Genomic DNA, 108,045 nt, shown 5'->3' with positions numbered 1-108,045 from the left:
CTTCAGGACCTGCTCAGGTGCTGGGCCGGCACCTGCACCACCTGCGGCCGACCCCTACCGACCAGCAGAACCAGAACCTAACGAAGCACTACTAGCTAGAGATCGGCCGATGCCCCGGGGAGCAGGCGCGTGTAGGGCGCGCCGCTGTGGTTCGCCAGCCACCAGTCGACGTTCTCGAACCCGCGCTCGTTCACCGTGGCGTCGTGGATGGCGATCGCGCGGCCCGGCTTGACCGCCCGCGTGAACTCCACCGCGAGGCCGAGGTGCAGCCACGGCCCGGCGACCGGCACGAGCAGCGTCTCGACCGGCTCGTCCGGGACGAACAGCGAGTCGCCCGGGTGGTAGACCCCGTCGACGACGAAGCCGACGTTGGCGCATCCAGGCAGCCCGTCGACGATGTCGGCGTGCCGGCCGCCGACGACGCGCACCGTGAAGCCACCCGCCGAGATCGTGTCGCCCGCCGCGACCGGCGTCGCCCAGTCGCCGAGCGCGGCCGCGACGTCGGCGGGGGCGTGCACGGTGATACCGGGGTTGGCGGCCCGCGCCGCCACGAGCTTGTCGGCGTCGATGTGATCGTCGTGCTCGTGGGTGACGAGCACCGCCGCAACTCCGGACAGGGACTCCGGCTCGGTGTAGATGCCTGGATCGATGACGAGCGAGCGGCCCTCGGCCTCGAGGCGCACGCACGCGTGACCGTACTTCGTCAGACGCATCGCAGGATCGTATCGGACCGTCCGTCCGTGGCCCCCGCTACCGGCGACAGGATCTGGATGGCGCTCTCGGCGCGGAGCCGGTCGGGTGGTCACCGCGGACCACGACGACCGTGCGCACCGCGCACCTGCGGAGAGACATGCCTGGCTCTCTCGGTGGGGCGTCCGAGTCCTCGGACACCGCCGCATCCTCACTGTTACGATTCAGTGACGCTCGCCGTTGAGTCGGGCGCGCTGTATCGGCTTGTCCAAGATGTTCCCAGGAGGCTCCCATGGCGCGCAGGACCGGCCGCGTGACGGCGACCGACGTCGCCAAGGAGGCAGGGGTCTCACAGACCACGGTCAGCTATGTACTGAATGACGCGCCGCACCAGAAGATCTCCGAACAGACCCGGCGCAAGGTGCTGGATGCGGTGGCGAAACTGGGCTACAAGCCGTCGGCCGCCGCACGCGCGCTCCGCCTGGGCCGCAGCGATCTGGTGCTGATGTTCCTTCCCGACGTGCCCATCGGCGGCACCATCACGGCCGTGGTCGAGCTGCTCGGCGACGAGTTGGAGCGCCACGGCCTGAACCTCGTCACACGGCGCGAGCGGCACACCCCACTCGAATCGCTGTGGCGGGAACTCGCGCCGGCGGCCGTGATGACGGCCTTCGACGTCCCCGACGAGGACGTGGCGAACATGCGGGCGGCCGGCATCCACGTGGTCAGCGCCGGGACGAGCCCGTCGGCCACTCCGGGCGTCCTCACCGTCCCCCAGCGTCTCATCGGCACGATGCAGGTCGAGCGGCTGGCGGCGACGGGGCACACGCGTATCGGCTATGCCGCTCCCGGGGATCCCCGGCTCCAGGACTTCTTCACCCTGCGTCTCGACGGCGCCCGTGCCGCCTGCGCGGAACTCGGCCTCGAACCCCCCGTCCGGCTCGAAGTGCCCCTCGACATCTCGGCCGCCGCCGCGGCGGCCGAGCACTGGCACTCGGCCGTCCCTGCCGTCACGGGGGTGTGCGCCTACAACGACGAGACGGCTTTCGCCCTCCTCGCGGGCATGCGCAGGGTGGGCCTCTCGGCCCCCGGCGACCTGGCCGTGATCGGTGTCGACAACGACAAGCTGGCACCTTTCGCGATGCCGCCGCTGACGACCATCGACAACAACCTCGATGTCGTCGTGGGCCGCGCGGCCCGGATGATCGTCAGTGGCGTGACCGGCCGACCGCTGCCGACGTCGCCCCAGGTGACTCCGCTGAGCCTGGTCGTACGCGAGTCGGCCTGACGGACGTGAGCCGGGCCCCACGCGCGTAGGCCCGGCCAGGCCGCCCCGAGCGGATTCCGGCCAGGATCGTCCCTCGGCGCGCCATGCCGCCGCTCCCCCGATTTCCGGCTTTCCGGAAAACGCTTGATGCAAGGGTCTTGTGGCCCGCCAAGGGCGGGGCTACGTTACGCATACGTTTCACTTGTACGTATCAGTGGCTGGTTTCAACCCATCGCAAACGGTGGAGACAAAACCCCTCCCGCCAGGAACGGCTGACCGCCAAGAGCGGTCCTGGCCGCATCAGGACCTGGTCTCCCACTACCTCCGAGGCCCTTGCGGGCGGCTCGATGCCCGACGCCGCCCGGTCATCAACTCACCAGCGGAGTACCCATGCGAAGAATCGCGCTGACGGCCGTATCCGCGGCCCTGATGTTGTCCGCGGCCGCGTGCGGCTCGGGCTCAGGTTCCGGTTCGGGCAAAGCGGCCACCGGCGGCACCCTCACCCTGGCCCCCCTGGTCGCGGCGCAGCCGTGGGACCTGGCCGACGCCGGGCTCGGCAACAACGCGCAGTACTACCAGCCCGTATACGACTCGCTGTTCCGGCTGTCCCCGACGGCCGAGGTCAAGCCGAACCTGGCCACCAAGTGGTCGTACAACGCGGCCCGCACGGTACTTACGCTCACTCTGCGCACCGGCGTCAAGTTCACCGACGGCACCGCCCTGGACGCGGCGGCGGTCAAGGCCAATCTGCTGCACACCAAGGGGGGCAGCAGCGAGGCGGCGGGCCAGCTCACCAGCATCAGCGGCGTCGACGTCGTCAACGCCACCACGGTCGCGGTCAAACTCTCGGCCCCCGACCCCTCGCTGGTGCCGAACCTCGGCAATGTGGCCGGCATGATGGCCAGCCCCAAGGCCATCACCGCGGGGACGATCAAGACCGACCCGGTGGGCTCCGGCCCGTACACGCTGGACAAGTCCGCCACCACGGCGGGCAGTACGTACACCTTCGTACGCAATCCGGGGTACTGGAACAAGGCCGCCTTCCCCTTCGACAAGATCGTGTTCAAGCCGCTCACCGACCCGACCGCCGTGCTCAACGCGCTGCGCTCGGGGCAGGTCAACGGCGCGCTGCTGGCCAGCGCCAAGAACATCGCGCCGGCCAAGAGCAGCGGGCTGAACGTCACCAAGTACACCTCCGGTGACGTCGAGGGTGTGTACATCTGGGACCGCGAAGGAAAGATCGTCAAGGCGCTCGGCGACGTCCGGGTCCGCCAGGCCCTGAACTACGCCTTCGACCGTTCCACGATCGTCAGGACGGCGAAGCAGGGGCTGGGCAAGGCGACGACCCAGATCTTCAACCCGGCGGGCTCGGCCTTCGACGACGCGCTGAACTCCAAGTACTCCTACGACCCGGCGAAGGCCAAGCAGTTGCTGGCGGAGGCGGGTTATCCGAACGGCTTCTCGGTCACCGTCCCGGATGTCTCGGCGGTCTTCCCGGACCAGCAGGCCGCCATGGTCCAGCAGTTGGAGGACATCGGGATCAAGGTCAAGGTCGACAAGATCCCGGTCGCCCAGTTCATCAGCGCCCTCCTCGCGGGCAAGTACCCCCTGTCCTACATGACCCTGGCCTCCTTCCGCCCCTGGGACACCATCCAGATCGAGGTGGGCAAGAGCGCGCTGTGGAATCCGCTGCACACCGAGGACGCCAAGGTGACCGACCTGATCACCAAGGCCCGTTCGGCGACCGGCGCCGCCCAGGACGCCCTGTTCAAGCAGCTCAACACCTACCTCGTCGACCAGGCGTGGAACGCGCCCTGGGACTCCGTGGAGGCCACCTACGCGACGACCAAGGGCGTCACCTTCACCCCGCAGGCGTTCGCCGCCGTTCCGCCGATCTACAACTTCAAGCCCGCCGGCTGACCCGGGCGACGGGCCGGGCGGAGGTGGTGGCCCCGCTCCCACCCGGCCGCCGATCAACACCGGTCAGGGAAAGGCAAGGTGGAGAGACTGATGATTGTTTTCTTGGTCCGGCGCATCGCCGCCGGGCTGGTCCTGGTCCTGGTGATCGCGACCACGACCTTCGCGCTGATGGGTCTCACCGGTTCCGATCCGGTGCGCCAGATCGTGGGGCAGACCGCCACCCGGCAACAGGTGGCCGCCAAGTCCGCCGAACTCGGGCTCGACCAGCCCTTCGTGGTCCGCTACGGGCACTGGCTCGGGGATGCGGTGCACGGCCACCTCGGCAGCTCGTGGTTCAGCGGTGAGTCCGTGACGAGTTCGCTGGAGAACAAGCTGCCGGTCACGCTGTCGATCGTGCTGGCGGCGCTGCTGCTGTCGGCGGTACTGAGCACGGTGCTGGGAGTGGCCGCCGCGGTCCGCCGGGGTGCACTGGACCAGGTGGTGCAGCTGCTCGCGGTCCTCGGGTTCGCCGTGCCCAGCTTCCTGGTCGCCCTGGTGTTCGCCGTGGTGATAGGCGTCGACCTGGGCTGGCTGCCCGCGACCGGTTACGTTCCGCTGGCGGACTCGGCGGGTGGCTGGCTGAAGTCGATCACCCTCCCGGCGTTGTCGCTCTCCGTCGGAGCGATCGCCGCCACCGCCCAGCAGGTGCGAGGCTCCATGGTCGACGTGCTGCGCGCGGACTACATACGTACCCTCCGCAGCCGTGGCATCAGCGAACGGAGCCTGCTGTTCCGGCATGCCCTGCGCAACGCGGCCCCGGCCGCTCTGACCGTGCTGGCCCTCCAGTTCATCGGCCTGGTCGGCGGCGCGGTGGTCGTCGAGAAGGTCTTCGGCCTCAACGGGATCGGCAGCCAGGCCACAACCGCCGGATCCCAGGGCGACACCCCGGTCGTCATGGGCGTCGTCGTGGTGATGGTCGCCCTCGTCGTGGTGGTGAACATCCTGATGGACCTCGCGTACGGATGGCTCAACCCGAAGGTGCGTGTCGGATGACGCTGCCTCAACCCGAAGAAACGGCACGCACGGTGGCCGTCGCAGCATCAGGGCGGGCCGGACTCCCGCGCCGGCTCCTGCGCAGCCCGGTGGCCGTGACCTGTCTGGTCCTCCTCGCCCTCATCTCGCTGGCCGGTCTGTTCGCGCCGCTGCTGACCAGCCAGGACCCGGCTCACACCTCGCTGACCGGCAGTCTGGCCCCGATGAGCGGCAACCATCCCCTGGGCGGTGACGGCGTCGGCCGTGACGTCCTGGCCCGACTGCTCTACGGCACTCGTACGAGCCTCCTGGGAGCCCTGCTCGCGGTGGCCGTCGCCCTGGTGATCGGTGTTCCCGCCGGTCTGGTGGCCGGGTACTACCGCAAGTGGTTCGACGCCGTGAGCAGTTGGCTGGCGAACCTGCTGATGGCCGTACCGGCGATCATCGTGCTGCTGGTCGTGATGTCGGCGGTGGGGCAGAACACGTACATCGCCATGGCGGTCTTCGGCGTGCTGATGTCACCGGGTGTGTTCCGGCTGATCCGCGCCTCGGTGATCTCCGTACGCGAGGAGCTGTACGTGGACGCGGCGCGGGTCTCCGGCCTGGCCGACCCCCGGATCATCCGCCGGCACATCCTGCCCGTCGTGCAGGCGCCGACCATCATCCAGGCCGCCCAGATGCTCGGTCTCGGCATCGTCATCCAGTCCGGGCTCGAGTTCCTCGGCCTGGGTTCGGCGACCCAGGCGAGCTGGGGCTCCATGCTCAACGACGCCTTCGCGAACATCTACACCAAGCCGGTCCTGATGGTCTGGCCCGGAGTGGCGCTCGCGGTGACCGTCGCCGCGTTCGGACTGCTGGGCAACGCCCTGCGGGACGCGCTGGACGGCAGTGCGGTGAAGGCGCGGAGGCCACGCGGTACCGCCGCCCGCAAGCGGGGCGCGGAGAAGAAGGCGCCGCCTGTCACCGCCGAGACGTCCGAGGCCGGCGACGCGCTGCTCGTCCTCGAAGGCCTGAAGGTCTCCTATCCGACGGCCGAGGGAGAGAAGACCGTCGTCGACGGTGTCGCCCTGACGGTGCGCCGGGGTGAGGTCCTCGGACTCGTGGGGGAATCGGGCTCGGGCAAGAGCCAGACCGCCTTCGCCGTCCTCGGCCTGCTGCCCAGGGAGGCCCGGGTCTCCAGCGGCCGACTGGTGTTCGACGGGAAGGAGTTGGGAGGGCTCGGCCGCGCCGAGCTGAACCGGTACCGCGGCCGTCGGATCGCCTATGTGCCGCAGGAGCCGATGTCCAACCTCGATCCCTCCTTCCGTATCGGCTCCCAGCTGGTCGAACCGGTGCGCCGGCACCTCGGGTTGTCGGCGGCCGAGGCGAAGGCGAAGACCCTCGGCCTGCTGGAACGGGTCGGCATCGCGGACCCGGAACGGGTCTTCGACTCCTATCCGCACCAGATCTCCGGCGGTATGGCGCAGCGCGTCCTCATCGCCGGCGCGGTGTCCTGCGAACCGGACCTGCTGATCGCCGACGAGCCGACCACGGCGCTCGACGTGACCGTGCAGGCCGAGGTGCTCGACCTGATCCGGTCCCTGCAGCGCGAGCGGAACATGGGCGTGATCCTGGTGACCCACGACTTCGGTGTGGTGGCAGACATCTGCGACCGGGTGACGGTGATGCAGACCGGTGCCGTGGTGGAGTCCGCCCCCGTACGGCAGTTGTTCGCCGAGCCGCGGCACCCGTACACCCGCATGCTCCTGGCATCCACGTTGGAGGACGCCGAACCACGGTCCGCGCACGGCCCCGCCGTGCCGGCGAGCGTGGCGACGAGCATGAACACCGCACGTCAGGAGGGTCCGGCATGACCGGGACACTGGACAAGGAACTCCCGGCGGAACCCCTGCTGGCCGCCGACGACGTGGTCGTGGAGTACCCGTCGAAAGGCTGGCGCAAGCCGCCGTTCCGGGTGCTGAAGGGGGTGTCGATCACCATCGGCGCCGGCGAGACCCTCGGGCTGGTCGGTGAGTCGGGATCGGGCAAGACCACCCTGGGCCGGGCCGTCCTCGGACTGGCCCCGGTCACCTCAGGCACCGTCCGCTACCGCGGCAGGGTCATCTCGGGCCTGAGCGGAAAGGAGCGCCGGGCGCTCAGCGACGACATCCAGGTCGTGTTCCAGGACCCGTACACCTCGCTCAATCCGGCGATGACGGTGACCGACATCCTCAGCGAGCCGCTGCGAGTCGCGGGAACCTCGCGGACGGATGCCGAGAAGCGGGTGCAGGACCTGCTCGACCAGGTCCGGCTGCCCGCCGACGCCGGGGAGCGGCTGCCGCGGGAGTTCTCCGGCGGCCAGCGCCAACGCATCGCCATCGCACGGGCGTTGTCCCGGGACCCGCGGGTCATCGTCTGCGACGAGCCGGTCAGCGCACTGGACCTGTCGACCCAGGCCCGGGTCCTGGACCTGTTCGTCGAGATCCAGGAGCGCACCGGCGTCGCCTACCTCTTCGTCACGCACGACCTTTCCGTGGTCCGGCACATCAGCCACCGGGTGGCGGTCATGTGCGGCGGGGAGATCGTCGAGACCGGGGACGCGGCGACCGTCACCACCGCACCCGAACACCCCTACACGCAGCGGCTGTTGCTCGCCGCGCCCGTGCCGGACCCGGAGCGGCAGGCGGAGCGCCGGGCCGAGCGGCGACGTCTGGCGGCGGCCATGGCGGCCGACACCCCCTCGAACACCTCCGTTATCGCCTCCACGTCGGGAGACCGAGCATGATCCTGCCCAACCCCACCATCCCCGGCTTCCACCCGGATCCCAGCATCACCCGCGTCGGCGACGACTACTACCTCACCTGTTCCAGCTTCGAGTACCTCCCCGGCCTGCCGCTGTTCCACAGCCGCGACCTGGTGCACTGGGAGCAGATCGGCAACGTGGTGACCCGCCCGGGGCAGCTCGCGGTGGAGAAGGTCCCCACGCTCGGCGGTGCCTGGGCGCCCACCATCCGGTTCCACGACGGCCGCTTCTGGCTGGTCGTCACCGACGCGATGGGCCGCGGCAGCCTGATCTTCACCGCCGACCGGGCCGAGGGGCCCTGGTCCGACGGCATCGTCATGCAGGGAGTGTCCGGTATCGACCCGGACCTCGCCTGGGACTCCGACGGCACCTGTTTCGTCACCTACTCGGGTCTCCAGCTCGACGGTGACCGGGCCGGCGAGCATCTGGGCATCCAGCAGGTCCGCATGGACCTGGAGACGGGCCAGGCCCTCGAAGAACCCCGGTCGCTGTGGTCGGGTACCGGACTGATGTTCCCCGAGGCGCCGCACCTGTACGAGATCGACGGCACCTGGTACCTCCTGATCGCCGAGGGCGGCACCGAGCGCGGGCACGCCGTGAGCATCGCCCGTGGCTCCCGCCCGGACGGTCCCTTCGAGGGCTGCCCGGCCAACCCGGTGCTCAGCGCCCGCAGCACCGCCCGCCCGGTCCAGAACACCGGGCATGCCGACCTGGTACGCACCCCCGACGGAGGCTGGGCGCTGATCCTGCTGGGTATGCGGCCCGGGGGCCTGACCAGGGCTTTCTCCGCCATGGGCCGGGAGACGTTCAGCACCGCGCTGGAGTGGGTCGACGGCTGGCCGGTGGTGCGGCCGGTCGAGCTGACCCCGCCCACCGGACCGGTCATCCGCCACGACGACTTCACCGGCACTGAACTCGGCCCGGAATGGCTCTCGATACGGACACCGGCCGCCGACTGGTCCTCGCTCGCCGAGCGCCCGGGCCACCTCGTCGTGCACGCCGATGGCTCCGCCATGGACGACCCGCGGCCACGGTTCGTCGGCCGCCGCCAGCAGCACCGGTCGGCCGTCTTCGCGGTCCGGGTGGACAGCACCGATGGAGTCGGCGGGCTGAGCCTGCGGATCGACGAACGCCACCACTACGACATCGAGGTGGGGGCCGGTATCGCCCGTGCCCGCGCCCGGGTGGGCGGGCTCTGCCAGACCTGGGAACAGCCGGTTCCGCCGGGACCGGTGACCGTACAGATCAAGACCGAGCCGGTCAGCGGCATGGGCCTGGACGCCCTGGGCCCGGACCTGGTCCGGCTGTCCGCCGACTCCGGCACCGGACCGGTCGAACTCGCGGTGCTCGACGGCCGCTATGTCTCCGCCGAGACCTCGGCGTCCTTCACGGGCCGTGTCGTCGGCATGTACGCCGCCGAAGGAACCGTCGCCTTCGACAAGTTCGCATACCGGGGCGAGGACTGACGCCGTCATCCCGTCCGAGACACCCGACCGGCATCTGACAGGAAGTCACCAGTACCGCATGGGCACATTCTTCCCGCGCATGCTCTTCGGAGCCGCCTACTACACCGAGTACCAGCCCTACGAGCGGCTCGCGCAGGACCTCGACCTGATGGCCGAGGCCGGGTTCGGCGTCATCCGGGTCGGCGAGTCGGTCTGGTCGACCTGGGAACCCCGCGAGGGGCAGTTCGACCTCGACTGGCTGCAACCGGTGCTGGACGCAGCCCACGACCGCGGCATCAAGGCGATCGTGGGCACCCCGACCTACGCCGTCCCGCCGTGGCTGCGCCGCAAGTACCCGGAGACGGCGGCCCGTTCCCGTACCGGGGAGGCCATCCCGTACGGCATGCGACAGGACGCCGACTACTCGCACCCCGCCTTCCGGCATCTCGCCGAGCGGCTGGTCCGCAAGATCGTGGGGCGCTACGCCGACCACCCGGCGGTCATCGGCTGGCAGGTGGACAACGAGCCCGGCCTGCGCCTCTTCCACAACGACTCGGTGTTCCAGGGCTTCCTGGACCACCTCCGCGAACGCTACGGCGACGTCGAGACCCTCAACCGCCGCTGGGGGCTGACCTACTGGTCCCACCGTCTCCAGGACTGGGCGGACCTGTGGACCCCCGACGGCAACTCCACCCCGTCGTACGACCTCGCCTGGCGCCGCTACCAGTCCCGGCTGACCCAGGAGTACATCACCTGGCACGCCGAGCTGGTCCGCGGCCTCGCGCCGGAGCACCACTTCGTCACCACCTGCGTCGCCCTCGGCCAGCAGGGCCTGGACATCTCGGCCATCGGCCGGCCCCTCGACGTCGCCGGGGCGAACATCTACTACGCCACCCAGGAAGGGCTGGCCCTGCCGGGTCCCGACGAGCCCGCCGACGGACTGCATCCGTTCTTCGTCCCCTGGTCAGGACCCGCCTGGCTCTACCTCCAGAACGACATGGCGCGCGGCGTCCGCCAGGAACCCTTCCTCGTCATGGAGACCAACGCCACCTCGATCGGCGGATCCGCGGACAACTTCCCGCTCTACCGGGGCCAGGCCCGCCAAGCCGTGTGGAGCATGGTCGCGCGCGGCGCCAGGATGATCGAGTACTGGCACTGGCACTCCCTGCACTACGGCGCCGAGACCTACTGGGGCGGCATCCTCGGCCACAGCCTGGAACCCGGCCGGACGTACCAGGAGCTCTCGGTGATCGCCGAGGAGTTGCGGCGGGCAAGCAGCGCGATCGAAGGCCTGCGGCCGCGCAGTGACGTGGCGATGCTGCTGTCCGCCGACAGCCGCTGGGCCATGGAGTTCATGGCACCGCTCCGGGGCAACACCCCTGCCTGGTTCGGCGATCCGCAGTCCTACGACCGCATCGTCGCCGCGTTCTACCGGGGACTGTTCGACGCCGGGCTGTCCGTCGACATCGTTTCCCCGGAGCAACTCCCCTCTAGTCCCCGCGAGTTGGTCGACCGGTGGCCGGTGCTGGTCGTCCCCGCGCTGTACGTCGCGGACGACGCGACCCTCGATCTGCTGCGCCGGTACGCCGAGGCCGGCGGTCATCTCGTCCTCACTCCCCGCACCGGCTACGCCGACGAGGAGGCCGTCGCCCGGCACGAGGTCATGCCCGGAGTGCTGCGCCCCGCCGCGGGCGCGTACTACCAGGAGTTCACCAATGTGCTGACCCCGGTCACGATCGCCGAAGGGGACGGGACGTCGCACGGCCCCGCCCTGCACGGGCACGCCACCGCATGGGCCGACGGGCTGATCCCGGAAGGCGCCACTGTCCTCGCCGGGTACGAGCACCCGCACCTGGGCCAGTTCGCCGCCGTCACCACCCATGAGTACGACGCCGGCCGGGTGACGTACGTCGGCACCGTCCCGGACCGTGAACTCTCGCACAGCCTCGCGGAATGGGTCGCCGCGGTCTCGCTTCCCTCCGACGCCTGGCGCGCGGACCGGCCGGCGTCCGTCACCTGCACCTCGGCCGCCACCGCGGACGGCGCCGTCCTGCGCTTCGTCCACAACTGGGCCTGGGAACCGGTCGATTACCGCCTGCCAGTGGACGTGCGCGACCTGTTCACCGGTGAGCCACTCGCCGCCGGAAGCCCGCTCGTGCTCGGGCCCTGGGACGTCCGGGTGCTCATTGAGCGCGATGGCGAGCGCGACAGCGACGCCCTGTGATGCCCCTTTCCCCCGCCGACCCCACTTCTCCGAGGAGGACGCCGTGACCCGGCAGCCCACCCCCACCGACACCCCGTCCGCGACTGACGAAGCCGAGTTCGCCAGGCGCCTCGGCGCGCTCACCCTGGAGCAGAAGGTGAGGCTGCTGACCGGCGCGGACTTCTGGTCCCTCCACCCGGAGCCGGCCGTCGGTCTGCGCCGGCTGGTCGTCTCCGACGGACCCGCCGGAGTCCGCGGCGAGCTGTGGGACGAGCGCAGCCCCTCCGCCAACGTGCCCTCGCCCACGGCGCTGGCCGCCACCTGGGACGAGCAGTTGGTCGAGCGGCTCGGCGGACTGCTCGCCCACGAGGCGCGCGGCAAGGGCGTGGACGTCCTCCTCGCCCCCACCGTGAACCTGCACCGCACCCCCTACGGCGGACGGCACTTCGAGTGCTTCAGCGAAGACCCGCTGCTCACCGCGCGGATCGGGGTCGCCTATGTGCGAGGTGTGCAGGGCGGCGGGGTGGCGGCCACCGTGAAGCACTTCGTCGGCAACGACTCGGAGACCGAGCGGATGACGGTCGACGCGCGGATCGGCGAGCGCGCCCTGCGCGAGCTGTACCTGACGCCGTTCGAGCGGATCGTCGGCGAGGCCCGCGTCTGGGCCGTCATGGCCGCCTACAACGGGGTCAACGGACACCCGATGACCGAGAGCCCGTTGCTGCGCGAGGTACTCCACGACGACTGGGGTTTCGACGGGCTGGTCATGTCGGACTGGTTCGCCGTGCGCACCACCGAGCCGTCCGCACGGGCCGCGCTCGACCTGGTGATGCCCGGCCCGATCGGTCCGTGGGGCGATGCGCTGGTCGCCGCGGTGCGCAAGGGCAAGGTCGACGAGGCGCTCGTGGACGACAAGGTGCTGCGGCTGCTGCGGCTCGCCGCCCGGGTCGGCGCGCTGAGCGGTGTGCCCGCCACCGCCCGGCCGCCGGAGTACGACACGGCGTCGGTGGCGGCCCGGCTGCGCGAGACCGCCGCCGCCGGGTTCGTGCTGGCCCGCAACGAGGACGCCGTACTGCCGCTGGACCGCACGGTCCTGAGCCGGGTCGCCGTGCTGGGTCCCAACGCCGCCGTGGCCCGGACCCTCGGCGGCGGCAGCGCCACCGTCTTCCCGCCGTACACCGTCTCCCCCCTCGACGGCCTCCGCACCGCGCTGGGCGACGGCGTCGAGGTCACCCACGGAGTCGGCGTCACCCCGCAGACCCGCACGCCCGCAGCGGCACTGTCCTACCTCCGCCACCCCGACGGCTCCGGCGAGGGCACGGAGGTGCGCTTCCTCGCCTCGGACGGCACCCTGCTCGGCTCCGAGCGCCGTGCCGGGGCCGCCTACACCTGGATGGGGTCCTACGGCCCCGGAGTGCCCACCGACCAGGTCGCCCGGGTGGAGGTGCACACCGTGGTCCGCGCGACCGACGCCGGCCGGTACGCGATCGGCGGCTCGGGCATCGGACGCTTCCGGCTGTCCGTCGCGGGGGTGGAGGTGTTCGACGTACGCCTGCAACTCCCGCCGGGCGCGGACCTGGTGGAGGGGCTGATGACTCCGCCCCAGCGCCTCCACACCGTCGAGCTGGCGGAGGGCGAGGAGACCGAGGTCGTCCTCACCCACGACATCGACTCCGCCGCCACGGGCGACGGCATGGGCGACGCGGTCACCGTGTTCCAGTTCAACCTACAGCCGCCGCACGGCAGCGACGACGAGGAGATCGAGCGGGCCGTGGCACTCGCCCGCACGGCCGAGGTCGCCGTGGTCGTGGTGGGCACCACCGAGGAGGTCGAGAGCGAGGGCTTCGACCGCGACAGCCTGGTCCTGCCCGGCCGGCAGGACGAACTCGTCCGTCGGGTCGCCGAGGCCAACCCCCGTACCGTCGTGGTGGTCAACTCCGGGGCCCCGGTGCTGCTCCCCTGGGCCGAGGAGGTGGCGGCGGTGCTGCTCGCCTGGTTCCCCGGGCAGGAGTTCGGCAACGCGCTCGCCGATGTCCTGCTGGGCGTGGCGGAGCCGGGCGGACGGCTTCCGACGGTCTGGCCCGCGTCCGAGCGGGGGCTGCCCGCCACCGAGCCGGTCGACGGCGTCCTCGCCTACGACGAGGGGCTGTTCATCGGCTACCGGGGCGACGGCCGTGCCGGATGGCAGCCGCCCCGGTACGACTTCGGCCACGGACTCGGGTACGCCACCTGGGAGTACGTCTCGCTCGACGTCCCCGGCGAGGTGCGGCCCGAGGCGGGCTTCACGGCGGAGGTACGGATACGTAACAGTGGCACGCGGCACGGCAAGGAGGTCGTGCAGGTGTACGCCGGTCGTCCGGGCAGTGGTGTGGAGCGACCGGTCCGCTGGCTGGCCGGGTTCGCCACGGTCGAGGCGGCGGCCGGCGAGGAGGTCGCCGCGACGGTGACCCTGGACGCGCGGGCGCTGCGGCACTGGGACACCGAGGCGGGCGGTTGGGCCGTCGAGCCGGGGACCTTCACCCTGGAGGCGGGGCCGTCGTCGACGAGCCTTCCTCTCACGGCCGACATCGCCGTCAGCCGCTCATGACCACTCCACGAGTGGAAACGGTGATCGCCCCCTGGCAGCAGACCGAGTTCACTCTGACCGGCACACGCGACTACGCCAACCCCTACACGGACGTCGACGTATGGGCCGAGTTCACCCACGAATCCGGGACCGTACTGCGCCGCCCGGCCTTCTGGGACGGCGGCCGGGTCTGGAAGGTCCGGTTCGCCTCCGTCGAGACGGACGGCCGCTGGACCTGGCGCAGCGGCTGTTCCGTCGCGGACGAAGGACTGTCCGGGCAGGGCGGAGCGCTCGTCGTCCGTCCCGCCGCGGACGACGGCAACGCCTTCCACCGGCACGGCTTCCGGCGGATGTCGCCCGGCGGACGCAGCCTGGTGCACGCCGACGGGACGTCCGCGCTGCTGGTCGGCGACACCGCCTGGGCCCTGCCCTGGCGGGCCACCGAAGAGCAGGTCACGCGGTACGCCGCCGACCGGCGGGCCAAGGGCTTCAGTACTCCAGCCGCTCTTCCACGGGTTCGGCTGGAAGGGCCTCGGCGTGGCAGGTCCGGTGGTTCCACCGCAGGAGTACGAGCGCTACCGAACACTTGCCCAGTGCCCCACCCTTCAGGGTGGAGATGCAGGGCATCCTCGCCCTGGAGGCCCGGAGGGCGGCAGAACCATGGCACTATCGGCTGGTCCGACAAGGCAGTTGTCGGACCTACCGCCGGACGGGCGGGAAGTCAGGCCTGTGGAGGTCTGGTAAGACCGGTCCTCACAGACCGGCGCGGACCCGTGAAGCAGGAACCCGAGGTGGTACCGCGAAGCGGTACGGGCCGGAATCTCCAGTCCTCGGGCTGGAGAGGACGTCAATGCCGCTATCTGGTCGCCCGCTACGGCGCCGGCCCCGTCGTCTACCTGGTCGGTGCCGACGGCGAGGGCGGTGAACCGCAGATCGCGGCGGGCGGCGCCGAGGTCGGCCGCTGGGACGGCTACGGCCAGCCCTGCGGTATCCACTACCGTCCGCACTCCGACAACCGCGCCCACCAGAGCGAGGCCTGGCTGCACTTCCAGTGGTGCCAGACCGGCCACATGGGCGGGCATGTCCAGGAACGGGTCGCGGACATGTGGCGCAACACCCCGGCCAAGGCGGTCGCCAACGGCGAGCCGACGTACGAGAACACCGGGCGCCCCGGCCGGGCCGCGGGCTGGTGGCAGGGGCACGAGGCCTGGAGCAACCTGTGTGCCGACGGCACGATGGGCGTGGTGTACGGCGCGGCGAGCCTGTGGCAGTGGCGGCTGCACGCCGCCGAACCCGGGCACGAGGAGTTCTTCCTGGCCGAGGGCGCGGGCTGGCGGGAGGCGCTGGACTTCGAGGGCTCGCGCCACGTCGGGCTCGTCTCCCGCATCCTCGACGGCCTTCCGCTGACGGACATGCGGCCGGACTGGCGGTCCGCCCTGGCGCCCCGGGGGCTGTCCGTCCCTGGCGTGCTGTACCTCTGCTACGCGGAGGTGGGCGGCCCGCTGTTCATCACCGATCCGGTGAACGTCCCGCTCCCCTACCGGGTGGTCGACCCCCGGACCGGCGAGACCGTCCGCGAGGGCGTGCGCGCCACCGCCGGGGAGCCCGTACCCGACGAGGGCGGTGCCCCGCGGGTGTACATCTGCCACGACCCGAGCCGGAGTTGACGCCCGTGCATGTCACACCACCCGCCTTCGAACACCATCGCGAGCCGCTGGGCATCGGCGAGTCCGCGCCCCGCCTGAGCTGGCGCAGGGTCACCGACGCCGCGGACTGGCGGCAGGCCGCCCATCAGGTGGAGATCACCGCCGCCGACGGCACGGTGACGGCCGACACCGGACGTGTGGCGTCCGCCGAATCGGTCCTCGTCCCCTGGCCGGGGCCCCGGCTCGGCTCCCGGGACCGTGTCGGCGTACGTGTACGCGTCTGGGGTGAGGGCGAGGACGAGCCGTCGCCCTGGTCGCCGACCGCCCACGCGGAGACCGGACTCCTGGAGCCGACCGACTGGACGGCACGCCCTGTCACCCCGGACCGCGCCCCCGCCGAGGAACCGCTGCCCGTCGCGCTGCTCCGCCGCGACTTCGCCCTCACCGGTCACGTCGCCTCGGCCCGGCTGTACATCACCGCGTACGGCGTCTACGAGGCCGAGATCAACGGGGAGCCCGTCGGCGACCACGTCCTCGCCCCCGGCTGGACCTCCTACGCGCACCGGTTGCGCTACCAGACCTACGACATCACCCCACTCCTACGGACCGGCGAGAACACCATCGGGGGCGCCTTGGTGACGACCTCGCTCTGGTAGAAGCTCGCCACCAGGTTCACCTCGTGGAGGCCATCGCCAAGGGCGTCGGCGTGCGCGGTCTGATCAACAGTCTGGTCGTGCTGGATGTCTAACCCGCGCCCGTGATCCGGGTGGGGCCACCCGGAACGATCTTCATGTCGGCGTCGAGCGCCGTCTTACTGCTCGGCGAGGGCTGGTACACGGGACGTCTGGGCTTCCACGGCGGCAGACGCAACATCTACGGTGAACACCGCGCGCTCCTGGCCCAGTTGGAGATCGTGTACGTCGACGGTACGGCCGAGACGGTCGTGACCGACGAGCACTGGCGCACGGCGGTGGGTCCCGTGCTGCGTTCGGAGATCTACGACGGTGAGGCCTACGACGCCCGGCGGGAGCGGCCGGGCTGGTCCGCGCCGGGGCACGACGCGTCCGACTGGGCACCGGTCCGGGAACTCCCGCCGATTCGTGCCGAGTTGGTCGCACCGACGGGTCCTCCCGTGCGACGCACCCAGACAGTCGCGCCGGTCGCGGTCATCACGACACCGTCCGGGAAGACCGTCCTGGACTTCGGACAGAACCTGGTCGGCCGACTGCGCATCCGGGTCTCGGGCCCCGCCGGCCACGAGGTCACCCTGCGCCACGCGGAAGTGCTGGAGCACGGCGAACCGAGCACCCGCCCCCTGCGGATCGCCCGCGCCACGGACACCTATGTCCTGCGCGGCGGAGGCGTGGAAGGGAGCGAGAACGTCGAGGTGTACGAACCGCACTTCACCTTCCACGGTTTCCGATACGCGGAGATCAGTAACTGGCCCGGACCACTCGATCCGGCCGACATCGAAGCGATCGTGCTCCACACGGACATGGCCCGTACCGGCTGGTTCAAGTGCTCCGATCCGCTGGTCGACCGGCTGCACGAGAACGTCGTACAGGGCATGCGCGGCAACTTCCTCGACATCCCCACGGACTGCCCGCAGCGCGACGAACGCATGGGCTGGACCGGCGACATCCAGGTCTTCGCGCCGACCGCGTCCTTCCTGCACGACTGCTCCGGCATGCTGACCGGCTGGCTGCGCGACCTGTCCGCGGAACAGCTGGCACGGCCGGACGGTGTACCGCCCCTCGTGGTCCCCGACGTGCTGCCAGCCGCGTTTCAGGGCGTGGGTGCCCAGGCGGTGTGGGCCGATGTCGCCGTGCTCCTGCCATGGACGCTGTACCGGCGATTCGGAGACCTGGAGGTGCTGCGCACCCAGTACCCGAGCATGCGGGCCTGGGGCGAGGCCACGATCCGGCTCACCGCCGAGGGCGACGGGCTGTGGCGGCAGGACTTCCAGCTCGGGGACTGGCTCGACCCGCAGGCACCGCCGGACCGTCCGGGCGAGTCGCGGACCGACGGCGACCTCGTCGCCAACGCGTACGTCATCCGCTCCGCCGAGGTCCTCGCCGGTACCGCCGAACTCCTGTACCGCGCCGGGCACTTGGCCGCCGGCAAGGACGACGCCGTCCGCTTCCGCGCGCACGCACAGGCCGTACGCGAGCGGCTCGCCGACCATTTCGTCACGCCGGACGGCCGGCTGGCCTCCGACACCCAGACCGCGTACGCGCTGGCACTCGCCTTCTCGCTGCTACCTACGGAACGTCAACGGCGTGGCGCCGCCGAACGGTTGGCCCACATCGTGCGCCGCGCGTCCTTCCGTATCGCCACCGGTTTCACCGGCACACCGCTGATCTGCGACGCCCTGTGCGCGGCCGGCGAACCGCAGCTCGCCTACCGCATGCTCCTGGAGAAGGACTGCCCCTCGTGGCTGTACCCGGTGACCATGGGCGCCACCACCGTCTGGGAACGCTGGGACTCGATGCTGCCCGACGGCACCGTCAACCCCGGCGAGATGACCTCCTTCAACCACTACGCGCTCGGCGCCGTCGCCGACTGGCTGCACCGTACGGTCGCGGGCCTGGCCGCCGCCGAACCCGGCTGGCGACGGCTGCGCATCGCCCCGGTCCCGGGTGGCGATCTGACGTGGGCGAGGGCGGCCCATGACACCCCGTACGGCAGGGCCGAGGCGGGCTGGCGCGTCGAGGGCACCAAGGGGGACATCCTCGTCGTCGAGGCGTTGGTGCCCCCGAACACCCGGGCCGACGTCCAACTCCCCGACGGCAGGGACCCGTTCGAGATCGGTTCGGGTCGCCACACGTTCCGCTGTCCCTGGGTCGCCCATACGTAGGCAACACAATGGCCACTCCCAGTGAAGGCGTCTGCGGCGGAGTCTTGCCATCCCGCAGAGAACCCTTCACTCCCCCGGGGCCGCACCCATGAGCGCCCGTCCGGCCGGCCCGAGGACGACCGGATACAGTGCGCGAGACGGCAGCCTGGTCAGAGAGGGGAAGCGTGACCGACACCAGCGACACCCGACACGCCGACAGCGAAGCGCAAGCTCCGCAACAGAGCCGACTACATCGACTGATGCGCTACATCCCCCTGATCGCCCCCGTCCTGCTGTGGGCCGTGCCCTGCTGGGTGCTCCTGCACGCCGGCCAGCACTGGCCGCTGTCCGTCACGCTGGTCGGCACCGCCCTGTTCGCCCTCGGCCTCGTTGGTATGCCGCTCGCGATGGTGCGCGGCCACGGCCGGCGCCAGCAGGACCGGGCGGCGATAGTCGGTGACACCCTGCTGGGCACCAGCTGGGTTCTGTTCACCTGGTCCGTGCTGCTCGGCGTCCTCTTGCGGCTCGTCCTGACCGTGGCCGGCGTCGGCGAGAGCCAGGACCGGGCCCGAATCGTCACCTGGGCCGTCCTTGGCCTCTCCGCCCTGCTGCTCGCCTGGGGGTACGCCGAGGCCCGACGCGTGCCTCGCGTGCGCCGCCTCGACGTGCAACTCCCGCGACTGGGAGCCGGGTTGGACGGCATCCGCGTCGCCCTCATCACCGACACCCACTACGGCCCGCTCGATCGCGCCCGCTGGTCGGAGCGGGTGTGCGAGACGGTGAACACTCTCGAAGCCGACCTGGTCTGCCACACCGGCGACATCGCGGACGGCACGGCCGAACGCCGCCGCGCCCAGGCCGTACCGCTCGGTACCGTGCGGGCCGCCCACGCCCGTGTGTACGTCACCGGCAACCACGAGTACTACAGCGAGGCCCAGGGCTGGGTCGACCTGATGGGCGAGCTGGGCTGGGAGCCGCTGCGCAACCGCCATCTGCTGCTCGAACGCGGAGGCGACACCCTCGTGGTCGCCGGCGTCGACGACGTCACCGCCGAGTCCTCCGGCCTGGCAGGCCACGGCGCCCACCTCGCCGGAGCCCTGAACGGCGCCGACCCCGACCTCCCCGTCCTGCTCCTGGCCCACCAGCCCAAGTTCGTCGACCGGGCGGCAGCCGACGGCATCGACCTCCAACTCTCCGGCCACACCCACGGCGGCCAGATCTGGCCCTTCCACCACCTGGTCCGCATCGACCAGCCCGCCGTCGCCGGCCTCAGCCGCCACGGCACCCGCACCCTCCTCTACACCAGCCGCGGCACCGGCTTCTGGGGCCCGCCGTTCCGCGTCTTCGCCCCCAGCGAGATCACCCTGCTCGTACTCCGCTCCCCGAACCTGCCCACCTCGCCGTAGCACCGGGCGGGCCAACACATCCTTTGGTCTCGCACTCGCCGCGCAGGCCAGGCTTCTTGTCTCACCTGGGAGAATATCCCGGCTATTCCGGAAAGGTAGAAACGGTGCCCTCGTCCGGTTTGTCGAGGACGGCCAACTCCTCTTCGGTCAGTCGCAGGGTGCTGGCGGCGATGTTCTCCGCGAGGTGTGCCGGGTTCGTGGTGCCGGGAATGGCCAGCACGTGCGGACCGCGGTGGAGGGTCCAGGCGAGCCGTACCTGGGCCGACGTCGCGTGGTGGGCACGGGCGACGGAGTGGACGCGTGCGTCGTGTTCCTGGCCTGCGGCTGCCTCGCGCCGCACGCCGGAGACCGCGAAGAACGGGACGAAGGCGATGCCCTGCTCCCCGCACAGGTCCACCAGCCCGCTCTCGTCGGCGCGGCGCCAGTCCAGGCCGTAGGAGTTCTGCACACAGACCACGGGCGCGATCTTCTGGGCCTCGGCCACGTGCCCGGGCAGGACAGCGGAGAGCCCGAGGTGCCGGACCAGGCCGGCCTCGCGCAGCTCGGCGAGGGCGCCGAAGTGCTCGGCGACCGAGGCCGTGCGGGGGCCGCCGACGCGCAGGTTCACCACGTCCAGGTGGTCCCGGCCGAGCTGGCGCAGGTTCTCCTCGACCTGACCGCGCAACTGGTCGGGGCGGACCGCGTAGAGCCACTCGCCGGAGGAATCACGCGCCGGGCCGACTTTGGTCACCACGACCACATCGCCGGACCAGGACGAGAGGGCACGGTTGATGAGCTCGTTCGCGGACCGCAGCGGCGAGAAGTAGAAGGCGGCCGTGTCGACGTGGTTGACCCCCTGCTCGAACGCGCTGTGCAGCAGGCCGACGGCGACATCGCGGTCGATCGGCGTGCCGTCGGAGTTCCCCATCATGCCGTTGCCCGTCAGCCGCATCGCGCCGTAGCCGATGCGATTCACCTCCAGGTCTCCGAGCTTCCATGTCCCTGCCGCCGCCGCTGCGCTCACCGTGCTCCTTCACCCGTCGGTTCGTCAGGTCCTGGAGTATGGGGTCGTCACGGTGCGCTGCGACAGGCCGACGGGCTGGGCGAAACGTCACATCCCTGTCGGGAACCAACCACCACCGCAAAGCCGTTGGATCTGACGAGAGAGAGTGCGTGTCACCGCGTGTGCTCCGGAAGGCCGCGCGGTGGTTTGCCCTGCTGCTCGCGCTGCACGTTCGTCGAGCAAGTCGCAGCAGGGTTCAGGATCACGGAGACGGCCGCTGCCAGAAGGACAGGTTCAGGTGTGTCGTCCCCAGTGCCCGCGATGAATGACTTCGTCCGCCCCACGTCTGCGTTCTTTGACACGAGAAATCTGCGGGGGCAGGTCGTCGGCGCGGTAGCCGACCGTGATCCCGCCGATGGGGTCGTACTCATCGGGTACCCCGAACTCGGCACGGAAGGACGGCAGATGTTCGGGCATGATGCCGAAGAAGCAGGCGCCAAGGCCCTCGTCGACGGCGGTCAGCAGCATGAGCAGGGCGGCCATCCCTGTGTCGATGTGCCAATACGGTGCAGGCCAGCGGGCTTCGGCGCGGTCCTCCCATCCCTTGTCCGGCTCAGCGTAGCGTTCGAGGTAGGCCGCCTTGTGGGCCAGAGGCACCACGACCAGCGGAGCATCCTGCATGGTTGGCGTCTTTTCGACACGGCTGGGTACGAACGGCCAGAAGCGAGCGCGGTCGGCCTCATCCGTCAGGGCGAGGAAGGCCCAGCCCTGGGAGAAGCCGGCCGAAGGGGCTCGCAGTGCGGAGGCGAGGATCCGCTCGATCACCTCTGGGGCCAACGGCTCGTCGGTGTAGTGGCGGATCATGCGTCGACGGCGCACTACCTCGGAGAATTCCATGTCGGCAGATCCTGCCACGCAACGCCCGGCGGAAGCCCGTGCGAGCGATCCAGCACCGGACGGTACACCGCGTTCCAGTGCGCCCATCGGGCGTCGGACAGATCGCTGGGACAGCGACGGGCGTGCGCTCATATCTCCGGCATGGCCCGGGCCGAGACCGACGCAAGGGCGTCTGACCAGTCAAGATGTCCAGCCGGACGCCCATCTCGCTGCTACGCGTCGGAGGCGAGACTGCGAGCGCGGTAGCCGGTGAGTACGGCGGTGACCACTTCGGTGCGGGACCGCAGCCCGGTGCGTGCGAACAGCCGGGACAGTCTGGTGGCGACCGCGTCCTCCGTGAGCCGTAGCACCGTGGCCATCCGGCGGTTGGTCAGTCCTTCGGCGATCAGGGTCGCGAGCAGCTGCTCGCTCTCGAGGGTGGCCTGTTTGCGAGCGGGGACCGTGATCCCGGCCGCACGCATGGCGGTTTGGGTGTGGAAGCGGTCCAGTGCGGCGCCGCACTGACCGAACAGGTCGTACGCCTCGCGCAGCAGTGCGGGTGGGCCGGCGCCCGCGTCGGCGGCGGCGGCGGCGACGAGGGTCACCGCCGTCTCGAAGGGCTGGCTGCGCGGCCGTGCCAGATCCACGGCCTCCCTCAACCGTTCCCCGGCGGTGGCGGGACTGTCCTGCCGTAGGGCCCGGGCCGATGCGAGCAGGTATGTCAGCCGTGTCCTTCCGGTGCCCATCCGGTCGGAGATCCGTGCCAGCCGTTCCAGGCAGGTCACCGCCTCAGCCGTGCGTCCCGCTTTCCGCGAGCAACTCGGTGAGGGAGGCCCACAGTTCCTCGGTGCCGGGGACCTGCCCGTGCGCGTCCGCCGCTTCCAGGCCGCGCCGCAGCGACTTCTCGGCGCCGGCCGGATCGCCGAGAGTCCGCAGCACCGCTGCCTGGCCGGCGTCAGGCTGGACCGCGGCAGCAGGTCGGGGGTCAGACCCTGAGCGGCCAGAAGGGCTTCCCCGGCGTGCAGGTCACCGCCGTTGAGGAGCTCGTCGAACTTGGTGACGGTCAGTGTGTACGCGTGGTAGGGGCCCAGCGCCAGTTCCGCCACGTCGCGGAAGCAGGCGGGATTGGCGCGGGCACGGGCCTCGGTGGTCCAGACGGGCTCTGTCCGTGCCAGGAGGTCCAGCGCCTCGTGCCACCTCGCCAGGAGGCACAGGGCCGGCGCCCGGCCGGTCGCGGTGGCCAGGGTGGGCAGCCGCAGCTCGTCCCACCGCTGCGGCGTGGCCAGCCGGGACAGTGCGCGCCAGTCCAGGTCGTCGGCGGTCGCCGCCGTGAACAAGGTGGCGGTCTCCTGGAGTTCCAGTGGGCCGAGGATGTCCGGGCGGTTGCGCAGGATCGACTCGGCGATGGTCCGCGCGATCCGGAAGTCCCCGGCGAAGTAGGCGGCGACGGCGTACCGCTGCAGGGCCGGGACCCGGTCGGCGGGACGTTTGATGAGGTGGCGGGCCGCCTGGCACCACCGGAGCATTCCCCTGCCCTCGGAGTCGGGAGGCAGGCGTTCCGCGGCGGCCGTCAGGTCGGTGATCGCGCGGTCCCGGTCGACGAGAGTCCCCGCTTCCGCGATCCGGTGCGCCAGGTAGGCCACCGCGTCCGCCTCGTCGAGCCCGGCCGTCATCGGCGGCTTCGCCCCGGACGCGGTACCCGTCGCGTCGGCGTCCGCCCACAGGGTCCACCGCGGCGGCGGACAACCGACTGCGTTCCAGCGGCCCGAGCCGCTCCCGGAGAGCGTGTGCCACCAGCCGAACCCCGAACGTCCAGCGCATGTGGACACGCAACCGCGCCCATGCGGTCTCCTACGCCATACGGGCCGGACTGATCTGAGCCGCCGTCACACCACAACCGGTGGTCGTCCGACCGCCCGCCCATCACGTCGTCCGGACTATCCGTACCGTTTGGCCGACATCGGCGCCCCGCGCTCCCGGCCCGAGGCTCGCACGCCGCCACCGGTGGGCCGCCGCTGCTCGTACGTCCGGAACAGCGCCCACAGGGCCGTCAGCGCCAGGGCGAACACCGGCAGCCAGAGCAGGCGGGCGCCGACCCAGGCGAGCGTGTCGGGAACCGTCCGCGATCCGGTGCGCGGGGCTCCGACGGCCATGCCGACCACGGTGACGACGATCATCGCGGTCTGGTGCCACAGGTAGACGGTCATCGCGTAGAGGTTCACCATGGCGATCACGGCCCAGGCGGCCGGGCGTCGCAGCGCGCGTCGCAGCGGTCCGAGCAGCAGCACCGCCGCACCGCACTGGGCGAGGCCGAAGGTCACCACCGCGAGGGTGGGCGGATCGAGGTTGGAGACCGTCTGGCCGGGGACCCCGACCATCGACGCCGGGTAGCCGGCCCAGAGCACGAGTGCGGCGGTGGCGGCGGCGCCGCCGAGCAGCAGGATCCATCCGGTGGTCCGGGACCGCAGGCGTCCCCTGGCGCCGGCCGCGCCGAGGCAGTAGGGCACGAGCCAGCCGGCGATCACGTTCACCGAGGCGAGCCACCCGGGCGCGTCGAATCCGAAGCGGACGATGTCCACGTTCAGGACGAGCGCGAGCGGCCACAGCGGATGCAGCCTCGCCACCAGCGGGGTCAGTGCCGAGAGCACTATGAAGACCAGCAGGAACCACAGGGGTGACCACACCAGCTTGCACAGCGCCCATACGGTCTTCTGGCCCACCCCGGCGGCGAGCATGCCGCCGGCGGCGGTGCTCCAGACGACCAGGACGACGGTCACGGGTCTGACGAGCCGGCCCAGCCGGGCGGCGAGCCACCGCCCGTATGAGGTACCCCGGGCGACGGCGGACGCGTAGCTCCCGGCAGCGACCTGTCCGCCGACGAAGAAGAAGACCGCCAGGGTCTGGAACACCCAGGAGACCGGGGTGAGTTCGGGCATGTGGCGCAGCGGGCTGTCGCCGTGCAGTGTTCCGGTGTCCACCACCAGGGCGGTCACCAGCCAGTGGCCGAGGACGACGCCGAGGATGGCCAGGGCGCGCAGACCGTCCACGGCTCGGTCGCGGTCGGCCGGAGTCGCCTGGTCGATGCGCCGGACGAGGTCAGGCATGGTGTCCTCCCGAGGGCGTGCCGGACGGGGCCCGCCCGGCGACGATCCGTGCGATGTTGCGCAGGGGCAGAGAGCCCGGTGCGAAGTAGTCGCTGTGGCCGCCGTCGCCCGCGTCGAAGACCCTGGCGCCGAACTCCGGTGAGAGCGGGTCGGTGCCGAGGCCGACCTCGGTGAAGCCGAGTCGCAGTCGCAGGTGGGGGACGTCGGCGATCCAGTCGTCGCGTCCTCGCCCGGCCCAGACGGTGGCGTGGGTGTGCAGGGAGCCGACGTCCTGGTATCCGGTGCCGGGGCTGCCGCACAGGACGATGTCCGCCACGGGGGAACGCGACGCGGCGTGTGCGCAGACCACGGTGCCGTACGAGTGGCAGACCAGGGTCGTACGGGCCTGGGGCAGTGCGTCGGTCAGCTCCGCGACGAAGTTCCGCAGGGCGTGGCCCGCGTCGCTGCCCCGTTCGCTGTTCACCGTCGCCAGGCTGACGGTGGAGGGCGGGCGGTAGCCGAGCCAGGCGATGACCGCGGATCCGGCGGGCAGTTGACGGCGCAGCGACCTGGAAGCGTTGCGCAGGCGCGAGTAGTTGTCGACGGTGACGTCCGCGCCGGGCACCACCACGGCGATCCGTTCGGCTCGGGCGAGGTCTCCGAACACCTCCGCCGTACGGCCGCCGTCCCGCCCGTCGAAGGTCAGGAAGTGCCGGTCGGCTGCTGCCATGGCCTTCAGGGCGGAAGCCCGTTCACCGTCACCGTGCTCCTCGGCGGTGCGCTCGGCCGCCTCGATGTCGGCGCGTGTGGCGGCGAAACGGGTGCGGAGCGAGGCGGAGTCGACGGGACCCAGGGCGGCCGAGGAGGTGGGCCTGGGTGCGGGCACGTCCGCCGGCCCGGCGGCCCCGATCACGGGCACCGAAAGCAGGGCCGCGACGAGAGTGGCCGGCAGCAGACGCCGTAGGCGGTGGATACGTGAACGGGGGGTCACCATGACCGATGCATTCCTTCGGATTCCCTCGGAGCCGACCGTGATCGCCGGTGTTCCAACGGCATCGAAGCTACGGGCGGCCCCGCGTCCCCGGCGTCCCTCCACGGAGCCAACCGACCACGTAGCTCTCAGGTACTACGGGGCCAACGGGGCTCGCCCGTAAGGGCGTTCAGGCTTCTGTGGATCGCGGCCCTGGAATCGCCTGGGAAGCGCACAGGGAGGCCCTTGGAAGTCATTGGTTACTACTGTCATGCTGCAGCCATGGGAGCTGAGCGCCGTACGGCGACGCAGCCACGGGCGCGGGCGATCGCCGCCGGTACGCGGGTGTTCGCGGACCATGGGCGGACCACATCGGCGCCGCAGCATGTCGCGGACGCCCAGGAGGTCCGCCCGCTCCAGTCAACTCGCCGCACCAGTACGGCAGTCTCTACCGCGAGGACGGCCTCATGAACCCCCTCTGGTTGCCCGTCGTCGCCGCTCAGGGACTGTGGGTGCGCTCGAAGACCGAGAGAATGCCACCGGCCGCCGGCCCCACCGAGGGGTCGGTGGGAGACGGGTCCGGGCCTCCGGTGCGCATCGGCGTCCTGGGCGAGTCGACCGCGGCCGGCTGCGGCGTCGGCACCCACGAGGAAGGGTTCCCGGTGTTTCTCGCCCGCGAACTCGCCGCCCGGACCGGCCGGCCCGTCGAGTGGCAGGTGGTGGGTGAGAACGGTGCAACGCTCCGCCACATCCGCCACCGGCTGATGGCCGGGCTCGGAGAGCGGCTGGACGTCGCGCTGCTCCTCGCGGGTGTCAACGATGTGCTGGCGCGCCGCACCCCGCGGGAGTGGGGGACGATCTCGGTGCGATCGTCGATGAGCTGGCCGGGCGGGCCCAGCATGTCGTGGTGACCGGGACGCCGCCGTGCGGGTCTCTGCCGTCCCTGCCGAGAGTCCTGGCCGGTTACCTCGCCGAGCAGGCGGCGGGTCTCGACGAGGCCTCGCGGCGGGTGTGTGCCGAGTCGCGGCGGGCGACGAGGTGATGCAGGTGGTGCGCCGGCGCGGCCTCGGCCACATCCACTCGGAGAACGGGCTGGCCAGTCGGGCTGCGCGGGACCTGAGGGCCGGTATCGCCTCCGGCCGCTTCCACGCCCCGGACCCGGCGATCGCCCTCACCGGTCTGGGCGGCATCCTGCTGTCCCTGGTGGAGCTGCGCTTCTCCCGCCCCGACCTGGACGGCGACGAGGCCGCGGTGAACCTCGCGGAGATGGCTCTGCTCATGCTGGGCGTCCCACCGGACGACGCCCACGAGGTCGCCCGGCGTCCCCTCCCCGACCTCGTCTGACCACCCTCCGGCACCGCCCCTACGCGAATGACGAACCGGGGACGGGGCGGCCTGACGGCGGCTCAGTCGTCGGCAGCGCTCTGCGCCGCGACCACGGCGGCCACGTCGTCGACCACGACGCGCGCCCGCTTCTCCGGCACGCCGGCCGCGACGAGCGTGGCGGTGGCCACCCGGGTCCCGTCGTCCTCCAGCGTTCCGGCGTTGACCTCTTCCAGCAGCGCGACCGTCATGGCCTCCAGCCCCGCGCCCAGCACCGCGGCGGGCAGATACGAGTGGAAGACGCCGCTCCGCTGCCCCTCCTCCAGGATGGCCGTGACCCTGGCACGAGCGGGGCTGAGGATCTCGGTGACACGCCCCATCCCCAGGTCCCGCTGCGCCAACGCCAGCAACATCCGGTACCGGTCACCCACCGGCCACACCGACAACGAGAAGTACGCCAGCGCCCGTTCGGCCGGCTCCGTCGCCTTCGCTCCGCCCGCCACCGCGGCCTGGATCGCCTCGGCGACCTCCTCGGCCAGCGCCTCCAGGAGCGCCGCCCGTCCGGGGAAGTGCCCGAAGAGGGTGCGCCTGACCACGCCGGAGGCGCGGGCCGGCTCCTCCAGGGTGATGTCGGAATTCCGCCCGAGTTCCTGACGCGCGGTGGCCAGGATGCGCGCCCGGTTGGACCGCGCATTGCGCCGCTGCGGCACACGGCCAACGGGCTGGGACACGGAAGACCTCGATGAAAGTGCTCGGCCGAAGAACAAGAAGCTCCATTTCGGCACGCCGTGCTGTCGGGCGGGCCCGGCAGACCGCCGACGGGCCGTTCGCCACCACCTTCGATACGCCGTGCCGCCGCTGCCGGACCACATCGTGACGGACCTGGTCCCGGCCGGTGGCCGTGACTTCGGCGGCAGGGCCGACTGGGCGTCCCTGCCGCACACCACCCGGGCAACCGATCCTTCCCGACTGCCTTCCCGGCGAACGCCCTGACCGCCGCCGTCGTCCTCGCCCGCGGTGCCCGGATCAGCCCGCGGCCACCTCGTGTTCCTCCCGCTCCGGCTCCACCGGCGCCTGTCGCGGCAGCTTCGCGCCCTCGATGTCCACGTCGGGCGTGATGCGGTCGAGCCAGCCGGGCAGGCCCCAGGCGCGGCGGGCGAGCAGGGCCATCGCCGCCGGTACGAGCGTCATGCGGACCACGAACGCGTCGACCAGGACACCGAACGCCAGGGCGAAGCCGATGGACTTGATGATCGGGTCGTGGTTGAAGACGAACCCGCCGAAGACCGCGACCATGATGAGGGCGGCGGCACTCACCACCCGGCCGCTGCGGGCCACGCCCTGCGTCACCGCCGCGGCCGCGTCGCCCGTGTGCTCGTGGTGCTCCCGCATACGGCTGACCAGGAAGACCTCGTAGTCCATGGCCAGTCCGAAGAGCACGCCTATGAGCAGGACCGGCAGGAAGCTGGTGACCGGGCCGGCCGAGGGGATGTCGAGTACGCCGTTGAGGTGGCCCTCCTGGAAGACCCACACGGTGGCGCCCAGGGAGGCGGCGACCGACAGCAGAAACCCCAGGGCGGCCTTGACGGGGACGAGCAGGGACCGGAAGGCGATGGTCAGCAGGAGCAGCGCCAGGATCACGATGATGGCGACGAACAGCGGCAGCGCGTCCGACAGTTTGCCCGCGACGTCGATCGCGGCTGCCGTCGTACCCGCGATGTAGAGGGTGCCGCCCGACTTGTCGACGATGGACGCGTTCTCGCGCAGCCGGTGCACCAGGTCGGTGGTCGCCTGGGCGTCCGGACCGGTCTTGGGGACCACGGCGACGACGGCGAGGGTCGAGTCGGCGTTGGTGACCGCCGGGGCGACGACGGCCACCCCGCGGTCGCTCGCCAGGGTCCTGCTCAGCGTCTTGACGGTGGACTTGTGGTCGGCGGCCGGTATTCCGTTCATGTCGACGACGGCGGTCAGCGTGGCGTTGAAACCGGGCCCGAAGCCCTCCGTCAGCAGGTCGTAGCTCTTGTGCTGGGTGCTGTCGACGGGCTGCGAGGCGTTGCTGGGCAGGCCGAGGCGCAGATCGCGGGCGGGCCCGGCGAGCGCGAGCAGGCCGACCGTACCGGCCAGGAGGACCAGCAGGGGCTTGCGGGTGACCGCGCGGCCCCAGGCCAGGCCCCAGGAACCGGGAACGCTCCGGCGCTCTTCGCGTCCCCCGGTCGACTCGGTCCGCTCGGTCCGCTCGGTCCGGCGGGCGCGGGGGCGCAGCCGTTCGCCGAACAGGCCCAGGACGGCGGGCACCAGGCTGACGGCGACGAGCACGGCGAGCAGCACGGTGGCGGCCGCGGCCAGGCCCATGAGGGTGAGGAACGGGATGCCGGTGACCGCGAGCGCGGCCAGCGCGATGATCACGGTCGCCCCGGCGAAGACGACCGCGCCGCCGGCCGTGGCCACGGCACGCGCGATCGAGTCCGCCACGTCCTGGTCGGGGTCGGCGAGTTGCTCGCGGTGGCGGGAGATGATGAACAGGGCGTAGTCGATGCCCACGGCCAGCCCGATCATCAGGGCGAGCACGGTGGCGGTGCTGGTCATCTCGACCCAGCGGGAGACGAACTGGACGCCCAGGACGCCGATCGCCACGCCCACGAGGGCGGTCAGCAGCGGCAGTCCGGCGGCCATCAGCGAGCCGAGCGCCAGGGCCAGCACGGCGAAGGCGATCACGACACCGACCACCTCGGCAGGCCCGCCGACCTCGGTCTTGGCGTCCATCGCGGAGCCGCCGAACTCGACCGTGAGACCGGCGTGGCGGGCCTGGGCCATCGCGCGGTCCAGGGCGTCCTTGGAGGTCTGCGGCACATCGCTGGCCTGCTGGCGGAAGCGGACGTCCGCATAGCCGATCCGCAGGTCCGCGGCGACCGTCCTGGCCTTCAGCGGGTCGGAGACGTCCAGGACGCCCGGCACCCGCGCCGCCTTCTTCAGGCTCGCTTCCAGGGCCGCCTCGGTACCGGGCGCGGTCAGCCGGCCGCCCTCGGGGGCCTCGAAGACCACCCGGACCACGCCACCCGAGGCCTGCGGGAACTCCTTCTTCAGCAGCTCCTGGGCCTGCTGCGACTCGATCCCCGGCACCGAGAACTCGGTGGTCACCTTGCCGTGCAGGGTGATCCCGAGACCACCGACGACGGCGAGCAGCAACGCCCAGACCGCGATGACCGAGCCGCGGCGGCGTACTGCCCATCGCCCCCAGGTGTACAGGCGTGACGCCATGTTCCTCTTCCCTCTCACTTGCTCATTCGCTCACTCCGCTTGTAACAACGTACGGCATTTTTACAGTCGACTGTAAATACGCCGCCGATGGTAAAGTGTCGGTCATGATGAGCGAGGGTCTGCGAGAGCGTTCCAAGGCACGCCGCCGGGAGGCGATCCTCAGGTCGGCGTACCGGCTGTTCGCCGACCGCGGCTTCGAGGCGACGACGATCGCCGACATCGCCGAGGCGGCGGAGGTCTCGCCGCGCACGGTCACGCTGTACTTCCCGTCCAAGCTGGAGCTGGCGACCTCACGGTTCGACGCGTTCACCGACCGGCTGGGCGCGGCGCTGCGGGAGCGCGCGGAGGGACAGTCGATCGTGGACGCGCTGGAGCGCTGGCTGCGGGCCGAGGCCGCCGACCTCGGCGAGCTGGACGACCTCCACGACCGGATGCTCGAACTCAACCCGCAGGTCAGGGCGGTCGCCAACACCCACCTCGCGGAGGTCATCCAGGAGGGCACGCGCATCCTCGCCGAGGAGCGGGGGGAGGCCCCGGACGGCTTCGGCCCGCGCATGGCGGCCGCCGCCGCGGCCGCGGTCGTCTGCGAGGTGATGTGCCGCGCCCCCCAGGAGCGCGACATCGAGACGGCGATGGCGTTCCTGCGCGCCGGAATCGCCGCCCTCCCGGCACCCCGGCCGGTCACCGACCCGGCGCCCTGAGGCGCCTGCGCCGTATGCGCGGGCCGCCCGGCCATCCGGGCCACCCCCAGTCCAGCCGTGACGCCACCGACTCGCGGGCTTCCGGGATGCCGGGGCCGCCGCCGGGCCTGTCGGGTCACGCTGTCGGCCCGGCCAGTATGTGGATGGGAAAATCCAGTTCATCAGTCCGCAAATCGATCACTGGATCGGTGTAATCGGCGCAGATGCCGGACCGAAAAGCGATCTAGCTTCGGAGTGCACGGGGGCCGTACGGACCAGAAAGGCATCGAGGCACTCATGCCCATCCCGCATACCGACGTCATGACCGCACCCGAGTTCGACACCCTGACCGCTTCGCCCGGACCCGACCGTCCGACCGTCGACGACGACCTCCCGCCCGTCGACCACCTTTTCCCGCCCGTCGACCACCTGCTCATGCCCGTCGACGAACTGCCCGCGACCGCGTCCTCGCCCGACCTGGTCGGCCGCCGAGTGCGCGACGAGCTCATGCTCGACGGCAACGCACGGCTCAACCTCGCCACCTTCGTGACCACCTGGATGGAACCGCAGGCACGGCAGCTGATGGCGGAGACCGCGGAGAAGAACCTCGCGGACCGCGCGGAGTACCCGCAGATCACCGCCATGGAGGAGCGCTGCGTACGGATGCTCGCCCGGCTCTGGCACGCGCCGTACCCGGAGCAGGTCCGCGGCTGCTCCACCACCGGTTCGAGCGAGGCGGCCATGCTCGGCGGCCTCGCGCTCAAGCGCCGCTGGCAGGACCGCCGGCGGGCCCAGGGCAAGGACACCGCGCACCCGAACCTCGTGATGGGCGCCAACGTCCAGGTGTGCTGGAAGAAGTTCGCCAACTACTTCGAGGTGGAGCCGCGTTACGTCCCGATGGAACCGGGCCGCTACCACCTCACGCCAGACACGCTCACCGCCTACTGCGACGACAACACGATCGGTGTCGTCACCGTCCTCGGGTCCACCTTCGACGGCTCCTACGAGCCCGTCTCGGACATCTGCCTGGCCCTGGACGGATACCAGGACGCCACCGGCACCGACATCCCCGTCCATGTCGACGGCGCGTCCGGCGCCATGGTGGCCCCCTTCCTCGACCCGGGGCTGCTCTGGGACTTCCAGCTCGAACGGGTCGCCTCCATCAACACCTCGGGGCACAAGTACGGGCATGTCTTCCCCGGACTGGGCTGGGCCCTGTGGCGCAACGCCGAGGCCCTCCCCGACGACCTGGTCTTCGAGGTCGACTACCTCGGCGGCCGCTCCCCCAGCTTCACCCTCAACTTCTCCCGTCCGGGCGCGCACGTCGTCGCGCAGTACTACAGCTTCCTGCGCTACGGCTTCGACGGGCTGCGGAACCTGGCCGCCCAGAACCGTACGACGGCCCGCGCCCTGGCCACCCGCATCCAGGGCATCCCGCCCTACCAACTGGTCACCGACGGCTCCGAACTGCCCGCCTTCGCCTTCCGCCTGGCGCCCGGCACCGAGGGCCTGACGGTCTTCGACGTCTCCCAGGCCATGCGCGCCCGCGGCTGGCACCTGCCCGCGTACACCTTCCCCGCGCCCTGCCAGGACGTCTCCGTCCTGCGTCTCGTCGTACGCACCGGGTTCACCGCCGAACTCGCGGGCATGTTCATCGCCGACCTGACCGAGGTCACCCGCCGGCTGCACGGCGGCCGCCCGACGCCCCCACCGCCGCTGACCCCACCGACCGCCCCCTGACGGCGACTTGAGCCGGAAGGCGGACGCCGCCGAACCCCCGGACAGCCGAACCGCGCTGGCCGCGGGCGTCTTTACAGCACTCTCACAGAACCCACCCTGCACTTGATGTTTCAAGTGTTAGGCTCGCGGCCATTCCCCCCACCTGGCTCAGGAGAATCGCTGTGCGGGACGGCAACGTAGTGGTGATCGGCGGCGGTTACGCGGGCATACGACTGGCGAAGAAGCTGGACACGGCGGCGCATGTCACGCTCGTGGACCGCAAGGAGGTCTTCTTCCACCGCATCGCCTCGCTGCGGGCGGGTGTGCGCCCGGAGTGGACGGGCGCCCCGTTCATCCCGTACGACAAGCTGCTCACCAACGGCCGTCTGGTCGTGGGCAAGGCGGTCCGCGTCGACACCGTCGAGCGCCGGGTCACCCTCGCCACGGGCGACCGGCTGCCGTACGACGTGCTGGTCATCGCCACCGGCGCCGACTACCCCGAACCGGCCCGCTTCGTCGGCTCCACCCCCGACGAGGCCGCGAAGGCCTTCGCCGAGCACCAGCACAACATCGCCGCCGCCGACCACGTCCTGGTCGTCGGCGGCGGTCCCTCCGGCGTCGAACTCAGCGCCGAGATCCGGCTGGCCCGACCGGACGCCCGGGTCACCCTCGCGCACTCCGGGCAGGAGCTGCTGCACTCAACGGGCAGCGCCCGCGCCGGCCGCAAGGCCCGGGCCTGGCTGGCGGCGCACGACGTGACGGTCCGGCTGGACGCCTTCATGTCCCCCGGCACCGACTTCGGCACCTACCGCGACGCCCACGGCGAGGTGCTCGCCGCCGACCTCTCCTTCTGGGCGACCGGCACCACCCCCAACACCCTCTGGCTGCGCCTGGCCGGGCACGGCGACTGGCTGACCGGGACGGGACACGTCAAGGTCGACCGGACGCTCCGGGTCGAGGGCAGGCCGGACGTGTTCGCGGTCGGTGACGTGAACGACGTCAGCGAGCTCAAGGTCACCCCGGCCGCACTCGCCCAGGCCGAGGTCGCCGCCCACAACATCCTTTCCTACCTGCGCAGTTCGGGGCGGCACAGCAAGAAGCCGCGCGCCTACCGGGCCGTCCGCCGCACCCCGCTCATCGTGCCCTTCGGCCCGGCCGACGGGGTGACCGTGCTGCCCGTGCCGCTCGGCGAGAGCGCGGTCCTCGGCACCCGGGCCACCGCCATGGCCAAGGCGAAGACCCTCATGACCCCCTATATGAGACGCCAACTCGGCTACCCCTCGACCTGACCCCACCCCGGCACCACGCCTCACAGCACCGGCCGGCGGATCACCGACCATGCGGTCGTCACCGCGGATCCGCCGCCGACGCGGGGAAACGGCCGGGACCCCCTGGCCGGGTACCGAACACGCCGGGTCCGCGCGACGCGCTGGGTCCATGCGACGGACCGGGTCCCTACCGCACGCCGACGTTGGCCGTGTCGTCCACCCGGTCGGCCCGCCATGTGCGCGCCGCGGAGCATCCCGGATGCTCGGTCCGGCTGGTCGAGGAGCGGGGGACCGTGCCCGACCATCTGCCGTGGCGGGGGCGGTCCCCTCCCCCGCTTTCCGGGCGCGCCGGCGGCCGTCACGTGACACTTGAGGGAAGCGACCGGCGAGCGGGACGGGGAGGCGAGGACGGTGATCGCCGTCAATCCGACGGACAGTGCCTCGTTGCTCGCCGCCTTCGGCGCGCTGGCCGTGCTGGTGGTCATCTTCGCCGAGTCGGGGCTGCTGGTCGTCGGCTTCTTTCTGCCGGGTGACACCCTGCTCTTCCCGGCCGGTGTGCTGTGCGCGGCGAGCGCGGACCGGCCGCCCCGGCTGGAGCTGTGGCAGGTGCTGGTGTGTGCGGCCGTCGGCGCGGTGGCGGGCGGCCAGGTGGGCTATCTGATCGGGCGGCACGGCGGGCGCCCGCTGCTGGCCCGCACCTCCAGTCGGCGGCTGAAGTCCGGGGCGGCCCGGGCGGAGCGGCTGCTGGCCCACTACGGGTACGGCAAGGCGCTGGTGATCGGCCGCTTCGTGCCGATGCTGCGGTCGGTGCTGCATCCGGCGGCCGGGGCGCTCGGGGTGCCCGTGCGGCCGTTCACCCTCTGGCAGGCCGTCGGTGGTGTGCTCTGGTCGCAGACCTTCGTCCTGGCCGGCTTCGCCCTGGGCTCGTCGGTCTCGCACATCGACCGCTATCTGCTGCCGCTGATCGGCGTGATCGTCGTACTGTCCCTGCTGCCCGCGCTGGCCGAGGCGCGCCGGGCGCGGCGCGACCGCTGACCCGGCTCACGGCTCACAGCTCACAGCTCACGGCTCACAGCTCACGGTGGGACCGGCCGTGCGGAGCGGCGGCGGTGTCGATGAAGCGGTCGGCGCCGAGCAGGGCGGGTGACCGCTCCCGACCAGATAGGCAGGCAGCCTGCTATAGTTTGACAGGCAGCCTGCCTAATTCCGGTCGGCCGCACATGCGGGACGGGAGGAGCAGCACCTTGGGAACCACCGCCGACGTCGCCTCCGTACAGCAGGAAAAGGCTCCGCCGGGCAAGCCTTTCGGGGCCTCCTTCGTGACACCGCTGTACATGGGCGCCGTACTCAACCCGATCAACAGCTCGGTGATCGCACCGGCCCTGGTGGCGATCGCGGCCGCGATGCACACCTCCGTGGGCGGCACCGCGATCCTGATATCGAGCCTGTATCTGACCAGCGCGATAGCCCAGCCGGCGGCCGGGCGGCTGGCCGAGGAGTTCGGGCCCCGCCGGGTGTTCTTCGTCGGCATCGTCCTCGTCCTGGTCGGCGGTGTCCTCGGCGCGGCCGCCCAGAACATGCCGTCCCTGGTCGCGGCCCGGGTGCTCATCGGGGCCGGCACCTCCGCCGGCTACCCCTCCGCGATGCTGCTGATCCGCCGCCGGGCCAAGGCGACCGGCATGCGGCAGCCGCCCGGCAACGTCCTCGGCGGCCTGGCGATCGCGGGCGCCGCCACCGTCGCCGTCGGCCCCGCCATCGGCGGCCTGCTGGTCGGCCGACTCGGCTGGCAGACGGCCTTCTGGATCAACGTCCCCGTGGCGGTGGCCGCCTTCGTCATGGCCGCGGTCTGGATCCCCAAGGACACCGACCGGGTGCGCGGGCGGTCGGCGCGCACCCTCGTCTCCCGTCTCGACCTGGCCGGCATCGTCGGCTTCGGCGGGGCGCTCACCGCACTGCTCGTGTTCCTGTCCTCGCTCCCCGCCCCGGAGTGGCCGGCCCTCGGCGTGTCCGTCGTGATCGCCGCCGTCCTCGTGGCCTGGGAGCTGCGCGCGGCCAACCCCTTCCTGAACGTCCGGCTGCTCGCCTCGAACCTCGCGCTCACCCGCACCTACCTGCGCAACGGCCTCACCCTGCTGGGCACTTACGTGATCCTCTACGGGCTCACCCAGTGGCTGGAGGCCTCCCGGGGACTCACCGCCTACCAGTCGGGCCTGGTCCTCATCCCGATGGGTGTCCTGTCGGCGGTGTCCGCCCGGGTGGTGTCACGGCGCGGCCGGGTCCGCGCGCCGCTGGTCGTCTCCGCGCTGCTGCTGCTCGTGGGCGCCGTCGCCACCGTCTTCGTGGACGGCGGTACGCCCGTGGCCGTGGTGGTCGCGATCACCGCGGTGTTCGGCCTCACCTCGGGGGCCGGCACGGTGGCGAACCAGACCGTCCTGTACCAGGAGGCACCCCCCGACAGCGTCGGCACCGCGTCCGGGCTGCTGCGCACCTTCGGCTACATCGGCTCCATCGCCTCGGCGGCCATCACCGGCACCGCGTTCCACACGCACGTCGACGACACCGGCCTGCGGCACATCTCCTGGGCGCTGGTCGGCATCGCCGCCGTCGTCCTCGTCATGACGGTCCTCGACCGGCAGCTGGCGCACACCGACCGGCACCCCACCCGCTGACCACTCTCCTCAACCCTCCGCAACCGGCCGGAACCATCCGGCAAGACAAGAAAGTTCAGGTAATGACCAGCACCGTCCCGCACCTCGACCCCACCCGCACGGCCCTGTTCCTCATGGACTTCCAGCCGGCCGTCCTCGCCGCCGTCGCCGACCCGGACCAGGCGCTCTCCCGCGCCCACGCGGCCCTGTCCTGGGCCCGGTCGAACGACGTCCAGGTCGTCCACGTCCGGGTCGCCTTCGCCCCGGAGGACTTCGCCGCCGTACCCGAGCTCAACAAGTCCTTCGCGCCCGTCGCGCAGAGCGGGTTCCTCGCCGACGGCAGCCCCGAGGCCGCGCTGCACGAGTCGTTCGAGGTGCGGGAGCGGGACATCACCGTGCGCAAGACCCGTATCAGCGCCTTCGCCAGCACCACCGACGCCCGTGAACTGCTGCGCAAGCAGGGCATAGACACCCTGGTCCTCGCCGGACTGTCCACCGGCGGAGTGGTGCTGACAACCCTTCGGCAGGCGGCCGACGACGACTTCGGGCTCTACGTCCTCAAGGACGCCACCGGCGACCCGGACCCCGAGGTCCACCGGGTCCTGACGGAGAAGGTCTTCCCGAGCCAGGCGCACGTCATCGAGACCGGCGACCTCCAGGCGCTGACCAAGACCGCCTGAGGCCGGACGGCAGAGGTGCCCCTCCCACCCGGAGGGGCACCTCTGCCATGTGCCGAACCCCCGGCCCGGCCGTCACCGCCCGCTGTCCGCGATCCTGTTCATGATCGCCGCGGCCTTCAGCAGGGTCTCCCGCTCGTCCGACCGCAGATGCGCGTCGATCGCCGCGCCGAGCCAGGTCGCCCGGGCGACCGGGATCATCCCGAACAGGGCCTGCCCCTCGGGCGTGGCGTGGATGAGGGTCTTACGGCCGTCGCCGGGATCCCTGCTGCTGGCGATCAGGCCCCCGGCACGCAGCGACGCGAGCGTCTCGGCCATCGACTGGCGGCGCACATGCTCGGCCTGCGCCAGCTCACTGGCCGTGACCGGACCCTCCTCGACGATGCGGCCCAGCGTGGTCAACTGCGACCAGCTCCACCGCATGTCACTGGGGGCCGACTCGGTGCGCAGCCGGGCCCGCAGCCGGGTCATCGCCTTCATCAACTCGGCGGCGACCTCGGCCTCCGGCCTTGGGTCACTGGTCATCGCTCCACCCTACCCAGCGCCCACCCGGCATTTTAATCAACTATTTGCTCCGTCAAGCATTTTGCGGGGGCTATATTCAAACCGTGAGCACCTCCGAAAGGCGTCGTCAGACCGAGGAACCGTGCCGATCACCGTCGGGCGGGGCGCAGCTGGTCGGACGTGCCGCCGAGCTGGAACTGATCGACTCGCTGCTCGCCGGTCCCGGTCAGGGCAGCTCCGGTCTCCTGCTGCACGGCGAGCCGGGGGTGGGAAAGACGGCGCTGCTGGACGCCGCCGCGGCACGGGCCACGGCGTACGGTATGCGGGTGCTGCGCGCCGCCGGCGCACAGGCCGAGGCGAAGATCGCGTTCTCGGCGCTGCACCAGCTGCTCTACCCGGTGCGCCATGACGTCGACCGGCTGGCCGAGCACCATCGGGACGCCCTCCACCAGGTCTTCGATCTCACCCGGAGCCCGGCTCCGGAGTCCCTGGTGTCGACGGCGCTGCTCGCCCTCCTGGAACTGACCACCGCGGAACGCGCGCTGCTGCTGATCGCCGACGACGTGGCCTGGTTCGACGAAGCCAGCGCGGCCGTCCTGGGATTCGTCGTACGGCGGATCGCGGACGCCCCGATCGTCTTCCTGGCCGCCTCCCGGATCGGGACCGAGGACCTCTTCCGCCGGTCGGGGCTGCCCGAGCGCACGGTCGAGTCGCTCGACACCCGATCGGCGGGCGCCGTCCTGGACGCCTGCTCCCCCGGGCTGGCCCCCGTGGTACGCCGGCGGCTGCTGGCCGAGGCCGACGGCAACCCGCTGGCCCTCCAGGAGCTGCCCGTACCGCTCACCGAGCGGCAGCGCGCCGGCCAGGATCCGCTGCCCGACCGCCTCCAGCTGTCGCGGCGTCTGGAGGCGACCTGCGCCGGGCTGCTCGCCGAGCTGCCCGCACCGACCCGCAGGCTCATGCTGCTGGCCGCCCTGGACGCCGACGCCGGACTCACCGTGCTGCGCACCGCGGCGCAGGGTTCGGCCCACATCGACGACCTGGTCCCGGCCGAGCGGGCCGGCCTGGTCCGCGCGCCCACGGCCGGCTGCGGTCTCACGTTCTGTCACCCGCTGATCGGCACGGCCGTGGTGGACCTGGCCTCGCCGCGCGAACGCCGGGCCGCGCACGAGGCGCTGGCCGCCGCGCTGGCCGCCGATCCCGAGCGCCGGGCCTGGCATCTCGCGGAGGCCGCCGCCACGCCCGACGAGTCGGTGGCGCGGGCGCTGGACGAGGCGGCGCTGACCGCCTGGCGGCGCGGCACCGGATCGCCCGCCGAACTGCCGGCGCCGGTCGGCGCGCTGCTCTCCGACCGGCGGCGGATCGCCGCGTCCGCCGCGGTCACGGCGCTGATGCGGGCCGGCGAGCTCAGTCCGCACCCGGTCGACCGGTCCCGCCGCCTCGTCGAGGCCGCCTTCCTCGCCACCATGACCGGTCAACTCGACCAGGTGAACCGGCTGTTGGCGGATGCGGGGCAGACCCCGGACACCCCGACCGGGCTGGTCTTCGCCGCCACCGCCCATCTGCTCACCCATGACGGGGGCGATGTCGACACCGCCTACCGGCTGCTGGCACAGGCCCTCGACCACGCCTGCGGGGCCGAGAAGGGCGACTGGGACCGGCTCGGCATCCTGTACACCCTGCTGCTGGTCAGCCTCTACACCCTCAGACCCGAGCCGTGGAAGCTGCTCGACACCGCGATGGCCCGGTTCCCGCCGGAGGCGGTCACCCCGTTCCGGCTGTGCTACGACGCGTACGTCGACCCCACCCGCAAGTCCGACGCGATCCGGGAAGGGCTCGCGGACGCGTTCGCCGAGCTGACCGTCGACGCGGCCCCCTGGCAGATCGTCCCGCTGGGTTTCGCCGCCGTCGCCCTGGACGCCCTGTCCGACTACCGGTGCCTGCTGCTGCGCATGATCGAACGGGAGCGGGACGGCGGCGCGATCGGCATGGTGATCCCGGCGCTGCTGCTGCTCTGCCAGGACTCCTACGTGCACGGACAGTGGGACGAGGCGGAACGGCTCGCGCAGGAGGGGCTGGACCTGGCGACGGCCTACGGATACCAGTTCTGGGAGCGGCAGCTGCGGGCCGTGCTGGCCTCGGGCGCGGCGCTGCGCGGCAACGCGGACCTCGCCCGCGCCCGCAGCGCGGAGACCACGAGCTGGGCGGCGCCGCGCGGCATGGACGTGACGGAGGGCTACGCGCGTTCGGCACGCAATCTCGTGGCCATCGGACAGGGCGACTACGAGGAGGCCCTCGCCCAGGCGGCCCGGATCGGCCCGCCCGGTGCCCCCACCGCCGGTGTGCCGGGCCGGTGGATGGTCCTGGACTTCGTGGAGGCGGCGGTCCGCACCGGCCGTGTCGAGGACGCCCGGGCGCATGTGCGCGCCGCCCAGGAGGCCGGGATTCCGCGGATCGGGCCGCGCACCGAGCTGATCACGGCGGGGGCGGCCGCCGTGGCCGCCGCCGACGCGGAGGCCGCCGCACTGTTCGAGGCCGCCCTGGCCCTTCCGGACTCCGGGCGCTGGCCCTGGGACTTCGCGCGCATCCAGTTCGCGTACGGCCAGTGGCTGCGCCGCACCCACGACATGGCCGGGGCGCGGACCCAACTGGGCGCGGCCCTGGAGACGTTCGACCGGATCGGCGCCGAGATGATGGCCCAGCGGGCCGCGGCCGAACTGCGCGCCACCGGTGTCTCCGGCGCCCGGCCCGACGCGGCGCCGGAGCAGCTGACCGCCCAGGAACGGCAGATCGCCGAACTCGCGGCGACCGGTCTGAGCAACAAGCAGATCGGCGAGCGGCTGTTCCTGTCGCACCGCACGGTCGGCTCTCACCTGTACCGGGTGTATCCCAAGTTGGGCATCTCCTCACGCGCCGCTCTCCGCCGCGCGCTGGAGGCGATGCCCGCCACGGAACAGGACGACGAGGCTCCGTAGCCCACGCGTCACGGTCGCAGTAGCCGAACCAGCCGAATGACGGGTGGCAGCGGACCGCGATGCCGATAGCGTCCGCCCGTCACGCTCCCAGGCCGGGGCGAAGTCGGCGCCACGGCCCCCTCGTTCACGGAGGACTCCATGCTCAGTTCGCCCAACGCGCTGCTCTGGCGCGGCCTGCTGGCCGTCGTCATAGGCATCGTCTCCGTCTCCTGGCCCGGCATCACGATCGGCGCGTTCGTCGTCCTGTTCGCCGTCTACGCGTTCGTGTACGCGGTGATGGACGGGGTCCGCGCCTTCAGCAGCGACCGGGTGGGGCCCGTCCTCGGCTGGCTGCTGCTGGCCGTGCTGTCGGTGGTGGCCGGGGTCAGCGCCCTGGCCTGGCCGGGCATCACGGCACTGGTGCTCACCCTGTGGGTCGCCGCGTGGGCGCTGTCCACCGGTGCCACGGAGGTCGCCCTCGCGTTCCTGCGCGGTGAGACGGCGGGCGAGCGGGCCCTGTTCCTGCTGACCGGCCTGGTGTCGGTGGCGCTCGGGTTCGTCCTGTTCGTGCGGCCGGACATCGGGGCGGTCTCGCTGGCCACCGTCTTCGGTCTGTTCAGCATCGTCCACGGCATCTCGGCGGTCTTCGCCTCGTCGGAGGTGCGGCGCAGGCACCGCACGCAGCCGCTCGGCGCCTGAGCGACCCCCCAATTTCCTTGCTTGACAAAGCACATAGTGGTCCCGGCATACTCGATGGCGACAACCCCGGCAGCCCACAGCACGGAGGGCCCGCATGAACCTCGGCATCGCCATCGCGGATTTCACCCAGCCCGGCGGTCCGGCGGGCATCGCTCGTCACGTGGCACAACTCGCCGGTAGTGCCGAGGAGTTCGGCTTCACCCGGATCGCCGTCATGGACCACCTCTTCCAGATCGGGATCGTGGGCGCCTCCGAGCAGGAGATGCTGGAGGCGTACACGACGCTGGGCTATCTGGCCGCGGCCACCGAGCGGGCGGAACTGCTCGCTCTGGTGACCTCGGCCGGCTACCGCGAGCCCGGGCTGCTGGCCAAGATGATCACCACGCTGGACGTCCTGTCCGAGGGCCGCGCCGCCCTGGGCATCGGCATCGGCGCGGGCTTCAACCTCGCCGAGGCGCGCGGGCTCGGACTGCCGTTCCCGCCCGTGGCGGAGCGGTTCGAGCGACTGGAGGAGACCCTTCGGATCTGCCTGCAGATGTGGAGCGACGACGAGAAGCCCTTCGCCGGCCGTCACTACCGCCTCGAACGCACCCTCAACTCCCCCGGCACGCTGCGCCGCCCCCACCCGCCGATCCTCATCGGCGGCTCCGGCGAGCGGAAGACGCTGCGGCTGGTCGCGGAGTACGGGAACGCCTGCAACCTCTTCCACGGGCCGGACCTCGCACGCAAACTCGACGTGCTCCGCCGGCACTGCGAGGACGTCGGGCGCGACTACGCCGAGATCGAGAAGACCGTCCTGCTCCCCCTCGACCCCGGCGCGCGCGGCGAGCACGTCCCGGCCCTGCTCGCGGAGTTGCGGCGGCTGGACCACATCGGCATCGACCATGCCATCGGCCCGGTCCGCGGTGCCGACCAGCATGCCGCGCTCCGGCTGCTGGGCGAGCGGGTGGTACCGGAAGCGACGCGGATCTGACCGACGTGCACACCGCAAGAGACCGCCATCACTATTTATTTGCTTGCTGAAGCAAGAGATAAGGAGTTTCAGATGACCATCACGAGCGACCACGCCGGTCACCACGAGGCCGATGTCGTCATCGTCGGCGGTGGCTCCGCCGGTGCCGTGCTCGCCGCCCGGCTCAGCGAGAATCCGCGGCGCACCGTCCTGCTGATCGAGGCGGGTCCTGACTACCCCGCCGACCGGGTCCCCGAGGGGCTGCTGACCCCGCACCTGCTGGCCGACCCCGACCACGACTGGGGCTACAGCGCGCGTGCCACCGACCGCGCCCCGAGCATCGCCGCCCCGCGCGGCCGGGCCATGGGCGGCAGCTCCGCGGTGAACGCCGGTGTGGCGATCCGGGCGCGGGCCGCCGACTTCGCCGCCTGGGGCGAGCGGTACGGCATCAAGGGCTGGTCGTACGAGGAGGTCCTGCCCACCTTCCGGGACCTGGAGAACACACCGACCGGCGACGACGCCTTCCACGGGCGGACGGGCCCCTTCCCGATCCGCCAGTGGACCTACGAGGAACTCACGTCCCCGATGCGGGCGTTCGTGGACAGTGCGGCGGGCCTGGGCCATCGGCGCAACGACGACTTCAACGGTGAACGGCAGGACGGCACCGGCGCCTACCCGGTCAACATTGTCGACGGGGTGCGCCGCAACACCGCCCTGGCGTATCTGACGCCACAGGTGCGCGGCCGCCGCAATCTGACGGTGCTGAGTGACACCACGATCGACAGGGTGCTCGTCGAGGACGGCAGGGCGCGCGGTGTCGTCGACGCGTCGGGCACCGTCCACCGGGCCGGTGAGGTGGTGCTCAGCGCGGGCACGTACGGCAGCCCGGCCATCCTGCTGCGCTCCGGCGTCGGCCCGGCCGCGGATCTGCGGGACCTCGGCATCGACGTGGTCGCCGACCTTCCCGTCGGGCGCCGTCTGCAGGACCACCCGTTCTTCCACTCGCTGTTCGCGCTGGCGCCCGAGCACCAGGGCATGACGTCCGCGTTCGCCGCCCATCTGTGGCTCGCCTCCCGGGAGGCGCTCCCCGGCGAGCTGGACCTCGCCGTCGTGGGCACCCAGCTGCTGGACGGCTCGTTCAGTCCGACCGGCGGGGCGATGGTGCTGGCGGCGGCCCTCACCCGGCCCGAGTCACGCGGCTCGGTGCGGCTGGCCGACCGTGATCCGCACGTCGCCCCGGTCATCGACGACAACTACCTGGCGACGGACCGGGACCGCCGGCGCATGCTGGAGGCGGTGCGGCTGGTGCGCCGTCTCGCGGGCAGCGCGCCCCTCGCGGGCACGGTGGCGGCGGAACTGGTGCCGGGCGACGCCGTGGCCGGCGACGAGGAGCTGGCGGCGGCGATCGAGAGTGGTATCGCCACCTACGGTCATCCGACGTCCACCGCGCCGATGGGCGGCCCCGAGGACCGGTGGGCCGTCGTCGACGAGACCGGTGCCGTCAAGGGGCTGGCGGGGCTGCGGGTGGTGGACGCCTCGATCATGCCGGAGGTGCCGTCGACCGTGACCAACGCGACCACGATCATGATCGCGGAGCACATCGCCCGTCGGGTGTACGGCGGTTGAGGCCGTCGTCGGCCCCTGAGGTTCAGAGGGCCGGTGTCTCGTCGCGGCCCAGCCGGCGGGCCACGGCGAGGCCCCAGGGAATGCCCAGCAGGACGACGAGCGCCAGCCCGAGCAGGAGCGGCGCGGGACGCGCGGCGCCCAGGGCCAGGGCCGCGAGGGCCACGGCGAGGCAGGTGCCGGCGAGCGGACGGTAGAGGTCCCGCTCGTCCCGCCAGGCCTCCAGGCCCATCGCAACCAGCATCGTCGCGGCCAGCACGACGGCCACGCCCCCGCACAGCACCCAGGCCGTGGCGACCGGCGTGCGGTCGGCGTGGGCGTGCTCGACCAGGCCGACCATCGCGGCCCCCATGGCGGTCACCGCCGCCGTCAGCGGCAGGTGGGTGAGCATCCACCCGAGGGTCACCGTGCGGGTGCGCCGGGGCGGGCGGTGACCGGCGAAGTCGAAGTACGTCCACCAGGCCCCGAATCCGACCACCACCGCCACGAGCCCGACCGCGAGGCTCATGACGGTGGTCGGCTCGGCCGCCAGCCCGTCCACGACGCCGGTCACGGTCTCGCCGAGCACGATGATGATGAGCAGCCCGAACCGCTCGACGAGCGCGTCGGTGAGGGCGAGCGCCGATTCCTGGGCCGGAGCGGCCGCGAGGACCATCCAGGCGAACCCGGCGAGAAAGGCGAGGGCCAACAGCCCCCAGGTCAGCAGGCGGGTGTCGGCCGGCAGCCCGGCGCTGGCGAAGAGAACGGCCGCGCAGGCCGCCGTACCGACCACGTACAGCCGGGTGGGTTTGCGGAACTCGGCGGAGCTGCCGCGTCCGGCCAGGAACCAGAGCACGGCCAGGACGGCGAACAGGATCCCCGCGTTGACCGCGAAATGGGCGCCCTCCGCGCCGCCGGCCTTGGGGATGAACGCCCCCATCGGGACGAGCACGAGGATCTGCAGGAGGAAGAGACTGCGGCCCCGGGCGTCGTCGTAGCCGTGCAGATCGTGGTGGAGCGTGCCGTTGAGCCAGGCGATCCACACCAGCGCGAACACCACGGCGAACTCGGCGAGGCCGTGCCAGGTGAGATGTGCCGCCAGGTGGTGGGCGGCCTGGGCGACCAGGACGACCACGACCAGGTCGTAGAAGAGTTCCAGCGGGCCGACCACCCGGTGCCGCGGCTGGTCACCGTGGGCACGCGGCGGCCGCCACAGCTGGCGGCGCAGCCGGGCCCAGTGCTCCTGGCTCTCGGGTCGCGAGGTCATACCCGCGGTCTCGGCCGAGGTCGCTGCTGCATGACTGCTCTCCGGGTCAGGGGCGGGCCGGAGACGCGCTTCCGACACTATTTGACACTTGTAGATTAGCAGTCCGGCGGGCGTCGGCCAGGCCGGCGAAGCTCAGTCGAGCTTCTCCACCACCGCTTCGAACTGGCGCACCATGGCCGGCACCGACCTGCCGTCGAGAAGGTCCACGACCCGCTTGCGGGCGCTCGCCAGATGCACCGGGTAGGCGTCCTGGAGGCGCTTGAGCCCTTCCGGGGTGAGGGTCGCGACATTGCCGCGGGCGTCGCCCTCGTAGCGCCGCTTGACGACCTGGCCGCGACTCTGCAGCGCCTCCACGACCCGGGTGATGCGGCTCGCCGACAGGGCGGTGGCCGAGGCGAGGTCCGTCATCCGGAGCTCCTGGTTCTCGGCCTCGGAGAGGTTCATCAGGACCACGTACTCGGTGAGCGTGAGCCCCGTGGACCGCAGCAGATCGTCATCCAGCGAGCGCGGCAGCGCGACGATCACACGCATCAGGGCACGCCAGAAGCGTTCTTCGTGGGCGGTCAGCGGGTCGTCTTCACTCATCCGATCAGAATAGCGTGCTCAAGCAAGGAGTCTCAAGCTTCCGGAGCACGTCAGGGGCTGTTCGGCGGCCGGCCGGACCGCCCCCGACCAAGGCGCTCAGGCCTGCTCGACGATCTCGGCGACCGAGTCGAAGGGGTGGTACTGGGCGTACTGCCCCTGGATCTCGCTCGCACGCTTGCGGTACCGGGGGTCGCCCAGCACCTCGCCGACGGCGGCGCGCACGGCGGACACCTCCGGGCGCGCGGTGCGCAGGTTGACGCCGGTGCCGGACCACTCGACGCGGGCGGCGACCTCGGGCTTGTCCTCCGTCTCGCCGCCGACGACGAGCTGGACGCCGTGCCGCAGCGCGGTCTGGACACCGCCGTAACCGGCGTTGGTGACCAGGACGTCGGCGAGCGGCAGCAGCTGCTCGAAGGGCACGAACCGGGCGAGGTGGACGTTGGCGGGAACCTGACCCTCCATCGCCGCCCGCACCAGGTCGGGACCGGCGGGCCGCGCGGTGGCGGCGACGACGGTCACGTCCGCGTCCGCCGGCGCACGGAGTGTGGGCACGACGAGCTGGATCAGGTCGCCGTTCTCCACGGTGCCCTGCGTGACCACGACGACCGGCCGGTCGGAGGACAACTCCGCCCACCAGTCCGGGCGTTCGAAGTCGGCGTCGGAGGAGGCCGGGAGGGGACCGATGAAGCGGAAGCCCTCCGGCGTGTCGCTGCGCGGGTACTCGAAGGCCGGGACGGTCAGCTGGAGCAGGAGGTCGGGGGTCGTGGCCATGGCGTCGAAGATCGGTCCGGGGAACGTGACGCCCATCGAGGTGAAGACGCCGTTGCTTTGAGTCTCGGCGACTCTCAGCATTGCGGGCGTTTCCGCCCGGAAGGTTCGTGACGGTGTCACCAGAGCGCGAGTTGCTCGCGTCTGGTGTCCTGTCGACGATCTCTCGTTTCCGTCCCCTGGTGGGGCGTTGCGCCAGCCGCCCGCGTGCCCGTCCCCTTGCGGGTTCGGGCGGTGCGGGTCTTCTGCTTGGCTCCACGAGGCTTCGGCATCACCACCAGGGTGGGGTCTGGGTCTCCGGCCACTCCGGTACCCGTTTTACGGTTGGCCGCCGCGAGGGCGGCCAGGTTGTGGCCTGCGTTCGCGTCCCGGTCCAGGACGAGTCCGCAGACGTCGCACTCGAAGACACGCACGCCGAGGGGCAGCTTGGCTTTCACCACACCGCAGCGGGAGCAGGTCTTCGAGGAGGGCATCCAGCGGTCAGCGACGATCAGACGTCCACCGTGGCGCTGGGTCTTGTACGCGAGCCGGCGCCGAATTTCCCCGAACGCCGCGTCGGAGATACGGCGGGACAGACGCCGGTTGCGGACCATGCCTTTCACGTTGAGGTCCTCGACCACGACGGTGCCGTACTCGGCGGGGATACGCGCGGTGGTCTGATGGAGATGGTTCTCTCGCAGGTTCGCCACCCGGTGGTGCACCCGGTTGCGGACCGAGTTGGCTTTCTCCCAGCGACGGGACGGGGCCTGTCCGGTGCGCCGGTCCGGGCCGCGTCGGCGGGAAACGATCCGGGATGCCCTCCGGAGCTGAGTGAGTGCCTGGTCGTAGTGCCTGGGGTTCGCGACCGCGCGGACCTCGCCGGCCGAGTCCGCCATGACGAGGAGAGTCTTCACGCCGAGGTCGATTCCAACCGCCGTGCCGGGCCGGGTGGCAGGGGCGATGGTCTGACGTTCCTCGATCTGCAGGACCGCGAACCAGCGGCCCCGCTCGAACCTCACCGTCACCGACATAATCCGCGTCCCGCCTTCGGCGATCGCGTCCACGAGGGGCTGGACGTCCTCATGGAGGCGGATCCGGCCGAGGCGGGGCAGGACGATATGCCGCCGGTCATCAAGGCGGATGGAGCCGGTGGTGAACTTGCATGCCAGGCGAGCTTTCCGCTTCGACTTGAAACGGGGCCTGCCCATCCGGACGCCCTTGCGCTCGCCGCGCCGGGACCTGGCGTAGTTGTCGAACGCGGCGGCAGCGTTCGCGAGGCCGGTGTTGTAGGCCTCCTTCGAGTTCTCCGCCCACCACTGGCGCAGGAACGGGTCGCTGTGTTTGGCCTCGTTGAACGCCTTCCGCAACGACGGCAGCGACCACGACCGCCGCGGAACGCGCTCTGCCTCGGGGACGCCGTAGGTCTCCTCCGCCGCGCGCTGCGACCAACTCGCCAGCACATGCCGCACCGCCCAGTTGTAGGCGACCCGCGCCGCCCCGCAATGCGAGGCCAGGGCCTGCAGCGCGGACGCGCCTGGGTCGAGGGCGAGTCTGTGGCCCACGACGTGAAAGCCGGGCCGCGCCTCGAACCCCCGGCGGTTCTTCTTCCCGCTCCCGGCAGGCTCCGCCCCGCTCACCCGGTCGTCTTTGCCGTCGGGGCGGTGACCTCAGCGACAGCGCGGACGGCACGGCTCCTCGCCGCCCGCTGCCCGTACAGCCGGGCACACATCGAGGTGAGGACTTCGGTGATGTCCCGGACCAGGTCGCTGGTCGTCTCCTGCGGATCGAGCACCACCAGGCGCCGGCCGGAAGCCGACAACGCCGATTCCAGATGCTCGACACCGAAACGGGCCAGCCGGTCGCGATGCTCCACAACGATGACGGCAACGGCCGGGTCCGACAGGACACGGTGCAGCTTTCGCCGCTTCCCGTTCAGTCCCGACCCGACCTCGGTCACGACCTCGGCAACGGCGAGCCCCAGCCCGCCTGCTCCCTGGACGACACGGGAGACCTGTCGATCGAGATCCGCCCTCTGGTCACCGGACGAAACACGGCAATACGCCACCGTCCGCCCAGCGACCTCGACAGAGGGCTCTTCGACCAGCCACATACCGGACGGCGTCTGCACGACAGGGACCGGCATACGGCCCTGGGGCGAGCTCATCGCGCTCGGGGAAGGTGGCACTGAGGTCGGCTCCGTCGATGTCCACCTCCGCGGGGTACGGGACGAAGCGTGCGCCGGTCTTGCGGACCCGGTCCTCGAAGCGGATGCCGGTGTAGAAGAGCACCTCGTGCCCGCGCTCCGTCAGGTCGGCGGTCGAGTGCGTGAACACTGATGGTTCATCAGATGTCCGTCCATGAAGGGAAGACCGCCGCCTGGCCGTGGCAAGTGCCGTCGGCGTCAAGAAGGTTCCACATCGTGACGTCCTCTATCCAGAATCTGCGGCCGGACCTGGCGATCCTCAACCCCCGGTAGCCGGAGGCGAATCCGCGCTCCGTCACCGACCGCACGAAGGCGTCCCTGTCGCCCTGCGCGTCCGGTTCGGCGGACAGCCGGGACGGGAGCCGGACGAACTCCTCCCAGCCGTACTCGAAGCACTTCTGGGCGGTCGCGTTCGCGTAGACGAAGACGGGATCCGCACCGGCATCGTGTGCGAGCAGCCCGAAGGGCGCGGACTCGTAGAGCCAGCGGGCCGCCTCCTCGGCGTCCGGGAACACCGAGGGGCACAAGGGGGTGCCGGTCAACCGCTCATGGCTGGCGAGGAGAAGCTGTGCGAAGTCCGAGCCCCGCCTGTGCTCTTCATGGAACTTCATGGCCATCGGTGACCGCCTTTCGTAGCTTTCCGAAGGGATGGTTCCAGAGCACGCACGGCCGACGCGCAACGGGGAGGCTCCGGTCCGCACGCCCACCGCCGCCGTCGGCGCAGGGCCTCCGCCTTGACAAGATCGTGTCCTCGAACGAAGTTTCATTCGTGACGATGCCGCCCTCCGTGACAACCGCCGACGAGACCCCACTGCGCCGGAAGGTCATGGACGCGGCGTTGGAGTTGTTCGACGAGCGCACCTGGGACGGCACCAACGTGCCCGAGATCGCCGGCCGGGCCGGGGTCGCGGTGGGCACGATCTACCGCTACTTCCCCAACAAGCAGGCGCTGGGCGAGGCCGTCTTCACCGAGGCGAAGGCGGCGTTCGCCGACGCGGTGGTCACCGACGCCGTGCGCGCGGCCGACCCGGTGACCGCGATCGGGCTGGTCCGGCGGCATCAGGTGGCGTTCGCCACGGCCTGTCCCCAGGCGTTCTCGTTCCTGGAGCACCAGGTGCACGGCTCGTATCTGCGGCCGCAGGCGTACGAGGTCGTCGACCGGCTCAACGCCGAGCTGGTGGAGATCCTGCGGGCGGCGCGGACGGCCGGGGCCGCCCGCGCCGGTGATCCGCAGGTGCTGCTGGCGATGGCGTTCGGCGCGTTCGTCGGGGTCACCAAGGACTCACGCGCCTCGGGGATCCCGCTGGGCGAGTACGACCTGGAGGGCATCCGGCAGGCCGTGATGAGTCTGATCGGATTCCCGGACCCCGGCTCCCCCGGCGTCTCCTAGGAGGACAGGTGCCGCACCACGTTCGTGCGGGCCAGTTCCAGGAGTTCGTCACCGCGTCCTGACAGCACGGTACGGGCGGCGTACAGGGCGAAGCCCCTGGCCTGGTCGAAGGTGATCGTCGGCGGCACGGACAGCTCCTGCCGGGCGGTCATCACCTCCACCAGGGCCGGCCCGGGATGGGCGAACGCGGTACGCAGCGCGTCGGCGAGGTCGGCCGGGCGCTCCACCCTGCTGCCGTGGATGCCCAGGGACTCGGCGACGTCCGCGAAGTTCGGGTTGTCCAGGTCGGTGCCGAAGTTCACCATGCCCTCGGCCTTCATCTCCAGCTCCACGAAGCCGAGGGCTCCGTTGTTGAAAACCACGATCTTCACCGGGTGCCGCTGCTGCTTCAGGGTGATCAGATCGCCGAGCATCATGGCCAGCCCGCCGTCCCCGGACAGCGCGATCACCTGCCGGTCCGGATGGGCGGCCTGGGCGCCGATCGCCTGGGGCAGCGCGTTCGCCATGCTGCCGTGGGTGAACGAACCGATCAGCCGGCGGCGGCCGTTCATCGTCAGATAGCGCGCGGCCCAGATCACCGGGGAGCCGACGTCCGGGATGAACACCGCGTCGTCACTGGCGAGTTCGTCGACGATCCGGGTCAGGTACTGCGGGTGGATCGGGGTGCGGTTGCGGTCGTCGACGGCGAGCCGGTCCAGGTGGGTGCGGGCGTTGCCGTAGTGGTCACGCATCGCGTCCAGGTGCCTGGAGTCGGTCCGCGGCGCGAGCTTGGGGAGCAGGGCCTCGGCGGTGTCCCGTACGGTGCCGACCAGGGCCAGGTCCACCCGGGTGCGCCGGCCGATCTGCTCGCCGCGCACATCCACCTGCACGACGGTGGCGTGCTCGGGCAGGAACTGCCGGTACGGGAAGTCCGTGCCGAGCATCAGGAGCGTGTCGCACTGCTCCATCGCGCGGTAGCCGGAGGTGAAGCCGAGCAGTCCGGTCATGCCGACGTCATACGGGTTGTCGTATTCGACATGTTCCTTGCCGCGCAGGGTGTGCACGACGGGCGCCCGCAACGCCCCGGCGAGCCGGACGAGTTGGTCGTGGGCGTCGGCGCAGCCCGCGCCGGCCAGGACGGTGATCCGCTCGGCCCGGTTCAGAAGGGCCGCGGCCTGCTCGATCTCCGCGTCGGCGGGGCGCACCACCGGCGTGGTGGGCCGTACGGTGGCCGCCCTGCGCGGGTGGTCGAGCCGGTGCTGGAGCACATCGCCCGGGACCACCAGGACGGACACCCCGCTGCGCTCGACGGCGGTCCGCAGCGCGATGTCGAGGAGATAGGGGAACTGCTCGGGCGTGGAGGCCAGTTCGCAGAAGTCACTGCACTCCCGGAACAGCTCCTGGGGGTGGGTCTCCTGGAAGTAGCCGGTGCCGATCTCCGCGCCGGGGATGTGCGCGGCGATCGCGAGCACGGGGACCCGGCTGCGGTGTGCTTCGAACAGCCCGTTGACCAGGTGGAGGTTGCCCGGTCCGCAGCTGCCGGCGCAGACGGCGAGCGAACCGGTGACCGCCGCCTCGCCGGCGGCGGCGAACGCGGCCGCCTCCTCGTGCCGGTAGTGCTCCCAGGCCACCGACGGATCCCTGCGCAGGGCGTCGGTCAGTCCGTTGAGCGAGTCGCCGGGCAGTCCGTGGATCCGGGATACGCCCGCGTTCCGCAGGCCGTCGACTATGAGGTCGGCGATGGTGTGCATCAGCTTCCTTTCGTTACGGAGGTCGGGGGCGCTCCCGGTCCTGTCCGGCTACTCGCCCAGCCGGTGCACTTCGGTCACGGTGTACGACATCGAGGCGCGGAAGCCGGTGCCGGTGCGCACCGGGGCCAGGTCCGCGAGTTCCTCGCCGCGGGCCTCGAACAGGGTGATGTCGCCGGAGCCGACCCAGACGTCGGCGAGCGCCTGGTCCCCGAACTCGGCCATGACCAGCTCGTGCACGGCGGGCTTGTCGTAGTGGCCGGCGGTCAGCGACGGGAAGTGCCGGAGGTTGACCGTGGGCCGGAACAGGCTCGCGGGGTCGTCCGCCGGGCGCTCCAGGGTCACCCCGGCCTCCGCGAGGGTGTGCCCGGCCGCCGACAGGGACGCGCCGAACCTGCCGCCGGCCGCGAGGGACGGTGACGCCTTGCCGGGCGACGCGAAGACCCGGGTCTGGGCGACCGAGCCCAGCTTCTTCGGGAAGCCCTGCACCCAGCCGCGGGCCAGTGCGAGGTCGTTGTCCACGTAGATGTACGGGCACCACGACACCGGCTCGTCACCGAACCGGGCGTCCACCAGCAGCATGAACTCGCGGTACTGGCTGCGTACCGGGTCGAGGTACTCCTCGTTCCCGCCGGAGAACTGCCAGTCGACGAAGAGCGCCACCACACGCCCGTCGGACTCGGTGTCGGGCGTCAGCCCCTCGGGGAGGGTCGCCGCGGCGGCGGCCGGATCCGTCCAGAACTCGACGCCGACGATGTCACCGGCGTAGTGCCACGGCGGAGCGGGGGCGAGGTTCGCCACTCCGCGCGGCGACAGCGGGTAGGTGTAGCCCTTCAGCAAGGGTGCCTCCAGAGAGCGCAGGTCCAGCCGGAACGGGCCCATGCTCCGCGCAGCTACGCCATCCCGGCTTGGGTCAAATGACTGCTTCCCGGTAGCTGGAGGCTGCTGCCGGGTACCCGGGGGGTTCCTCGGCCACGGGCGGCGCCTCGGCCGCGGTCCCTGCCAGGTCCGCGGGGCTCCCCTTCTGTCCCGCACCCCGTTCGCAGGGGGCGAGCAGCGGCTGGGCGACCGATCCCACCTGCTCTGCCAGCCGCCGGACCAGAGCGGGGTCGAGTTGGTCCATGACACGCTTTCGCGCGCTGGCGAGATGCACCGGATAGGCGCCCCGCAGGCGCTGCCGGCCGGCCTCGGTGAGCTCGGTGACGTACCCGCGGGCGTCCGTGCAGTGGCGCCGCTTGGTCACCAGGCCCTGGTCCCGCAGGTTCTCCACGACCCGGCTGATACGGCTCGCGGACAGGGCGGCCGCCGAGGCCAGCTCGGTCATCCGCATGCTGTCGTCCTCGGCCTCGGAGAGATGCATCAGGACGATGTACTGCGTGAGCGACAGGCCCGTGGCGCAGAGCAGGTCCTCGTCGAGCGCCCGCGGAAGGGCGACCAGCATCCTCTGCAGCGCACGCCAGAGACGGTCCTCGTCGGTGTTCAGCGGGCAGATGGGCTCGGGTGACTGTGCGGACATGTACCGGCCTCCCTTCCGTAGTGTCCCGGTGCTCCCACTGAAGCACATCATTACTTGCTTGACAAAGCATTTCCAGTGAGGTCAAGATACTTGCCAAGGCAAGCAACAGCGCCGTAGCGGACCAGCCGCGCGACGCCAACCGAGAGGCCAGAAGGGCATGAGCGTCGAATTGCCCCCCGCGGGGACCTACACGGTCGATCCGGAGCGGTCGTCCATCGGCTTCACCACGCGGCACATGTTCGGCCTGGGCAAGGTGAACGGCACCTTCCGGGTGGAGTTGGCGAGCATCACGATCGCCGAGCCGGTCACCGAGTCGGCCGTGACGGCCGTCGTCGACGCGGGCAGTTTCCACACGGGGACCCCGCGCCGGGACGATCACGTGCGCTCCCCCGCCTTTCTGCACGCGGAGCGTCACCCCGGGATCCGGTTCGAGTCGACCGGGGTGAGCCGGGGCACGGCCGGCGTCTGGGTCGTCCAGGGCCACCTCACCGTCCGCGGTACCCGCGCGCCGGTCGAGCTGACGGTGGACGCGCTGTCCGTCGAGAACGGCTCACTGAAGATCTCGGCCTCCGCGACCGTCGACCGGTACCGCCACGGGCTGACCGCGGCGAAGGGGGTCGCGGCACGCCTGCTGCGGCTCTCCCTGTCCGCCACCGCCCTTCCCGACCCCGGCCCGACGGCTCCGGCCGCCGGCGCCACGACGGCTTCCGCCGCCGAGACCACAGCACAGCGAGAGGAACTCCCCATGGCTCCCAAGGTCGCCGTCATCTACTACTCGTCCACCGGTACCGTCCACGAGCTGGCGGAGGCCGTCGCCGACGGCGCCCGCAAGGAGGGCGCGGAGGTACGGCTGCTGCGCGTGTCCGAGCTGGCGCCCGAGGAGGCCATCGCGAGCAACGACGCCTGGTCGGCGCATGCCGCGGCCACCAAGGACGTCCCGGTCGCCACCCCGGCCGACATCGAGTGGGCGGACGCCGTGGTCTTCGGCACCCCCACCCGGTTCGGCAACATCGCCAGCCAGCTGAAGCAGTTCATCGACACGCTCGGCGGCCTGTGGGCGCAGGGCAAGCTGGCCGACAAGGTCTACAGCGGCTTCACCGCCACGGCCACCGCGCACGGCGGCCAGGAGTCCACACTGCTCGCGCTCTACAACTCCGTCCACCACTTCGGCGGCATCCTGGTGACCCCCGGCTACACCGACCCGGTGAAGTTCGTCGACGGCAACCCCTACGGCACCAGCCACGTCAACGGCCAGGGTGCCATCCCGGTCGACGACACCGCCCGCAACGCCGCCGAGTACCAGGGCAAGCGGGTCGCCTCCATAGCCGCGCGCTTCACCGCCGCGTAACCGGCGGCGCCACGGACGGCCGTGTGCCGGCGGCGGGGGTGTCGCCGGCACACGGTCAGGTCACCGGGTACGGCTGCCCGCCGTCACGCCTCGCCGCGGCCGGCCAGCCACTCCTGCTCGGCGCCCGGTTCGGGCAGCACCTGACCGCCTTCGACGGCGGACCTGGCGGGGCTGTCCTCCAGCACCACCATGACGTGGCTCTCCGCCACCCCGGTGACGCGGGCGGCCGCCGAGGACAGCTCCAGCGCCAGCCGGGTCGCCTCCTCCTGCGGGTGTCCGCGCCGGACCCAGCCGCTGACGATCAGCGGGGCCCCCGGCACCCCGCCGGCGAAGACGCTGTCCGGCGGCGGCTCGGAGAAGATCACGTTGACGTAGCCCGGTGGCACATGGTTGATCGCCGCGTGGATCCGGGTGATCTCGGCCGCCAGCGCGGCCTTCGACCCACTTGTCAGGGTTCCCTGTGCTGCGGTGCAGGTGTAGACGGGCATTTCGGCTCCTCATCGGACGGGGGCGGAATCGCTCACGGCAACGGCGGAAGGGCGGCGAGGGCCGTGATGGAAGCAGTGGTCCTGGGTGTGGACCGGAAGATCGTGCTGGAGTCGAGGCCCGAGCCCGGGCTCCGGCCCGATCAGGTCATCGTGGAGGTCGACCTGTGCGGCATCTGCGGCACCGACCTGCACGCGCCGCAGATGCCGCAGGTCTACCGCGGCGGTTTCGTCATGGGGCACGAGCCGTCCGGCCGGATCAGCCGCGTCGGGGACGCGGTCGAGGGCTGGGAGGTGGGCCAGCGAATCGCCGTCAACCCGAACGGCAACGTGTGCGGCCGGTGCCGGTACTGCCTCTCGGGGCGCCCCAACTTCTGCCGGCAGGCCACCCTGGAGACCGCGCTCGGACTCCAGACGGACGGCGCCCTCGCCCGGCAGATGGCCGTTTTCCCGGGTACCTTGCGGGCGCTGCCCGCGTCGATGGGCCGCCTGGAGGCGGCCTGGGTCGAGCCGACGGCCACGGCCCTGCGCGCGGCGGTGCTGGCCGGCGATCTGAAGGGGGCCACGGTCGTGGTGTTCGGCGGCGGCCCGATCGGACAGCTGGCCTGCCGTATCGCCGCCCACCGGGGCGCCGGCCGGATCGTCCTCGTGGAACCGGCCCCGGAGCGCCGCCGCTTCGGCCCGGCCTCGGGCGCCGATCTGACGCTGAGCCCGGCCGAATCCGGCGCCGAACTCGCCGAGTCCTCGGTGGACGTGGTGTTCGAGTGCTCGGGCAACCCGGCGGCACGGGCGGAGGCCATGCGGCTGCTGGCCCCCGCTGGGGTGCTGGTCAACGTGGGCGGGGGGCCCGGCGGCGGCTTCGACCCCGATGTCGTACTGCTCAAGGAGATCACCATCCGCGGATCCTTCGTGTACGGCTCCGAGTTCGACGACGCCATCGATCTGCTCGCCCGCGGCGCCGTCCGGGTCGACGACCTCACCACGGAGATCGCCCCGGTGGGGGAAGCACTGCGCGCCATCGACGCCCTCCGCTCCGCCGAGGTCATGAAGGTGTTCATCGCACCCAACGGCTGACCCCAGGGTCCGCCCGGCCGCCGGGTTCCGCCTTCGGTCATCCGACTGAGGCCGGAACTGCGAGAGGCGGCCGGCGGTCCGTGGGCGGCACGCAGTCGTCGTATCAGCAGGCGCGTCAGTCATCGGACGGAATGCGTGGCGGCCATGCCTGGGTCAGGATGAGGTGGATCATCCCCCCACCGGAACCGGCACGAAAGCTGGCAGGTTGCCATGACCCAACAAGCCACCGTCCGAACCGTGACCTACGATCTGCTGCGTTCTCTCGAACTGACCACCGTCTTCGGTAATCCGGGGTCGACCGAGCAGACGTTCCTCCAGGAGTTTCCCGAGGACTTCACCTACGTACTTGCCCTGCAAGAGGCCTCCGTCATCGCCATGGCCGACACCTTCGCCCAGGTGACCGGCCGGCCCGCACTGGTCAACGTGCACTCCTCGGCCGGGCTGGGCAACGCCGTCGGCAACCTGGTGGCCGCCTACCACGGCAACACCCCACTGATCGTCACCTCGGGGCAGCAGCACCGGGAACTGCTGATCGGCGAGCCCTACCTGGGCAACCGCGAGGCCACCACGCTGCCCAAGCCGTGGGTGAAGTGGGCGTACGAACCCGCCCGCGCCGAGGACGTACCGGAGGCGTTCCTGCGGGCCTATGCCACGGCGTTGCAGCCGCCCGCCGGGCCGGTCTACCTGTCCATCCCGATGGACGACTGGAAGCGGCCGCTGTCCGGCTTCACCCGTATGCGGACCTTCAGTGACCGGATGCTGCCCGACCCGGACCGGCTCCGTGCCTTCGCCGACCGCATCTCCGCCAGCAGGAATCCCGCGCTGGTCTTCGGACCGGAGGTGGACCGCGCCGGCGGCTGGGACGTGGCCGTCGCCCTCGCGGAGAAACTGCGCGCGGCCGTCTACGGCTCCCCGCTGCTCGACCGTGCCTCCTTCCCCGAGGACCACCCCCTCTTCCGCGGGCCGCTCGGCATGTCGGTCAAGACCATCAGCGACCGACTGGAGGGACACGACCTGGTGGTCGTGATCGGCGCGGAGGTCTTCCGCTACTACCCCTACGTCCCGGGCTCCTACCTGCCGGACGGCACCGAGCTCCTCCAGATCACCGCCAATCCCGACGTCGCCGCGGCCGCGCGCGTGGGCGACAGCCTGCTCGGCGACCCCAGGGCGGCGATCGAGCAGCTCCTGGGCGCGGTCGAGGAGGGCACCGCGCGGACCGCTCCGCAGCCGATGGAGCGTCCCCGGGTGCTCCCGGAGGCACCGAACAGCCCGCTGACCCCGCCGGAGGTCTATGCCGCGCTGAGCAGCGTCAAGCCCGCGGACGCGCTCATCGTCAACGAGTCGACGTCCACCATGGCCCAGCAGGTCGAGTGGCTGCCCACCACCCGGACCGGTTCCTTCTTCGCCACGGCGAGCGGCGGCATCGGCTGGGGTACACCGGCGGCCGTCGGCGTCGCCCTGGCCGACCGACAGCGGGGCGTGGCCCGGCCGGTCGTGGGACTGATCGGCGACGGTTCCTTCCAGTACTCGGTGCAGGCCATCTGGACGGCGGCGCAGCACCGGCTGCCCATCGTCTACGTCGTGATGCGCAACCAGGAGTACTCCATCCTCAAGTCGTTCGCCGTGCTGGAGGAGACCCCGGGCGTCCCCGGACTCGACCTGCCCGGGCTCGACATCGCCGCGCTGGCCGGCGGCTTCGGCTGCCGCGCGGTCGACGTCAGCACCACCGAGGACCTGCAACGCGAGTTCAAGGCGGCGCTGGCCGCGGACACCACCACCGTCATCGTGGTGGCCACCCAGCCCCAGAAGGCGATGCTGTAACGGGAGCAGTGATGGATCTCGGACTCAAGGACCGCGTCTACATCGTCACGGGCGGCACCCGCGGCCTCGGTCTGGCCGCCGCCCGCGAACTGACCGCCGGCGGAGCGAAGGTGGTGGTCAGCGGGCGCAGCACGCACTCGCTGGCCGCGGCGGAGGCGGAGCTCGGCGGCCCCGGGCAGGCCGTCGGTGTCGTCGCCGACAACGCCGACCCCGGGACCCCGGACCGGCTGATCGCCTCGGCGCACGGGGCGTTCAAGGGGCTGGACGGTGTGCTCATCAGCGTCGGCGGCCCGCCGACGGGCCCCACGGACGCCATCGACGACGACCAGTGGCGTGCGGCTTTCGAGTCGGGCTTTCTGGGCGCGGTGCGGCTGTCGCGGGCCGTCGCCGCGCAGCTCGGCGAGGGCGGGGTGATCGGTTTCGTCCTGTCCACCTCGGTGTACGAACCGATCCCCGGCCTCGCCACCTCCAACGCCCTGCGCCCCGCGCTGGCCGGTTACGCGAAGACCCTCGCGGGGGAACTCGGCCCCCGGGGCGTCCGGGTGCTCGGTCTGGTGCCGGCCCATATCGGGACCGACCGCGCCCTCGAACTCCAGTCGATCACCGGCGACGCCGACCGCACCGCCGCGGGCATCCCGCTGCGCCGTCTCGGCACTCCGGAGGAGTTCGGCCGCACCGCCGCGTTCCTGCTGTCGCCCGCCGCGTCCTATGTCACGGGGTCCATGATGACGGTCGACGGCGGTACGAGGGTCAGTTTCTGACCATCAGTCATTCCCAACTTTCCTTGACACTCTCCCCCTTGAACATAATGCTTGCCGACGAAAGCAATTTGTTCGGGCGGGAGAAGTCGATGACCACACACACCCCGGGCGGCCCGCTGCGAGCCGTCCTGGAGGGGCCCGCGTTCCAGGCGGACCCGCATGCGGTACTGCGGAAGCTCACGGACTCCGCTTCCGCACACCGCTGCGAACCGGACGGCGCTCCGCCGCAGTTGCTCGTCACCGGGTACGACGCGGCCCGCGAGGTGCTCACCGATCCGCGGGTGTCCAAGCGCAGCGAGCGCGCGGGCCTCGAACCCGGCTGGCTGATGAGCGGGGTACGGGACGAGGTCGGGGTCGACTACATGCTGACCGTGGACCCGCCCGACCACACCCGGCTGCGCAAGGTGGTGGCGCGTGCCTTCACACCGCAGCGCGTCGAGGCCCTGCGGCCGTGGACCCGGGAGATCGCGTCCCAGGCGATGGAGGCCGTACTGGCCCAGGAGACACCGGAGTTGGTCGACGGCTTCGCCACCCGCGTCCCCATCTCCGTGATCTGCGAACTGCTCGGCGTGCCACTGACGGACCAGGACCGGTTCAGCTGGGCCTCCGAGCAGGTCGTGGCCCCGGTCGCCGGTTCGGACCGGGAGGAGGCCTACGTATGGCTGAGCGGGTACCTCGCGGAGCTGATCGCGGACAAGCGGGCCGACCCCGGACCTGATCTGCTGAGCGCGCTGGCCGTCGACACCGATGAGGACCGGCTCACCGACCCGGAGCTGATCGGCATGGCCTTCCTGCTCCTGATCGCCGGGTACGAGACGACCGCGAACCTGATCAGCACCGTACTGCTCGGCCTGGCCCGGCAGCCGGACCTGCTGCGGACCCTGCGCGCCGATCCCGGTCTGATCCCCGCGGCGACGGAGGAGTTCCTCCGCCTGGACAGTCCGGTGGTGACCGCCACCGAACGGTTCGCCACCGAGGACATGCGGGTCGGGGAGGTGCCGGTGCGACGAGGGGACATGCTGCTGGTCTCCCTGGCGGCGGCGAACCGGGACCCGGCCCGGTTCGAGGAGCCGGACTCCTACCGCCTCGGGCGTCCGGCCGGCGGCCATCTCGCCTTCGGGCACGGCGTCCACCACTGCCTGGGCGCTCCGCTGGCGCGGATGGAGGCCGAGGTCGCGATCACCGTGTTCGTCCAGCGCGTGGAGAGTCTCACCCTGGCCGTGCCGGAGGCCGACCTGGAGTGGGCGCCGGGGCTGCTGATGCACGGGGTCCGGCGGCTTCCCGTGTCCGCCGTGGTCGCCGGGGACTCCGTGGTCTCCGGGGACTCCGTCTAGACGGAGGACGCCGGCACCAGCCGGCCCCGGGAGATGAGAGAGGCCGCCTTCTTCAGGTGGTGGACGCTGATGCTGACGCCATAGCCGTCGATGCCCGGGGTCGCGGCGATCCGGGTGGTGAGAAAGCGGTAGAAGTCCTCGGGATCGCGGGCGATGACGGTGACCATCAGGTTGTGCTCCCCGCTGATGGCCCCGACGAAGGGGACCTCGTCGTGCCGGGCGGCCTCCGCACCGACCCGCTCCAGGTGGGCGGGGGCCACCCGCAGCCACAGGACCGCGTGCAGCCAGTGGCCCAGCCGCTCCGGGAGCAGCTCCACCTCGTACTCAAGGGTGCCGGAGCTCTCCAGCGACTCCAGCCGCCGGGCCACCCGGGACAGGGACCAGCCTGTGAGTTCGGCGAGCCGGGTGTGGGTGGTGCGGCCGTCCTGGGCCAGGGCGTCCAGCAGCGGGGCGTCCTCGTCGGCGGGCGGGAGCGGGGGCCCGGGGGTGAGCGGCGGCCGCTCCGAGGTCAGCCGCCGGACCTGCTCGGGGTCGAGGTTCTCGCCGTAGCCGGTCCAGCCGGCGGTGCCGGGAGCGTCGTAGTTGTGGATGATCAGGTCGATGCTGACGTCCAGGACCGAGGCGGACCTCGGCAGCTGCCGGAGCAGCACGTCCTCGCGGGGCATGTCGAGCGGCGCGCGGATGACGCAGATGATCTCCGAGCCGCCCGAGGCAAGATGAGCCCAGGAGATGTCGGGGCGGCGGGCGAGGGCCTCGGCGAGCGGGGCGACCCGGTCGGGTCGGCAGCGGATGCGGGCGACCCACTCCGCGGCGCCGTACACCCGCCGGTTGACCAGTCCCACCACCCGGAGCGCGCCGCTGCGGCGCAGCGCCTGGTAGCGGCGGGCGGCGGTCTGCTCGGAGACGCCCGCCACCTCACCGATCCGGCGGAAGGGCAGCCGGGGCGCACACTGCAGGGCACGGAGGATCTTTCTGTCCACGTCGTCGAGCATGGTGGAAGTCTGTCACGGTGCGGGAGCGATGTGGAGGATTCTCCTGCTGGAGGGGTGGTTGGTTGGTGGTTGCGCGAGCGGGACCGGATGCTGTGGCGGCGGGCTTCCCACCGGAAGCCCGTACGACACAGGCCGCCGGGTTCGCCGGGGGCCTCGACCGCGGTGCGGTGCGCCGCGAAGGAGTTTCTCCGTGAACGTCACGACACCGGCGAGCGCGCCGGTCGAGCGGCGGGCGGCCACGATCGTCATGGCCTGCCTGGGCGTCTTCGTCGCCTATCTTCCCGTCACCACCGTCGCCGTGAGCCTGCCGGCCCTGCAGGGGGCGCTGAACGCCTCGACGGCCCAGCTGTCGTGGGTGCAGGACGCGTTCGTGCTGCCGATGGCCGCGTTCATCCTGACCGCTGGTGTCTTCGGCGACGTCCACGGCCGCAAGAAGGTGTTCCAGGCCGGCCTGCTCTTCTCGGCGGCGGGCGCGGTCACCGCCCTGTGCGCGCACTCCATCGAGGTCGTCTGGGCCGGGCAGGCCCTGGCCGGTGTCGGCGCGGCCGCGCTGCTGCCGACCACGCTGGCGCTGATCAGCCATGTGGTGCCGGACCACCGGGAGCGCGGGAAGTACATCGGCATATGGGCGACATGCCTGATGGCGGCCCTGGCGGTCGGTCCGGTGATCGCAGGCGTGGTGGTCGCGCACTTCTCCTGGCGCTGGATCTATCTGCCGGCCGTCCCGGTCGCGCTGCTCTCCGTCGTCGTCGCGGCCCGGCAGCTGACCGACTCCCGGGCTCCGCACGGCCGCCGGCTGGACTGGCCCGGCCAGCTCACCGCCACGCTCGCGATCACCGCGCTGGTCTACGGCGTGATCGAGGGCGGCGCCGGCTCGTTCACCGACGCCAAGGTGATGGTGGCGCTGTTCACGGCCGTGGCCGCCGGTGCCGCCTTCGTCCTGGCGGAACGGCGCAGCGACAGCCCGATGCTGGACCTGAGCCTGTTCCGCAGCCCCGCCTTCACCGCCACCACCCTGGTCGCGATGATCAGCTTCCTGGCGCTGATCGGGTTCTTCTTCGTCCTCAGCCTCTACTTCGGCATGGTGCAGCGGCTGGACACCCTGGAGGCCTGCTGGCGGCTGCTGATGGTCACCGGGGCGGCCCTGCTGGTCGGCGGTCCGGCCGGGCGGCTGATGCACCGGGTCTCCGCCCGCTGGATGATCACCGGCGGTCTGCTGCTCGTCGCCGCCGCCCAGTTCGCGCTGACCGGGCTGGCCGCCGACACCTCCTTCGCGTCGGCCGCCTGGCGGCTCGCCCTGCTGGGCCTGGGCATGGGCTTCGTCATGACCCCCATGACGGCCACCGCGGTGGCCTCCGTGCCGCACCACCTGGCCGGCATGGCCGCCGCGGGCAACAACGCGTTCCGGCAGGTCGGCGGTGCCCTCGGCCCGGCGGTGCTGGGCGCGCTGCTCACCACCCGGGCGCTCGACGCGCTGCCCGGTCACCTCACCGACGCGGGGGTCACCGGCGGGACGCAGGACCGTATCGTCTCGGTCGCGCAGTCGGACGGTCTGGGCGCCGTCGCCACGCTGGACCTGGGAGCAGGGACCGGGCAGGTGATGGGGGCGCTCGGCGACTCCTTCCTGGACGGGATGCGCCTGTGCCTGATCACGGCGGGGAGCCTCACCCTGCTGGCCGCCCTGGTCGCGGTGGTCCTGCTCCGCACCCCCCGGCGGCAGCCGACGCTCAAGGCGGCGGGAGACACCGCCGGCGAGAAGGTGTCGGCCGCACGGGGCACCTGACGGCAAGCCGATCCCGAGGGCACCCGCTGAGGGTGTCCTCGGGATCGGTACGGCCGGGGAAGTGACGATCGGGCCGAAGTCCTCGCCGGGCCGCTTGCCGTCCAGGATCGCGCCGACACGACGTACCAGCTCGTCCTAACACGCTGCGCTCGACCAGCAGCCGGGTGGTCGCGGAGCAGACCTGGCCGGAATTGACCAGGACGGACATCGCCGCGGCCCTCGCGGCCGCGTCGAGGTCGGCGTCGGCGAAGACCAGAATCGGGCTGTTGCCGCCCAGCTCGAGGGCGACCGGTATGACGCGCTCGGCGGCGATCCGACCGATGGCCTGGCCTGGGGCGACCGAGCCGGTGAAGCCGACCCGGCGGACGAGGGGGTGCGAGACCAGCGGGGTGCGGAGTTGGCCGCCGCGGGGATTCCGACGGAGCCTGCGGCGGCGGCTCCTGCGAGGGCGACTGCCATCGCCCGACGTCCGTGGACCCACTTCATTGTGCGCATCGGTTTCTCCTCTCAACTCCCGACGTGATGGCCGGGTACGACTAGCGCATGCGTGACAAGGAGCTGCGCGCCCGGCCGCGCACGATCTCGGCCAGACGGGCGGCCTGTTCGTCCGCGGCCTGGGGTCCGTTGCCGGTCAGAAGGGAGTGGTCGGCGTCCCAGATCACCTTGACGGCCGAGGGATTGAGGGCGAGGTTGACGTCGTAACCGGCCTCCTTGAGCGCCACGTCGACGTAGTAGGTCAGGCGCGTGCGCTCGCCGGGCACCTTGGGGTACTGGAACCCGAGCATCGCCCTTTCGCCGTACTTGGGCACGGTGGTGATCCGTGCGCCCTTGAAGGCGTGGTCGAGGTCGGTCGTGACCTTCCCGTCGCCGTCGACCCGGTAGCGCGCCGAGGTCAGGGCAACGGGGGCATGGCAGATGAGGGATATCGGGACGTCGACCTCGCGCAGTGTGTGGAGCAACTCCCCCATCCACGGGTTGTCGTGGAAGTCGACCATCGGGGCGTGTCCGCCGGGCATGTGCACGAAGGCCAGGTCTGCCAGCGAGAAGCCGGACGCGGGATCGCGATGCCGTTCGATCAGCTGCTGGATGGACAGGTACTCGCGCTGCGGCAACGCCTCGAAGCCGACGACGACATCACCTCGGACGGAGATGGCCTCTGCGTCGGTCCTGGGAAGCGGCTCGGAGACCAGGATGCGGCCGAGGAGCCGGTGGGCGAGGGCGAGTTCGGTCTCACGGCGCTTGAGGAGGTCCGGGTTCTTCTCGCGCAGCTTCTCGGGGCCGAACCGCTCGACTCCGCTCTGCATGGTGGTGCGGGCGGTGGCGAGACCGAGGTTTCCGCCCCCGTGGAAGTTGAGAGCGAGTCCATTGACGTCGAGCTGCGGCAGTTGTCCGTCCGGCGTGGCCAGGATGAAGTCGTATTCGCTCTCGAACTCCGCCATCACGGCCGCGAGTTCGACGAGGAAGAACCCGATCGGTATCCCGGGGTGGCCGGCGGGCTCGCTCAGCGGGAGCACGCGTGCCGACGACAGGACGATCAGGGCCTTGGGCCGAGGGGTGGTGGATTCAGTCATGGTCAACTGCCCGCCTGCGTCGACCGGACGGGTTCCGCGATCACGAGAGCCGAGTCGGTGGCATCAGGTCTGGCCGCTTCGTTCGCGTCCCGGAAGATGCTCTGCGAATTGCTCAGCGCCCAGGCCGGCATCCTTGAGCACAACGTCTCCGCCGAGGTGGCCGCGAGATACAAGCGGGGGGCCCACGAGGGCCTGGCCGGTCTGGCCGGCATGCTGCGGGAGATCCTGCCCGAGCTCGGCGACCGGGAGGCCGCCGAAGCGGCCAGCATGACGATCGTTCTCGTCGGAGCGTTGTGGACGCACAGCCATCCGGCGGCGGCCGTGCGTGACGCCTACGCCAGCGACCCGAGTCTCGTATTCCTCCGTACGCCCTTCGCTGCGACGCTCGAGCGCTCGATCACGGTCTACCTGATCGGCCTGCTGGCCGGTTCCGACCGGTGATCCCAGCCGAACCGGCTGATCAGTAGGGTCGTCGGTGTGCACGAGGTGAGGGTGGTACTGATCGGCGGGACGTCGAACGTCGGAAAGTCGACCGTCGCCGAAACGGTGGCGGAGAAACTCGGGTTCGAGTGCCAGAGCACCGACGGGCTGGCCCGGCACCCCGGGCGACCCTGGAGAACACCCGAGTGGGAGGTGCCGGCACACGTCGCCGAGCACTACGGATCACTCACGGTCGACGAACTGATCACGTCCGTTCTCGGCCACTACGATCGGCTGTGGCCACGCATCGAACAGCTGATCACGACCTACTCGGCTGACGGCCACGGCCGGACGGGCCTGGTCCTGGAGGGATCGGCACTCTGGCCCGTCCGCGTCGCAAGGCTTCAGGTCCCGCATACAGCCGCCGTGTGGCTCACCGCGGACGACGCCGTGGTACGCGCCCGCGTCCATGCAGCGGGCCGCTACGAAGCAGCCACGGACGAGGAACAGCGCCTGATGGACAAGTTCCTGGCCCGCACGGAGCGCTACCAGACACTCATGATCGATGCCGTCGACAGGTTGGGCATGGATCGCGTCGACGCGGGTGGCGGACGGTCCGCCGCAGATCTGGCTGACACGGTACTCGCGGTAGTCGACGCGCAGAACGCGGTGGGGCGGTCATCCGCCGGCCGGTGACGAGCTCTCAAGGCGCGCCGCGCGGCTCGTGTCAGGCAAGGAACTCGGCGAGCGGGAAGGAGCGATGGCGACGTGGTGGAACCAGATAGTTCTGCCGGTGGGTCGTGTGCAGGACCGAGTTGATGCCGGCGTGGGGGCTGCGCGGTGCGACAGGGAGTGTCCTGTCGGGATAGTGGCCGTCCATCGAGAGCCGAACGATATTGAAGATTTCCGTCGTCGGCTGGAACTGAATGAAGTGCAATCCGGCCGCCGGCTTCTTGCTGTAGTGGTCTGCCGTCGGATCGGACGTGTAGTGGAACGGATTGTCCAGCGTATCGAAATCGCCGCGCACGGGAATGGTCGTTCCCGTGGGATAGGCTTTTCCGTAGTTGCTGATCTCCGGCGATGTGGTGCTGTCCACCTCCGACATGCTCCCCGTATGGCCGTAACCGTGGTATCGCTCAACCCCCTGCGCCACTTGGGCCTCACTTTGACCTGGCGGTTGGAGGGCAAGCGTACCCGCCGCGGGCGCGGGTGAGAGGCCGGGATGGAGCATTGCCTGGACGCGGTCCGTGTACTGCGGGAAGTTCTTTTCGTACCAGGTCACCAGATCTTGGAACAGATGCGAGAGATGCATCGTGGTGCCCTGTTTGAAGTAACCGTTGGGCCACTGATCGGTGAGGCCGGGCAGGGTTTCCAGATTGGCGATGACACCAGGTCCCATATTCGAATTCAGGGTGGTGGCGAAGCCGAGGAATCCCTGTGCCGCTCGAGGAATCGACTTTGCACCGGGGATATCAGCCGCCAGCGCCAGCTTGCTCGGCAGGCCCTGCTGCCCGTAGAAGCCGCCCCCGGAGAAGCCCTGGCGGATACTCGTCACCTTGAACAGGCTGCCCGCTCGGTTGCTTCCGGGCCCGAAGAGGGCGTTGCTGGCTGCCTTGATATGGGCGAGCGAGTCGCTGCGGAGCAGCACGGCCACGTCATTCTGCTCCAAGCGGACCGGCCCGAATCCGGGCGGGGGCTGGTCGCTGGGGAACGTCCTGGCCTCCTGCAGCGCGTATACAGTACGGCCGTCTTTCTTGGAGGTCTGCAAATCGACCGGCAGATACGCCGGATAAGCTGTTCCCGCCCTGAAGAAGTCCGACGCCTTGCCCAGGGTTGGGATGTAGTGGTGGAAGTAGGGAAGCCCCCAGGCCACCGTGGCGGCCACCCCTGTGGGAGTGGGCGGGAATTCGCGTTCCAGGCCCAGGAGGACGGACTCGAGGTGGTGCTGCGCCTCCTGCAAGGCCTTGGCATTCGCCGACACATTCAGCCGTGCGGTAATGACATGATCGTGCAGGGCCGGCACCCGGACCGCAATCTTGCCATCGCTGCTCTTCACGCCCGAGCCATTGACCATGACCACTTGCTCGTCCTGCAGGATGTATTGATCCTGACTGGGCGGGCTGTCGGTGGCAGCGGGCCTCTGCGGCGGTTCTGCAAAGGTGTCGATCATCTCATAGATGCCGGTGGATGCCAGGGCGGCACCGAAAGTGCCCGCTGTCCCTTGAAGAATGCGGCGCCTACTCAAGTTCCCGCGCGATTGCCCCGCAGGCGCATTTTCGTTGCTATCTTTCACGAGACGTATTCCCCTACTGTGGAGTGGATGTCCACCATCACCCGGCGTCGAGACCCGGCCTGCTCGAACGACCGTCGCGATACAACCACACGCGGCCTGGGGCATTGAAGCCAACACGCGGCCTGGGTTGTCGAAGCCAACGCCAACCGAGTGCTGCCGCGGCCGACGGCTTCCACAATCCCCGCCGCATCCAGAAACGGCTCGCCCTGGAATGCCCGGACAGAGACAAACGTCCGGGACCGAATGGACCGATCTACGGGTCTGCCAGTCCCGTACCCCTATGGACGCAGGCCCCGGAGCACGACGTCGAGATAGGGGTCCGCTGAGACGTCCCGCTCCGGGCGCCTGGGAAGTGCGGAGATCAGGGCGAGGACCTCATCCGCGGCGACGTCGTCCCGTACCGCGCCCGCTCTCTGCGCGCGGGCCCACAGGCGGGCGAAGCTCGCTTTCATCGGGGCACCGACCGCGGCCATCGGGGACCGGTCGTCGGTCAGACAGGCCCCGACGCGCATGCTCATCCCGCCGTGCTCGGCAGCGCTCCGGTCGTACAGGCGCAGCCACTGCGCCACCGCCTGCCACACGTCGGGCGCGCCGAGCAACTCACGGGCCTGTACGTCCAGGAGGTCGACGCGGTCCTTCATGATCGCGACAAAGAGGTGCTCCCTGCTGGGGAAGTGCCGGTACAGCGTGCCACGCCCCACCCCGGCCTCCTTGGCGACGTCGTCCATGGGAGCGTCCGCGCCGTCACGGCCGAAGACCTTCTCCCCCGCGGCGACGAGTGCCTCGTAGTTGCGGCGGGCGTCGGCTCGCAGCGGCTTGGCAGCGAGGGGCGGGGTGCTCATGGAGATCATCCTATTTGACAACCGGACACGGTGTCCATATCGTCGAAAACACAAGCGGACACCGTGTCCGGTTACGTGTTTTCCACGTCCGTGTTCACAGGCGCCCAGCAAGGGAGAAGCACCATGGCATCACCGGACAGCAGGCCGGTCGTGGCCGTCGTCACCGGAGCGAGCCGGGGCGCCGGCCGGGGTATCGCGGAGGCACTGGGCGGCCAGGGGGCGACCGTCTACGTGACCGGCCGCAGCCGGTCGGCCTCCGATTCGCCGTACGGAGGCACCGTCGCGGAGACCGCGGCCCTGGTCGACAAGGCAGGCGGTACCGGGATCCCGGTGGTCGTCGACCACGGGGACGACCAGGCGGTGGCGGACCTCTTCGACACCGTCCGGCGCGACCACGGACGGCTGGACATCCTCGTCAACAACGCCGCCAAGGTCGTCGGGACGCCGGCGCCGGCCGGGTTCTGGGAGAAGCCCCTGGAGGTGGCGGACCTGCTGACGGTCGGACTGCGCTCGCACTATGTGGCGAGCTACCACGCGGCACCGCTGCTGATCACGAACGGCCGCGGTCTCATCGTCAACACCGGTCACTACGGTGCTGTGTCCTACCACCACAGTCCCGCGTACGGGGCGCAGAAGGCGGGCGCCGACAAGCTGGCGGCCGACATGGCCAAGGAGTTGCGGCCGCACCACGTCGCGGCGGTCTCCCTGTGGATGGGGCACGTCGACACCGAACGCGCCCGCGCCTACCTGGACTCCCTGCCCCAGCGGGACCGGCCGGCCGAGAAGCGGGAGTCGCCCCAGTTCACCGGCCGCGTGATCGCGGCTCTGTACTCCTCCGGCGAACTGATGGCCCTCTCCGGCAGGGCCCTGATCGGCGCCGAGCTGGGTGCGCTGCTCGGGGTCACCGACATCGACGGCTCCCGGCCCCGGTCCGAGCGCTACACGCTGGGCGGCCCGCCCGAGCCGCACCCGAGCCTGCTGGGCTGAGCCGCCGGCCCCCTAACGCACCAGACAGGGCCGCTTGGCGTCGAAGGTCCAGCCGTCCACGAGGTAGCGCATCCCGGTCGTGTCGTCTCGGCCCGCGCCGAGGTTCTGCTCCTCGTGGAGGGCGTGGGCCGCGAGCAGCCGGTCCGTGTCGAGGCGGATGCCGAGCCCGGGGGCGTCGGTGACGGCGACCTCGCCGTCGACGATCCTCGGCGGTGCGACGGTGAGGCGCTCCCGGCCCTCCTGCCAGATCCAGTGCGTGTCCAGGGCGTTGTAGTCGCCGGGGGCCGCGGCGCCGCAGTGGGCCATCATGGCCAGGGAGATGTCGAAGTGGTTGTTGGAGTGGCAGCCCCAGGTCAGCCCCATCTCCTGGCAGAGCTGTGCCACCCGCACCGAACCGCTCAGGGTCCAGAAGTGCGGATCCGCGAGCGGGATGGAGACCGACTGCAGGGCCAGGGCGTGGGTGAGCTGCCGCCAGTCGGTGGCGATCATGTTGGTCGCGGTGGGCAGACCGGTGGCCCGGCGGAACTCGGCGAGGATCTCGCGCCCGGAGTAGCCGTCCTCGGCCCCGCAGGGGTCCTCGGCATAGGCGAGGGTGCCGAGCAGCGGCCGGCACAGTTCGACGGCCTCCCGCAGGGACCAGGCGCCGTTGGGGTCGAGGGTGATCCGGGCCTCGGGGAAGCGTTGCTTCAGCGCCTGTACGGCCTTGACCTCCTCGGCGCCCGCCAGGACCCCGCCCTTGAGCTTGAAGTCCCGGAAGCCGTAGTGGTCGTAGGCCGCCTCCGCCTGCCGGACGATCGACTCCGGGGTCAGGGCCCCCTCGCGGCGGATGCGGTGCCAGGCCACGTCGGCGTCGGGTTCGCGGAGGTAGTCCAGGTCGGTGCGGTCGGGGTCGCCGACGTGGAAGAGGTAGCCGAGGACGCGCACCGAGTCGCGCTGCTTGCCGGCGCCGAGCAGGGCGGCGACGGGCACCTCCAGGTGCTGGCCGAGCAGGTCGAGGAGGGCTGACTCGACGGCGGTGACGGCGTGCACGGTCGTCCGCAGGTCGAAGGTCTGCTCGCCGCGGCCACCGGCGTCCCGGCCGCCGAACGCCTCCCCCACGGCCCGCAACACCCGCTTGTGGTCACCCAGTCGTGCGCCGACGACCAGGGACTCCGCGTCCCGCAGCGTCCGGGTGATCGCCTCCCCGCCGGGCACCTCGCCGAGCCCCGTCCGGCCCTCGGAGTCCTCGACGACCAGGACGTTGCGGGTGAAGTACGGGGCATGGGCACCGGAGAGGTTGAGCAGCATGGAGTCCCGGCCTGCCACCGGGTACACGGAGAAGCGGGTGACGACGGGCTGGCTCATGGGCGAACGTCCTTACGGGAGTGGGGCTTGCGCACTGAGCGTCGAGAACCTGTTCCTTGAACAGGACTCCGCCTGGCCCAGGATCGCGAGCACGGTCGTGTAGGTGGTAGGGGCCTCGATGGCGGCGATCGAGCCGCAGGATCGGGGCGAGCCGAGGGCGGCCCTCAGGATCGCGGAGTTCAGCCAGGCCAGGATGATCGGCGACACGGACCAGCCGTCGGCGACGTCCATGACGCGGTCGCGGATCCCGCCGTCGACGAGCACCTGCTTGAACGTCCCGCCGACCCCGATGACCAGCGGGATCATCGCCATGGCCTGCGCGGCCTCCCGGCAGGAGACGGCGGCCTCCTCCGGGGTGCGTCCCCCGCGCGGCCCGAAGGCCCACATCGCTACGCGCAGCGCCAGCAGCAGGGCGACCGGGGCTGAGCCCACGAAGTCGGAACCCTACGACGAGCAGAGGCAAGCCAGTTCCCCTTTGGACCGGGCGTCGCGTCCATCTCCGTGAATGGTGCGTACCTACAGAGACAATATCTACATAGGGAGACGGAGGCTAGGGATACAGGCATGGCCAATGGGCGTGGCAGAAGGATTCGCGGCGGCCGTCCAAGCGCCCACCGAGCCCGGCCACCAGAGCCTGCAACGGCCAGACCTTGCCGTCCATGCCCCGAGGACGTGGCGGCGCGCGATCTGGGCGACCAGCAGTCGATCAGCCCATCCGCGAAGATGAACAGATCGGCCACATCGCCAACTCCCGAAATGTCTGGTTCATCCGTGATGGGTGGTGCGTTCAGGGGCACCCAGGAGGCAGAGAGTGTGATCCCGGCATTGACGAGGAGTAGTCATGGCTGAGCAGAAATCGTCCTCGGCCCTCGCCGCCCCCCTGCGGAACGCGGCCTCGACGATGCGCAAAGTACCCGGCGTCGGCGTCGTGACCAAGGCCGCCGAAGGCACACTGGACAAGATCGGAACCGTCTCGCCCCGGGGCCGCCGGATGGCCGTCTACGCCGGAGCGGGAGTGCTCGGGGTCGCCGGGCTGGTGGAGTGGCCCGTCGCGGTGACCGGAGCGGCGGTGGCATGGCTCACCCAGCCCCGGCCCGAACCGGACACCGAGACCGCCCACCCGGAGATGGCCGGGAGCGTGCCGGAGGACATGACGGACAGCGCGGGCCACGGTGTCTACGTGGCCACGGGTGACGCGGCGACAGCGCCGCCGACCGCGGGCACGGTCGCACCGGGCCCGGTTGGCGAGGACGAGATGCCGGGTGGTGCGGCGGCGACCTCTGCCACGCCCGCCCCACCGTTCACCGACCCGATGGCACCGCCCGCCGCCCCGCCCACACCGTCGACGGCCGAGGACACACCCCCCGCCGCCCCCACCACCCCACCAACAACCGAGGACACACCCCCCACCACCCCCACCACCCCCACCACCCCACCAACAACCGAGGACACACCCCCCACCACCCCCACCACCCCACCCAACAGTTGACGTGGGCCGAGGGTGATGCGTGATGGCGGTCGGGTTGCCGACGGTGTCGTCCGTCGCCGCACGGGCCCTGTCCGCGGCGCCCCGGCTGCTGGCCCGGGCCGCCGCGCCCGGGGTCGGCGCGGTCGCGGGGGCGGCGGCCGGGACGGCCCGGGCGGGCGCCAGGAGCCTGGACACCGCCACCCGTATGACGCGGGCGGCGCGCAACGCGCTGCTCAGGGCCGAGTCGCAGTGGCGGTCCGGCGCCCGGGCGCACCTCGCGCTGCGGGCGGCGGACCCGGAACAGGCCCGGGAGGCGGGCGGTGTGCACCGGCTCGCGGAGCACTGCGCAGCGGCGCTGACGGAACACCCGGACGTGCTGTTCGCCTACTGGGACGAGGGTCTCGGCCGCCTGGTGGTGGCAGCGGCCGAGGAGGCGCTCACCGACGACGTCGTGGAGCACGCGGCCGATCTCGCCGCCCGGCACGGTCTCGTCGCCACCGATGACGGCCCGGAGGAGATCACGCACCCGGCCGACCCACAGGGCATCCGGGCAGCGCTGGCCACGCTCACAGCCGATCTGGTCGGCACCGGCATCGGCGTCACCGCGTACGCCCTGCGGCTGCCGCCCTCACCGCGTGCGGTGACGGCGGTGGTGACGGTGCTGCGGGAGAACCCGCGCTTTCGTGGGCTGCTCCGCGCCCATCTGGGCGCCGATGCCATGGACCTGCTGCTGGCCTGCGCGAACGCGGCGGCCCACGGGGCGGGGCAGACGCCCACCGCGCTGCTGCTCGACGGAGCGCTGCGCGGCTGCCAGCTCGCCGACACGATGGCTCGCTCGGCCGCCTTCGAACTGTTCCACGACAAGTTCTGCAACCCGGACCGGCCGAGCGTCGGCGACGGCGGCCATCCGCGCCCGGCCCTGCGCACCACCCCGGCCCAGGAGTACGCCACCCACGCCGTCACCGGCAGTGTGCTGGGCGCGGCGGCCACCCTGCTGGTCAAGCACGACGTCACCGAGGCGGCGGAGGCGGTGCTCGCGGGCTCGCCAAAGGCCGCCCGCTACGGACCGACCGCCTTCGAGGCGGTGCTCGGAGCCGTACTGGCCCGGTCGGGGCTGCTCGTCCGCGATCCGGAGCGGCTGCGGGAGCTGGAGCTGGCCGGCACCATCGTGCTGCATCCGAGCGCGGTGCGCGGCGACGACGGGGAGGCCGATCCCTGGACGGAGCCGGTGCTGGACGCGGCCCGGCGCGCCGGGCTGCGGGTCGTGCTGGTGGACGACCCGGCGCTGGAGGACTTCACCGGCCTCGCCGACCAGGTGGTGGACGCCCGGCGGCCGCTGGCCGACGTGGTGTGCTCGCTGCCAGAGGACGCCGGTGCGGTGATCACGGTGGCCCGGCTGTGGTCGGCCGGGGACCACGGGCTGCTGGCCGGCCTGCTCGCCGGTGACATCGCGGTCGCGCTCACCGACGACGACTGCACGGTCGTCTGGGGCGCCGATGCCCTCGCCCTGCACGGGCTGCCCGACGTGTGGCGGCTGCTGACCGGGATACCGGCCGCGCGCGGGGTGGGCCGGCGTTCGCAGACGCTGGCCCGGTCGGGTGCCGCACTCTCGGGGCTGCTGGTGGCTGTCGGTGAGTCGCGCAGCGGGCGCGGCAGGCTGGCCGCGCTGCCCGGGCTGCGGCACGCGCCGGTGGACGGCGCCGCCGCGACGGCGCTGCTGTCGGGGGCGTGGGCGGCCCTGCGGGTGGCACGGGCCGAGGCCCCACATCCCCGGGCCCGGGTGCACTGGCACGAACTCGGCCCGCGGGAAGCCCTGGAGCGGCTGGAGGAGGAGCGGGCGGAGGAGCCGCCCGAGGCACGGCAGCAGGCCGCACAGCCGTCCCGGAACCCGCTGCTGGTACCGGTGCGATGGACGCGGCGGCTCAGCGGAGCCGTACGGAGCGAACTGGACGACCCGCTGACCCCGGTGCTGGCTGTCGGCTCGGCCGCGTCCGCGATCGTCGGCTCGGTCGTGGACGCCCTGCTGGTGGTCGGCGCACTCGACCTGAACGCGCTGATCGGCGGAGTCCAGCGGCTCCGGGCCGAACACGCCGTGTCCGGACTCCTCGCCGACCAGGAACGGCAGGCCCGGGTGGCCGACACCCCCGACGAGCCGGACACCCACACCGTCGACGCGGCAGGCCTGGCGCCTGGCGATGTGATCGACCTGCACACGGACGACGTGATACCGGCCGATGCCCGGGTGCTGTCGGAGGACGGCCTGGAGGTCGACGAGTCCGCGCTCACCGGGGAGTCGGTGCCGACGGAGAAACACACCGCCGCGACCCCGCACGTGCCGGTGGCCGACCGGCACTCCATGGTCTTCGAGGGCACGACGGTGGCCGCCGGTCACGCCCGCGCGGTCGTGGTGGACACCGGCGAGCGCACCGAGGCCGCCCGCGCCGTCCACCTCGCCGCGCGCACGCCTGCGGCCGCCGGCGTCCAGGCCAGGCTGCACGAACTCACCGCGAAGGCACTGCCGTTGACGCTCGGCGGCGGCGCCGCGATCACCGGGCTCGCCCTGCTGCGCGGGACCCCGATCAAGGAAGCCGTCAGCGGGGGTGTGGCCGTCGCCGTGGCCGCCGTACCGGAGGGGTTGCCGCTGGTGGCGACGGTCGCCCAGCTGGCCGCCGCCCGGCGGCTGAGCCGCGGCGGGGTGCTGGTCCGGGCGCCCCGCGCGCTGGAGGCGCTGGGCCGGATGGACACCATCTGCTTCGACAAGACCGGCACGCTCACTGAGAACGCGCTGCGGCTCGCAAAGGTCACCGACACCGAGGGACGCGACCACCCGGTGGACGACGAAGCGGCCGGCGACACGCTCCGGATCGCAGCCCGGGCCTGCCCCCAGGTCGGTGACACCGACGGGCCGCCGGAGCACGCCACCGACGCGGCGGTGCTCGACGCGGCCGGACCCGACCCCGACTGGAGCCAGTCGGAGGGGCTTCCGTTCGAGGCGGACCGCGGCTACGCCGCCGCCGTCGGCCACTCCGGCGACGAACCGCTCCTGCTGGTGGTCAAGGGAGCACCGGAGACCGTCCTGCCCGCCTGCTCCGAACTCCCCGAACACGCCTCGGAAACGGCCCAGGCGCTGGCCGCCGAGGGACTGCGGGTCCTGGCCGTCGCCCAGCGCCGGCCGGACGACGCCGAGAACGCCCCGAGCGTCCTCGAACAGCCCCTGGAACAGCTGGAGTTCGTCGGTCTGCTCGGCTTCTCGGACACCCCGCGCGAGACCTCCACGACGCTGATCCGCGGCTTGCGGGAGGAGGGCATACGACCGGTGATGCTCACCGGCGACCATCCCCAGACCGCCCGCTCGATCGCCGCCGAACTGGGCTGGCCCGAGGACACGGTCGTGGTGACCGGCAACGAACTCGCGGCCGCCGACCGCTCGGGCCGGGCCCGGATGCTCCGCGACGCCGGTGTGGTGGCACGCGTGGCCCCCGAGCAGAAGCTGCAGGTCGTCGAGGCACTGCGGGACGCGGGGCGAGTGGTCGGCATGGTCGGCGACGGCGCCAACGACGCCGCCGCGATCCGCGCCGCCGACATCGGAGTCGGCATCAACACCCGCGGCTCCGCCGCCGCCCGCAACGCCGCCGACCTCGTCCTCACCGACGACGACCTGACGGTCCTGATCGACGCCGTGTGCGAGGGCAGGTCCCTGTGGCACAGCGTCGCCGACGCCGTCGCCATCCTCATCGGCGGCAACGCGGGCGAGATCGGCTTCGGCATCCTCGGCACCCTGCTGTCCCGCTCCGCTCCGCTGTCCACCCGCCAGATGCTGCTGGTCAACCTCTTCACCGACCTGTTCCCGGCGATGGCGGTGGCGGTCACACCGAAGGAGACGGCGGAGCAGACGGACCCCAGGTCGCCGTCGGACGTGCTCGGGGCGCCCCTGCTCCAGCAGATCCGGCACCGCGCGGTGACGACCAGCGCGGGCGCGCTCATGGCCTGGCTCATCGGCCGCGCCACCCCGGGAACGGCCCGCCGCTCCAGCACGATGGCTCTGGTCGCGGTCGTCGGCACCCAGCTCGTGCAGACGCTCCTGGACCGCCGTGACAGCCCGCTGGTCCGCCTCGCCTCCCTGGGCTCGGCCGCCGTCCTGCTCGCGCTGATCGAGACACCGGGGATCAGCCGCTTCTTCGGCTGCACCCCGCTGGGCCCGCTGGCCCTGACCGCCGTGACCGCGTCGATCGCCCTGGCCGTCTGGGGCCAGCGCGTCCTGCCCTTCCTGGAGAAGACGGTCTCGGACCTGATACCGCGCTCGTGAGACCCGGTCAGCGGCGCACGGTCGAGACGGGCCGCCTCGTGCAGCTCCCCGAGGATGCCTTGGAGGAAGCCGCGCAGATCGACCACATTGAAGACGTTGACAGGACTCGCAGGACGAGGGCGCCGCAGAAATCGTTCTCGGAGAGAGGGTCAACACTTCTGGCACAACTGCCGTTTCAGGCGGGGCCCTCAACGGCTGCCCGGCGTGACCAGTCCCGTCTCGTAGGCGACGACCACCGCCTGGGCACGGTCGCGCAGGGAGAGTTTGCCGAGGACGCGGGAGACATGGGTCTTGACGGTGGCCTCGGAGAGGTGGAGGCGGGCGGCGAGTTCGGCGTTGGACAGGCCCTGGGCGAGCAGGCGCAGGACGTCGAGTTCGCGTGGGGTGAGATGGCCGAGGTCGCGGTGGCGCGTGCCGCTGTCGCCGCCCGCGCGGGCGAAGCGTTCGACGAGGCGGCGGGTGATGGCGGGTGCCAGCAGTGCGTCACCGGCCCGGACCGTGCGGACGGCGGCCGTCAGGTGCTCGGGGGTGACGTCCTTGAGCAGAAAGCCGCTGGCTCCGGCGGACAGCGCCGCGTACACGTACCGGTCGAGGTCGAAGGTGGTCAGCATCAGGACGCGGGGCGGGTCGGGGGTGGCGAGGATCCGGCGGGTCGCCTCCAGGCCGTCCAGCTCGGGCATCCGGATGTCCATCAGGACGACGTCCGGCCGGGTGCGCCGGACCGCGTCCACGGCCTGGTGGCCGTCGGTGGCCTCGGCGACGACCTCGATGCCGTCGGCGGTGAGGATCAGCCGAAAGCCGGTGCGCACCAGAGCCTGGTCGTCCACGACGACGACCCGTGGCGGGCCGGCCGGTGAACTCACTTGTGCTCCAGGTGAACTCACTTGTGCTCCAAGGGAATCAGAGCCCGGACCCGGTAACCGCCCAGCGGGCGGGGTCCGTTGCTCAGGGTGCCGTCGTGCACGGCGAGCCGCTCGCGCAGCCCGACCAGTCCGCGCCCGTTGCCCGTCGCGGCGCCCGGCCCGGGGCTGCCGCCGGAGTCGGTGACCTCGACCCGCAGTTCGTCGTCACCGTACTCGACGCGCACGCTCGCCTTCGAACCGGCCGCGTGTTTCAGGGTGTTGGTGAGCGCCTCCTGCACCACCCGGTAGGCGGTCAGCTCCACGCCCGCGGGCAGCGGCCGGACCGTCCCGGACACCGTGAGGTCGACGGCCGTACCGGTGCTGCGGGTACGGTCGAGCAGCGGGTCGAGCCGGTCAAGGCCGGGCTGCGGCGCGAGGTCCGCCTCCCCGGGATCGTCCATGGTGAGCAGTCCCATCACCTGCCGCAGCTCCCCCATCGCGGTGCGCCCGCCCGCCTCCACCGCGAGCAGCGCCTCGCGCGCCTGCTCCGGCGAACTGTCCATGATCTTGCGGGCGGCGCCGGCCTGGATGACCATCACGCTCACGTTGTGGGTCACGACATCGTGCAACTCCCGGGCGATCCGGGCCCGTTCGTGCTCCACGGCCCGGCGCGTCTCCTCGTCCCGCCGCCGCTCGACCGCAGCCAGCCGGTCCCGGCTCTCTTCGGCCCGGACCTTCCAGGTACGCAGTCCGAGGGTGGCCAGGACCAGCGGGGCGGAGATCATCAGGGGCACGTACTGGGTGGGGACGGTGGGTTCGACGCCGAACGGTGTGTGCGGCACCGATCTCCCGATCGTGAGGCTGAGCAGCACGGCCGACGCGAGCGAGGCCCTCGCCGCCGCCTGGTAACGGCTGTAGGCGGCGGCGCTGTAGGCGGCGATGACGCAGGCGTAGAAGGTGAGCCGGGTGACGTCACCGGGAGTGAGCGCGTTCGCCGCCAGCACGATCCAGAGCACGGCCAGCGGGTAGCGGCGGCGCCAGACAAGGGGCACGGAAGCGAGCAACGCCAGGCAGATCAGGCCCGCCGTGCTGTGCCGCCCGGTCGGATCGTCCGGGTCTCCCGCGTACTGGATCTCGGAGACGAGGACGAGCAGGGCGAGGGCGGCGTCGAAGAGCCGGCCGCGCGCGGTGGGTTCGGGCGCGGGTCCGCTCGGCTCCGCCAGTGCGCGCAGTCGTACCAGCGGGCCGGACGCCCATGTCGTCGTCATCCTCGTATTCTCGGTGCCCTCCGGGCCCCGGGCATCCCTCCCCGGACTACATCTCAGGGATGACACCCCCGCCCCTACCTCCGACGCGGTACGGCGATTACGTCCCGCGCCCGTCGTGCCCGGCCCGGCCCGTTCCCTAGCGTCGGCGGCCACCGAGGGACGGAGACCCACCGATGACGACACCACTGATCGAACTACGGGACGTGACCCGGCGCTACGACGCCGGACCGCCCGCGCTGCTGGACGTGACCCTGACCGTGGCGCCCGGGGAGGCCGTCGCGGTGCTGGGTCTTTCCGGCAGCGGCAAGTCGACGCTGCTGAACCTGATCGCCGGCCTGGACCGGCCGGACGAGGGCACGGTGACCGTGGACGGCGTCCGGGTGGACCGGCTGGGCGAGGCGGGCGCGGCCCGTTACCGGCGGACGAAGGTCGGGATGGTGTTCCAGTTCTTCAACCTGCTGGACGACCTGACCGTCGCCGACAATGTCGTACTGCCCGCCCAACTCGCCGGAACGGGACGGCGGGAGGCCGCCCGCCGGGCGGCGGAGCTGCTCGAATCGCTGGGTATCGCGGCACACGCGAGCGCCTACCCGGGCCGGCTCTCCGGCGGTCAGCGGCAACGCGTCGCGGTGGCCCGGGCGTTGATGAACCGGCCCGCGCTGCTGCTGGCCGACGAACCGACCGGTGCGCTGGACTCCGCGTCCGGCGCGGACGTCAGCCGTCTCCTCCAGGAGCTCAACGCCGACGGCCAGACCCTGGTCCTCGTCACCCACGACCACGATCTGGCCAGGGCCTGTACCCGGCGTACGGTCCACCTCACCGACGGCCGGGTCAGCGCCGACGTCCCGACAGAGGCACTCCGATGAGCGCCCTCGTCCGGGTCGTCCGGTCCGGCATGGCCCGGCGCCGTACCCAGACGCTGGTCATCGCCCTGGCCGCGCTGCTGGCGGTGACGGCGTCCGTGCTGGCCGGCGCGCTGCTGGTGGCCTCGCGCGCGCCCTTCGACAAGGCGTTCGGGCGGCAGCACGGGGCCCAGCTCACCGCGCAGTTCGACGCGAGCCGGGCCGGGCCGGCCCAACTCGCCGCCTCCGCACACGCGTCCGGGGTGACGGGGTCGTCCGGCCCGTTCCCGACGGCGACCGTCACACCGGACGGCGCGGGCACGCTGTCGGTCGTCGGGCGGGCCGGCCCCGGCGGGGCGGTGGACCGGCTCACGGTGACCGAGGGCCGGTGGGCGCGGCGAACAGGCGAGATCGTGCTCGCGGCGGACCCGGACGGGCCGCCCGTACGGCTCGGGCAGCGGCTGAACTTCCCGGACCTGCCCGGCAGTCCGACGCTCACCGTGGTCGGCACGGCCCGCTCGGTCAGCCGTACCGCCGACGCATGGGTGGTGCCCGCGCAGATCGCCGGGCTCACCGGGTCCGGCCGTGCCGGCGGCTATCAGATGCTGTACCGCTTCGCCCACGCGGCCACCGAGGCGCAAGTGGCCCGGGACCGTGCGGCGGTGACGGCGGCCGTACCGGCAGGAGCGCTCTCCGGGGCCCGGTCCTGGCTCTCCGTACGGCAGTTCGCGACCCGTGAGACCGCCCTGTACGTGCCGTTCCTGGTCGCCTTCGGGGTGCTGGGGCTGGTGATGTCGACGCTGGTCGTCGGGAACGTGGTGGCCGGTGCGGTGGGCACCGGGCTGCGGCGGATCGGCGTCCTCAAGGCGGTCGGCTGCACTCCGGGGCAGGTCGTCCGGGCCTATGGGGCGCAGGCGCTGGTGCCCGCCACGATCGGCACCGGGCTGGGCCTGGCCGCCGGACACCTGCTCGCCACCCCTCTGCTGGCGGACACCTCGGCCGTGTACGGGTCGGTCGGGCTCGGGGTCTCCGCCGGGGTCGATGTGGCCGTCGTGGGCGGGGGGCTGGGCGTGGTGGCCGGCACGGCGTGGCTGAGCGCCTGGCGGGCCGGGCGGCTGCGCACGGTCGACGCGCTGGCCGTGGGCCGCACCCCGGCGGCGGGCCGGGGCCGTACGGCGGCACGGCTGGCGGCCCGGCTGCCGGTGCCACGGGCGGTGGGCCTCGGACTCGCCCGGCCCTTCCACCGGCCCGCCCGCGCCGCCTCGATGGTCGCGGCGGTCGTCTTCGGCACGGCGGCGGTCACCTTCGCCGTCGGGATGGCCGCGTCCCTGGGCGAGGTGATCACCGCCAAGAACCACAACGCGGCCGACGTGACCGTGAGCGCCCGGCAGCCGGAAGGTCCGGGGCGCGTGCCGCCGGGCACCACGCGGGTGACGGCGGCCGAGGCCGCCGCCGTGCGGGCCGCGATCGCCGCCCAGCCGAGCACCCGCGACCAGTACGGCAGCGTCACGACCGAGGCCGAGGTCGCCGGGGTGACGGGAGGCGTGCCGGTGTTCGGCTACGACGGCGACGCCTCCTGGGGCGGCTTCGCCATGGTGTCGGGGCGCTGGATCCGGGCGGCGGGCGAGGCGGTGGCGGCGTCCCCGTTGCTGACCGCGAGCGGGGCCGAGGTGGGCGACACGGTCACCCTCACCGTGAACGGCTCGCCGGTGCGGATCCGGATCGTGGGCGAGGTCTTCGACACCGGCCAGCAGGGCCTGCGGGTCTTCACGGACCTGGCGACGCTCCGGACCGCCGACCCGGACCTGCACCCCGCCGACCACGCCGTGCGGCTCGTCCCGGGCACCGACGCCGACGCGTACGTGACCCACCTGAACGCGGCGTTGAAGCCGCTCGGCGTCTCGGCCACCGACACCAGGTCGGTCAACGGCAGCGACGGCGTGGTCGCCATCGACACACTGGCGGCGACGCTCACCCTGATCCTGGTGGCGGTGGCCGGACTCGGGGTGCTGGGCGGGGTCGTCCTCGACACCCATGAGCGCATCCGGGACCTGGGCATCCACAAGGCGCTCGGGATGACACCCCGGCAGACGGTGACGCTGGTGATCGCCTCGGTCGTGCTGCCCGGCCTTGCGGGTGGGGTGCTCGGCGTCCCGCTGGGCCTCGCCGTGCACCGCACGGTCATGCCCGCCATGGGCGACAGCGCCGGTCTGCGGCTGCCCGACGTGGTCCTCGACGTCTACCGGGCGCCCGAACTGCTCCTCCTCGCCCTGGGCGGCACGGCGATCGCGGTCCTCGGCGCGCTGCTCCCGGCGGGCTGGGCGGCCCGCGTCCGGACGGCGACGGCACTGCGCACCGAGTAGTCAACGACCGCTTCTGGACCGGCCGGTGACGAGAGGTGAGACTGAGGGGATCCGACACCCCGGCCCCAGGAGGGTGACCATGGACGACCAGACGGCGCCGCCGCGCGTCGAACTCACCCCGCAGGCCGCCGAGCTGGTGCGCCGGCTGCGCGCCGAGCACGGCCCGCTGATGTTCCACCAGTCCGGCGGCTGCTGCGACGGCAGCGCGCCCATGTGCTACCTCGACGGCGAGTTCCGCACCGGCGGCTCGGACGTGCTGCTGGCCGAGCTGGCGGTGGACGGCGTCGAGGAGCCGGTCACCTTCTGGATGTCCCGGAGCCAGTACGAGGCGTGGAGCCACACCCGGCTGATCGTGGACGTGGTGCCCGGACGGGGAAGCGGTTTCTCCCTGGAGGCACCCGAGGGGGTGCGTTTTCTCACCCGTTCGCGCGTAGTCGACGTCTAGCCGCCCTGCCGGTCACTCTCTTCTGCTGCACTTCCCTGAGTCCTGAGGTACTTGACGAGACATCAGGGGGTGCGGTGACGCATCGTCAGAGACGAATTGCAGCGACGACCCGAACTCTGTTCACGATTCTCACGACGTCCGGCGTGCTGGCCGGTGCGGCCCTCGCGGGGGCGGCACCGGCCGGCGCCGTGTCGGACACCGGACAGATCGCGTCCGGCGTCACCTACCGGCAGTTCGACGTCACGGCGGCCAAGGGCACGGTCCACGCCCATCTGCTGACCGTCGACCTGACCGATCCGCACGTCCATGTGGACCTCCTCGACCCGGGCGCGGTGGCCGCCCGGTCGCCGGTGTCCACGATGGCGGACGCGGCGGGCGCGGTCGCGGGCGTGAACGGCGACTTCTTCAACATCACCGAGACCCAGCACCCGGGCGTCGAGGCGACCGGCGCGAGCGTCGGCCCGGCGATCGCCCACGGCCGGCTGCTCAAGGCGGCGGTGCCGACGGCCCAGCGGTTCGGCCCGTCGCTGCCGCCCGGCACCGACACCACCGACGTCCTCGGCGTCGGCGTGGACCGCCGGGCCCGGCTGGACCGGCTGGCGCTCGTGGGCACCGTCCGCACCCCGGACGGGAACCTCGCGCTGCGGGGGCTCAACCAGTACGCGCTGGCGCAGGACTCCGTCGGCGCCTACACCGCCGCCTGGGGCCCGGCCTCCCGCAAGCGCGCCACCTGCGGCTCGGACACCAGCCGGGCGGCCGGCTGCAGCACGGACACCTTTGAGGTCCGGATCCGCGGCGGCAAGGTCGTCGACACCGCCGACAGCCCGGGCAGCGGCGCCATCGCGGCGGGTACGACGGTCCTGCTGGGCCGGGAGGCCGGCGCGGACAAGCTGCGCCGGCTCACCAAGGGCGAACGGGTCACCGTACGCAGGCAGATGGCCGCGTCCGCCTCCAAGGTCCCGTACCGCTTCGCGGTCGGCGGCTACCCGGTGCTGCGCGGCGGCGAGCCGCTGGCCGGGCTCAACGACACCACCGCGGCGGTACGCACCGCCGCGGGCTACACGAGCGGCGGACGCAAGCTCCTGCTGCTCGCGCTGGACGGCGCGGTGGCCTACCGCAGCGGCATGACCATCGCCGAAGTCGCCGACGAGATGCGGGAGTTGGGGGCGGTCGACGCGTTCAGCCTGGACGGCGGCGGCTCCACGACACTGGTGGCCCGCACCCCGGGCGACAAGACGGTGAGCGTGCTCAACCACCCGACCGAGAGCCCGGAACGCGCCGTGGCGAACGGGATCGGGGTCTTCTCGACACCCTGACCGGAAGCCACGGACCGAAAGCCCTGAGCCGGCGGCCTCCGACCGCCGGCTCAGGGCTTCAGACTGCTCACCAGGTCGGCGGTCGCGGTGAGCCCGCTGCTGATGGTGGGCGCCATGCTGGTGCTGGCCAGATAGAAGCCGAGCAGCATGCAGACCAGGGCGTGCGAGATCTTCAGCGCGCCCTGGCGCATGAAGAGCACGGCCAGGAACAGAAGCAGCAGCACCACAGAGATGGAAACGGCCATCGCGAACCTCCTCCGCCACGCCCGTTTCGGGGCGTTCGGCCGCAAGTGTGGCGTAGCGGAGGGTGGGCCCGTGCGGTCGACACGTGCCCCGTTCGGGTGGTGTTACGACGCCCGGTGGGTGTCCAGGAAGGTTTCCAGGCCGGCCAGGTCGTCGGTGTTGAAGTAGTCGACGTCGGCGGCGAGCAGCTCGCTCCACAGCGCGTCGCGGGCGGCCCCGGCCACGTCGGGGGTGTTCCAGAAGCGCACCGTCTGGCCGCGGTCGTGCGCCTGGCCGATGATGGCGCGCAGCTTCTGCCGCTCGGCCTCGGGGAACGCGCCCTCCCCGAGCCAGGTGAAGTTGAGCTGCCAGTTGTCGCTGATCAGCGGGACGAAGGAGGCGGGCGCCGAGGTGCCGAGGTCGGTGAGCCGGCCGTCGTAGAAGGCCCGGCGCACGGTCTGCGCCTCCATCGGCGTACGCGCGGCACGGTCACCGGAGATGACGTTGGTGACCGCACCGGGGACGACACGGCCGTGGGCGTACGTCGTGAACAGGTGCCGGTAGCGCCGGAGATGCCGGTCGAGTTCGAGGTACGTCGACGATCCCTCGGTCTTGATGTCGATGAGCAGTTGCAGCGGCTCGCGCCAACCCCGGTACACGGAGCCGTGGTTGGCCTTCACGATCCGGGCCAGTGGGTCCAGGTAGAGGGACTCCAGGGTGCGGCTCGGGTCGAGGTCGTCCGAGGTGTGGCCGATGAGCAGCTGGTCGCCGACGAGGAAGATGTCCGCCTCGACACTGCCGAAGCGGTGGCCGAGGGCGTCGAGGAGGGGGTGGGTGTGCTCGTAGTCGTTGTGGGCGTGGGCACGCCACAGCGGACGCGGGCCGCGGTGACCGCCGCCCGCCCAGGCCTGCGCGCCGGGCAGCACGACAGCGCCCGCGAGGGCGGCGCCGAGAGTGCTGAGGGCTCTGCGACGGGTGGTGAGGGCCATGTGCTCTGCCTCCCTTGTAGGGCCTTGAGGGACCCAAGGGAGTATGCGGGCGAGCAGCGCCCAAATGGTGCGAGCGTGAAGGGAATTGGCTGGACTGCCACCCCGGGTTCACTTCATACGAGCCTCAGCAAGGGCGCGCCCCAAAGGGGCGCGGGGCTGTATCGAATATGCGGCTCCGCCGCGTGTGCGCGACCAGCCCCCACACACCCGCACCAAACAGCCGCTGGATCACGGCCCCTGAAGATCGACCAGCCCGGCCAGCGCCTCCCGATGCACCCCCGCCGTACCAAACGCAATCGAATCCGCCTTGGCCCGCTTGAGGTACAGATGGATCGGATGTTCCCAGGTCATCCCGATCCCGGCGTGCAACTGCAGCGCCTCCTCCGCCGCCCGCACCGCAACCGGCCCCGCGTAGGCCTGCGCAACGGCCACCAACACCTCGGCATCCCCGCCGGAGGCCAGCGCATCGGCGGCCCCCCGCGCGGCAGCCCGAAGGTTCACGACCTCCAGCCACAGCTGCGCGAGCCGGTGCTTGATCGCCTGGAACCCGCCCACCGGCCGGTTGAACTGCTTGCGTTCCTTGAGGTACCGCACGGTCTCGGTCAGCGCCCACTCGGCGAGACCGAACTGCTCGGAGGCCAGCAGCCCGGCCCCGGCCCGCAGCGCACGCCGCACGGCGGGCTCGGCGTCGCCCACCCGGCGTCCGACGGCACCGTCGAGGGTGACCGTGGCGAGCGGCCGGGTCAGGTCGAAGGACACCTGCGGGGTGACGGTGACGGCCGCCGCCTCGACGGCGTACAGCCCCCCGTCGTCCCCCGGCACCAGCAGCACATCCGCGGCGACCGCATCCGCGATCCCGGTCAGCTCACCGTGCAGCTGGCCCTCTTCGACGCGTACGGCCTTGAAGTCGGCCCCCGGAGCGACATGCAGCCCCACGGCCAGCGCACCGATCGTCCGCCCGGACGCCAGCTTCCCGAGCAGCTCCTCGTCCCCGCAGGCGAGCAGCGCTTCCGTGGCCACCACCGCACTGCTCAGATACGGCACGGGTGCCACCGCCCGCCCCAGCTCCTCAAGGACGACGGCGACTTCGCGGTGCGAAGCACCCTGGCCGCCCTGCTTCTCCGGCACCAGCAGCCCGGCGAGGCCCATGCCCTCGGTGAGGGCCTTCCAGGCCGCCAGGTCGTGCGGGGCGTCCGACTCGGTGCGCGCGATGACACCGGGCGCGTCGCAGTGGTCGGCCAGCAGATCCCGCACCGCGGCCCGCAGCGCCTCTTCCTCCTCCGAGTACAACAGGTCGGGCTGTGTGCTCTGGGTTGTCATCGGGCGAGGTCCTTCCACGCGACGTCCTTGTCGGTGCGGGGCTCGGCCGGCAGGCCCAGCACGCGCTCGGCGACGATGTTCAGCAGGACCTCGCTGGTCCCGCCCTCGATGCTGTTGCCCTTGGCGCGGAGGTAGCGGTAGCCGGCGTCCCGGCCGACGAAGTCCACCAGTTCGGGGCGGCGCATGGTCCAGTCGTCGTACAACAGGCCCTCTTCGCCGCGGAGTTCGACCTCCAGGCCGCTGATCTCCTGGTTGAGGCGGGCGAAGGCGAGCTTCATGCCGGCGCCCTCGGGGCCGGGCTGGCCGGCGACGAGCTGCTGGCGCAGCCGTTCGGCGGTGAGCCGGGCGACCTCGGTCTCGACCCACAGCTTCAGGAGCCGCTGGTGCAGGTCGTGGGTGCGCAGTTCGGGGCGTTCGCGCCAGGTCTTCACGACCGGGCCGATCATGCCGCCCTCGCGGGGCAGCCGCATGCCGCCGATCGCGACGCGCTCGTTGTTGAGGGTGGTCTGCGCGACCCGCCAGCCGTCGCCGATCGCGCCGAGGCGACGGGAGTCCGGGATGCGGACGTCGGTGAGGAAGACCTCGTTGAACTCGGCCTCGCCGGTGACCTGTCGCAGCGGGCGGACGTCGACGCCGGGGTCGGTCATGTCGCAGATGAAGTAGGTGATGCCCGCGTGCTTGGGCACGTTCGGGTCGGTGCGGGCGATGAGGATGGCCCACCGGGAGTTGTGCGCGCCGGAGGTCCACACCTTCTGCCCGTTGACGACCCACTCTCCCCCACTCTCGGCTTCGCTCGAGCGGGAGGTACCCCCATCCTCACGGACGGCCCGGGTGCCCAGCGCGGCCAGGTCGGAGCCGGCGCCCGGCTCGCTGAACAGCTGGCACCAGACCTCCTCGCCGATCCACAGCGGCCGCAGATAGCGCTGCTTCTGCTCCTCGGTGCCGTACTTGAGGATGGTCGGCGCGGCCATGCCGAGTCCGATGCCGTTGCGGCGCGAGTCGTTGTCGGGGGCGCCGGCGGCTTCCAGTTCGGCGTCCACGACGACCTGGAGGGAGCGCGGGGCGCCGAGGCCCCCGAGGCCCTCCGGGTAGTGCACCCAGGCGAGTCCCGCGTCGAAGCGGGCCTTGAGGAAGTCGAGCCGGTCCGTCGTGGCGGGCGGGTACGCGGCCAGCAACTCGGCTGTGCGGCGCTGGAGTTCCGAGGCGTCGGTCATGCCGCGGCTCCCGTCGGTACGACGGTGACCCGGCCGGTGGTGACGCCGTCGCCGAGCCGCTGTACGGCCGCCGCGGCCCCGGACAGCGGGACCCGCTCGCTGACCAGCGGCTTGATGGCGCCCTTGGCGGCCAGCTCGGTGAGCTGCTGATGGCAGTCCAGGATCAGCTTGGGGTTCTTGGTGGCGTACAGGCCCCAGTGCAGGCCCAGGATCGAGTAGTTCTTCACCAGGGCGTGGTTGAGCGCCGGGCTCGGGATGGTGCCGCTGGCGAAGCCGACGACCACGATCCGGCCCTCGAAAGCGACGACCTTGGCCGACTGGGTGTACGCCTCGCCGCCGACCGGGTCGTAGACCACGTCGGCGCCCCGGCCGCCGGTGGCCTCCTTCACGGCGCCGACCACGTCCTCGGCGCGGCGGTCGACGACGACGTCACAGCCCAGTTCGCGGGCCACGGCCGCCTTGTCGGCGCCGCCGACCACACCGATGACGGTGGCCCCGGCCGCCTTGCCGAGCTGTACGGCGGCGCTGCCGACCCCGCCCGCGGCGGCGTGCACGAGCAGCGTCTCGCCGGCCTGGAGTGCGGCCCTGCGGTGCAGGCCGAACCAGCCCGTCTGGTACCCGATGTGCAGGGCGGCGGTCTCGGCGTCGTCCAGCGCGTCCGGCGCGGGCAGCAGGGCGGCGGCGTCCGCGACCGCGTACTCGGCGAAGCCGCCGTGCGGCAGCACGGGGTTGGCGATCACCCGGCGCCCGTCCTCGGTCTCGCCGCAGATCTCCACGCCGGGCGTGAAAGGCAGCGGCGGGCGCACCTGGTAGTGGCCCCGGCACATCAGCACGTCGGGGAAGTTGATGTTGGCGGCACGCACCTTGAGCAGGACCTGGCCGTCACCGGGCGTGGGCCGCTCCACCTCCTCGAGCCGCATCACCTCGCTCGGCTCGCCGTTCTCGTGCACTTGCCATGCCTGCATGCGGTGCCTCCACAGACTGCTTCGTCGGGGTCCCTCGCATACTAAGCGGTCGCTTGCCGATGAGGGAACAGCCGGCGGTACGCCGGACGCGTCACGCCGTGCTTCTCGGCCGTGCTCGCACATGCATCCGCTCCCCCTGCGGCCCGAACAGGCTGAGGAACTCCACCGGCCCCTCCCCCGTCGACCCGAACCAGTGCGGCACCCGGGTGTCGAACTCGGCCGCCTCCCCCGCGGCCAGTACGACGTCATGCTCACCGAGCACCAGCCGCAGCTTCCCGGACAGCACGTACAGCCACTCGTAGCCCTCATGGGTACGCGGCTCGGGATCGAGTTTCCGCTTCGGTTCGACCACCTTGAAGGCCTGGAGGCCGCCGGGCTGCCGGGTCAGCGGCCAGAAGGTCCGGCCGTACCGCTCCATCGGCTTGGCCCGCACCCGGGGATCGCCGACGGGCGGGGCGCCGACCAGTTCGTCCAGGGGCACCTGGTGGGCCTGCGCGATCGGCAGCAGCAGCTCCAGGCTGGGCTTGCGCAGCCCCGCTTCCAGCCGGGAGAGGGTGCTGACCGAGATGCCGGTGGTCTCGGAGAGGGCGGCGAGGGTGACCTCCCGCTCCTTTCGGAGCTTGCGCAGCCGGGGGCCCACCCCCGCGAGAACGTCGTCCGTAGTCATGGTCGTATTGCAGTTTCGGCAAAGAGGTTTGTCAATCCGGCCACGGATGCGCGACCGTCGCCGACGGAGGTGGTCACCATGACCGATACGTACGAAGTGGTCGTCGTCGGAGGCGGTGCGGCCGGGCTGTCCGCCGCGCTGGTCCTGGGCCGGGCCCGGCGCCGCACCCTGGTCGTCGACGCGGGCGAGCCGCGCAACGCCCCGGCCGCCCACATGCAGGGCTTTCTGTCCCGGGACGGCATGCCGCCCGCGGAGTTCCTGGCCGTCGGCCGCGAGGAGATCGCGCGGTACGGCGTGGAGCTGGTCCGGGACCGGGCGGTGGCCGCGTCCCGGGACGGTGACTTCACGGTGTCGCTGGCGAGCGGACGGCAGGTCCGGGCCCGGCAGCTGGTGGTGGCCACCGGCCTCGAGGACGAGCTGCCGCCCGTGCCCGGCGTCGCCGAGCGGTTCGGCCGGGATGTGCTGCACTGCCCGTACTGCCACGGCTGGGAGGTCCGCGACCAGGCCTTCGGCGTACTGGCCACGACCCCGATGAGCGTGCACCAGGCGCTGATGGTCACCCAGTGGTCCAAGGACGTGACGCTGTTCCTGCACCAGGTCGCCGAGACCGAGCTGTCCGACGACGACCTGCGGCGGCTGGCCACGGCCGGGGTCCGGGTGGTGCCCGGCGAGGTGGCGGGGCTGCGCGTCGAGGACGACCGGCTGACGGGCGTACGGCTCTCGGACGGCGGCGTGCACGCGCGGGAGGCGCTGTTCGTCGCCCCGCGTCCGGTCCCGCGGAACGACCTGCTGGTCGGGCTGGGCGCGGAGCTGACGCAGACCCCCTTCGGCTCCTACCCGGTGATCGACGAGCGGGGCCTGACGACCGTGCCCGGGCTGTGGGCGGCCGGCAACGCGAGCGGCTTCGCCGAGCAGGTGGTCAACGCGGCCAGCCGGGGCTACCGCGCCGGTGCGGCGATCAACGGCGAGCTGCTCTTCGCGGACCTGGACGCCGCCGTGCGGGTGTAGGCGGGTGTAGTTCAGGCACACCCGTTGCACCATGGCTGCATGCTGCTGACCCGGCTCGCCGAAGTGTCCCGCGAGGTCGCCGCCACCGCGGCCCGGTCCCGCAAGACCGCACTGCTCGCCGACCTCTTCCGGGAGACGGCCCCGGACGACGTCCCGGTCGTCATCCCCTATCTGGCCGGCCGTCTCCCGCAGGGCCGCCTCGGCGTCGGCTGGAAGGTGCTGAGCCGGCCGGTCCCGCCGGCCGCCGAGCCGGCCCTCACCGTCCGCGAGGTCGACGCCCGGCTCACCGAGCTCGGTAAGGTCGCCGGGCCCGGTTCGCAGGCCGAACGCGCCCGGATCGTGGGTGAGTTGATGGGCGCGGCGACCGCCGACGAGCAGCGCTTCCTGCTGGGGCTGATCACCGGTGAGGTACGGCAGGGCGCCCTGGACGCGGTGGCGGTGGAGGGGCTCGCGCAGGCGACCGGCGCGGACGCGGCCGGCGTACGCCGGGCGGTGATGCTCGCCGGGTCCCTCCAGACGGTGGCCGAGGCGCTGCTGGCGGACGGCCCGCCGGCCCTCGCCCGGTTCCGGCTCACCGTCGGCCGCCCGGTACTGCCCATGCTGGCGCACACCGCCTCCTCGGTCGCCGAGGCGGTCGGCAAACTGGGCGCCTGTGCGGTCGAGGAGAAACTCGACGGCATCCGGGTCCAGGTCCACCGGGACGGCAGCGCGGTACGGATCCACACCCGCACCCTCGACGACATCACCGACCGGCTCCCCGAAGTAACCGCCGCCGCACTGGAGTTGAGAGGCGACCGGTTCATCCTGGACGGCGAGGTGATCTCCTTCGACGCCGACGGCCGCCCGCGCTCCTTCCAGGAGACGGCGGGCCGGGTCGGCTCCCGGACGGACGTGGCGAAGGCCGCTCGCGAGGTGCCGGTCTCCCCCGTCTTCTTCGACGCGCTCTCGGTCGGCGACCACGACCTCCTCGACCTCCCCTTCGCCGAACGGCACGCGGAGCTGGCCCGGCTGGTCCCCGAGCCGATGCGGGTCCGCCGGGCGCTGGTGTCCGGGCCCGCGGACACGGCGGCCGCCGAGGAGTTCCTCGCCGCCACCCTGGAGCGAGGCCACGAGGGCGTGGTCGTCAAGGCCCTGGACGCCCCCTACAGCGCGGGCCGGCGCGGCGCCTCCTGGCTGAAGGTCAAGCCGGTGCACACCCTCGACCTGGTCGTCCTGGCCGCCGAGTGGGGGCACGGCCGGCGTACCGGCAGGCTCTCCAACCTCCACCTCGGCGCCCGTACCCCGGACGGCGGATTCGCCATGCTCGGCAAGACCTTCAAGGGCATGACCGACGCGATGCTGGAGTGGCAGACCGCCCGCCTGAAAGAGCTGGAGGTGTCGGACAACGGCTGGGTGGTCACCGTACGCCCCGAACTCGTCGTCGAGATCGCCTACGACGGCCTGCAGAAGTCCTCCCGCTACCCGGCCGGCGTCACCCTCCGCTTCGCCCGGGTCGTCCGCTACCGCGAGGACAAGCGGCCGCAGGAGGCCGATACGGTGGAGACCCTGCTGGCCGCCCACCCGGAGGTACGGCGTTGACGGAGCCGAGGCGAAGTGCCGGACTGCTGCTGTTCCGCCACACCGAGCACGGCGTCGAGGTATTGCTCGGCCATATGGGCGGCCCCTACTTCGCGAAGAAGGACGCGGGCGCGTGGAGCGTCCCCAAGGGCGAGTACCAGCCCGACGAGAGCGCCTGGGAGGCGGCCCGCCGTGAGTTCCAGGAGGAGCTGGGCCTCGCGCCGCCGGACGGCGAGGCGATCGCCCTCGGGGAGGTCCGGCAGAGCAACGGCAAGATCGTGACGGTGTGGGCGGTCGAGGCGGACCTGGACCCGGCCGCGACGAACCCCGGCACCTTCACGATGGAGTGGCCGCCGCGGTCGGGGCGGGTCCAGGAGTTCCCCGAGCTGGACCGGGTGGCCTGGCTCGGCCCCGACCGGGCCCGCGAGGTGATCGTCAAGGCGCAGGCCGCGTTTCTCGACCGGCTGGCGGAGCACACGGACTGAACAGCTGCGCACACGTTGCGGTCCACCGGACCGCGCGCGAAGGTCGAAGCACACCCGCTCCCAGGGAGGTCAGCCATGCCCATCGCGACGGTGAACCCGGCGACCGGCGAGACGCTCGAAACGTTCGAGGCCATGGACGAGGACGAACTCGAACGCCGGCTCGAACTGGCTGAGGCGACGTTCCGTACGTACCGCACGAGCGCCTTCGCCGAGCGCGCCCGGCTGCTGCACCGGGCCGCCGAGCTGCTGGACGCGGACCAGGACGACATCGCCCGCACGATGACCACCGAGATGGGCAAGCCGCTGGCGCAGGCCCGTGCGGAGGCCGCGAAGTGCGCGAAGGCGATGCGCTGGTACGCCGACCACGCGGCGGAGCTGCTGGCCGACGAGGAGCCGGCGGAGACGGACGTGAAGGACTCGGGCGCGTCCCGGGTGCGGGTGCGCTACCGCCCCATCGGGCCGGTGCTGGCCGTCATGCCGTGGAACTTCCCGCTCTGGCAGGTGGTCCGGTTCGCCGCGCCGGCGCTGATGGCGGGCAACGTGGGCCTGCTCAAGCACGCGTCGAACGTCCCGCAGACCGCCCTGTACCTGGAGGGCCTCTTCCACCGGGCGGGCTTCCCGGAGGGCTGTTTCCAGACCCTGCTGATCGGTTCCGGGGCGGTCGACGACATCCTGCGCGACGAGCGGGTGCGGGCCGCGACGCTCACCGGCAGCGAACCCGCGGGCCGCGCGGTCGCCGCCACCGCCGGCGAGATGATCAAGAAGACGGTGCTGGAACTGGGCGGCAGCGATCCCTACGTGGTGATGCCCTCGGCGGACATCGACCGCGCCGCGAGGATCGCGGTGACCGCGCGGGTGCAGAACAACGGGCAGTCGTGCATCGCCGCCAAGCGGTTCATCGTGCACACGGACGTCTACGACGCCTTCGCCGAGCGGTTCGTGGCGGGGATGACGGCGCTGCGCATGGGCGACCCGATGGACGAGAAGACGGACGTCGGGCCGCTGTCGAGCGAGCAGGGGCGGGCCGACCTGGAGGAACTCGTCGACGACGCGAAACGGTCGGGTGCGCGGGTGCTGTGCGGCGGGCAGCGGCCGGAGGGGCCCGGCTGGTTCTACCCGCCGACCGTGCTCGCCGGGATCCACCGCGACATGCGCGTCCACCGCGAGGAGGCGTTCGGGCCGGTGGCCACGCTCTACCGGGCCAGGGACCTGGACGAGGCCGTCCTCATCGCCAACGACTCCCCCTTCGGGCTGAGTTCCAACGTGTGGACGCGGGACGAGGCCGAGGTGGACCGGTTCGTACGGGATCTGGAGACCGGCGGCGTGTTCGTCAACGGCATGACCGCCTCCCACCCGGCGTTTCCGTTCGGGGGTGTGAAGCGGTCCGGATACGGGCGTGAGCTGTCCGGGCACGGAATCCGGGAGTTCTGCAACATCACCACCGTTTGGCAGGGTGCGTGACGGTTGCGCGGCTACGATCCGGGTGTGAACCGGGAAGTGACTCTGCCTCTGATCGTCGACGACCGCGGTACCTTGCAGGTGGCCGCGGCCGACGTGAGTAAGTTGTTGCGGACCATGGGCGGGCGGTGGGTCCGGCTGGTGGAGGCCGGGGAGAGCGGGCTGGACGAGGACACGGTGGCCGCGCTGACCATTGAGCTCGCGAAGCTCGCCGATCGGATCGACGTGGCTTGTATCGCCCATAGCAGTGGGCAGCAGGGGTAGTTCGGCGGGTGCGGGTGGTGGGGGTTGCTCGCGCCCACGCGGCGGTAGCCGCACATCGATACAGTCCCGCGCCCCTAAAAGCAGCGCGATTCAGCTGAGCGAGTTCCAGAACATCGCCTCGTACGCCTGGAGCAGGCGGCCGTAGGTATGCGCCAGCTGCTCGTCCAGTCGCCCTGACTCCAGCCCCGCCTCCACCGCCGCCTCCGCCTGTTGGTCCAGGGCCGGGGCCGGTTCCGCGAAGAAGTCGAAGAACGCGCAGGCCTCGTCCGTGAAGCCGTAGTGGGTGCGCAGGCCCTCGGCGATGCGGGCGCAATACGTGCCCCAGGTCGCGAAGTTGGCCGTGATGGCCAGGACGGCGTCCGTCGGGGTCGCGTTGAGCGCGAGCCAGGAGATGTACGCCGGGTACGCCTGGCAGCCCGGTAGGGGCTCGTACGCTTGCATGCGCCGTTCATCCACTTCGCACGCCTCGGTGAACGCGCCCAGCCGCTCTGCCGCCAGTTCCTCGCCCTCGGCCAGCATGGTGAAGAACCCGGCGGCCGCCGGCTCCTCGGAGGCGCGCTGCGCCAGATGCAGGAACGCGCGGTGGTCGGCGGGAATCACGTGGTGTTGTTCCAGGGCCAGTGCGGCGAGTGTCTCCAGACTCGCCCGGCCGCTGGCGACGGGGGGAACAAATGGATTCGCGTTCGGGTCCGGGGCCAGCTCTGACCTGGTCGTTTTCAGCAATTCCGCGGCCGTGCGGGGCATTGCTTCCTCCTCGTCGGGATTCATCGGTGCTGCTCCGACCCTGACACGGGGTCACCGGTTCGGAGTAGTCCGGCGAGAGATCATCGCCCTCACGGGTGATCGTGAGGGAACCACCTCCTGAGGTGAACCACCTTCTGACCGGCCGGGCCCAAACCCGCCGGAAGGCTGAAAGCAGGGACGGTTCATGGCGACTTTGTGCAAACCCTCAGTGTCGGTCCCGGAGTACGTGATCACGATGGAGGAGACGCTGGAACTGGCGCGCTCCCACCACGAGAACCACCCGCAGCTGCCGTTGGCGCTGAGACTGATCGAGAACACGGGCGTTCGCACCCGGCACATCGTGCAGCCGATCGAGGAAACCCTCAAGCACCCCGGCTTCGAGGAGCGCAACAAGCTCTACGAGGTCGAGGCCAAGGCCCGGGTCCCCGCAGTCATCCAACGAGCGCTCGACGACGCCGAGCTGCTCACCAGCGACATCGACGTGATCATCTACGTCTCGTGCACGGGCTTCATGATGCCCTCGCTCACCGCGTGGCTGATCAACGAGATGGACTTCGACTCCACCACCCGCCAGATCCCCATCGCGCAGCTCGGCTGCGCGGCCGGCGGAGCGGCGATCAACCGGGCGCACGACTTCTGCTCGGCGTACCCGGACGCCAACGCGCTCATCGTGGCCTGCGAGTTCTGCTCGCTGTGCTACCAGCCGACCGACCTCGGCGTCGGCTCGCTGCTCTCCAACGGCCTCTTCGGTGACGGCATCGCCGCCGCCGTGGTGCGCGGCAAGGGCGGCACCGGCGTCGAGCTCGAACGCAACGGTTCGTACCTGATCCCCAAGACCGAAGAGTGGATCATGTACGACGTCCGGGCCACCGGGTTCCACTTCCTGCTGGACAAGCGGGTCCCGGCGACCATGGAGCCGCTCGCGCCGGCCCTCCAGGACCTGGCAGGGCTGCACGGCTGGAACGCGTCCGACCTGGACTTCTACATAGTCCACGCGGGCGGGCCGCGCATCCTGGACGACCTGAGCAAGTTCCTCCAGGTGGATCCGCACGCGTTCCGGTTCAGCCGGGCCACGCTCACCGAGTACGGCAACATCGCCAGCGCCGTCGTCCTGGACGCACTGCGCCGGATGTTCGACGAGGGCGGTGCCGAGCACCAGGCGCGCGGCCTGCTGGCCGGCTTCGGTCCCGGCATCACCGCGGAAATGTCGCTGGGTCGCTGGCGGCGTTCGGACGAAGAGGCGGCTCGATAGAGATGACACTCACCGAACCGCTCGACCCCGCCGACGAGGCCCCCGGCGAGGCCGCCTGTCCGGTCCGGCACTGGAAGGTGCCGGACCTGGCGGGGGTGGACTTCGACCCCACCCTGGCCGAGCTGATGCGCGAGGGTCCGGTCACCCGGATCCAGCTGCCCAACGGCGAGGGCTGGGCCTGGCTGGTCACCCGGTACGACGACGTACGGATGGTGGCCAACGACCCCCGGTTCAGCCGTGAGGCGGTGATGGAGCAGCCGGTCACCCGGCTCGCCCCGCACTTCATCCCGGACCGCGGCGCGGTCGGCTTCCTGGACCCGCCCGACCACACCCGGCTGCGCCGGTCGGTGGCCTCCGCGCTCACCACCAAGGGCGTGGAGCGGGTCCGCGAGAAGGCGCGCCGGATGCTGGACGAGCTCGTCGACGAACTCGTCCAGGACGGCCCGCCCGCCGATCTCACTGCGACGGTCCTGAGCCCCTTCCCCATCGCGGTGATCTGCGAGGTGATGGGCGTTCCGACCGCCGACCGGCACAGCATGCACACCTGGACCCAGCTGATCCTGTCCTCCAGCCACGGCAAGGAGATCAGCGAGAAGGCCAAGCGCGAGATGGGCGCCTACTTCGGCGACCTCATCGCCCTGCGCGATGGCAGTGCGGGCGAGGACGTGGCCTCCCTGCTGGGCGCGGCCGTGGGCCGCGGCGAGGTCACCCTGGAGGAGGCCGTCGGTCTCTCCGTCCTCCTCCAGATCGGCGGCGAGGCGGTCACCAACAACAGCGGGCAGATGTTCTACCTGCTGCTCACCCGCCCCGACCTCCTCGACCGGTTGCGCACCGAGCCGGAGATCCGCCCCAGGGCGATCGACGAGCTGCTGCGCTACATCCCGCACCGCAGCGCGGTGGGACTGTCCCGGATCGCCGTGGAGGACGTGGAGATCAAGGGCGTACGGATCCGTGCGGGCGACCCGATCTACGTCTCGTACCTGGCCGCCAACCGCGACCCGGCGGTCTTCCCGGACCCCGAGACGATCGACCTCACCCGCAGTCCCAACCCGCATGTGTCCTTCGGGTTCGGCCCGCACTACTGTCCCGGCGGCCAGCTCGGCAGGCTGGAGGAGGAACTCCTGGTGGACGCCCTGCTCGACCGGCTCCCCGGGCTGCGGCTCGCCGTGCCCCCGGACCAGGTCCCCTTCAGAAAGGGAGCGCTGATCCGGGGACCCGAGGCACTTCCGGTGACCTGGTGAGCGCGCCATGACCACGACCGAGGGACTCCTCGTACCGCCGGGCCACGGGCGCGTGGTCCAGTCGCCGGCCCAGCGTGTCACGTTCAAGGTGACGGGCACGCACTCGCGGATCGCCTCCACCTTCGAGGTGGAGGTCCCGCCGGGGTTCGACGTGGGCGCCCATGTGCACTCCCGCAGCGAGGAGTTGTTCTACGTCCTCGAAGGCGAGCTGGACGTGCTCGCCTTCGAGCCCCGTATCCGCACGCCCGACAACTGGCAGAGGTGGGAGTCGAGTTCGGGCACGAGGGTGGTGCGGGCGACCCCGGGCACGCTGATCGCCGTACCCCCTGGCTGCCCGCACGCCTTCGCCAACCCGACCGAGACCCCGGCGCGGATGTTCTTCCAGGCATCGCCACCGCCGGCCCACGAGCGCTACTTCGAGGAACTCCTGGAGATCCTGGGAAGCGACGGCCCCCCGGACCACGAGGCGATCGAGGAACTCCGCAAGCGCTACGACATCGAGCAACTGACGCCTTTGAAGCACCGGTGAGTGGACGCGCCCCCAAAGGGGGCGCGGGGCTGAATTGAATCTGCGGCTCCGCCGCGTGGGCGCGACCAGCCACGACGCACCCGCGGCCCGCGTCGCGCACAACCCCGAACGGCGCTACCGGATCGGCATCCCCGACAAGGTCCGGGCGATCACCAACCGCTGCACCTCACTCGTACCCTCGAAGATCGTGTAGATCGCCGCATCGCGGTGCATCCGCTCCACCGGATACTCCCGCGTGTACCCGTTGCCGCCCAGGATCTGGATCGCCTGGGCGGTGACCTTCTTCGCGGTCTCGCTGGCGAACAACTTCGACATCGAGCCCTCGGCGGCGGTGAACGGCTTCCCGTTCACCGCCATCCAAGACGCCCGCCACACCAGCAGCCGGGCCGCGTCGATGGACGTACGCATGTCCGCGAGCTGGAAGGCCACGCCCTGGTTGTCGATGATCGGCCGCCCGAACTGCTCTCGGGTCTTGGCGTAATCGAGGGCGACCTCGTAGGCCGCCCGCGCGGTACCCACCGCCATGGCCCCCACCGCGGGGCGGCTCGCCTCGAACGTCGCCATCGCCGCGTTCTTGACCCTCCCCCACTCTCGGCTTCGCTCGAGCGGGGGGACCCCCATGCCGCCGGTCTTCGCCCGCTCGCGGGCCCGGGCGAGGCGCTCGTCCAGCTTCTCCTTGCCGCCGAGCAGGCAGGAGCCCGGCACCCGGACGCCGTCCAGGATGACCTCGGCGGTGTGCGAGGCACGGATCCCGTGCTTCTTGAACTTCTGGCCCTGGGCGAGCCCGGGGGTTCCCGCCGGCACGATGAAGGACGCGTGGCCCTTGGAACCCAGCTCCGGGTCGACGACCGCGACGACGACATGGACGTTGGCGATGCCGCCGTTGGTCGCCCAGGTCTTCGTGCCGTTGATCACCCACTCGTCCCTGGCCTCGTCGTACACGGCCCGGGTGCGCATGGCGGCCACGTCGGAGCCGGCGTCGGGCTCGGAGGAGCAGAACGCGGCGACCTTGACGTCGTTGGGGTCGCCGTACATCTGGGGGATCCAGGTGCCGATCTGCTCCTCGGTGCCGTTGGCGAGGACGCCGACGGCGGCGAGACCCGTGCCCACGATGGACAGCGCGATGCCCGCGTCACCCCAGAACAGCTCCTCCATGGCCGTCGGGATGCCGAGGCCGGTGGGGTCGAAGTACTGCTGGGCGTAGAAGTCGAGGGAGTAGATACCGACCTTGGCGGCCTCCTGGATGACCGGCCAGGGAGTCTCCTCACGCTCGTCCCATTCGGCGGCCGCGGGGCGGATCACATCGGCGGCGAAACCGTGCAGCCAGTCCCGGACCTCCTTCTGTTCGTCGTTGAGTTCCATGGTGAACTCGGCCATGACCCCTCCAGCGGCGGCGCATAATGTGTTACTAGCGGTAACAAGAGTCTGTTACTCGTCGGTAGGAAAAGTCAACTCCCAAGGTCACCTCGGCAGCCAGTTCGAGATCGGGTGGCCCTCAGGTGTTAGTTTGCGCAGGCGTCACCGAAACAGCACGGGGTGGGGAGAGCACATGGACACCACACAGCGGACCGAACAGCAACGGTCCACCGACCGCCGACGGCGGGAGCTGTTGGAGGCCGCCGACCGGGTGGTGCTGCGCGACGGCCCACAGGCTTCCATGAACGCCATCGCGGCGGAGGCGGGTATCACCAAACCCATCCTCTACCGCCACTTCGGCGACAAGGGCGGACTGTACGCGGCGCTGGCCAAGCGGCACACGGACGCGCTGCTCAACTCGCTCCGGGCTGCGCTGGACGCTCCCGCGGAGCGCCGTGAGCGGGTCGAGGCGACGCTGGACACGTACCTCGCGGCGATCGAGGCACGGCCTCAGGTCTACCGGTTCCTCATGCATCCCGCGGAGGGCAGCACCGGGACCGACCAGGGGTTCGACGTGGGGAAACACTCGGCTCCACTGTTGCGGCGGATGGGCGAGGAGCTGGCCCAGGTCATCGAGGACCGGCTGGATCTGGGGCCCGGGAGTCAGCAGCTGGCCCGGGTGTGGGGGCACGGGATCGTCGGGATGATGCATGCGGCCGGGGACTGGTGGCTGGGGGAGCGGCCCTGTTCTCGTGCAGAGTTGGTGAAGAGTTTGGCTGATCTGTTGTGGGGGCGGCTGGCGGCGGCCGGGGACAAGGTCGGTGGGCCGGGGTTCTGAAGGGTTGAGTTTCGGCTGGCCGCCGGTGGGGGCTGATCGCGCCCGCGCGGCGGCAGCCGCACATCAAACACAGCCCCGCGCCCCTTAAAAGCATTTCCTCACCGGTGCCAAGAGGACTTCGTCACCTGTCGCATCAGCTTGCGCTTGCGCCAGCCCGTGACGTGGTCGGCGTAGACGCGGCCCTCCAGGTGGTCGGTCTCGTGCTGGAGGCACCTCGCGAAGAAGCCGGTGCCGTGGATCGTGATCGGCTCCCCCGTCGCCGTGAACCCCTGCACCACCGCGTGGTCGTAGCGCTCCGTCCCCGCCTCCAGGCCCGGCAGGGACAGGCAGCCCTCCGGGCCGCGGAGCGTCACGCCGTCCGTCTCCACCAGGCGGGGGTTCACCACATGGCCCAGGTGACGGACGTCCTCGTCGTCGGGGCAGTCGAAGACGAACACCCGCAGCGGCTCCCCCACCTGGTTCGCCGCCAGGCCCACGCCCTCCGACGCGTACATCGTGGCGAACAAGTCCTCCACCAGACGGGCGAGTTCGGGACCGAAGTCGGTGACCTCCGCGCAGCGGGTGTGCAGGACGGGGTCGCCGAGCAGGGTGAGGGGCCGGACCCGCCCATGGGCGCCCGGAATGGAACCTTGTCGCATGGCCGCAAGGGTACGGTTCGAATCGGCCCCCGCCCGCCGCGCAGGCGAGGGCCGGAATTCGGGTGTGCGAATGGATCTCGATAGGCTGAGCTCCACCACCACGTTGCCGAATGGCTGAGGCGCGGCGCGTACGCAAGGAGGATCGAGAACTGATGGCAGGCAACTCGGACCCGCTCACGCCGCGGGCCAAGATCGCCGTGACCGCGGGCAAGGCGGTCGCGGCGGCGTCCCGTGCTGCGGGACGCGGCAGCGGATCCGTGATCGGCGGCCGGGTCGCACTGAAACTCGACCCCGACCTTCTCGCCCGGCTCGCCCAGAACCTGGACGTCACGCTCGTCTCGGCGACGAACGGCAAGACGACGACCACCCGGCTGATCGCCGAGGCGCTCAAGGCCGCGGGGCCGGTCGTCTCCAACGCGCTCGGCGCCAACATGCCCGCCGGTATCACCTCGGCGCTGGCCGGCGGCTCCGAGGCCAAGTTCGGTGTGATCGAGGTCGACGAGAAGTACCTCGCCGGGGTGGCCCGGGACACCGACCCGAAGTGCATCGCGCTGCTCAACCTCTCCCGCGACCAGCTCGACCGGGCCGCCGAGACCCGGATGCTCGCCGAGAACTGGCGGGAGGGCCTGGCCGGCTCGAAGGCCGTCATCGTGGCGAACTGCGACGACCCGCTGGTGGTGTGGGCCGCGTCCTCCTCCCCCAATGTGATCTGGGTCGCCGCCGGGCAGATGTGGAAGGACGACGCCTGGTCCTGCCCGTCCTGCGGCGGTGTGATGCAGCGCCCGGGCGACGACTGGTTCTGCGGTGAGTGCGGGTTCCGGCGGCCGACCCCGAGCTGGGTGCTCTCCGGGGACCACGTCCTCGACCCGCACGGGTCCGCCTGGCCGATCCACCTCCAGCTGCCGGGACGCGCCAACAAGGCCAACGCGGCCTCCTCGGCCGCCGTCGCCGCCGTCTTCGGGGTGCCGCCGCAGGTCGCCCTGGAGCGGATGTACCAGGTGCAGGCCGTCGCGGGACGGTACGACGTCGTGCAGTTCCAGGGACGCGACCTGCGGCTGCTCCTCGCGAAGAACCCGGCCGGCTGGCTGGAGACGTTCTCGCTGATCGACCCGCCGCCGGCCCCGGTGATCCTCTCCGTGAACGCGCGCGGCGCCGACGGCACCGACACCTCCTGGCTGTGGGACGTGGACTACACCCGCCTCACCGGCCACCCGATCTTCGTGCTCGGCGACCGCAAGCTCGACCTCGCGGTGCGGCTGGAGGTCGCGAACCAGCACTTCCAGGTCTGCGACTCCCTCGACCAGGCCGTGCAGATGTGCCCGCCGGGGCGCATCGAGGTCATCGCGAACTACACCGCGTTCCAGGACCTGCGCCGCCGCGTCGGCAACTGACTGACCACGAAGGACGATCATTGATGAGCGACAACCAACTGCGGCTGGTGTGGATCTACCCGGATCTGCTCAGCACCTACGGCGACCAGGGCAACGCGCTCGTCGTGGAGCGCCGGGCCCGGCAGCGGGGTCTCGACGTGGCCCGGCTCGACGTGCGCAGCGACCAGCCGATCCCGACCTCCGGCGACATCTACCTGATCGGCGGCGGTGAGGACCGTCCGCAGCGGCTCGCCGCCGAGCGGCTGCGCCGCGACGGGCACCTGTACCGGGCCGTGGAGAACGGCGCGATCGTGTTCTCGGTGTGCGCCGGCTACCAGATCCTCGGGCACGAGTTCATCAACGACCTGGGCCAGCGCGAGCCGGGCCTCGGCCTGCTCGACGTGACGACCGTGCGCGGCACCGGCGAGCGGTGCGTCGGTGACGTCCTCGCCGACATCGACCCGCGCCTCGGGCTGCCCCAGCTCACCGGGTTCGAGAACCACCAGGGCGTCACCCAGCTCGGCCCCACCGCCCGCCCCCTCGCCCGCGTCCAGCTGGGCCGGGGCAACGGCACCGGGGACGGCACGGAGGGTGCGTACAACGACACGGTCTTCGGCACGTACATGCACGGGCCGGTCCTCGCCCGCAACCCGCTCATCGCCGACCTGCTGCTGAAGCTGGCGCTCGACGTCAACGCGCTGCCGCCGATCGACGACCGGTGGTACGAGGCCCTGCGCACCGAGCGGATCGCCTCCGCCCAGCAGCCCGCCTGACCGTACCGGAGTGGTCGATTCCGGGCCCGCCTGACGAGGTGTCCGCTCACATGTGCGGGCACGTCCAGCAGGCGGACGCCCGGTACGGCGAGACCCCCTCCCGCCGGTAGGGTGACGGCGATGACAGCCGGACAGCGTGGTCCGGTCTTCGGCCCACGTGGAGAAGGTTGTTTCGGGCTATGCGCATTGGTGTCCTCACGTCCGGCGGCGACTGCCCCGGCCTGAACGCCGTCATCCGGTCCGTCGTGCACCGTGCCGTCGCCGACCACGGCGACGAGGTCATCGGCTTCCGGGACGGCTGGAAGGGCCTCCTGGAATGCGACTATCTCAAGCTCGACCTCGACGCCGTGGCCGGCATCCTGGCCCGCGGCGGCACGATCCTCGGCTCCTCCCGGGTCCAGCCCTCGCACCTTCGGGACGGCGTGGAGCGGGCCAGGGGCCATGTGGCCGAGCTCGGCCTCGACGCGATCATCCCGATCGGCGGTGAGGGCACGCTGAAGGCGGCCCGGCTGATGTCCGACGCCGGCCTGCCGATCGTCGGCGTGCCGAAGACCATCGACAACGACATCGCTGTCACCGACGTCACCTTCGGCTTCGACACGGCCGTGGGTGTGGCCACCGAGGCCCTCGACCGGCTCAAGACCACCGCCGAGTCCCACCAGCGGGTGCTCGTCGTCGAGGTCATGGGCCGGCACACCGGCTGGATCGCCCTGCACTCCGGCATGGCGGCCGGCGCCCACGCCATCGTCGTACCGGAACGCCCCTTCGACATCGAGGAGTTGGCCCGTCGGGTCGGCGAGCGGTTCGAGGCGGGCAAGCGGTTCGCGATCGTCGTCGCGGCGGAGGGGGCCAAGCCGAAGGCGGGCACGATGGCCTTCGACGAGGGCGACAAGGACATCTACGGCCACGAGCGGTTCGCCGGGATCGCCCGGCAGCTCTCCATCGAGCTGGAGCAGCGGCTCGGCAAGGAGGCGCGGCCGGTCATCCTCGGGCATGTGCAGCGGGGTGGCACGCCGACGGCGTACGACCGGGTGCTGGCGACCCGGTTCGGGTGGCATGCGGTGGAGGCCGTGCACCGCGGGGAGTTCGGTCACATGACCGCGCTGCGGGGCACGGACATCGTGATGGTGCCGCTCGCCGAGGCGGTGGAGACGTTGAAGACGGTTCCCGCGGAGCGGTACGACGAGGCGGAGACCGTGCTTTAGGGGCAGCGCCGTAGACGGTGCTGATTCGTCGCCGGGTGCGGGGCGTGCGTGGTTGCTCGCGCAGTTCCCCGCGCCCCTGAGGGGCGCGCTGCAGTGGCCCCGGTCGTAGTAGCGACCGGGGCCCGTCCTACTCTTGTGGGCGGCAGGAAACGTACAACCCCCCACGAATCAGGAGCCGCCGGATGGATCACAGCGGGCACGGCATGACCATGGACCTGCCGCCGTTCACGCTGGGGCGGGGGCTGGAGTGGTCGGCGGATCCCTTCTTTCTCGTGGCCTGTGTCGCGGGGCTCGCGCTGTACGGGTGGGGTGTGGTGCGGCTGCGGCGGCGCGGTGACGCGTGGTCCGTCGGGCGTACGGTGTCGTTCGTCGTCGGGGTGCTGACCATCATGCTCGTGATGTGCACAAGGCTGAACGACTACGGGATGGTCATGTTCAGCGTGCACATGGTGCAGCACATGGTCATCAGCATGCTGTCGCCCATCTTCATCCTGCTGGGCGCCCCGGTCACGCTCGCGCTGCGCGCGCTGCCCGTCGCCGGGAAGGGGCGGAAGGGGCCGCGCGAGCTGTTGCTGGCCCTGCTGCACAGCCGGTACATGCGGATCATCACCCATCCGGCCTTCACGATCCCGCTGTTCATCGCGAGCCTCTACGCGCTCTACTTCACCCCGCTGTTCGACTTCCTGATGGGGTCGAAGACCGGGCACATCGCGATGATGGTGCACTTCCTGGCCGTCGGTGTCGTCTTCTTCTGGCCGATCATCGGCGTCGACCCCGGGCCGAACCGGCCGGGATATCTCATGCGCATGCTGGAGCTGTTCGCGGGCATGCCCTTCCACGCGTTCTTCGGTATCGCGTTGATGATGGCGTCGGAGCCGATGGTCGAGACGTTCAAGAATCCGCCCGCCTCGCTCGGCATCGACGCGCTCTCCGACCAGAACGCGGCCGGCGGTATCGCCTGGGCGTTCAGTGAAGTCCCGTCCGTGCTGGTGCTGATCGCCCTGCTGTTCCAGTGGTACAGCTCCGAGCAGCGGCAGGCCCGCCGCTCGGACCGGGCCGCGGACCGCGACGGCGACAAGGAACTTGAGGCGTACAACGCCTATTTGGCCTCACTGAACGCACGCGAGGGCTGAAAGGCTTTCCATTCAGTAGCATAAAGCGCGATGGGGAAAACCGCCGGGGGGAGCGGTGATGACACTTCGCGCTTTTCTGCACAGGGCCTGTGTGCTCGGTGTTCTTGTTCCGGTATTGCTGCTCAGCGGATGCGGGCGGAGTTCGCCGCTGTCCGTCGTCAAGGCGGTCGCCGCCGGGGTGCCCGCGCTGCACCCCTTCTTCGACGAGAACCAGGGGCTCGGTCATGACGCCCGGGTCCGTTCGCTGCCGGTGCACGGCAGCCTGCAACAAGGGGACTCGCCCGGTCTGTACGGCGGCACCCGGCAGCCGACGCTCTGTGACGTCGAGAAACTGAAGGAATTCCTCACCGATCCCGTGAATCACCGCAAGGCACAGGCGTGGGCCAGTGTCTTCGGAATCGGTACCGAACAGATTCCGGATTATCTCGACCGGCTCACTCCCGTACTCCTGCGTCACGACACCCTCGTGACGAACCACGATTACAAGAGCGGCACCGCCGTGCCTTTCGACTCCCTACTCCAATCCGGAATCGCCGTGCTCGTCGACCGGCGGGGACAGCCCGCCGTGAAGTGCTCGTGCGGAAATCCGCTGCGGCCCTTCGCAGGGGACACCGGCCGGATAAAGGTCGAGTTCGACCACGGCAACGGGAAGTGGCGCGGCTACGACCGCGCCCAGGTGACCGCCGTACGACCCGCTTCGCGCCCGCTGGAGCGACTCGCCCTCGTCGATGTCGCCGACCCGGGGCGCGGAATCGAGCGGCCGGTCGGGACGACGGGCGCACAGGACGCCGTCTTCCGCACCGGTGAGCGGCATGCGGTGCCCGAGGTCGCCGGGACGTCCTTCGGGGAGGCGAGCCGACGGCTGTCCGACGCCGGGCTGGCGGTCGCCTATGACGGTGCGGGGCTGCCGCCGGACGACGCCCGGGTGCTGGCGTCGGATCCGGTGGCGGGGACGGAGCTGCGGTTCGGTGAGTATGTGACGCTGCGCGTCGCCGACGGCAGTGGCAGTGGCAGTGGCGACAGCAGCGGCGGGGCGGCTTCCTCCGCCGGGTCGGGATCTCCGCCGATCCCGCCACCGGCCGCGCCGTCGTCGTCCGGGGCGCCCTCCTCGGTCGTACCGCCGCCGTCCCACGAGCCGCCGTCCCAGGAACCGTCGTCCGCCCCGCCCTCGTCACCCTCCGCGGACCCCGGTACGCCTTCCGGCGCGGCCCCGCCCGACGTCACGCACTCGACCGACGGCGCCCCGCCGGACCCGCCCGGCTCGTCCCCGGCCGTCAGCGGCTCGGCCCCGTCCCCCGCGCCCGTGACGAGCGAGCCGGCGAGCAGCGGCCCGGCGTCGACGGCCGGTGAAGCCGGCGCGAGCACGACGATGTAACGCCGAACCCCGGAGTGACCGGATGCCTCATGGATCACCGACGTCGGGAGTGGGCCGGGTCGTCGCCGGCCGGTACGTGCTGCTGAACCGGCTGGGCAGCGGCGGTATGGGCCATGTCTGGCTCGCTCACGACCGGAGACTGGAGTGCGAGGTCGCCCTCAAGGAGCTGGTCCTGCGCGAGACGGAGGACGAGCCGGAGCGTACGGCGCGGGTCGCGCGGGCCCGGGCGGAGGCGCGGCACGCGGCCGGGCTGCGCGGGCATCCGCATGTGGTGACCGTGCACGACGTGCTGGAGCACGACGGTCTGCCGTGGATCGTCATGGAGTACGTACCGGGCGCGGTCGACCTGCGGGACCTGGTGGAGCGGGACGGGCCGCTGCCGCCCGCCGAGTGTGCCCGGGTCGGTCTCGCCGTCCTCGACGCGCTGACCGCCGGCCATGAGCGGGGGGTGCTGCACCGGGACGTGAAACCGGCGAACATCCTGCTGGCACCCGACCGCACCGGGGCGCCGCACGCCCGGGTGCTGCTGACGGACTACGGCATCTCGGTACAGCCGGACACCGGGGAGACCCGGTACACGCTGGCGTCGGGGCTGGTCGGGACGGCAGGGTATCTGGCGCCCGAGCGGGCCACGGGCGGGCCGCCGACGCCGGCCGCCGATCTGTTCTCGCTGGGGTGCACGCTGTACCACGCGGTGGAGGGGCGCGGGCCGTTCGAGCGGGGTTCGCAGCTCGCGGAGATCACGGCCGTGGTGATGGAGGAACCCGATCCGCCGGTGCGGGCCGGTGCGCTGGCCTCCGTGGTGCTCGCGATGCTCGCCAAGGATCCGGCCCGGCGGATCCCGGCGGTGGCGGCGGAGGCGGCGCTGTCGCTGGTCGTGACGTCGCAGGCGGAGGCGGAGGCGTACGCACGGGCCCGCACCGAGCCGGGTTCCGTCCCGCCTTGGGGCGAAGTCGACGGTGCGGGCGTGGGCCCGGGACGGCCGCCAGGTCACCGTCGGCGGCCGCTCCCCCGCGGCGTGCGTGCCGCCCTCGCCGTCGCCCTGGGCCTGGTGCTCGCCCTGGGCGGGGTCTGGTGGGCGACCGCGCACCAGCCCGATGACACGGCCGGCCTGCCGTACGGCAGCGCGGTGGGTCTTTCGCGGCCGCTCAAGGACGGCGACTGTGTCCTCGCCGACTGGCCCGGCGGGGTGCGCTTCACGGGGACCCCCGGGCTCACCCTCGATCCGACCTGCGCGGACCGGGCGCCGGACGGTCAGGTGGTGGCCTTCGTGGCTGTCGGGTCCGCCGCCGAGGCGCGCGAGCAGGGGCCGGCCGGGTGCGAGGAGCGGACCGCGGGGCTGCGCGGGAAACTCGCGGATGTGCGGTCCCTGGCCGTCGTACCGACCGGGAAGGGTTTCGAGACGGCCGGGGGGCGGGTCGCGTGTCTGGTGCTGGGGGCGCACGGGCCGGTGTACGGGCCGCTGGACGGGCATCGTAAGGCGGGCACCGCGTTCGCGGACACCGCCACCATGCAGAAGCGGGACTGTCTTCGGGTGCCTTCGGCGCGGGACGCTCTGCTGGTGCCGTGTTCGGGGACGCACGACCAGCAGGTGCTCGGGTTCACCCGGCTCGGCGCCGGGGTGACCCTGGCGCGGGCGCGGACGGAGTCGGACGCGGCCTGCGCCCGGGACGTGCCGCCCCGGCAGTACAGATTCGATCCTTCCGTGTATCAGGCGGCCTCCTGGACCAGTGAGGGGATGTGGAAGACAGGGGCGCATTTCGTCGTCTGCACCGTACGGAGGCAGAACGGGGGCACCATGGAGGGAGTCGGACCATGAGGAGGGTGTCGCGATGCCCGGTTCTACGAACGGTTCCACCAAGGCGATGGGGGTCCTCACCGTCGGCGGACTCGTGGTGGTGACGGCCTACACGGTGGCGCTCGGCAGCAACGGCTGGCTCTGGTTCGGGTGGGTGGTGCTGGGGCTGCTGACCCTCGCGATGGTGGTCACCCAGAGCAACTGACACACCGGCCGGACGACAACGGCACACCGCGGAGCGCCTAGGGCCTGTCCGGCGGATCAAGTCGCAGGAAGGCAACGGCGCCTCATCAACCCAGGTGAGCGGGGCCTGGTGCGTCCAACTGCAAGGCGGAGG

The 108,045-nt window shown here is 71.6% G+C and carries 91 protein-coding genes and 3 pseudogenes; 57 read left to right on the top strand and 37 right to left on the bottom strand.

The features are described from left to right. Positions 1-95: 95 nt before the first annotated feature. Entirely contained in the window at positions 96-713 is a 618-nt protein-coding gene (locus ACGFZQ_RS48065; RefSeq protein WP_393845844.1) for an MBL fold metallo-hydrolase, read from the bottom strand. Between the two features lie 269 nt (positions 714-982). Between ACGFZQ_RS48065 and ACGFZQ_RS48060 the strand changes: the two genes are divergently transcribed. The 12 genes from ACGFZQ_RS48060 (at position 983) to ACGFZQ_RS48005 (ending at position 19,772) form a co-directional block, all read left to right on the top strand. Next, a complete protein-coding gene (locus ACGFZQ_RS48060) occupies positions 983-1,978 on the top strand; it encodes a LacI family DNA-binding transcriptional regulator (protein WP_393845843.1) in 996 nt (331 codons plus the stop codon). A 369-nt stretch (positions 1,979-2,347) separates the two neighbouring features. Further along, positions 2,348-3,877 carry an ABC transporter substrate-binding protein gene (locus ACGFZQ_RS48055; protein WP_393845842.1) on the top strand — a complete coding sequence of 510 codons (1,530 nt, stop codon included), beginning with the start codon at positions 2,348-2,350 and terminating at the stop codon, positions 3,875-3,877. Between the two features lie 90 nt (positions 3,878-3,967). Next, positions 3,968-4,909, top strand: coding sequence for an ABC transporter permease (locus tag ACGFZQ_RS48050; RefSeq protein ID WP_393845841.1), 942 nt, complete (start codon positions 3,968-3,970; stop codon positions 4,907-4,909). Further along, on the top strand, positions 4,906-6,741 hold the full coding sequence (locus ACGFZQ_RS48045; RefSeq protein ID WP_393845840.1) for a dipeptide/oligopeptide/nickel ABC transporter permease/ATP-binding protein: 1,836 nt from the start codon (positions 4,906-4,908) through the stop codon (positions 6,739-6,741). The genes ACGFZQ_RS48050 and ACGFZQ_RS48045 overlap by 4 nt, the downstream gene beginning before the upstream one ends. Then, the gene (locus ACGFZQ_RS48040) at positions 6,738-7,652 is read left to right on the top strand and encodes an ATP-binding cassette domain-containing protein (RefSeq protein WP_393845839.1); all 915 of its coding nucleotides are present in this window, start codon (positions 6,738-6,740) and stop codon (positions 7,650-7,652) included. The genes ACGFZQ_RS48045 and ACGFZQ_RS48040 overlap by 4 nt, the downstream gene beginning before the upstream one ends. Beyond that, the gene (locus tag ACGFZQ_RS48035; protein ID WP_393845838.1) at positions 7,649-9,136 is read left to right on the top strand and encodes a glycoside hydrolase family 43 protein; all 1,488 of its coding nucleotides are present in this window, start codon (positions 7,649-7,651) and stop codon (positions 9,134-9,136) included. Before ACGFZQ_RS48040 ends, ACGFZQ_RS48035 begins: the two co-directional genes overlap by 4 nt. 58 nt (positions 9,137-9,194) lie before the next feature. Then, entirely contained in the window at positions 9,195-11,339 is a 2,145-nt protein-coding gene (locus ACGFZQ_RS48030; RefSeq protein WP_393845837.1) for a beta-galactosidase, read from the top strand. A gap of 43 nt (positions 11,340-11,382) precedes the next feature. Further along, a complete protein-coding gene (locus tag ACGFZQ_RS48025) occupies positions 11,383-13,905 on the top strand; it encodes a beta-glucosidase (protein ID WP_393845836.1) in 2,523 nt (840 codons plus the stop codon). Then, the gene (locus ACGFZQ_RS48020; RefSeq protein WP_393845835.1) at positions 13,902-15,551 is read left to right on the top strand and encodes a DUF4038 domain-containing protein; all 1,650 of its coding nucleotides are present in this window, start codon (positions 13,902-13,904) and stop codon (positions 15,549-15,551) included. The genes ACGFZQ_RS48025 and ACGFZQ_RS48020 overlap by 4 nt, the downstream gene beginning before the upstream one ends. 5 nt (positions 15,552-15,556) lie before the next feature. After that, on the top strand, positions 15,557-16,186 hold the full coding sequence (locus ACGFZQ_RS48015; RefSeq protein WP_393845834.1) for an alpha-L-rhamnosidase N-terminal domain-containing protein: 630 nt from the start codon (positions 15,557-15,559) through the stop codon (positions 16,184-16,186). A 134-nt stretch (positions 16,187-16,320) separates the two neighbouring features. Next, positions 16,321-18,387 carry a family 78 glycoside hydrolase catalytic domain gene (locus ACGFZQ_RS48010; protein WP_393845833.1) on the top strand — a complete coding sequence of 689 codons (2,067 nt, stop codon included), beginning with the start codon at positions 16,321-16,323 and terminating at the stop codon, positions 18,385-18,387. Positions 18,388-18,551: 164 nt separating this feature from the next. Continuing rightward, positions 18,552-19,772 carry a metallophosphoesterase gene (locus ACGFZQ_RS48005; protein WP_393845832.1) on the top strand — a complete coding sequence of 407 codons (1,221 nt, stop codon included), beginning with the start codon at positions 18,552-18,554 and terminating at the stop codon, positions 19,770-19,772. 82 nt (positions 19,773-19,854) lie between these two features. Here the strand turns inward: ACGFZQ_RS48005 and ACGFZQ_RS48000 are convergent, their stop codons facing one another. The 5 genes from ACGFZQ_RS48000 to ACGFZQ_RS47980 form a co-directional block, all read right to left on the bottom strand. Continuing rightward, entirely contained in the window at positions 19,855-20,775 is a 921-nt protein-coding gene (locus ACGFZQ_RS48000) for an oxidoreductase (RefSeq protein WP_393845831.1), read from the bottom strand. A gap of 273 nt (positions 20,776-21,048) precedes the next feature. Then, positions 21,049-21,651: a nitroreductase family protein gene (locus tag ACGFZQ_RS47995; RefSeq protein ID WP_393845830.1), complete on the bottom strand. Its 603-nt coding sequence runs from the start codon at positions 21,649-21,651 to the stop codon at positions 21,049-21,051. A gap of 212 nt (positions 21,652-21,863) precedes the next feature. Then, positions 21,864-23,303, bottom strand: a complete 1,440-nt coding sequence (locus ACGFZQ_RS47990) for a hypothetical protein (RefSeq protein ID WP_393845829.1) — start codon at positions 23,301-23,303, stop codon at positions 21,864-21,866. 264 nt (positions 23,304-23,567) lie between these two features. Further along, positions 23,568-24,734 carry an acyltransferase gene (locus ACGFZQ_RS47985; protein ID WP_393845828.1) on the bottom strand — a complete coding sequence of 389 codons (1,167 nt, stop codon included), beginning with the start codon at positions 24,732-24,734 and terminating at the stop codon, positions 23,568-23,570. Next, positions 24,727-25,704 (bottom strand): alpha/beta hydrolase, encoded by a 978-nt coding sequence (locus tag ACGFZQ_RS47980; RefSeq protein WP_393845847.1) that lies wholly within the window; start codon positions 25,702-25,704, stop codon positions 24,727-24,729. The genes ACGFZQ_RS47985 and ACGFZQ_RS47980 overlap by 8 nt, the downstream gene beginning before the upstream one ends. 446 nt (positions 25,705-26,150) lie before the next feature. Here ACGFZQ_RS47980 and ACGFZQ_RS47975 point away from each other — a divergent pair, with 446 nt between their 5' ends. Both ACGFZQ_RS47975 and ACGFZQ_RS47970 read left to right on the top strand, forming a co-directional pair. Next, positions 26,151-26,594: a GDSL-type esterase/lipase family protein gene (locus ACGFZQ_RS47975; RefSeq protein ID WP_393845827.1), complete on the top strand. Its 444-nt coding sequence runs from the start codon at positions 26,151-26,153 to the stop codon at positions 26,592-26,594. A 115-nt stretch (positions 26,595-26,709) separates the two neighbouring features. Then, a pseudogene (locus ACGFZQ_RS47970) lies at positions 26,710-27,027 on the top strand (TetR/AcrR family transcriptional regulator); the annotation flags it as partial. Positions 27,028-27,089: 62 nt separating this feature from the next. On the opposite strand, the gene ACGFZQ_RS47965 reads toward ACGFZQ_RS47970, so the two are convergent. Both ACGFZQ_RS47965 and ACGFZQ_RS47960 read right to left on the bottom strand, forming a co-directional pair. After that, positions 27,090-27,737, bottom strand: a complete 648-nt coding sequence (locus tag ACGFZQ_RS47965) for a TetR/AcrR family transcriptional regulator (RefSeq protein ID WP_393845826.1) — start codon at positions 27,735-27,737, stop codon at positions 27,090-27,092. A 295-nt stretch (positions 27,738-28,032) separates the two neighbouring features. Then, complete coding sequence (locus ACGFZQ_RS47960; protein ID WP_393845825.1) at positions 28,033-30,264, bottom strand: MMPL family transporter; 2,232 nt, start codon at positions 30,262-30,264, stop codon at positions 28,033-28,035. Positions 30,265-30,368: 104 nt separating this feature from the next. On the opposite strand from ACGFZQ_RS47960, the gene ACGFZQ_RS47955 reads away from it, so the two are divergent. The 6 genes from ACGFZQ_RS47955 to ACGFZQ_RS47930 all read left to right on the top strand — a co-directional run bounded on the left by ACGFZQ_RS47955 (position 30,369) and on the right by ACGFZQ_RS47930 (position 37,259). Further along, a complete protein-coding gene (locus ACGFZQ_RS47955; RefSeq protein ID WP_393845824.1) occupies positions 30,369-30,965 on the top strand; it encodes a TetR/AcrR family transcriptional regulator in 597 nt (198 codons plus the stop codon). A 276-nt stretch (positions 30,966-31,241) separates the two neighbouring features. Next, a complete protein-coding gene (locus ACGFZQ_RS47950; protein ID WP_393845823.1) occupies positions 31,242-32,684 on the top strand; it encodes a glutamate decarboxylase in 1,443 nt (480 codons plus the stop codon). Between the two features lie 161 nt (positions 32,685-32,845). Continuing rightward, on the top strand, positions 32,846-33,952 hold the full coding sequence (locus ACGFZQ_RS47945; protein WP_393845822.1) for an NAD(P)/FAD-dependent oxidoreductase: 1,107 nt from the start codon (positions 32,846-32,848) through the stop codon (positions 33,950-33,952). Between the two features lie 390 nt (positions 33,953-34,342). Beyond that, positions 34,343-34,966 carry a DedA family protein gene (locus ACGFZQ_RS47940; RefSeq protein ID WP_393845846.1) on the top strand — a complete coding sequence of 208 codons (624 nt, stop codon included), beginning with the start codon at positions 34,343-34,345 and terminating at the stop codon, positions 34,964-34,966. A gap of 209 nt (positions 34,967-35,175) precedes the next feature. Then, positions 35,176-36,600 carry an MFS transporter gene (locus tag ACGFZQ_RS47935; protein ID WP_393845821.1) on the top strand — a complete coding sequence of 475 codons (1,425 nt, stop codon included), beginning with the start codon at positions 35,176-35,178 and terminating at the stop codon, positions 36,598-36,600. 62 nt (positions 36,601-36,662) lie between these two features. Next, positions 36,663-37,259 carry a cysteine hydrolase family protein gene (locus ACGFZQ_RS47930; protein WP_393845820.1) on the top strand — a complete coding sequence of 199 codons (597 nt, stop codon included), beginning with the start codon at positions 36,663-36,665 and terminating at the stop codon, positions 37,257-37,259. A gap of 72 nt (positions 37,260-37,331) precedes the next feature. On the opposite strand, the gene ACGFZQ_RS47925 is transcribed toward ACGFZQ_RS47930, so the two are convergent. Continuing rightward, positions 37,332-37,781 carry a MarR family winged helix-turn-helix transcriptional regulator gene (locus tag ACGFZQ_RS47925; protein WP_393845819.1) on the bottom strand — a complete coding sequence of 150 codons (450 nt, stop codon included), beginning with the start codon at positions 37,779-37,781 and terminating at the stop codon, positions 37,332-37,334. Between the two features lie 83 nt (positions 37,782-37,864). Between ACGFZQ_RS47925 and ACGFZQ_RS47920 the strand changes: the two genes are divergently transcribed. The 4 genes from ACGFZQ_RS47920 (at position 37,865) to ACGFZQ_RS47905 (ending at position 43,991) form a co-directional block, all read left to right on the top strand. Then, positions 37,865-40,735: an AAA family ATPase gene (locus tag ACGFZQ_RS47920; protein WP_393845818.1), complete on the top strand. Its 2,871-nt coding sequence runs from the start codon at positions 37,865-37,867 to the stop codon at positions 40,733-40,735. Between the two features lie 138 nt (positions 40,736-40,873). Next, positions 40,874-41,413: an HdeD family acid-resistance protein gene (locus ACGFZQ_RS47915; protein WP_393845817.1), complete on the top strand. Its 540-nt coding sequence runs from the start codon at positions 40,874-40,876 to the stop codon at positions 41,411-41,413. A gap of 94 nt (positions 41,414-41,507) precedes the next feature. Then, positions 41,508-42,386, top strand: a complete 879-nt coding sequence (locus tag ACGFZQ_RS47910; RefSeq protein WP_393845816.1) for an LLM class F420-dependent oxidoreductase — start codon at positions 41,508-41,510, stop codon at positions 42,384-42,386. Between the two features lie 72 nt (positions 42,387-42,458). After that, on the top strand, positions 42,459-43,991 hold the full coding sequence (locus ACGFZQ_RS47905; RefSeq protein WP_393845815.1) for a GMC family oxidoreductase: 1,533 nt from the start codon (positions 42,459-42,461) through the stop codon (positions 43,989-43,991). A 22-nt stretch (positions 43,992-44,013) separates the two neighbouring features. On the opposite strand, the gene ACGFZQ_RS47900 is transcribed toward ACGFZQ_RS47905, so the two are convergent. The 6 genes from ACGFZQ_RS47900 to ACGFZQ_RS47875 form a co-directional block, all read right to left on the bottom strand. Further along, positions 44,014-45,234, bottom strand: coding sequence for a low temperature requirement protein A (locus ACGFZQ_RS47900; protein ID WP_393845814.1), 1,221 nt, complete (start codon positions 45,232-45,234; stop codon positions 44,014-44,016). Positions 45,235-45,366: 132 nt separating this feature from the next. After that, the gene (locus tag ACGFZQ_RS47895; RefSeq protein WP_351733585.1) at positions 45,367-45,819 is read right to left on the bottom strand and encodes a MarR family transcriptional regulator; all 453 of its coding nucleotides are present in this window, start codon (positions 45,817-45,819) and stop codon (positions 45,367-45,369) included. A 96-nt stretch (positions 45,820-45,915) separates the two neighbouring features. Further along, the gene (locus ACGFZQ_RS47890) at positions 45,916-46,671 is read right to left on the bottom strand and encodes a glycosyltransferase (RefSeq protein ID WP_393845813.1); all 756 of its coding nucleotides are present in this window, start codon (positions 46,669-46,671) and stop codon (positions 45,916-45,918) included. 35 nt (positions 46,672-46,706) lie between these two features. Next, positions 46,707-48,128 (bottom strand): IS607 family element RNA-guided endonuclease TnpB, encoded by a 1,422-nt coding sequence (gene tnpB, locus ACGFZQ_RS47885; RefSeq protein WP_393845812.1) that lies wholly within the window; start codon positions 48,126-48,128, stop codon positions 46,707-46,709. A gap of 71 nt (positions 48,129-48,199) precedes the next feature. Continuing rightward, on the bottom strand, positions 48,200-48,730 hold the full coding sequence (locus ACGFZQ_RS47880) for an IS607 family transposase (RefSeq protein WP_393845811.1): 531 nt from the start codon (positions 48,728-48,730) through the stop codon (positions 48,200-48,202). A 179-nt stretch (positions 48,731-48,909) separates the two neighbouring features. Beyond that, on the bottom strand, positions 48,910-49,380 hold the full coding sequence (locus ACGFZQ_RS47875; protein WP_393845810.1) for an MEKHLA domain-containing protein: 471 nt from the start codon (positions 49,378-49,380) through the stop codon (positions 48,910-48,912). Positions 49,381-49,556: 176 nt separating this feature from the next. On the opposite strand from ACGFZQ_RS47875, the gene ACGFZQ_RS47870 reads away from it, so the two are divergent. Next, on the top strand, positions 49,557-50,159 hold the full coding sequence (locus tag ACGFZQ_RS47870) for a TetR/AcrR family transcriptional regulator (RefSeq protein WP_393845809.1): 603 nt from the start codon (positions 49,557-49,559) through the stop codon (positions 50,157-50,159). Here ACGFZQ_RS47870 and poxB read toward each other — a convergent pair. The 3 genes from poxB to ACGFZQ_RS47855 are packed head-to-tail and all read right to left on the bottom strand — an operon-like array spanning position 50,156 to position 53,402. Beyond that, a complete protein-coding gene (poxB, locus tag ACGFZQ_RS47865) occupies positions 50,156-51,889 on the bottom strand; it encodes a ubiquinone-dependent pyruvate dehydrogenase (protein ID WP_393845808.1) in 1,734 nt (577 codons plus the stop codon). The two genes, ACGFZQ_RS47870 and poxB, sit on opposite strands and share 4 nt — an antisense overlap. Before the next feature lie 48 nt (positions 51,890-51,937). After that, complete coding sequence (locus ACGFZQ_RS47860; RefSeq protein WP_393845807.1) at positions 51,938-52,768, bottom strand: acetoacetate decarboxylase family protein; 831 nt, start codon at positions 52,766-52,768, stop codon at positions 51,938-51,940. 31 nt (positions 52,769-52,799) lie between these two features. Next, positions 52,800-53,402, bottom strand: a complete 603-nt coding sequence (locus tag ACGFZQ_RS47855) for a MarR family winged helix-turn-helix transcriptional regulator (RefSeq protein ID WP_393845806.1) — start codon at positions 53,400-53,402, stop codon at positions 52,800-52,802. 157 nt (positions 53,403-53,559) lie between these two features. Here ACGFZQ_RS47855 and ACGFZQ_RS47850 point away from each other — a divergent pair. Both ACGFZQ_RS47850 and wrbA read left to right on the top strand, forming a co-directional pair. Then, positions 53,560-54,003 (top strand): annotated as a pseudogene (locus ACGFZQ_RS47850) (YceI family protein); the annotation flags it as partial. A 144-nt stretch (positions 54,004-54,147) separates the two neighbouring features. Then, entirely contained in the window at positions 54,148-54,750 is a 603-nt protein-coding gene (gene wrbA / locus ACGFZQ_RS47845) for an NAD(P)H:quinone oxidoreductase (RefSeq protein WP_351698795.1), read from the top strand. Positions 54,751-54,833: 83 nt separating this feature from the next. Here wrbA and ACGFZQ_RS47840 read toward each other — a convergent pair whose 3' ends face one another. Next, on the bottom strand, positions 54,834-55,238 hold the full coding sequence (locus ACGFZQ_RS47840; RefSeq protein ID WP_351733605.1) for a tautomerase family protein: 405 nt from the start codon (positions 55,236-55,238) through the stop codon (positions 54,834-54,836). 66 nt (positions 55,239-55,304) lie between these two features. Here ACGFZQ_RS47840 and ACGFZQ_RS47835 point away from each other — a divergent pair, with 66 nt between their 5' ends. From ACGFZQ_RS47835 to ACGFZQ_RS47820, 4 genes are all read left to right on the top strand, one after another. Beyond that, positions 55,305-56,309 carry a zinc-binding dehydrogenase gene (locus ACGFZQ_RS47835; protein WP_393845805.1) on the top strand — a complete coding sequence of 335 codons (1,005 nt, stop codon included), beginning with the start codon at positions 55,305-55,307 and terminating at the stop codon, positions 56,307-56,309. A gap of 237 nt (positions 56,310-56,546) precedes the next feature. Then, positions 56,547-58,130: a benzoylformate decarboxylase gene (gene mdlC / locus ACGFZQ_RS47830; RefSeq protein ID WP_393845804.1), complete on the top strand. Its 1,584-nt coding sequence runs from the start codon at positions 56,547-56,549 to the stop codon at positions 58,128-58,130. Positions 58,131-58,141: 11 nt separating this feature from the next. After that, entirely contained in the window at positions 58,142-58,891 is a 750-nt protein-coding gene (locus ACGFZQ_RS47825; RefSeq protein WP_393845803.1) for an SDR family NAD(P)-dependent oxidoreductase, read from the top strand. Between the two features lie 89 nt (positions 58,892-58,980). Further along, positions 58,981-60,225 carry a cytochrome P450 gene (locus ACGFZQ_RS47820; RefSeq protein WP_393845802.1) on the top strand — a complete coding sequence of 415 codons (1,245 nt, stop codon included), beginning with the start codon at positions 58,981-58,983 and terminating at the stop codon, positions 60,223-60,225. Here the strand turns inward: ACGFZQ_RS47820 and ACGFZQ_RS47815 are convergent. Continuing rightward, positions 60,222-61,217 (bottom strand): Lrp/AsnC family transcriptional regulator, encoded by a 996-nt coding sequence (locus ACGFZQ_RS47815; protein ID WP_393845801.1) that lies wholly within the window; start codon positions 61,215-61,217, stop codon positions 60,222-60,224. The two genes, ACGFZQ_RS47820 and ACGFZQ_RS47815, sit on opposite strands and share 4 nt — an antisense overlap. Positions 61,218-61,407: 190 nt before the next feature. On the opposite strand from ACGFZQ_RS47815, the gene ACGFZQ_RS47810 reads away from it, so the two are divergent. Further along, a complete protein-coding gene (locus ACGFZQ_RS47810; RefSeq protein WP_393845800.1) occupies positions 61,408-63,000 on the top strand; it encodes an MFS transporter in 1,593 nt (530 codons plus the stop codon). Here the strand turns inward: ACGFZQ_RS47810 and ACGFZQ_RS47805 are convergent. After that, a complete protein-coding gene (locus tag ACGFZQ_RS47805) occupies positions 62,945-63,481 on the bottom strand; it encodes an aldehyde dehydrogenase family protein (RefSeq protein WP_393845799.1) in 537 nt (178 codons plus the stop codon). The genes ACGFZQ_RS47810 and ACGFZQ_RS47805 overlap by 56 nt on opposite strands. A gap of 55 nt (positions 63,482-63,536) precedes the next feature. Continuing rightward, positions 63,537-64,571: a hypothetical protein gene (locus tag ACGFZQ_RS47800; protein WP_393845798.1), complete on the bottom strand. Its 1,035-nt coding sequence runs from the start codon at positions 64,569-64,571 to the stop codon at positions 63,537-63,539. Positions 64,572-64,628: 57 nt separating this feature from the next. On the opposite strand from ACGFZQ_RS47800, the gene ACGFZQ_RS47795 reads away from it, so the two are divergent. Both ACGFZQ_RS47795 and ACGFZQ_RS47790 read left to right on the top strand, forming a co-directional pair. After that, positions 64,629-65,012, top strand: a complete 384-nt coding sequence (locus ACGFZQ_RS47795; protein ID WP_393845797.1) for a hypothetical protein — start codon at positions 64,629-64,631, stop codon at positions 65,010-65,012. 51 nt (positions 65,013-65,063) lie between these two features. After that, positions 65,064-65,687 carry a hypothetical protein gene (locus ACGFZQ_RS47790; RefSeq protein ID WP_393845845.1) on the top strand — a complete coding sequence of 208 codons (624 nt, stop codon included), beginning with the start codon at positions 65,064-65,066 and terminating at the stop codon, positions 65,685-65,687. A gap of 31 nt (positions 65,688-65,718) precedes the next feature. Here the strand turns inward: ACGFZQ_RS47790 and ACGFZQ_RS47785 are convergent, their stop codons facing one another. Together ACGFZQ_RS47785 and ACGFZQ_RS47780 are read right to left on the bottom strand one after the other, a co-directional pair. Further along, the gene (locus tag ACGFZQ_RS47785; protein ID WP_393845796.1) at positions 65,719-67,161 is read right to left on the bottom strand and encodes a hypothetical protein; all 1,443 of its coding nucleotides are present in this window, start codon (positions 67,159-67,161) and stop codon (positions 65,719-65,721) included. A gap of 401 nt (positions 67,162-67,562) precedes the next feature. Then, a complete protein-coding gene (locus ACGFZQ_RS47780) occupies positions 67,563-68,126 on the bottom strand; it encodes a TetR/AcrR family transcriptional regulator (RefSeq protein WP_393845795.1) in 564 nt (187 codons plus the stop codon). Between the two features lie 123 nt (positions 68,127-68,249). Here ACGFZQ_RS47780 and ACGFZQ_RS47775 point away from each other — a divergent pair, with 123 nt between their 5' ends. Continuing rightward, positions 68,250-69,113, top strand: coding sequence for an SDR family NAD(P)-dependent oxidoreductase (locus ACGFZQ_RS47775; RefSeq protein WP_393845794.1), 864 nt, complete (start codon positions 68,250-68,252; stop codon positions 69,111-69,113). Positions 69,114-69,125: 12 nt separating this feature from the next. On the opposite strand, the gene ACGFZQ_RS47770 is transcribed toward ACGFZQ_RS47775, so the two are convergent. Both ACGFZQ_RS47770 and ACGFZQ_RS47765 read right to left on the bottom strand, forming a co-directional pair. Continuing rightward, complete coding sequence (locus ACGFZQ_RS47770; RefSeq protein WP_393845793.1) at positions 69,126-70,457, bottom strand: enolase C-terminal domain-like protein; 1,332 nt, start codon at positions 70,455-70,457, stop codon at positions 69,126-69,128. Positions 70,458-70,494: 37 nt separating this feature from the next. Beyond that, a pseudogene (locus ACGFZQ_RS47765) lies at positions 70,495-70,892 on the bottom strand (gluconate permease); the annotation flags it as partial. A 406-nt stretch (positions 70,893-71,298) separates the two neighbouring features. Here ACGFZQ_RS47765 and ACGFZQ_RS47760 point away from each other — a divergent pair. Next, entirely contained in the window at positions 71,299-71,946 is a 648-nt protein-coding gene (locus ACGFZQ_RS47760) for a hypothetical protein (protein ID WP_393845792.1), read from the top strand. A 22-nt stretch (positions 71,947-71,968) separates the two neighbouring features. Continuing rightward, positions 71,969-76,231 carry an HAD-IC family P-type ATPase gene (locus ACGFZQ_RS47755; protein WP_393845791.1) on the top strand — a complete coding sequence of 1,421 codons (4,263 nt, stop codon included), beginning with the start codon at positions 71,969-71,971 and terminating at the stop codon, positions 76,229-76,231. Positions 76,232-76,419: 188 nt separating this feature from the next. Here the strand turns inward: ACGFZQ_RS47755 and ACGFZQ_RS47750 are convergent, their stop codons facing one another. Beyond that, positions 76,420-77,094, bottom strand: a complete 675-nt coding sequence (locus tag ACGFZQ_RS47750) for a response regulator (protein WP_393845790.1) — start codon at positions 77,092-77,094, stop codon at positions 76,420-76,422. A gap of 17 nt (positions 77,095-77,111) precedes the next feature. After that, positions 77,112-78,341, bottom strand: a complete 1,230-nt coding sequence (locus ACGFZQ_RS47745) for a sensor histidine kinase (protein ID WP_393845789.1) — start codon at positions 78,339-78,341, stop codon at positions 77,112-77,114. A 173-nt stretch (positions 78,342-78,514) separates the two neighbouring features. Here ACGFZQ_RS47745 and ACGFZQ_RS47740 point away from each other — a divergent pair, with 173 nt between their 5' ends. The 4 genes from ACGFZQ_RS47740 (at position 78,515) to ACGFZQ_RS47725 (ending at position 83,307) form a co-directional block, all read left to right on the top strand. Next, positions 78,515-79,207 (top strand): ABC transporter ATP-binding protein, encoded by a 693-nt coding sequence (locus tag ACGFZQ_RS47740; RefSeq protein WP_393845788.1) that lies wholly within the window; start codon positions 78,515-78,517, stop codon positions 79,205-79,207. Next, complete coding sequence (locus ACGFZQ_RS47735; RefSeq protein WP_393845787.1) at positions 79,204-81,546, top strand: FtsX-like permease family protein; 2,343 nt, start codon at positions 79,204-79,206, stop codon at positions 81,544-81,546. The genes ACGFZQ_RS47740 and ACGFZQ_RS47735 overlap by 4 nt, the downstream gene beginning before the upstream one ends. 79 nt (positions 81,547-81,625) lie before the next feature. After that, positions 81,626-81,991, top strand: a complete 366-nt coding sequence (locus ACGFZQ_RS47730) for a DUF779 domain-containing protein (RefSeq protein WP_351733646.1) — start codon at positions 81,626-81,628, stop codon at positions 81,989-81,991. Positions 81,992-82,065: 74 nt separating this feature from the next. Beyond that, on the top strand, positions 82,066-83,307 hold the full coding sequence (locus tag ACGFZQ_RS47725) for a phosphodiester glycosidase family protein (RefSeq protein WP_393845786.1): 1,242 nt from the start codon (positions 82,066-82,068) through the stop codon (positions 83,305-83,307). Between the two features lie 50 nt (positions 83,308-83,357). Here the strand turns inward: ACGFZQ_RS47725 and ACGFZQ_RS47720 are convergent, their stop codons facing one another. From ACGFZQ_RS47720 to ACGFZQ_RS47695, 6 genes are all read right to left on the bottom strand, one after another. Then, entirely contained in the window at positions 83,358-83,552 is a 195-nt protein-coding gene (locus tag ACGFZQ_RS47720; RefSeq protein WP_351733652.1) for a hypothetical protein, read from the bottom strand. A 102-nt stretch (positions 83,553-83,654) separates the two neighbouring features. Beyond that, positions 83,655-84,518, bottom strand: a complete 864-nt coding sequence (locus ACGFZQ_RS47715; protein WP_393845785.1) for a phosphatidylinositol-specific phospholipase C/glycerophosphodiester phosphodiesterase family protein — start codon at positions 84,516-84,518, stop codon at positions 83,655-83,657. Between the two features lie 228 nt (positions 84,519-84,746). Next, positions 84,747-85,838 (bottom strand): acyl-CoA dehydrogenase family protein, encoded by a 1,092-nt coding sequence (locus tag ACGFZQ_RS47710; RefSeq protein WP_393845784.1) that lies wholly within the window; start codon positions 85,836-85,838, stop codon positions 84,747-84,749. Beyond that, entirely contained in the window at positions 85,835-87,052 is a 1,218-nt protein-coding gene (locus ACGFZQ_RS47705) for an acyl-CoA dehydrogenase family protein (RefSeq protein WP_393845783.1), read from the bottom strand. The genes ACGFZQ_RS47710 and ACGFZQ_RS47705 overlap by 4 nt, the downstream gene beginning before the upstream one ends. Next, positions 87,049-88,017, bottom strand: a complete 969-nt coding sequence (locus ACGFZQ_RS47700; protein WP_393845782.1) for an NADPH:quinone oxidoreductase family protein — start codon at positions 88,015-88,017, stop codon at positions 87,049-87,051. Before ACGFZQ_RS47700 ends, ACGFZQ_RS47705 begins: the two co-directional genes overlap by 4 nt. 91 nt (positions 88,018-88,108) lie before the next feature. After that, entirely contained in the window at positions 88,109-88,684 is a 576-nt protein-coding gene (locus ACGFZQ_RS47695; RefSeq protein WP_351698402.1) for an XRE family transcriptional regulator, read from the bottom strand. Between the two features lie 78 nt (positions 88,685-88,762). Between ACGFZQ_RS47695 and ACGFZQ_RS47690 the strand changes: the two genes are divergently transcribed. The 5 genes from ACGFZQ_RS47690 (at position 88,763) to ACGFZQ_RS47670 (ending at position 93,456) form a co-directional block, all read left to right on the top strand. Beyond that, positions 88,763-89,692 carry an NAD(P)/FAD-dependent oxidoreductase gene (locus tag ACGFZQ_RS47690; RefSeq protein WP_393845781.1) on the top strand — a complete coding sequence of 310 codons (930 nt, stop codon included), beginning with the start codon at positions 88,763-88,765 and terminating at the stop codon, positions 89,690-89,692. Between the two features lie 39 nt (positions 89,693-89,731). Then, positions 89,732-91,270, top strand: coding sequence for an ATP-dependent DNA ligase (locus ACGFZQ_RS47685; protein WP_393845780.1), 1,539 nt, complete (start codon positions 89,732-89,734; stop codon positions 91,268-91,270). Next, entirely contained in the window at positions 91,267-91,734 is a 468-nt protein-coding gene (locus ACGFZQ_RS47680; RefSeq protein WP_393845779.1) for an NUDIX domain-containing protein, read from the top strand. The genes ACGFZQ_RS47685 and ACGFZQ_RS47680 overlap by 4 nt, the downstream gene beginning before the upstream one ends. A 75-nt stretch (positions 91,735-91,809) precedes the next feature. Beyond that, positions 91,810-93,195, top strand: coding sequence for an NADP-dependent succinic semialdehyde dehydrogenase (locus ACGFZQ_RS47675; protein ID WP_393845778.1), 1,386 nt, complete (start codon positions 91,810-91,812; stop codon positions 93,193-93,195). A gap of 24 nt (positions 93,196-93,219) precedes the next feature. After that, positions 93,220-93,456 carry a DUF6213 family protein gene (locus ACGFZQ_RS47670; RefSeq protein ID WP_351326511.1) on the top strand — a complete coding sequence of 79 codons (237 nt, stop codon included), beginning with the start codon at positions 93,220-93,222 and terminating at the stop codon, positions 93,454-93,456. Between the two features lie 90 nt (positions 93,457-93,546). Here the strand turns inward: ACGFZQ_RS47670 and ACGFZQ_RS47665 are convergent, their stop codons facing one another. Further along, positions 93,547-94,200 (bottom strand): transcriptional regulator, encoded by a 654-nt coding sequence (locus tag ACGFZQ_RS47665; protein ID WP_393845777.1) that lies wholly within the window; start codon positions 94,198-94,200, stop codon positions 93,547-93,549. A gap of 184 nt (positions 94,201-94,384) precedes the next feature. On the opposite strand from ACGFZQ_RS47665, the gene ACGFZQ_RS47660 reads away from it, so the two are divergent. The 3 genes from ACGFZQ_RS47660 to ACGFZQ_RS47650 are packed head-to-tail and all read left to right on the top strand — an operon-like array spanning position 94,385 to position 97,222. Then, complete coding sequence (locus ACGFZQ_RS47660; RefSeq protein WP_351733686.1) at positions 94,385-95,452, top strand: type III polyketide synthase; 1,068 nt, start codon at positions 94,385-94,387, stop codon at positions 95,450-95,452. Positions 95,453-95,454: 2 nt separating this feature from the next. Beyond that, positions 95,455-96,693, top strand: coding sequence for a cytochrome P450 (locus ACGFZQ_RS47655; RefSeq protein ID WP_393845776.1), 1,239 nt, complete (start codon positions 95,455-95,457; stop codon positions 96,691-96,693). A gap of 7 nt (positions 96,694-96,700) precedes the next feature. Continuing rightward, on the top strand, positions 96,701-97,222 hold the full coding sequence (locus ACGFZQ_RS47650; RefSeq protein ID WP_393845775.1) for a cupin domain-containing protein: 522 nt from the start codon (positions 96,701-96,703) through the stop codon (positions 97,220-97,222). Between the two features lie 114 nt (positions 97,223-97,336). Here ACGFZQ_RS47650 and ACGFZQ_RS47645 read toward each other — a convergent pair whose 3' ends face one another. After that, positions 97,337-98,599, bottom strand: a complete 1,263-nt coding sequence (locus ACGFZQ_RS47645) for an acyl-CoA dehydrogenase family protein (protein WP_393845774.1) — start codon at positions 98,597-98,599, stop codon at positions 97,337-97,339. Between the two features lie 172 nt (positions 98,600-98,771). Between ACGFZQ_RS47645 and ACGFZQ_RS47640 the strand changes: the two genes are divergently transcribed. Further along, positions 98,772-99,416, top strand: a complete 645-nt coding sequence (locus tag ACGFZQ_RS47640; RefSeq protein ID WP_393845773.1) for a TetR family transcriptional regulator — start codon at positions 98,772-98,774, stop codon at positions 99,414-99,416. A gap of 98 nt (positions 99,417-99,514) precedes the next feature. On the opposite strand, the gene def is transcribed toward ACGFZQ_RS47640, so the two are convergent. Continuing rightward, positions 99,515-100,054: a peptide deformylase gene (gene def, locus ACGFZQ_RS47635; protein WP_393845772.1), complete on the bottom strand. Its 540-nt coding sequence runs from the start codon at positions 100,052-100,054 to the stop codon at positions 99,515-99,517. A gap of 152 nt (positions 100,055-100,206) precedes the next feature. On the opposite strand from def, the gene ACGFZQ_RS47630 reads away from it, so the two are divergent. The 7 genes from ACGFZQ_RS47630 to ACGFZQ_RS47600 all read left to right on the top strand — a co-directional run bounded on the left by ACGFZQ_RS47630 (position 100,207) and on the right by ACGFZQ_RS47600 (position 107,913). Then, positions 100,207-101,445 (top strand): MurT ligase domain-containing protein, encoded by a 1,239-nt coding sequence (locus ACGFZQ_RS47630; RefSeq protein ID WP_393845771.1) that lies wholly within the window; start codon positions 100,207-100,209, stop codon positions 101,443-101,445. Positions 101,446-101,468: 23 nt separating this feature from the next. Continuing rightward, positions 101,469-102,197 (top strand): type 1 glutamine amidotransferase, encoded by a 729-nt coding sequence (locus ACGFZQ_RS47625; RefSeq protein WP_382530072.1) that lies wholly within the window; start codon positions 101,469-101,471, stop codon positions 102,195-102,197. Between the two features lie 179 nt (positions 102,198-102,376). Beyond that, positions 102,377-103,402: a 6-phosphofructokinase gene (locus ACGFZQ_RS47620; RefSeq protein WP_393845770.1), complete on the top strand. Its 1,026-nt coding sequence runs from the start codon at positions 102,377-102,379 to the stop codon at positions 103,400-103,402. Between the two features lie 182 nt (positions 103,403-103,584). After that, positions 103,585-104,535 (top strand): cytochrome c oxidase assembly protein, encoded by a 951-nt coding sequence (locus ACGFZQ_RS47615; RefSeq protein ID WP_382530076.1) that lies wholly within the window; start codon positions 103,585-103,587, stop codon positions 104,533-104,535. Positions 104,536-104,593: 58 nt separating this feature from the next. Beyond that, positions 104,594-105,910: a DUF6777 domain-containing protein gene (locus tag ACGFZQ_RS47610; protein ID WP_393845769.1), complete on the top strand. Its 1,317-nt coding sequence runs from the start codon at positions 104,594-104,596 to the stop codon at positions 105,908-105,910. Between the two features lie 22 nt (positions 105,911-105,932). Beyond that, on the top strand, positions 105,933-107,729 hold the full coding sequence (locus ACGFZQ_RS47605) for a protein kinase (RefSeq protein WP_393845768.1): 1,797 nt from the start codon (positions 105,933-105,935) through the stop codon (positions 107,727-107,729). A 13-nt stretch (positions 107,730-107,742) separates the two neighbouring features. Next, on the top strand, positions 107,743-107,913 hold the full coding sequence (locus ACGFZQ_RS47600; protein ID WP_351698366.1) for a hypothetical protein: 171 nt from the start codon (positions 107,743-107,745) through the stop codon (positions 107,911-107,913). Positions 107,914-108,045 lie beyond the last annotated feature (132 nt).

This window comes from Streptomyces sp. NPDC048254, from assembly GCF_043201895.1.
Lineage (GTDB): Bacteria > Actinomycetota > Actinomycetes > Streptomycetales > Streptomycetaceae > Streptomyces.
This window is presented reverse-complemented; position numbering and strand designations above follow the sequence as displayed.

Excerpts from the sequence above, each read along its gene's own strand:
- ACGFZQ_RS47950 (WP_393845823.1), top strand. The coding sequence starts at position 31,242 with ATGCCCATCCCGCATACCGACGTCATGACCGCACCCGAGTTCGACACC.
- ACGFZQ_RS47895 (WP_351733585.1), bottom strand. The coding sequence starts at position 45,819 with ATGAGTGAAGACGACCCGCTGACCGCCCACGAAGAACGCTTCTGGCGT.
- ACGFZQ_RS47605 (WP_393845768.1), top strand. The coding sequence starts at position 105,933 with ATGCCTCATGGATCACCGACGTCGGGAGTGGGCCGGGTCGTCGCCGGC.
- wrbA (WP_351698795.1), top strand. The coding sequence starts at position 54,148 with ATGGCTCCCAAGGTCGCCGTCATCTACTACTCGTCCACCGGTACCGTC.
- ACGFZQ_RS47730 (WP_351733646.1), top strand. The coding sequence starts at position 81,626 with ATGGACGACCAGACGGCGCCGCCGCGCGTCGAACTCACCCCGCAGGCC.
- def (WP_393845772.1), bottom strand. The coding sequence starts at position 100,054 with ATGCGACAAGGTTCCATTCCGGGCGCCCATGGGCGGGTCCGGCCCCTC.
- ACGFZQ_RS48060 (WP_393845843.1), top strand. The coding sequence starts at position 983 with ATGGCGCGCAGGACCGGCCGCGTGACGGCGACCGACGTCGCCAAGGAG.
- ACGFZQ_RS47905 (WP_393845815.1), top strand. The coding sequence starts at position 42,459 with ATGACCATCACGAGCGACCACGCCGGTCACCACGAGGCCGATGTCGTC.
- ACGFZQ_RS47880 (WP_393845811.1), bottom strand. The coding sequence starts at position 48,730 with ATGAGCTCGCCCCAGGGCCGTATGCCGGTCCCTGTCGTGCAGACGCCG.
- ACGFZQ_RS47900 (WP_393845814.1), bottom strand. The coding sequence starts at position 45,234 with ATGACCTCGCGACCCGAGAGCCAGGAGCACTGGGCCCGGCTGCGCCGC.
- ACGFZQ_RS47655 (WP_393845776.1), top strand. The coding sequence starts at position 95,455 with ATGACACTCACCGAACCGCTCGACCCCGCCGACGAGGCCCCCGGCGAG.
- ACGFZQ_RS47990 (WP_393845829.1), bottom strand. The coding sequence starts at position 23,303 with ATGACGGCCGGGCTCGACGAGGCGGACGCGGTGGCCTACCTGGCGCAC.
- ACGFZQ_RS47860 (WP_393845807.1), bottom strand. The coding sequence starts at position 52,768 with ATGGGCCCGTTCCGGCTGGACCTGCGCTCTCTGGAGGCACCCTTGCTG.
- ACGFZQ_RS47640 (WP_393845773.1), top strand. The coding sequence starts at position 98,772 with ATGGACACCACACAGCGGACCGAACAGCAACGGTCCACCGACCGCCGA.
- ACGFZQ_RS47610 (WP_393845769.1), top strand. The coding sequence starts at position 104,594 with ATGACACTTCGCGCTTTTCTGCACAGGGCCTGTGTGCTCGGTGTTCTT.
- ACGFZQ_RS48065 (WP_393845844.1), bottom strand. The coding sequence starts at position 713 with ATGCGTCTGACGAAGTACGGTCACGCGTGCGTGCGCCTCGAGGCCGAG.
- ACGFZQ_RS47955 (WP_393845824.1), top strand. The coding sequence starts at position 30,369 with ATGATGAGCGAGGGTCTGCGAGAGCGTTCCAAGGCACGCCGCCGGGAG.
- ACGFZQ_RS47745 (WP_393845789.1), bottom strand. The coding sequence starts at position 78,341 with ATGACGACGACATGGGCGTCCGGCCCGCTGGTACGACTGCGCGCACTG.
- ACGFZQ_RS48040 (WP_393845839.1), top strand. The coding sequence starts at position 6,738 with ATGACCGGGACACTGGACAAGGAACTCCCGGCGGAACCCCTGCTGGCC.
- ACGFZQ_RS47910 (WP_393845816.1), top strand. The coding sequence starts at position 41,508 with ATGAACCTCGGCATCGCCATCGCGGATTTCACCCAGCCCGGCGGTCCG.
- ACGFZQ_RS47930 (WP_393845820.1), top strand. The coding sequence starts at position 36,663 with ATGACCAGCACCGTCCCGCACCTCGACCCCACCCGCACGGCCCTGTTC.
- ACGFZQ_RS47710 (WP_393845784.1), bottom strand. The coding sequence starts at position 85,838 with ATGACAACCCAGAGCACACAGCCCGACCTGTTGTACTCGGAGGAGGAA.
- ACGFZQ_RS47785 (WP_393845796.1), bottom strand. The coding sequence starts at position 67,161 with ATGATCGACACCTTTGCAGAACCGCCGCAGAGGCCCGCTGCCACCGAC.
- ACGFZQ_RS47995 (WP_393845830.1), bottom strand. The coding sequence starts at position 21,651 with ATGGAATTCTCCGAGGTAGTGCGCCGTCGACGCATGATCCGCCACTAC.
- ACGFZQ_RS47665 (WP_393845777.1), bottom strand. The coding sequence starts at position 94,200 with ATGCCCCGCACGGCCGCGGAATTGCTGAAAACGACCAGGTCAGAGCTG.
- ACGFZQ_RS47695 (WP_351698402.1), bottom strand. The coding sequence starts at position 88,684 with ATGACTACGGACGACGTTCTCGCGGGGGTGGGCCCCCGGCTGCGCAAG.
- ACGFZQ_RS48010 (WP_393845833.1), top strand. The coding sequence starts at position 16,321 with ATGTCGGCGTCGAGCGCCGTCTTACTGCTCGGCGAGGGCTGGTACACG.
- ACGFZQ_RS48050 (WP_393845841.1), top strand. The coding sequence starts at position 3,968 with ATGATTGTTTTCTTGGTCCGGCGCATCGCCGCCGGGCTGGTCCTGGTC.
- ACGFZQ_RS47685 (WP_393845780.1), top strand. The coding sequence starts at position 89,732 with ATGCTGCTGACCCGGCTCGCCGAAGTGTCCCGCGAGGTCGCCGCCACC.
- ACGFZQ_RS47780 (WP_393845795.1), bottom strand. The coding sequence starts at position 68,126 with ATGAGCACCCCGCCCCTCGCTGCCAAGCCGCTGCGAGCCGACGCCCGC.
- ACGFZQ_RS47835 (WP_393845805.1), top strand. The coding sequence starts at position 55,305 with ATGGAAGCAGTGGTCCTGGGTGTGGACCGGAAGATCGTGCTGGAGTCG.
- ACGFZQ_RS48055 (WP_393845842.1), top strand. The coding sequence starts at position 2,348 with ATGCGAAGAATCGCGCTGACGGCCGTATCCGCGGCCCTGATGTTGTCC.
- ACGFZQ_RS47890 (WP_393845813.1), bottom strand. The coding sequence starts at position 46,671 with ATGCTGAGAGTCGCCGAGACTCAAAGCAACGGCGTCTTCACCTCGATG.
- poxB (WP_393845808.1), bottom strand. The coding sequence starts at position 51,889 with ATGCACACCATCGCCGACCTCATAGTCGACGGCCTGCGGAACGCGGGC.
- ACGFZQ_RS47770 (WP_393845793.1), bottom strand. The coding sequence starts at position 70,457 with ATGAGCCAGCCCGTCGTCACCCGCTTCTCCGTGTACCCGGTGGCAGGC.
- ACGFZQ_RS47645 (WP_393845774.1), bottom strand. The coding sequence starts at position 98,599 with ATGGCCGAGTTCACCATGGAACTCAACGACGAACAGAAGGAGGTCCGG.
- ACGFZQ_RS47740 (WP_393845788.1), top strand. The coding sequence starts at position 78,515 with ATGACGACACCACTGATCGAACTACGGGACGTGACCCGGCGCTACGAC.
- ACGFZQ_RS47855 (WP_393845806.1), bottom strand. The coding sequence starts at position 53,402 with ATGTCCGCACAGTCACCCGAGCCCATCTGCCCGCTGAACACCGACGAG.
- ACGFZQ_RS47875 (WP_393845810.1), bottom strand. The coding sequence starts at position 49,380 with ATGAAGTTCCATGAAGAGCACAGGCGGGGCTCGGACTTCGCACAGCTT.
- ACGFZQ_RS47700 (WP_393845782.1), bottom strand. The coding sequence starts at position 88,017 with ATGCAGGCATGGCAAGTGCACGAGAACGGCGAGCCGAGCGAGGTGATG.
- ACGFZQ_RS47705 (WP_393845783.1), bottom strand. The coding sequence starts at position 87,052 with ATGACCGACGCCTCGGAACTCCAGCGCCGCACAGCCGAGTTGCTGGCC.
- ACGFZQ_RS47625 (WP_382530072.1), top strand. The coding sequence starts at position 101,469 with ATGAGCGACAACCAACTGCGGCTGGTGTGGATCTACCCGGATCTGCTC.
- ACGFZQ_RS47840 (WP_351733605.1), bottom strand. The coding sequence starts at position 55,238 with ATGCCCGTCTACACCTGCACCGCAGCACAGGGAACCCTGACAAGTGGG.
- ACGFZQ_RS48030 (WP_393845837.1), top strand. The coding sequence starts at position 9,195 with ATGGGCACATTCTTCCCGCGCATGCTCTTCGGAGCCGCCTACTACACC.
- ACGFZQ_RS48045 (WP_393845840.1), top strand. The coding sequence starts at position 4,906 with ATGACGCTGCCTCAACCCGAAGAAACGGCACGCACGGTGGCCGTCGCA.
- ACGFZQ_RS47675 (WP_393845778.1), top strand. The coding sequence starts at position 91,810 with ATGCCCATCGCGACGGTGAACCCGGCGACCGGCGAGACGCTCGAAACG.
- ACGFZQ_RS47925 (WP_393845819.1), bottom strand. The coding sequence starts at position 37,781 with ATGACCAGTGACCCAAGGCCGGAGGCCGAGGTCGCCGCCGAGTTGATG.
- ACGFZQ_RS47775 (WP_393845794.1), top strand. The coding sequence starts at position 68,250 with ATGGCATCACCGGACAGCAGGCCGGTCGTGGCCGTCGTCACCGGAGCG.
- ACGFZQ_RS47915 (WP_393845817.1), top strand. The coding sequence starts at position 40,874 with ATGCTCAGTTCGCCCAACGCGCTGCTCTGGCGCGGCCTGCTGGCCGTC.
- ACGFZQ_RS47820 (WP_393845802.1), top strand. The coding sequence starts at position 58,981 with ATGACCACACACACCCCGGGCGGCCCGCTGCGAGCCGTCCTGGAGGGG.
- ACGFZQ_RS47815 (WP_393845801.1), bottom strand. The coding sequence starts at position 61,217 with ATGCTCGACGACGTGGACAGAAAGATCCTCCGTGCCCTGCAGTGTGCG.
- ACGFZQ_RS48020 (WP_393845835.1), top strand. The coding sequence starts at position 13,902 with ATGACCACTCCACGAGTGGAAACGGTGATCGCCCCCTGGCAGCAGACC.
- ACGFZQ_RS47715 (WP_393845785.1), bottom strand. The coding sequence starts at position 84,518 with ATGGCCCTCACCACCCGTCGCAGAGCCCTCAGCACTCTCGGCGCCGCC.
- ACGFZQ_RS47975 (WP_393845827.1), top strand. The coding sequence starts at position 26,151 with ATGAACCCCCTCTGGTTGCCCGTCGTCGCCGCTCAGGGACTGTGGGTG.
- ACGFZQ_RS47960 (WP_393845825.1), bottom strand. The coding sequence starts at position 30,264 with ATGGCGTCACGCCTGTACACCTGGGGGCGATGGGCAGTACGCCGCCGC.
- ACGFZQ_RS47985 (WP_393845828.1), bottom strand. The coding sequence starts at position 24,734 with ATGCCTGACCTCGTCCGGCGCATCGACCAGGCGACTCCGGCCGACCGC.
- ACGFZQ_RS47755 (WP_393845791.1), top strand. The coding sequence starts at position 71,969 with ATGGCGGTCGGGTTGCCGACGGTGTCGTCCGTCGCCGCACGGGCCCTG.
- ACGFZQ_RS47600 (WP_351698366.1), top strand. The coding sequence starts at position 107,743 with ATGCCCGGTTCTACGAACGGTTCCACCAAGGCGATGGGGGTCCTCACC.
- ACGFZQ_RS47620 (WP_393845770.1), top strand. The coding sequence starts at position 102,377 with ATGCGCATTGGTGTCCTCACGTCCGGCGGCGACTGCCCCGGCCTGAAC.
- ACGFZQ_RS47760 (WP_393845792.1), top strand. The coding sequence starts at position 71,299 with ATGGCTGAGCAGAAATCGTCCTCGGCCCTCGCCGCCCCCCTGCGGAAC.
- ACGFZQ_RS47690 (WP_393845781.1), top strand. The coding sequence starts at position 88,763 with ATGACCGATACGTACGAAGTGGTCGTCGTCGGAGGCGGTGCGGCCGGG.
- ACGFZQ_RS47660 (WP_351733686.1), top strand. The coding sequence starts at position 94,385 with ATGGCGACTTTGTGCAAACCCTCAGTGTCGGTCCCGGAGTACGTGATC.
- ACGFZQ_RS47630 (WP_393845771.1), top strand. The coding sequence starts at position 100,207 with ATGGCAGGCAACTCGGACCCGCTCACGCCGCGGGCCAAGATCGCCGTG.
- ACGFZQ_RS47825 (WP_393845803.1), top strand. The coding sequence starts at position 58,142 with ATGGATCTCGGACTCAAGGACCGCGTCTACATCGTCACGGGCGGCACC.
- ACGFZQ_RS47800 (WP_393845798.1), bottom strand. The coding sequence starts at position 64,571 with ATGACTGAATCCACCACCCCTCGGCCCAAGGCCCTGATCGTCCTGTCG.
- ACGFZQ_RS47720 (WP_351733652.1), bottom strand. The coding sequence starts at position 83,552 with ATGGCCGTTTCCATCTCTGTGGTGCTGCTGCTTCTGTTCCTGGCCGTG.
- ACGFZQ_RS47735 (WP_393845787.1), top strand. The coding sequence starts at position 79,204 with ATGAGCGCCCTCGTCCGGGTCGTCCGGTCCGGCATGGCCCGGCGCCGT.
- ACGFZQ_RS47650 (WP_393845775.1), top strand. The coding sequence starts at position 96,701 with ATGACCACGACCGAGGGACTCCTCGTACCGCCGGGCCACGGGCGCGTG.
- ACGFZQ_RS48035 (WP_393845838.1), top strand. The coding sequence starts at position 7,649 with ATGATCCTGCCCAACCCCACCATCCCCGGCTTCCACCCGGATCCCAGC.
- ACGFZQ_RS47615 (WP_382530076.1), top strand. The coding sequence starts at position 103,585 with ATGGATCACAGCGGGCACGGCATGACCATGGACCTGCCGCCGTTCACG.